93 protein-coding genes, 3 tRNA genes and 1 pseudogene are annotated in these 97,583 nt (G+C 69.5%); 58 read left to right on the forward strand and 39 right to left on the reverse strand.

Annotation, left to right across the window (positions count from 1 at the left end; translation table 11 throughout):
• Window positions 1–139: 139 nt before the first annotated feature.
• The 6 genes from DJ69_RS14830 (at window position 140) to DJ69_RS14855 (ending at window position 6,187) form a co-directional block, all read left to right on the forward strand.
• Entirely contained in the window at window positions 140–1,141 is a 1,002-nt protein-coding gene (locus tag DJ69_RS14830) for an ornithine cyclodeaminase family protein (protein ID WP_099256318.1), read from the forward strand.
• Between the two features lie 343 nt (window positions 1,142–1,484).
• A complete protein-coding gene (locus tag DJ69_RS14835; protein WP_099256319.1) occupies window positions 1,485–2,765 on the forward strand; it encodes an ABC transporter substrate-binding protein in 1,281 nt (426 codons plus the stop codon).
• A 5-nt stretch (window positions 2,766–2,770) separates the two neighbouring features.
• Window positions 2,771–3,685, forward strand: a complete 915-nt coding sequence (locus tag DJ69_RS14840; RefSeq protein WP_099256320.1) for a branched-chain amino acid ABC transporter permease — start codon at window positions 2,771–2,773, stop codon at window positions 3,683–3,685.
• Window positions 3,682–4,725, forward strand: a complete 1,044-nt coding sequence (locus DJ69_RS14845; RefSeq protein WP_099256321.1) for a branched-chain amino acid ABC transporter permease — start codon at window positions 3,682–3,684, stop codon at window positions 4,723–4,725. The genes DJ69_RS14840 and DJ69_RS14845 overlap by 4 nt, the downstream gene beginning before the upstream one ends.
• A complete protein-coding gene (locus DJ69_RS14850; protein WP_099256322.1) occupies window positions 4,722–5,486 on the forward strand; it encodes an ABC transporter ATP-binding protein in 765 nt (254 codons plus the stop codon). Before DJ69_RS14845 ends, DJ69_RS14850 begins: the two co-directional genes overlap by 4 nt.
• On the forward strand, window positions 5,483–6,187 hold the full coding sequence (locus DJ69_RS14855) for an ABC transporter ATP-binding protein (protein WP_099256323.1): 705 nt from the start codon (window positions 5,483–5,485) through the stop codon (window positions 6,185–6,187). Before DJ69_RS14850 ends, DJ69_RS14855 begins: the two co-directional genes overlap by 4 nt.
• Before the next feature lie 132 nt (window positions 6,188–6,319).
• Here DJ69_RS14855 and DJ69_RS14860 read toward each other — a convergent pair whose 3' ends face one another.
• Entirely contained in the window at window positions 6,320–7,168 is an 849-nt protein-coding gene (locus tag DJ69_RS14860; RefSeq protein ID WP_180271839.1) for a VOC family protein, read from the reverse strand.
• A gap of 125 nt (window positions 7,169–7,293) precedes the next feature.
• Between DJ69_RS14860 and DJ69_RS14865 the strand changes: the two genes are divergently transcribed.
• The 4 genes from DJ69_RS14865 to DJ69_RS14880 all read left to right on the forward strand — a co-directional run bounded on the left by DJ69_RS14865 (window position 7,294) and on the right by DJ69_RS14880 (window position 12,893).
• A complete protein-coding gene (locus tag DJ69_RS14865) occupies window positions 7,294–8,574 on the forward strand; it encodes an amidohydrolase (RefSeq protein ID WP_099256325.1) in 1,281 nt (426 codons plus the stop codon).
• Window positions 8,575–8,666: 92 nt separating this feature from the next.
• On the forward strand, window positions 8,667–9,314 hold the full coding sequence (locus tag DJ69_RS14870) for a hypothetical protein (protein ID WP_099256326.1): 648 nt from the start codon (window positions 8,667–8,669) through the stop codon (window positions 9,312–9,314).
• A 453-nt stretch (window positions 9,315–9,767) separates the two neighbouring features.
• Window positions 9,768–11,462: a BCCT family transporter gene (locus DJ69_RS14875; RefSeq protein WP_180271840.1), complete on the forward strand. Its 1,695-nt coding sequence runs from the start codon at window positions 9,768–9,770 to the stop codon at window positions 11,460–11,462.
• Between the two features lie 69 nt (window positions 11,463–11,531).
• Window positions 11,532–12,893: an aminotransferase class III-fold pyridoxal phosphate-dependent enzyme gene (locus tag DJ69_RS14880; protein WP_099256328.1), complete on the forward strand. Its 1,362-nt coding sequence runs from the start codon at window positions 11,532–11,534 to the stop codon at window positions 12,891–12,893.
• 38 nt (window positions 12,894–12,931) lie between these two features.
• Here DJ69_RS14880 and DJ69_RS14885 read toward each other — a convergent pair whose 3' ends face one another.
• Together DJ69_RS14885 and DJ69_RS14890 are read right to left on the reverse strand one after the other, a co-directional pair.
• The gene (locus DJ69_RS14885) at window positions 12,932–14,236 is read right to left on the reverse strand and encodes a threonine ammonia-lyase (RefSeq protein ID WP_099256329.1); all 1,305 of its coding nucleotides are present in this window, start codon (window positions 14,234–14,236) and stop codon (window positions 12,932–12,934) included.
• Window positions 14,233–15,555: an amidohydrolase gene (locus DJ69_RS14890; RefSeq protein WP_099256330.1), complete on the reverse strand. Its 1,323-nt coding sequence runs from the start codon at window positions 15,553–15,555 to the stop codon at window positions 14,233–14,235. Before DJ69_RS14890 ends, DJ69_RS14885 begins: the two co-directional genes overlap by 4 nt.
• Before the next feature lie 125 nt (window positions 15,556–15,680).
• Between DJ69_RS14890 and DJ69_RS14895 the strand changes: the two genes are divergently transcribed.
• Complete coding sequence (locus tag DJ69_RS14895; RefSeq protein WP_099256404.1) at window positions 15,681–16,667, forward strand: D-2-hydroxyacid dehydrogenase; 987 nt, start codon at window positions 15,681–15,683, stop codon at window positions 16,665–16,667.
• A 55-nt stretch (window positions 16,668–16,722) separates the two neighbouring features.
• Here DJ69_RS14895 and gdhB read toward each other — a convergent pair whose 3' ends face one another.
• Both gdhB and DJ69_RS14905 read right to left on the reverse strand, forming a co-directional pair.
• Window positions 16,723–18,006, reverse strand: coding sequence for a glutamate dehydrogenase GdhB (gene gdhB / locus DJ69_RS14900; protein ID WP_099256331.1), 1,284 nt, complete (start codon window positions 18,004–18,006; stop codon window positions 16,723–16,725).
• Window positions 18,007–18,087: 81 nt separating this feature from the next.
• Complete coding sequence (locus tag DJ69_RS14905) at window positions 18,088–19,269, reverse strand: M24 family metallopeptidase (protein ID WP_099256332.1); 1,182 nt, start codon at window positions 19,267–19,269, stop codon at window positions 18,088–18,090.
• Window positions 19,270–19,497: 228 nt separating this feature from the next.
• On the opposite strand from DJ69_RS14905, the gene DJ69_RS14910 reads away from it, so the two are divergent.
• Together DJ69_RS14910 and DJ69_RS19055 are read left to right on the forward strand one after the other, a co-directional pair.
• Complete coding sequence (locus DJ69_RS14910; protein WP_099256333.1) at window positions 19,498–21,165, forward strand: aldehyde ferredoxin oxidoreductase family protein; 1,668 nt, start codon at window positions 19,498–19,500, stop codon at window positions 21,163–21,165.
• Window positions 21,166–21,335: 170 nt separating this feature from the next.
• Window positions 21,336–21,458, forward strand: coding sequence for a hypothetical protein (locus tag DJ69_RS19055; RefSeq protein ID WP_275539531.1), 123 nt, complete (start codon window positions 21,336–21,338; stop codon window positions 21,456–21,458).
• A 66-nt stretch (window positions 21,459–21,524) separates the two neighbouring features.
• On the opposite strand, the gene DJ69_RS14915 is transcribed toward DJ69_RS19055, so the two are convergent.
• From DJ69_RS14915 to DJ69_RS14925, 3 genes are all read right to left on the reverse strand, one after another.
• Window positions 21,525–22,886, reverse strand: coding sequence for an aspartate aminotransferase family protein (locus DJ69_RS14915; protein WP_099256334.1), 1,362 nt, complete (start codon window positions 22,884–22,886; stop codon window positions 21,525–21,527).
• A gap of 313 nt (window positions 22,887–23,199) precedes the next feature.
• Window positions 23,200–23,284 (reverse strand) — tRNA-Leu (locus tag DJ69_RS14920).
• A 60-nt stretch (window positions 23,285–23,344) separates the two neighbouring features.
• Window positions 23,345–24,046 (reverse strand): endonuclease III domain-containing protein, encoded by a 702-nt coding sequence (locus tag DJ69_RS14925; protein ID WP_099256335.1) that lies wholly within the window; start codon window positions 24,044–24,046, stop codon window positions 23,345–23,347.
• A gap of 180 nt (window positions 24,047–24,226) precedes the next feature.
• Between DJ69_RS14925 and DJ69_RS14930 the strand changes: the two genes are divergently transcribed.
• A complete protein-coding gene (locus DJ69_RS14930; protein WP_099256336.1) occupies window positions 24,227–24,535 on the forward strand; it encodes a cyclin in 309 nt (102 codons plus the stop codon).
• A 53-nt stretch (window positions 24,536–24,588) separates the two neighbouring features.
• Here the strand turns inward: DJ69_RS14930 and DJ69_RS14935 are convergent, their stop codons facing one another.
• From DJ69_RS14935 to lonB, 6 genes are all read right to left on the reverse strand, one after another.
• On the reverse strand, window positions 24,589–25,227 hold the full coding sequence (locus tag DJ69_RS14935; RefSeq protein WP_099256337.1) for a fibrillarin-like rRNA/tRNA 2'-O-methyltransferase: 639 nt from the start codon (window positions 25,225–25,227) through the stop codon (window positions 24,589–24,591).
• Window positions 25,224–26,132: an NOP5/NOP56 family protein gene (locus DJ69_RS14940; RefSeq protein ID WP_099256338.1), complete on the reverse strand. Its 909-nt coding sequence runs from the start codon at window positions 26,130–26,132 to the stop codon at window positions 25,224–25,226. Before DJ69_RS14940 ends, DJ69_RS14935 begins: the two co-directional genes overlap by 4 nt.
• A 120-nt stretch (window positions 26,133–26,252) precedes the next feature.
• Window positions 26,253–26,507, reverse strand: a complete 255-nt coding sequence (locus DJ69_RS14945; protein WP_099256339.1) for a hypothetical protein — start codon at window positions 26,505–26,507, stop codon at window positions 26,253–26,255.
• 66 nt (window positions 26,508–26,573) lie between these two features.
• A complete protein-coding gene (locus DJ69_RS14950; RefSeq protein WP_099256340.1) occupies window positions 26,574–27,356 on the reverse strand; it encodes a CBS domain-containing protein in 783 nt (260 codons plus the stop codon).
• A 55-nt stretch (window positions 27,357–27,411) separates the two neighbouring features.
• Window positions 27,412–28,284, reverse strand: coding sequence for a CPBP family intramembrane glutamic endopeptidase (locus DJ69_RS14955; RefSeq protein WP_099256341.1), 873 nt, complete (start codon window positions 28,282–28,284; stop codon window positions 27,412–27,414).
• A 23-nt stretch (window positions 28,285–28,307) separates the two neighbouring features.
• Window positions 28,308–30,593, reverse strand: a complete 2,286-nt coding sequence (gene lonB, locus DJ69_RS14960) for an ATP-dependent protease LonB (protein WP_099256342.1) — start codon at window positions 30,591–30,593, stop codon at window positions 28,308–28,310.
• 170 nt (window positions 30,594–30,763) lie between these two features.
• Between lonB and DJ69_RS14965 the strand changes: the two genes are divergently transcribed.
• Both DJ69_RS14965 and DJ69_RS14970 read left to right on the forward strand, forming a co-directional pair.
• A complete protein-coding gene (locus DJ69_RS14965; RefSeq protein ID WP_099256343.1) occupies window positions 30,764–31,294 on the forward strand; it encodes a nicotinamide-nucleotide adenylyltransferase in 531 nt (176 codons plus the stop codon).
• A 94-nt stretch (window positions 31,295–31,388) separates the two neighbouring features.
• Window positions 31,389–32,234 (forward strand): SAM hydrolase/SAM-dependent halogenase family protein, encoded by an 846-nt coding sequence (locus DJ69_RS14970; protein WP_099256344.1) that lies wholly within the window; start codon window positions 31,389–31,391, stop codon window positions 32,232–32,234.
• Window positions 32,235–32,272: 38 nt separating this feature from the next.
• Here the strand turns inward: DJ69_RS14970 and DJ69_RS14975 are convergent, their stop codons facing one another.
• A complete protein-coding gene (locus tag DJ69_RS14975) occupies window positions 32,273–32,731 on the reverse strand; it encodes a DUF5793 family protein (RefSeq protein WP_099256345.1) in 459 nt (152 codons plus the stop codon).
• Window positions 32,732–32,898: 167 nt separating this feature from the next.
• Between DJ69_RS14975 and DJ69_RS14980 the strand changes: the two genes are divergently transcribed.
• From DJ69_RS14980 to DJ69_RS14995, 4 genes are all read left to right on the forward strand, one after another.
• Window positions 32,899–34,575: a type II/IV secretion system ATPase subunit gene (locus DJ69_RS14980; RefSeq protein ID WP_099256346.1), complete on the forward strand. Its 1,677-nt coding sequence runs from the start codon at window positions 32,899–32,901 to the stop codon at window positions 34,573–34,575.
• Complete coding sequence (locus DJ69_RS14985) at window positions 34,572–36,716, forward strand: type II secretion system F family protein (protein WP_099256347.1); 2,145 nt, start codon at window positions 34,572–34,574, stop codon at window positions 36,714–36,716. The genes DJ69_RS14980 and DJ69_RS14985 overlap by 4 nt, the downstream gene beginning before the upstream one ends.
• Before the next feature lie 83 nt (window positions 36,717–36,799).
• The gene (locus tag DJ69_RS14990) at window positions 36,800–37,432 is read left to right on the forward strand and encodes a class I SAM-dependent methyltransferase (protein ID WP_099256348.1); all 633 of its coding nucleotides are present in this window, start codon (window positions 36,800–36,802) and stop codon (window positions 37,430–37,432) included.
• Window positions 37,433–37,492: 60 nt separating this feature from the next.
• The gene (locus DJ69_RS14995; RefSeq protein WP_099256349.1) at window positions 37,493–39,937 is read left to right on the forward strand and encodes a methyl-accepting chemotaxis protein; all 2,445 of its coding nucleotides are present in this window, start codon (window positions 37,493–37,495) and stop codon (window positions 39,935–39,937) included.
• Between the two features lie 37 nt (window positions 39,938–39,974).
• On the opposite strand, the gene DJ69_RS15000 is transcribed toward DJ69_RS14995, so the two are convergent.
• Together DJ69_RS15000 and DJ69_RS15005 are read right to left on the reverse strand one after the other, a co-directional pair.
• A complete protein-coding gene (locus tag DJ69_RS15000) occupies window positions 39,975–40,259 on the reverse strand; it encodes a hypothetical protein (protein ID WP_099256350.1) in 285 nt (94 codons plus the stop codon).
• A gap of 13 nt (window positions 40,260–40,272) precedes the next feature.
• Window positions 40,273–40,797 carry a DoxX family protein gene (locus tag DJ69_RS15005; protein WP_099256405.1) on the reverse strand — a complete coding sequence of 175 codons (525 nt, stop codon included), beginning with the start codon at window positions 40,795–40,797 and terminating at the stop codon, window positions 40,273–40,275.
• Between the two features lie 237 nt (window positions 40,798–41,034).
• Between DJ69_RS15005 and DJ69_RS15010 the strand changes: the two genes are divergently transcribed.
• A tRNA-Gly gene (locus DJ69_RS15010) sits at window positions 41,035–41,105 on the forward strand.
• 126 nt (window positions 41,106–41,231) lie between these two features.
• On the forward strand, window positions 41,232–41,744 hold the full coding sequence (locus DJ69_RS15015; protein ID WP_099256351.1) for a GrpB family protein: 513 nt from the start codon (window positions 41,232–41,234) through the stop codon (window positions 41,742–41,744).
• 26 nt (window positions 41,745–41,770) lie between these two features.
• On the opposite strand, the gene DJ69_RS15020 is transcribed toward DJ69_RS15015, so the two are convergent.
• Together DJ69_RS15020 and DJ69_RS15025 are read right to left on the reverse strand one after the other, a co-directional pair.
• Window positions 41,771–42,541 carry an SDR family NAD(P)-dependent oxidoreductase gene (locus DJ69_RS15020; protein WP_099256352.1) on the reverse strand — a complete coding sequence of 257 codons (771 nt, stop codon included), beginning with the start codon at window positions 42,539–42,541 and terminating at the stop codon, window positions 41,771–41,773.
• A 104-nt stretch (window positions 42,542–42,645) separates the two neighbouring features.
• Window positions 42,646–43,722: an NAD(P)/FAD-dependent oxidoreductase gene (locus tag DJ69_RS15025; protein WP_099256353.1), complete on the reverse strand. Its 1,077-nt coding sequence runs from the start codon at window positions 43,720–43,722 to the stop codon at window positions 42,646–42,648.
• A gap of 147 nt (window positions 43,723–43,869) precedes the next feature.
• Here DJ69_RS15025 and DJ69_RS15030 point away from each other — a divergent pair, with 147 nt between their 5' ends.
• On the forward strand, window positions 43,870–44,187 hold the full coding sequence (locus DJ69_RS15030) for a hypothetical protein (protein ID WP_099256354.1): 318 nt from the start codon (window positions 43,870–43,872) through the stop codon (window positions 44,185–44,187).
• 48 nt (window positions 44,188–44,235) lie between these two features.
• Here the strand turns inward: DJ69_RS15030 and DJ69_RS15035 are convergent, their stop codons facing one another.
• Together DJ69_RS15035 and DJ69_RS15040 are read right to left on the reverse strand one after the other, a co-directional pair.
• Window positions 44,236–44,907 (reverse strand): metallophosphoesterase family protein, encoded by a 672-nt coding sequence (locus DJ69_RS15035; RefSeq protein ID WP_099256355.1) that lies wholly within the window; start codon window positions 44,905–44,907, stop codon window positions 44,236–44,238.
• Window positions 44,908–45,027: 120 nt separating this feature from the next.
• On the reverse strand, window positions 45,028–45,693 hold the full coding sequence (locus DJ69_RS15040; protein WP_099256356.1) for an O-methyltransferase: 666 nt from the start codon (window positions 45,691–45,693) through the stop codon (window positions 45,028–45,030).
• A gap of 135 nt (window positions 45,694–45,828) precedes the next feature.
• Between DJ69_RS15040 and DJ69_RS15045 the strand changes: the two genes are divergently transcribed.
• Entirely contained in the window at window positions 45,829–47,505 is a 1,677-nt protein-coding gene (locus DJ69_RS15045) for an acyl-CoA mutase large subunit family protein (RefSeq protein ID WP_099256357.1), read from the forward strand.
• A 48-nt stretch (window positions 47,506–47,553) separates the two neighbouring features.
• On the opposite strand, the gene DJ69_RS15050 is transcribed toward DJ69_RS15045, so the two are convergent.
• Complete coding sequence (locus tag DJ69_RS15050) at window positions 47,554–47,868, reverse strand: YbjQ family protein (protein ID WP_099256358.1); 315 nt, start codon at window positions 47,866–47,868, stop codon at window positions 47,554–47,556.
• Window positions 47,869–47,934: 66 nt separating this feature from the next.
• Complete coding sequence (locus DJ69_RS15055) at window positions 47,935–48,738, reverse strand: formate/nitrite transporter family protein (RefSeq protein WP_099256359.1); 804 nt, start codon at window positions 48,736–48,738, stop codon at window positions 47,935–47,937.
• A gap of 101 nt (window positions 48,739–48,839) precedes the next feature.
• Here DJ69_RS15055 and mce point away from each other — a divergent pair, with 101 nt between their 5' ends.
• The 10 genes from mce (at window position 48,840) to DJ69_RS15105 (ending at window position 56,926) form a co-directional block, all read left to right on the forward strand.
• Window positions 48,840–49,226: a methylmalonyl-CoA epimerase gene (gene mce, locus DJ69_RS15060; protein WP_099256360.1), complete on the forward strand. Its 387-nt coding sequence runs from the start codon at window positions 48,840–48,842 to the stop codon at window positions 49,224–49,226.
• A gap of 58 nt (window positions 49,227–49,284) precedes the next feature.
• Window positions 49,285–49,983 carry a cyclase family protein gene (locus tag DJ69_RS15065; protein ID WP_099256361.1) on the forward strand — a complete coding sequence of 233 codons (699 nt, stop codon included), beginning with the start codon at window positions 49,285–49,287 and terminating at the stop codon, window positions 49,981–49,983.
• A gap of 82 nt (window positions 49,984–50,065) precedes the next feature.
• Complete coding sequence (locus DJ69_RS15070; RefSeq protein WP_053771189.1) at window positions 50,066–50,347, forward strand: 50S ribosomal protein L44e; 282 nt, start codon at window positions 50,066–50,068, stop codon at window positions 50,345–50,347.
• A 2-nt stretch (window positions 50,348–50,349) separates the two neighbouring features.
• On the forward strand, window positions 50,350–50,523 hold the full coding sequence (locus tag DJ69_RS15075; RefSeq protein WP_004050354.1) for a 30S ribosomal protein S27e: 174 nt from the start codon (window positions 50,350–50,352) through the stop codon (window positions 50,521–50,523).
• 18 nt (window positions 50,524–50,541) lie between these two features.
• Window positions 50,542–51,342 (forward strand): translation initiation factor IF-2 subunit alpha, encoded by an 801-nt coding sequence (locus DJ69_RS15080; RefSeq protein ID WP_099256362.1) that lies wholly within the window; start codon window positions 50,542–50,544, stop codon window positions 51,340–51,342.
• A gap of 38 nt (window positions 51,343–51,380) precedes the next feature.
• Window positions 51,381–51,563, forward strand: a complete 183-nt coding sequence (locus tag DJ69_RS15085; RefSeq protein ID WP_099256363.1) for an RNA-protein complex protein Nop10 — start codon at window positions 51,381–51,383, stop codon at window positions 51,561–51,563.
• Window positions 51,564–51,662: 99 nt separating this feature from the next.
• Entirely contained in the window at window positions 51,663–52,415 is a 753-nt protein-coding gene (locus DJ69_RS15090; RefSeq protein ID WP_099256364.1) for a proteasome assembly chaperone family protein, read from the forward strand.
• A 75-nt stretch (window positions 52,416–52,490) separates the two neighbouring features.
• The gene (locus tag DJ69_RS15095) at window positions 52,491–53,657 is read left to right on the forward strand and encodes a thiolase C-terminal domain-containing protein (protein WP_099256365.1); all 1,167 of its coding nucleotides are present in this window, start codon (window positions 52,491–52,493) and stop codon (window positions 53,655–53,657) included.
• Window positions 53,654–54,055 (forward strand): Zn-ribbon domain-containing OB-fold protein, encoded by a 402-nt coding sequence (locus DJ69_RS15100; protein WP_099256366.1) that lies wholly within the window; start codon window positions 53,654–53,656, stop codon window positions 54,053–54,055. Before DJ69_RS15095 ends, DJ69_RS15100 begins: the two co-directional genes overlap by 4 nt.
• Before the next feature lie 84 nt (window positions 54,056–54,139).
• Window positions 54,140–56,926 (forward strand): hybrid sensor histidine kinase/response regulator, encoded by a 2,787-nt coding sequence (locus DJ69_RS15105; protein ID WP_099256367.1) that lies wholly within the window; start codon window positions 54,140–54,142, stop codon window positions 56,924–56,926.
• A 40-nt stretch (window positions 56,927–56,966) separates the two neighbouring features.
• On the opposite strand, the gene DJ69_RS15110 is transcribed toward DJ69_RS15105, so the two are convergent.
• On the reverse strand, window positions 56,967–57,731 hold the full coding sequence (locus tag DJ69_RS15110) for a VOC family protein (protein WP_099256368.1): 765 nt from the start codon (window positions 57,729–57,731) through the stop codon (window positions 56,967–56,969).
• A 196-nt stretch (window positions 57,732–57,927) separates the two neighbouring features.
• On the opposite strand from DJ69_RS15110, the gene DJ69_RS15115 reads away from it, so the two are divergent.
• The 4 genes from DJ69_RS15115 (at window position 57,928) to DJ69_RS15130 (ending at window position 63,143) form a co-directional block, all read left to right on the forward strand.
• Window positions 57,928–59,205 (forward strand): UbiA family prenyltransferase, encoded by a 1,278-nt coding sequence (locus tag DJ69_RS15115; RefSeq protein WP_099256369.1) that lies wholly within the window; start codon window positions 57,928–57,930, stop codon window positions 59,203–59,205.
• Window positions 59,206–59,390: 185 nt separating this feature from the next.
• Window positions 59,391–61,082 carry a histidine kinase N-terminal 7TM domain-containing protein gene (locus DJ69_RS15120; protein WP_099256370.1) on the forward strand — a complete coding sequence of 564 codons (1,692 nt, stop codon included), beginning with the start codon at window positions 59,391–59,393 and terminating at the stop codon, window positions 61,080–61,082.
• Window positions 61,083–61,112: 30 nt separating this feature from the next.
• Window positions 61,113–61,541: an EamA family transporter gene (locus tag DJ69_RS15125; protein ID WP_099256371.1), complete on the forward strand. Its 429-nt coding sequence runs from the start codon at window positions 61,113–61,115 to the stop codon at window positions 61,539–61,541.
• A 99-nt stretch (window positions 61,542–61,640) separates the two neighbouring features.
• Window positions 61,641–63,143 carry an MATE family efflux transporter gene (locus DJ69_RS15130; protein WP_099256372.1) on the forward strand — a complete coding sequence of 501 codons (1,503 nt, stop codon included), beginning with the start codon at window positions 61,641–61,643 and terminating at the stop codon, window positions 63,141–63,143.
• 198 nt (window positions 63,144–63,341) lie between these two features.
• On the opposite strand, the gene DJ69_RS15135 is transcribed toward DJ69_RS15130, so the two are convergent.
• Window positions 63,342–64,553, reverse strand: a complete 1,212-nt coding sequence (locus DJ69_RS15135) for an iron-containing alcohol dehydrogenase family protein (RefSeq protein WP_099256373.1) — start codon at window positions 64,551–64,553, stop codon at window positions 63,342–63,344.
• 172 nt (window positions 64,554–64,725) lie between these two features.
• Here DJ69_RS15135 and DJ69_RS15140 point away from each other — a divergent pair, with 172 nt between their 5' ends.
• The 4 genes from DJ69_RS15140 to DJ69_RS15155 all read left to right on the forward strand — a co-directional run bounded on the left by DJ69_RS15140 (window position 64,726) and on the right by DJ69_RS15155 (window position 72,359).
• Window positions 64,726–65,598, forward strand: a complete 873-nt coding sequence (locus tag DJ69_RS15140) for a hypothetical protein (protein WP_099256374.1) — start codon at window positions 64,726–64,728, stop codon at window positions 65,596–65,598.
• A 99-nt stretch (window positions 65,599–65,697) separates the two neighbouring features.
• Window positions 65,698–67,611 (forward strand): DNA topoisomerase (ATP-hydrolyzing) subunit B, encoded by a 1,914-nt coding sequence (gene gyrB, locus DJ69_RS15145; protein ID WP_099256375.1) that lies wholly within the window; start codon window positions 65,698–65,700, stop codon window positions 67,609–67,611.
• On the forward strand, window positions 67,608–70,172 hold the full coding sequence (gene gyrA / locus DJ69_RS15150; protein ID WP_099256376.1) for a DNA gyrase subunit A: 2,565 nt from the start codon (window positions 67,608–67,610) through the stop codon (window positions 70,170–70,172). Before gyrB ends, gyrA begins: the two co-directional genes overlap by 4 nt.
• A gap of 174 nt (window positions 70,173–70,346) precedes the next feature.
• The gene (locus tag DJ69_RS15155) at window positions 70,347–72,359 is read left to right on the forward strand and encodes an AMP-binding protein (RefSeq protein ID WP_099256377.1); all 2,013 of its coding nucleotides are present in this window, start codon (window positions 70,347–70,349) and stop codon (window positions 72,357–72,359) included.
• 39 nt (window positions 72,360–72,398) lie between these two features.
• On the opposite strand, the gene DJ69_RS15160 is transcribed toward DJ69_RS15155, so the two are convergent.
• A complete protein-coding gene (locus tag DJ69_RS15160; RefSeq protein WP_099256378.1) occupies window positions 72,399–72,869 on the reverse strand; it encodes a redoxin domain-containing protein in 471 nt (156 codons plus the stop codon).
• Window positions 72,870–73,058: 189 nt separating this feature from the next.
• Here DJ69_RS15160 and DJ69_RS15165 point away from each other — a divergent pair, with 189 nt between their 5' ends.
• On the forward strand, window positions 73,059–73,343 hold the full coding sequence (locus DJ69_RS15165) for a Sec-independent protein translocase subunit TatA/TatB (protein WP_099256379.1): 285 nt from the start codon (window positions 73,059–73,061) through the stop codon (window positions 73,341–73,343).
• A 53-nt stretch (window positions 73,344–73,396) separates the two neighbouring features.
• Window positions 73,397–73,469 (forward strand) — tRNA-Arg (locus DJ69_RS15170).
• Between the two features lie 190 nt (window positions 73,470–73,659).
• On the opposite strand, the gene DJ69_RS15175 is transcribed toward DJ69_RS15170, so the two are convergent.
• Window positions 73,660–74,361: a DUF1405 domain-containing protein gene (locus DJ69_RS15175; RefSeq protein WP_099256380.1), complete on the reverse strand. Its 702-nt coding sequence runs from the start codon at window positions 74,359–74,361 to the stop codon at window positions 73,660–73,662.
• A gap of 53 nt (window positions 74,362–74,414) precedes the next feature.
• Window positions 74,415–75,023: a trimeric intracellular cation channel family protein gene (locus DJ69_RS15180; RefSeq protein WP_099256381.1), complete on the reverse strand. Its 609-nt coding sequence runs from the start codon at window positions 75,021–75,023 to the stop codon at window positions 74,415–74,417.
• Window positions 75,024–75,165: 142 nt separating this feature from the next.
• Between DJ69_RS15180 and DJ69_RS15185 the strand changes: the two genes are divergently transcribed.
• From DJ69_RS15185 to DJ69_RS15220, 8 genes are all read left to right on the forward strand, one after another.
• Window positions 75,166–75,489, forward strand: a complete 324-nt coding sequence (locus DJ69_RS15185) for a DMT family transporter (protein ID WP_099256406.1) — start codon at window positions 75,166–75,168, stop codon at window positions 75,487–75,489.
• 179 nt (window positions 75,490–75,668) lie between these two features.
• Entirely contained in the window at window positions 75,669–79,328 is a 3,660-nt protein-coding gene (locus DJ69_RS15190) for a type II/IV secretion system ATPase subunit (protein ID WP_099256382.1), read from the forward strand.
• Window positions 79,329–79,355: 27 nt separating this feature from the next.
• On the forward strand, window positions 79,356–81,389 hold the full coding sequence (locus tag DJ69_RS15195; protein WP_099256407.1) for a type II secretion system F family protein: 2,034 nt from the start codon (window positions 79,356–79,358) through the stop codon (window positions 81,387–81,389).
• Entirely contained in the window at window positions 81,379–81,921 is a 543-nt protein-coding gene (locus tag DJ69_RS15200; RefSeq protein WP_099256383.1) for a DUF7287 family protein, read from the forward strand. The genes DJ69_RS15195 and DJ69_RS15200 overlap by 11 nt, the downstream gene beginning before the upstream one ends.
• 2 nt (window positions 81,922–81,923) lie before the next feature.
• Window positions 81,924–82,523, forward strand: coding sequence for a DUF7288 family protein (locus tag DJ69_RS15205; RefSeq protein WP_099256384.1), 600 nt, complete (start codon window positions 81,924–81,926; stop codon window positions 82,521–82,523).
• The gene (locus DJ69_RS15210) at window positions 82,520–83,437 is read left to right on the forward strand and encodes a DUF7261 family protein (protein WP_099256385.1); all 918 of its coding nucleotides are present in this window, start codon (window positions 82,520–82,522) and stop codon (window positions 83,435–83,437) included. Before DJ69_RS15205 ends, DJ69_RS15210 begins: the two co-directional genes overlap by 4 nt.
• Window positions 83,430–83,936: a DUF7266 family protein gene (locus DJ69_RS15215; protein ID WP_099256386.1), complete on the forward strand. Its 507-nt coding sequence runs from the start codon at window positions 83,430–83,432 to the stop codon at window positions 83,934–83,936. The genes DJ69_RS15210 and DJ69_RS15215 overlap by 8 nt, the downstream gene beginning before the upstream one ends.
• On the forward strand, window positions 83,933–84,754 hold the full coding sequence (locus tag DJ69_RS15220; protein ID WP_099256387.1) for a DUF7289 family protein: 822 nt from the start codon (window positions 83,933–83,935) through the stop codon (window positions 84,752–84,754). Before DJ69_RS15215 ends, DJ69_RS15220 begins: the two co-directional genes overlap by 4 nt.
• A 35-nt stretch (window positions 84,755–84,789) precedes the next feature.
• On the opposite strand, the gene DJ69_RS15225 is transcribed toward DJ69_RS15220, so the two are convergent.
• Window positions 84,790–86,493, reverse strand: a complete 1,704-nt coding sequence (locus tag DJ69_RS15225; protein ID WP_099256388.1) for a DUF7289 family protein — start codon at window positions 86,491–86,493, stop codon at window positions 84,790–84,792.
• A gap of 111 nt (window positions 86,494–86,604) precedes the next feature.
• On the opposite strand from DJ69_RS15225, the gene DJ69_RS15230 reads away from it, so the two are divergent.
• From DJ69_RS15230 to DJ69_RS15240, 3 genes are all read left to right on the forward strand, one after another.
• Window positions 86,605–87,441, forward strand: a complete 837-nt coding sequence (locus DJ69_RS15230) for an alanyl-tRNA editing protein (protein WP_099256389.1) — start codon at window positions 86,605–86,607, stop codon at window positions 87,439–87,441.
• Window positions 87,442–87,518: 77 nt separating this feature from the next.
• Window positions 87,519–87,839, forward strand: coding sequence for a transcription factor S (locus DJ69_RS15235; protein WP_099256390.1), 321 nt, complete (start codon window positions 87,519–87,521; stop codon window positions 87,837–87,839).
• A 41-nt stretch (window positions 87,840–87,880) separates the two neighbouring features.
• The gene (locus DJ69_RS15240) at window positions 87,881–88,444 is read left to right on the forward strand and encodes a hypothetical protein (RefSeq protein ID WP_099256391.1); all 564 of its coding nucleotides are present in this window, start codon (window positions 87,881–87,883) and stop codon (window positions 88,442–88,444) included.
• Here DJ69_RS15240 and DJ69_RS15245 read toward each other — a convergent pair.
• The 3 genes from DJ69_RS15245 to DJ69_RS15255 all read right to left on the reverse strand — a co-directional run bounded on the left by DJ69_RS15245 (window position 88,441) and on the right by DJ69_RS15255 (window position 91,566).
• A complete protein-coding gene (locus DJ69_RS15245) occupies window positions 88,441–88,962 on the reverse strand; it encodes a DUF7332 family protein (protein ID WP_099256392.1) in 522 nt (173 codons plus the stop codon). The two genes, DJ69_RS15240 and DJ69_RS15245, sit on opposite strands and share 4 nt — an antisense overlap.
• A gap of 107 nt (window positions 88,963–89,069) precedes the next feature.
• A complete protein-coding gene (locus DJ69_RS15250) occupies window positions 89,070–89,441 on the reverse strand; it encodes a methylglyoxal synthase (RefSeq protein ID WP_099256393.1) in 372 nt (123 codons plus the stop codon).
• A 199-nt stretch (window positions 89,442–89,640) separates the two neighbouring features.
• Window positions 89,641–91,566, reverse strand: coding sequence for a beta-CASP ribonuclease aCPSF1 (locus DJ69_RS15255; RefSeq protein WP_099256394.1), 1,926 nt, complete (start codon window positions 91,564–91,566; stop codon window positions 89,641–89,643).
• Between the two features lie 230 nt (window positions 91,567–91,796).
• Between DJ69_RS15255 and DJ69_RS15260 the strand changes: the two genes are divergently transcribed.
• Window positions 91,797–92,306 (forward strand): hypothetical protein, encoded by a 510-nt coding sequence (locus DJ69_RS15260; RefSeq protein ID WP_099256395.1) that lies wholly within the window; start codon window positions 91,797–91,799, stop codon window positions 92,304–92,306.
• A gap of 3 nt (window positions 92,307–92,309) precedes the next feature.
• On the opposite strand, the gene DJ69_RS15265 is transcribed toward DJ69_RS15260, so the two are convergent.
• The 5 genes from DJ69_RS15265 to DJ69_RS15285 all read right to left on the reverse strand — a co-directional run bounded on the left by DJ69_RS15265 (window position 92,310) and on the right by DJ69_RS15285 (window position 95,954).
• Window positions 92,310–93,218 carry an SDR family oxidoreductase gene (locus DJ69_RS15265; protein WP_099256396.1) on the reverse strand — a complete coding sequence of 303 codons (909 nt, stop codon included), beginning with the start codon at window positions 93,216–93,218 and terminating at the stop codon, window positions 92,310–92,312.
• Window positions 93,219–93,290: 72 nt separating this feature from the next.
• Complete coding sequence (gene psmA, locus DJ69_RS15270; protein ID WP_099256397.1) at window positions 93,291–94,088, reverse strand: archaeal proteasome endopeptidase complex subunit alpha; 798 nt, start codon at window positions 94,086–94,088, stop codon at window positions 93,291–93,293.
• A gap of 4 nt (window positions 94,089–94,092) precedes the next feature.
• Window positions 94,093–94,572, reverse strand: a complete 480-nt coding sequence (locus tag DJ69_RS15275; RefSeq protein ID WP_099256398.1) for an Rpp14/Pop5 family protein — start codon at window positions 94,570–94,572, stop codon at window positions 94,093–94,095.
• A gap of 7 nt (window positions 94,573–94,579) precedes the next feature.
• Window positions 94,580–95,239: a class I SAM-dependent methyltransferase gene (locus DJ69_RS15280; RefSeq protein ID WP_099256399.1), complete on the reverse strand. Its 660-nt coding sequence runs from the start codon at window positions 95,237–95,239 to the stop codon at window positions 94,580–94,582.
• Window positions 95,223–95,954, reverse strand: a complete 732-nt coding sequence (locus tag DJ69_RS15285) for an RNase P subunit p30 family protein (protein ID WP_099256400.1) — start codon at window positions 95,952–95,954, stop codon at window positions 95,223–95,225. The genes DJ69_RS15280 and DJ69_RS15285 overlap by 17 nt, the downstream gene beginning before the upstream one ends.
• A 79-nt stretch (window positions 95,955–96,033) precedes the next feature.
• Between DJ69_RS15285 and DJ69_RS15290 the strand changes: the two genes are divergently transcribed.
• Both DJ69_RS15290 and DJ69_RS15295 read left to right on the forward strand, forming a co-directional pair.
• The gene (locus tag DJ69_RS15290; RefSeq protein WP_099256401.1) at window positions 96,034–96,318 is read left to right on the forward strand and encodes a DUF357 domain-containing protein; all 285 of its coding nucleotides are present in this window, start codon (window positions 96,034–96,036) and stop codon (window positions 96,316–96,318) included.
• Window positions 96,319–96,426: 108 nt separating this feature from the next.
• Window positions 96,427–97,104 (forward strand): type 1 glutamine amidotransferase domain-containing protein, encoded by a 678-nt coding sequence (locus DJ69_RS15295; protein ID WP_099256402.1) that lies wholly within the window; start codon window positions 96,427–96,429, stop codon window positions 97,102–97,104.
• A gap of 24 nt (window positions 97,105–97,128) precedes the next feature.
• Here the strand turns inward: DJ69_RS15295 and DJ69_RS15300 are convergent, their stop codons facing one another.
• Window positions 97,129–97,413: a transcriptional regulator gene (locus DJ69_RS15300; RefSeq protein WP_099256403.1), complete on the reverse strand. Its 285-nt coding sequence runs from the start codon at window positions 97,411–97,413 to the stop codon at window positions 97,129–97,131.
• 58 nt (window positions 97,414–97,471) lie between these two features.
• Window positions 97,472–97,583, reverse strand: a pseudogene (locus tag DJ69_RS19105) (DUF2249 domain-containing protein); the annotation flags it as partial.

Consider the following 97,583-nt stretch of genomic DNA (forward strand, 5'->3'; position numbering starts at 1 on the left):
CCGATCGGCCGCCGCGGCGCTCGCGTCGTTAGTCTGGGGACGCACGCCGTCGGACCGGGGGACGCACACCGCCGGTCCGGGGCCACGCCGAACGGCCGGCTGACGATCAGGCTAAGTCGCCGGCGGGCGAGGGCCAGATATGGTGCTCGTACTCTCCGCGGAGGCGGTCGACCGAGCCCTCGATCTGGCGGGGCTCGTCGACGTGGTGGACGACGCGTTGATCAAACAGGCCGCCGGCGAGGTCGAACGGCCGCATCGACCGCATTTCCCGGTCGGCGCCGGCCTCGACGGCGACGACTCGCTCGGAACCGGGATCGCGATGCCGGCGTACGTCCACGGCGCGGACCACTACGCGACGAAGCTCGTCGGCGTGCACGAGGAAAACGCGACGCGAGACCTCCCGACGATCAACGCCCAGATCGTGCTCACGGAGGCCCGGACCGGGCTCCCGAAGGCGTTCATGGCGGGGACGACGATCACGAACGCCCGAACCGGCTGTATCGGGGCCGTTTCGGTTCGGGCGTTCGTNNCGGTTCGGGCGTTGGCCCCGGAGCCGAACGGCGAGGGACTCACGCTCGGGGTCGTGGGTGCGGGCGAACAGGCGCGCTGGCAGAGCCGGGCGATCGCGACCGTCGCGACGCTCTCGGACGTGCGGATCCACTCGCCGAGCGACTCGCGGGAGGCGTGCGCGGCGGACCTGACCGAAGCGGGGCTCCCAGCGCGCGCGGTCGACACGCCACGGAAGGCCGTCGAGGGGGCCGACGTGGTCGTGACGGCGACGACCGCGAGCGACCCCGTCTTCCCGCCCGACGCGCTCGGCGCGGGGACCCTCGTCGTCGCCGTCGGGGCGTTCACGGCGGACATGCAGGAACTCGACCCTCGCGTCTTCGAACGCGCAGAGCAGACGTTCGCCGACGTGCCCGAGGAGGTCGCCGAGACCGGCGACCTCCTCGCGAGCGACCTCGACGCCGACGATCTGGTCGAGCTCGGTGTCCCGCTCGCCGACGGGTACGTCCGGGAATCGGACGACGGGATACTGGTCGTCGCGAGCGTCGGGTCCGCGACGCTGGACGCCGCGGCGGGCGAAACGGTCTACCGGCGGGCGGTCGAGGCGGGCGACGGCACCGAGGTGTCGCTGTAGCCCGACCGACGCCAGCGCCGCGGCGCCAGGCGGCCGACGCGACGAGGAGATCGCGTCCGACGGCCGTTTGAATTCCGCCGAACCGGCGCGAAACGACGAGCCGGATCGTAGTGCCCAATTGCAGAGTTGTTGTTCTAAAAACATACTTAATCATACAATTTGCGGCCGTTTCGTGGCCATTCAGCCGCTTCCTCGCGGCCATCCGACCATGGTCACCCCACCGTTTATTATGTACTGTACGGGATCCGGAATCGGAATGTCATCCGATATTACTGACCGTGTGAATCGTCGTGCATTTTTGGCTGCCGCCGGTGGCGGCGGCGTTGTCGGACTGTCTGGCTGTGTGGGTTTCGGCGGCGGCGGAGATGGCGGTGACGGCGGAGACGGAAGCGGGGGCGATAGCGGCACCGACGACGGGAGCGACGGCGGCGACGGCGGGAGCCAGGACACGATCGTGTTCGGACAGCCGGGAGCGTTGACCGGCTCGTTCGACTTCCTGCAGCCCGGCGTCTCGCAGGCGGCCGACGCCGCGGTCAGCCACATCAACGACGCGGGCGGCGTGCTCGGCGCGGAGCTGGAACTGGTTCGCCGGGACACCGGCGTCGACCCGCAAGAGGCGCGGACCGTCGCGACGCAGCTGGTCGAAAACGACGACGCCGCGGCGATCGTCGGCCTCTTCTCGAGTGAGATCAACCCGCTATGGGATTTCCTCCAAGACCTCCAGACCCCGGTCGTCACGCCCTGGCCGGGCTCGACGTTTCTCGACACCCGGGGCGGCGACAAGGGAACTGCCGACGACGTGAGCGACGACGAGTGGGTGTGGCGGACCGTCGTCGGCGACACCGTTCACACCGCCGGGAGCGCCGTGTACGCGCTCGAAGAGGGGTACGACACGCTCGGGGTCATCAACGGGAACACCGAGGGTGAGCGGAGCTACGTCGAGGGGTTCCTCTCCGTCTACGAGGAGAACGGGGGGACCGTCGCCGAGCGCGTGGAAGTCGAACTGGGGAGCTCGAGCTACCAGTCGGCGCTCAGCCGGCTCTTCGACGCCGACTTCGACGCCTTCCTCGTCAGCATGCCGCAGGAGTCGGCGATCACGGCTCTCAGCGACTGGTCCGACGGCGGCTACGGCCGTCAGCCGATCCTCTCGGACACCTTGGCACAGCAGGCGGTGATCGACCAGGTCGGGAGCGATCTCCACGGCGCGTGGGTCGCCTCGCCCGGTCGGTCGGGCCCCAGCTACGACGCGTTCGAGAGCGTCTACACGGAGCACGGCGACGCGGAGATCAACGGCTGGACGCCCCCGTCGTGGGACGCCGTTCAGGTGACCGCGCTGGCGATCGAACGCGCCGGCGAGGCGAGCCCCGAGGCGATCCAACGCAACCTCGGTCCCGTGAGCCGCGGCGAAGGGACGGTCGTCAGCACCTTCGCGGAGGGGAAGGAGGCGCTCGCCAACGGCGAAGAGATCACCTACGAGGGCGCCGCGACGCCCGTCAACTTCACCGAGCACGGCAACGTCTTCGGGAGCGTCACGATTAGCACCGCCGAATCCGGCGGCTTCACCGAGACGACCGAAGTCCCGGCCGAAGACGTCAGAGAGTACGTCGCGGAAGGCGACTACTGAACGCGATGGGGTTGCTTCAGGAACTCGTCTTCGGGCTGGTCACGGGGTCGTACATCGCGATCGCCGCGATCGGGTTCACGCTGATCTACGGGATCGTGAACATGATCAACTTCGCGTACGGGGAGTACATCTCGCTGGGTGCCTTCATCGGCTTCCTCGCCGCGAACACTCTCCCCGGTCCGCTTCCGGTCGCGGTCGTCGCCGCGATGATCGGCGGCGGGGTCGTCAGTATCGTCCTCGCGAGGGGGTTCTTCACCCCGATCAATCAGACCGGGCCGGTGCCGATGCTGTTGACGTCGATCGGGCTCGGGATCGCACTCCGGAACGGGATCCGCCTCGTCGGCGGCCGGAGCGCCCGCTACTTCGAGACGGACACGTCGACGTTCCGGTTCGACGCGCTCCCCGACATCCCGATCGGGCCCGTCGACCTCCTCGGCGGCTTCTTCGTCACCTCCGAACACCTGATCGTCATCGGCTCCGCGGCGGCCGTGTTCGCCGCCGTTCACCTCTTGTTGACCCGAACTGACGTGGGGATCGCGATGCGCGCGATGGGTGACGACGAAAGCCTGGCGCGCGTTCGGGGCATCGACACCCAGCTGATCCGCGACAGCGTCTGGATACTCGCCGGCGTCCTCGCCGGACTCGCGGGCGTCCTGATGGCCGTTCAGACGAACGTCAGCGCCGACACGGGGTACAGCCACATCCTGCAGATACTCTCGGCCGCCATCCTCGGCGGGGCGGGAAGCCCCTACGGCGCGATTCTCGGGGCGTACGTCATCGGCCTCGTGTTGGCGGTCTCGACGGCGTTTCTCCCCTCGTCGATGACCGGGCTGTCGTCGGCGATGGCGTTCGTGATCCTGATCGCCGTGCTGCTCGTCAAGCCGAGCGGGATCGCCGGAACGGAGGTGCGCGAGGCGTGAGCGCTCTCGACCGCCTCCCGTCCGGACACGGCGACCGAGCCCTCATCGCGGGGGTCGTCTGCCTGCTCGTCGGCGCGCTGTTCGCGCTGACGCCGCTTCGCGTACAGCTCCCGAGCGCGTTCTACGTCTTCGTCGAGGTCGGGATCCTGTTCGTGATCTACGGGGTGCTCGTGCTCGGGCTCGACCTCCAGTACGGCCACACCGGCTTGGTCAACTTCGGCCACGTCGTCTTCTTCGCGGTCGGCGCGTACGCGACCGCGATGCTGTCGGCACAGGACACCTTCGCCGGGATCGGATTGGGGTACCCGTGGCCGCTGGGGCTCGCGGCCGGCGTGATCGCCGCTGCGATCCTCGGAGCGGCCGTGAGCCTCACCTCCATCCGGCTCCGCGGCGACTTCCTCGCGATCGTGACGCTCGCGACAGCCGAGATATTCCACTCGGTGTTCGTCAACTTCGACAACATCTTCGGCGGTAACGTGGGGATCCTCGGCGTGCCGCGACCGATCGCCGCGCTCGTCACCGACAGCGACACCCGACTGGTGGCCACCCTGCTCGTGTTGGGCGGGGTCACCCTCCTGACGCTGGCGATCGTCACTCGGCTCACCGAGGCGCCGTACGGGCGCGTGCTCCGGGCCATCCGGGCCGACGAGCTCGTGACGCGCTCGGTGGGGAAGTCGACGATCACCTACAAGACGCAGGCGTTCGTCTACGGCGCGGCGCTCGCCGGATTCGCCGGCGGGCTGTTCGCGCTGTACAACGGCGCCGTCGCACCCGGCTTCTTCACCATTCAGGTGACGGTCACCGTCTGGATCGGGATGCTGCTCGGCGGCGCGGCGAACCACCGGGCGGTGCTCGCGGGGCTCGCGATCATCATGGGGCTCCGGCTCGTCTCCCGGTTCGCGCTGGACGTGACGCCGGTCTCCGGCGACGTGTTCGCCTCGATCCGCCTCATCGTCGTCGGGCTGATCCTCGTCGCCGTGATCCGCTATCGTCCCGCCGGGATCTGGGGCGATCCGCAGGAGCTGGGGGTGGACCAATGAGTCTGCTCTCCGCCGACGGACTCGTCAAGGAATTCGGCGGCCTGCGGGCGATAGACGGGCTCTCGGTCTCGATCGATGAGGGAGAGCTCGTCGGCGTGATGGGACCGAACGGCGCGGGGAAGTCGACGTTCTTCAACTGCGTCAGCGGAGTGATCCAGCCCGACGACGGAACCGTCTCGCTCAACGGGACCGACGTGACGGGCGACGCTCCCGAGTCGCTCGCGCACCGCGGACTGGTGCGGACCTTCCAGAACACCCGCGAGCTGGAGACGATGACGGTCCGCGACAACGTCCGACTCGCCGCCCCGGACCAGCCGGGCGAACGAACGCTTCCCGCGCTGCTCCGGAGCGGCTCGATGCAAGAGCGGGAGGAGGCCGTTCGGGAGCGCGCCGACGAGCTGATCGAGATGTTCGAGCTGGACCACCTCGCGGACGAGTACAGCAGCAACCTCTCCGGCGGCCAGCGGAAGCTGCTCGAGCTCGCACGGACGCTGATGCTCGACCCCGACATACTCCTCCTCGACGAGCCGTTCGCCGGCGTCAACCCGACGCTGACCGGCGAGATCGCCGACCACGTCCGGGACCTCAACAACGACGGGATGACCGTCGTGATCATCGAGCACGAGCTCGAGACGCTGACAGAACTCGTCGACCGGCTGGTCGTTCTCCAGCAGGGCCAGCTGCTCGTCGAGGGCGAGCCGGAGGCGGTGCTCGAAGACGAGCGCGTCATCGAGGCGTACCTCGGAGGTGACGCCGAATGAGCCTCCTCGACATCGTCGACCTCGACGCGGGGTACGGCGACCTGCAGGTGCTCTCCGGCGTCGACATCCACGTCGACGACGGCGAGTACGTCACGATCGTCGGCCCCAACGGTGCGGGGAAGTCGACGGTGATGAAGACGATCGTCGGGATCGCGACGTGTCTCGGCGGGTCGATCGAGTACCAGGGGACGGACATCTCCGGGTTGGACCCCGAAGAGGTCGTCCGCGAACGGGTCGGCTACGTCCCTCAGACGAACAACGTCTTCCCGACGCTGACCGTCGAGGAGAACCTGCGGCTCGGCGCGTACGTGCTCGACGAGATGCCGGACGACCGGAATCGCGAGGTGTACGACCGCTTCCCGGCGCTCGCCGACCGAACGGACGAGGACGCCGGCTCCCTCTCGGGGGGCCAACAGCAGATGCTCGCGATGGGGTGCGCGCTGATGCTCGACCCCGACGTGCTCCTCCTCGACGAGCCCAGCGCGGGGCTCGCGCCCGACCTCGTCGACGACATGTTCGACCGGGTCGACGAGATCAACGACGCCGGCACCACGATCCTCATGGTCGAACAGAACGCGAAGGAAGCGTTGCGGCGCTGTGACCGGGGCTACGTGCTCGCGAACGGTCAAAACCGCTACGAGGACGACGGCGACGCCCTCCTCGACGACGAGGAGGTTCGCCGGGAGTTCCTCGGCGGGTAGCGGGTCGGTCGCGGAGCGCGGTCGCCGTTACGATTCTTCACCGCCGCGGTCGCCGTCGCGATCCGTCTCGGCCGCGGTTCGACATCGGCACGACGCTGCGGTCGCCACGCGGGCTCCCGGATGAGCGCCCGCTCAGGGCTCCGCGTCGACGACGCCGACGTACGGCCGACCGATGGGGTGCGTCACGGTCAGCCACTCGACCCGGCGGTCGCCGATCGAGCCGGCGGTGCGGTCGTCGGTCTCGACGGGCCGGTCGTCGCCGGATCCCTCGTCCCCGAGCAGATACGCGATCGGCCGCGGACCGAACGCCGCGAGCCTGTCGGCGAGCAGGCCGTCGCCGCGTGGCTCTGCGAGGACCACCGGGAGAGCGGGAAACGACGCGGTCACGGCGTCGATGTCGTCGCTCTCGCCCATCGTCGGGTCGCCGGAGTCGAAGGCGGTCTCGAACCGAGCGACCGCGGCGTCGAGGTCGGCGACTCCGAGCACGACCGTGTCGATCCCGACGATGGACGACGACGCCAGGTCGCCGGTCGGCTGGACGCGACGCGTCCGGGGCGTCCGGTCGCTAATGAGGAACGGCAGCGTCGAACCCGGATCGCCCTCGCCGAGGTACGTGAGGTCCCACTCGACGAGCGCGCCGTCCTCTCGCGTCCGCTCGTACTGCGACGGCCCGTCGACGCGGACGCCGCGGTCGCGGAGGTCGTCGCTCGCGCCCTCGATGTCGTCGACGTCGACCGCCCACGCACACGGCCCGCCGCCCTCGCGGATGGGAACGTCCCACCACGGCGACTCGGCGTCCGGTTCCAGCGTCGAGATGAGTTCGATGTAACTTCCGTCCCGAAACCCGACGATCGCCATGTGCGTGACGCCGTTCGAGTGTCGGCCGCCGTACTCGACGGGGAGCCCGGCGTCGTCGAACGCGTCGACGAGCCGGTCCAGGTCTCTCCCCGCGACGGTGACGTGGTCGATGCGAAGCTCCATACCGAGACGCCGGAGGCGACGGGCAAATACGTTCCGGCGAGATCGGTGACGCCGCCGCCGGCGCATCGCGACCGATTGACTCATCGGCTACGGTTAAGTAGCCTGACCGCTTTTCCTCCGGAAAGATGTCCCACGACGCGCGAGCCAGACTGAGCGACCTCCGCCGGGCGTTCCACCGCTCCCCGGAGCCCGGATGGCGCGAGTTTCGGACGACTGCCCGCGTCGTCGAGGAGCTCGAGCGTATCGGCGTCGACGAGATCGCGGTCGGTCGCGAGGCGCTCGCGACCGACGCGCGGATGGCCGTTCCCGACGGCGACGAGATCCAGCCGTGGATCGACCGGGCCCGCCGTGCCGGGGTCAGCGACGACCTCCTCGAGCGCACCGCGGGCGGTCACACCGGCGTCGTCGCGACGCTCTCGCAGGGCGACGGGCCGTGTATCGGGCTGCGCGTCGATCTCGACGGGATCTCGATCCGGGAGTCGGATGAGCCGGACCACCGACCGGCGGCGGAAGGGTTTCGGTCGGAACACGACGGCTACATGCACGCCTGCGGTCACGACGCGCACCTCGCGATCGCGCTCGGCACGCTGGAGGCCGTCAAAGAGAGCGCCTTCGAGGGGACGGTCAAGGTGTTCTTCCAGCCGGCCGAGGAGATCTCCGGCGGCGGCAAGGCGATGGCCGAGAGCGGCCACCTCGACGGCGTCGACTACCTGTTCGCGCTCCACGTCGGGCTCGGCCACCCCACCGGCGAGATCGTCGCCGGGGTCGAGAGCCCGCTGGCGATGGCGCACCTGACCGCCACCTTCGAAGGCGCGAGCGCACACGCCGGGAAGGCGCCGAACGAGGGGGCAAACGCCATGCAGGCCGCCGCGGTCGCGATCCAGAACGCGTACGGCATCGCCCGCCACCGCGACGGGGCGACGCGGGTGAACGTCGGTCGGATCGAGGGCGGCTCGGCGAGCAACGTCATCGCGGAAGAGGTGACGATCGAGGCCGAGGTCCGCGGCGAGACGACCGCGCTGATGACGTACGCGCGCACCGAGCTCGAGCGGGTGTTGTACGCCGCCGCCGAGCTCCACGACTGCGATGTCACCCCGCGCGTGATCAGCGAGTCGCCGTGCGTCGACAGCCACCCGGCGCTCAGAGAGCTCGTCGGGAACGTGGCGTGGGACGTCGACGGCGTCGAGCGCGTGATCCCGACCGAGGAGTTCGGCGTGAGCGAAGACGGCACGTATCTGATGCAGCAGGTGCAGGACGCCGGCGGGCTGGCCTCGTACGTCCTCGTCGGCACGGATCACCCGACGAGCCATCACACGCCCACCTTCGACGTCGACGAGGAGAGCCTCGAGATCGGCGTCACGCTGCTCTCCGACGCGTTCGTCGAGCTGTCCCGGCGGCGCCCCTGACGGGGACGCAGCGCGGTGACAGCCGGTTTCGACGCGGTGCGCTCGTTGGACCGATCAGTACTGTTAATCCGGTGGCACCCGGTGTATCGGCCATGAGCCAGAACGACGTGCCGGAGTCGCTGGAGGCGGCCGCCGAGTCCGACCGGCCTCGCGGGATCCTCACGCCCTCCGATCGCGACTTTCTGCTCGGACGCAAAACCGACTACACGGACCACTCCCGGAAGCAGAAGCGGAACCGGATCCGACGCCGCGTCCGGAACGCGATCCTCGATTTCAGCATCCTCTTTGAGTGTTTGGAGGAGCGCGACCGGAAGACGGTGTTCGACCCGAACGACGAGGACCGCGAGGCGTACACGCAGGGGATCACCGACATGCTCGCGTTCCTGCACCTCGGGACGATGGGGTACCACACGCCGTTCAAAGATATGCTCTCCGAGGGCGTCGGGAAGGCGGAACAGCAGCTCGCCGGGTCGAACTACCGGATGGTCAACGTGGAGTTCAACGTCGAACCGGTCGGCCAGATCGACGTCGACGAGGTGGTCGCGAAGCTCGAAAACGACGAGTTCGCGGAGCTCACCGACGAGGAGCTCCGCGCGTTCGTCCGTCTGCTGACCATGTCGGAGTCGTTCTCGCCGGAGGAGGCCGGCGAGGAGATCAAAGACCGCGTCGACGAGTTCGCCGAGAAGCTGACGGAGAGCGCCACCTCTCACGAGCGCACGCTCGAAGAGTTGACGAACTGATCGTCGGACAGGAGTTGACGAACTGATTGCGAACTGATCGGCGGACCAGAGTTGGTGGTCCGGAGCGACGGAGAGAAACAGTAGGCGGTAACAGATATCGCTCACGCGCTGCTGCCCAGTGACCCGGGAGTCGCGGTGCGGCGGTCGATCGGTCTGGGCGGTGCCGTTCGATCTTCGATCGAATTTGAGTCCGATGCCGCGCTTTTTCGGATTGTTCCTCACGGGTTGTCCGCATATCGCGTCGATCGCTGTCGAGATCGCCGCTCGAACTGCTTGATTCGAATTGTGTTGAACGTAGATACGGAATACATAATTCGAATAGATGCCGCCGGTTTGAGAAACACTTATTGTGTACGATTTCAATGCATCCTGCATGCCAGCACGTGGCATGGTACTCAACCGGCGGAGGCAACGTGGACCAAGTAGTCATCGCCGTCGCGGGGGGACCTTCTGATGAGTGGCTCGGAGAAGGGAATGGTCGAGGAGTTCCGCGACGAGATCGACCCGATCGTCTTCGCGTTCGGCGCGCTCATCACGCTGGGCGTCATCGTCGCGTTCTTCATCAGCCCGTCGGCCGTCGAGAGCGGCATCTCGTCGCTGAACGACCAGCTGCTCGGCGCATTCAACTGGGCGATGCTGTTGATCGTGTTCCTGATCGTGCTGTTCCTCCTCTTCCTGATCGTGGGGCCGTGGGGCGGTGTCAAGCTCGGCGACGAGCCACCGGAGTACAGCTTCCTCTCCTTCTTCGCGATGCTGTACTCCGCGGGCTTCGCGGCCGGCGTCGTGTTCTGGGGACCGACCGAGGCGCTGTTCTACTACGACAGCCCCTCACCGCTGTTCAACGGCGTCGAGGGGGGGACGGCCGAGGCGATGACGATCGCCGTCCAGCAGACGCTGTTCCACTGGGCGCTGCCGCAGCTCGCCGTGTTCACCATCATGGGCATCGCGATCGGCTACTTCGCGTACAACTACGACAACGTGCCGCTCCGCGTCTCCTCGGCGCTCACGCCGATCCTCGGCGCCGACAACCTCGACGGCCCGGCCGCGAAGGTCGTCGACATCCTCGCCGTCTTCGCGACGATCGGCGGGGTCGCCACCTCGCTCGGCTTCATCGGGAGCCAGTTCGTCACCGGGCTCGACTACCAGTGGGGGATCAACATGGGCGATCTCGGTATTCTGCTCGTCGTCACCATGATGACGCTGCTGTTCACGACCTCGATGGTGCTCGGGGTCGACAAGGGGATCCGCCGGCTCTCGAACTTCAACATGATCCTCTTCGTCGTGCTGATGTTCGTGACGTTCATCGTGGGTCCGACGCTGTTCCTCGTGCTGCTCGGCACGCAGGCGTTCGGCGGCATGGTCACGGACTTCGTCTCGATGAGCCTCTTTACCGGCGCCGGACCGATGGGTAACGGCAACATGGGCGCGACCGGGTGGATGAACGCGTGGACCGTCTTCTACTGGGCGTGGGCGCTCTCGTGGTCGCCGTTCGCGGGGCTGTTCATCGCGCGGATCTCCAAGGGGCGGACCGTCCGCGAGGTCGCGTTCACGGGGATCGTCGCGACCTCCGGCGCAACCATCCCGTGGTTCACCTTCGTCGGCGGCACCGCGGTGTGGGCGCAGCACAACGGCATCGCCGACTTCAGCGCGGTGATGTCCGGTGAGGCGGGGGCGGAGGTCTCCGGCTTCATCCTCTTCGAGGCGCTGAACTTCACGCTGAATCTCGGTGGGGCGTCGATGACGGTCCCGATCGGCTCCGCGCTGATCTACGCGTTCATGATCCTCGTGACGACGTTCTTCGTCACGTCGGCGGACTCCTCGACGCTGGCCGTCTCGATGATGACGACCGGTGGCAAGGCGAAACCGTCGAACATCAACCGCATCTTCTGGGGCGTCGTCCTCGGGATGACCGCGGCGATCCTGATGATCCTCGGCGGCACCGGCAGCGCGAACACGCTCCAGCAGGCGGCGATCATCACCGGGACGCCGTTCGCCTTCGTCTGCTTCCTCGCGATGCTGTCGCTGATCAGGGACTTCAGCAAGCATTACGACCAAGTGCTCCTGCAGGACGAGACGGTGCTGTGGGGCTCCAGCAGTGAGTCCGACCGGTCAAGTTCGATCGACTCGGCCGGCGCGGACGACGACTGACGCTCGTCGAGGCCGACTCGCACCGTATTTATAACAAGTTTTAATGTATAACGTATACATTAACTGTGTATGAATAGGGATACGGCGGAACCCGCTACGGGCGCGCTCCCCGGCCCGAACGCGCAGCGTTGGGTCGACTTCCACCAGTCGCACTCCGCGCCCAGCGAGTACTCGCACGAGTTCGTCTGGGACGTGACCCGCGAGGCCGACGGACCGTTCGTCACCGACGTCGACGGCAACGTCCTCCTCGATTTCACCTGCCACATCGGCGCGGCCCCGCTCGGCTACAACAGCGAGAAGGTGCTCTCGAAGCTCCGGGAGTTCGACCTCGTCGAACCGATGAAGATCGCCGGCCAGGACATGTACTTCGGGTCGGGGCCGACGCCCGAGGAGGCCGACTTCCCCGGGTCGAGTCATCTCATGGACCGACTGACCGACATCTCCAGTCACTACGGGATGGACACGGTGTTCCTCTCGAACTCCGGGGCCGAGGCGATGGAGAACGCCATGAAGATCACCCACGACCACCGCGCCCCCGCGAAGTACGGCGTGGCGTTCAGCGGGAGCTTCCACGGCCGCACGCTCGGGACCCTCTCGCTGACGAAGTCGAAGGACGTGTACACTCGTCAGTACCCCGAGATCAGCGGCATCGAGACGGTGCCGTTCTGCGCCGACCGCGGCTGTGACCCCGCGAGCTGCGACTGCGGCTTCTTCGCCGGCGGCGGCTCGCGGCTCCGGAACATGCTCGCGCCCGAGGGCGGCCACGTCGACCCCGCGGAGGTCGCCTTCCTGACGCTCGAGCCGATCCAGGGCGTCGGCGGCTACCGCTTCCCCAGCGAGGCGTTCATGGACGAGGTCGCGGCCGTCACCGAGGAGTACGACATCCCGCTCGTCGTCGACGAGATCCAGTCGGGCGTCGGCCGGACGGGCGAGATGTGGGCGGCCGACCACTACGCCATCGAGCCGGACGTGATCGCGAGCGCGAAGGCGCTGCGCGTCGGGGCGACGATCTCCCGGTCGGAGGTGTTCCCGTCGGAGAAGAACCGCCTCGGCTCGACGTTCGGCGGCGGCGACATCCTCGGCTCGATGATGGGGACGTTCACGCTGGAGGCGATTCGGGAACACGACCTCTTGGCCAACGCGACGCGACGCGGGCGTCAGGCGAGAGAGCTCCTCAGCGACGACGCGCCGGAGACGGTCGTGGACGTTCGCGGGAAGGGGTTGATGCTCGCGGTGGAGTTCGACACCGCCGAGCGTCGCTCCGCCGTCGTCGAGGCCTGCCTCGACCGCGGGCTGTTGACGCTGGGCTGCGGCAAAAAGACGATCCGGCTGCTCCCGCCGCTCGACGCGACCGAGCGCGAGATCGCGCTCGGGACCGGGATCTTCCTCGACGCGATCGAGGCCGTCAGCGCGAGCGCGCCCGCGAACTGACGGGCCGAACCGGCGGTCCGATCCCGCCGACCGTCTGCTCACCCCTCGTCGTCGACCGAGCGCGGGACGGTCGGCTGCTCGACGACCGAGCGCTCGACGACCGAGACCCCGTCGATCTCGGAGACCGCGGCCAACACCGCATCGAGGTGGTCGGCCCCGCGCCCCTCGATCCCGATCGTCACGGGGGTGCGGTTCGGATGGTCGGTCGCGGCGCGGCTCGCGCGCTCTAAGGTGTCGAGCTCGGCGCCCTCGGCCGTCACCGTCTCGACCACGTCGCCCACCTGCCTCGGCCACGCCGCGAGCGCGAGCCGCGCCTCGGCGTACCGACCCAGTTCGACGAGGCCGGTGCGCGCGAGCGCGGCGTGGTCGGTGAGGTTCACGTTCCCGCCCGAGACGACGACGGCGGGATTGGCGTCGGCGAGGTCCAACTCCGCCGAGAGCGCGGCGGCGAGCGGGGCGGCGCCGGCGCCCTCCGCGATCAGCTTCGCTCGCTCGGCGAGGAGCGCCACGGCGGCGGCGATCTCGCGGTCGGAGACGGTGACGACCTCGTCGATGACCTCGCGGGCGATCGCGAAGGTGGTCTCCAGCATGCGCGTGTCGGCGATCCCCTCGGCGACGGTGTCGACGTCCGAGAGCGGGCGGATCTCGCCGGCCTCCAGCGACGGCTTCGCGTGTGCCGCGCCCTCCGGCTGGACGCCGACGACGCGAACGTCCCGGTCCGCGGCCGTCACGGCCGTCCCGATCCCGGAGATGAGCCCCCCGCCGCCGACGGAGACGAGCACGGTGTCCATCGCGGGATACTGCGCCAGCAGTTCGAGCCCGACCGTTCCCTGTCCGGCCACGACCGCCTCGTCGTCGAAGGGGTGGACGAACGTCTCACCGGTCTCCGCGGCGCGCTCCACGGCGAACTCGTACGAGCGCTCGTAGATGTCGCCCTCCACGAGCACGGTCGCGCCGTACCCCCTGGTCGCCGCGATCTTCGCCGCCGGCGTCACCTCGGGCACGACGATCGTCGTGTCGATCCCGAGGAGATCGCCGGCGAGCGCCACGCCCTGCGCGTGGTTGCCCGCGCTGGCGGCGATCACGCCGGTCTCGCGCTCGGCCGCGGTCAGCTGTGCCATCGCGTTGTACGCGCCGCGGATCTTGAACGATCCGGTCCGCTGGAGCGTCTCGAGCTTGAGCCCCAGCGACGCGGCCCCGCTCATGTCGGCGAAGGTGCGCGAGGTGTCGAGCGGCGTCCGGTGCGCGACGTCGGCGAGCCGGTCGCGCGCGGCCTCGATGTCGCCGAGCGTGACGGTCGGCGACGCGTCCCCGCCGCTCCCGGCAGCGGAGCCGTCGGTCATTCGCCGTTCTGGCGGACGGTCGCCGGGTCGTCGACCTGCGGGACGGGGTGGCGCCGTTCGAGGTCGCGGACCGCGCCGACGAGCACGTCCACGCCGTGCCGGAGGCTCCGCTCGTCCACGTCGAAGGTGGGCGTGTGGTGGCTCGTCGGGTGGGCCGTCCCGACGATGAGGTACGTCGCCAGCCCGCCCTCCTCCTGGACGCGCTCCATGAGGAACGTCGCGTCCTCGCTCGCGCCGAAGTCCGCCGCCGGGAGCACGGTGTCGATCCCGTCGACGCCCTCGGCCACTCCGGCGACCAGCGCCTGCAGCTCCGGGTCGCTGTCCGCGCGCGGCGACTTGCTGACCACGTCGACGGTCGCCCGGCAGCCGTGCATCGTCGCGGCGGCGCGGACGGTGCGCTCGAACCGGCGCTTCATGAACTCCATCAGCGCGGTCGTCTCGCCGCGCGCCTCGGCCTCCATCTGCGCGCGCTCGGCGATGACGTTGCTCGCGGTGCCCGCCTCGGCCGTCCCGATGTTCACCCGCGTCATCCCGTCGGCGTGGCGGGGGATCCCGTACGCGTTCACGATCGCCGTCCCCATCGCGTGCATCGCGTTGTCCCCCTCGTTGGGGGCCTTCCCGGCGTGGGCCGACGTGCCCTCGATCGTCGCGTCGAGGTGCGCCATCGCCAGCGGCTTCTCGATGCCGGCGACCACCTCGCCGGTCGGGTGGTCGAGGCCGACGTGGACCGCGAGCAGGTAGTCGAGGTCGTCCGCGAACCGGCTCTCGGCCATCGGGCGACCGCCGCCGCCGGTCTCCTCGGCCGGCTGGAAGAACACGACCAAGCGCCCGGCGAAGTCGCTCTCGGCGATCGCTTCGAGGGCCGCGAGCCCCCACGTGATGTGGGCGTCGTGGCCGCAGGCGTGCATCGTCCCGTCGATTTCCGAGCGGAACCCCTCGTCGACGGGGCCGTGGTCGGGGTCGGTCGACTCCTCGATGAACAGCCCGTCGATGTCGACGCGCAGCCCGATCGCGGGTCCGTCGCCGCGGTCGAGCACGGCGACGGCGCCGGTGTTCCCGCCGGCCATGCGTTCGAGTAGCTCGTCGTCGACGCCGCGGTCGCGGGCGCGCTCGACCCACGGGCCCAGGTCCGCCTCCGGAACGGCCATGCGGTCGGCCGGGTCGTACGCGTCCGGCCCGATCGCGAGCTCGTCGACGCCGATCGAGCGGATCTCTTCGACGAGCGTCGCCGTCGTGAGGAACTCGCGCCACGCCGGCTCCGGATGCCGGTGGAACCGTCTGCGGACGCTGGCGAGCCGATCCCGTATTGGTTCGTTCATGCGTGTCACGATCTCGCTCAACCGCCTTAACTGTACACAATTGTCGTGTACACGAAGTACACAAAAGGCTAAGAGCCATCCTCGTAATGATCCGGCAACGCGTCGTCCCGACGCGCACACAGCTCATGAGCGCACAACAGACCGCAGACCCCGATATCGTCGTGTTGCGGGAGGGAACGGAAGGATTACCGATGTCGTCGTACGCGGAGCGCCTCCGCGAGCGTCTCCCAGACCAGACGGTCGCGCTCGCGCGGACGCCGGCCGAGGAGCGCGATCTCGTGCCGAACGCCCGCGTGGTAACTGGGATCACGATCGATCCAGACCCCCTCGAGCGCGCCGAGCGACTGGAGCTGTTCGCGTGTACCTTCGCCGGCACCGACCACGTGCCGACCGAGGCGCTCCGGGAGCACGGCGTCGCCGTGACGAACGCGGGCGGGATCCACGCGCCGGGCATCGCCGAGCAGACGATCGCCAACATGCTCGTCTTCGCGCGCAACCTCCACGAGGGGTGGCGCCGGAAGCGGAACGGAGAGTGGCGCCACTTCGGGTCGCACGAGTTCACCGACAGCACCGTCACCGTCGTGGGGCTCGGATCGATCGGACAGGCGGTCGTCCAGCGGCTCGCCGGGTTCGAGGTGGAGACGATCGGGATCCGCTACACCCCGGAGAAGGGCGGCCCCACCGACGAGGTGCTCGGCTTCGACGACGAGGACGTCCACGAGGCGTTCGCCCGGAGCGACTACGTCGTGCTCGCGTGCCCCCTCAACGACCTGACTCGCGGCCTGATCGGCGAGGCGGAGCTGGCGACGCTCCCCCCGGACGCGGTCGTCGTGAACGCGGCCCGCGGCGGGCTCGTCGACACCGACGCGCTCGTCTCCGCCCTCCAGACCGAGGGGATCCGCGGCGCCGCCCTCGACGTCACCGACCCCGAGCCGCTCCCGTCGGACCACGTGCTCTGGGAGCTGGAGAACTGCCTCATCACGCCGCACACCGGCGGCCACACCCCCAAACACTGGGACCGGCTGGCCGACATCGTCGCCGACAACGTCGCGGCGCTCGACGCGGGCGAAGAGTTGGAGAACGCGGTCGTCACGCCGGACGCGGACGGCTGATCGGACGCGCCGAGACCATGCCGTGCCGGGATAGCTACAGCCCGTATGCGGCCGGCTACGGCCAGAGCCCGCGCGCGCCCTTCGCCTCCGCGATCCGAGACAGCGCGACGACGTAGGCGGCGTCGCGCCACGGCAGGTCCCGCTCGTCGACGACGGCGCGCACGTCGCTCCACGCCGACAGCATCTGTTCTTCCAGCTCCTCGTTGACGCGCTCCAACGACCACGTCCGCCGGTTGATGTCCTGGAGCCACTCGAAGTACGAGACGGTGACGCCGCCGGCGTTCGCGAGGATGTCCGGGATCACCGCCACGCCGTTCCCCTCGAGGATCTCGTCCGCGGCGAACGTCGTCGGGCCGTTCGCGCCCTCGACGACGACGTCCGCGGCGACCGCGTCGGCGTTGCTCGCGGTGATCACGTTGCCGACGGCCGCGGGGATCAGCACGTCCACGTCGAGTTCCAGGACCGCGTCGTTCGACAGCGTCTGCGGCGCCTCGTGGGAGAGCACCGCCTCGGGCTCCTCCTCGTGGGTGGGGACCGCGTGCGTGTCGAGGCCGTCGGGGGCGTAGATCGCCCCGTTCACGTCGCTGACGGCGACGACGGTCGTGCCCCAGTCGTCGAGCAGCCGGGCCGCGTTGGCGCCGACGGACCCGAACCCCTGGACCGCGACGGTCGTCTCCGCGAGGTCGCGGCCGTAGTAGTCGACGGCCTCGCGCGCGGCGATGGCCGTCGACCGCCCCGGCGCCGCCTCGCGGCCGTACGACCCGCCGATGACCGGCGGCTTCCCGGTGACGACGCCGGGGATCGTCTCGCCCTGCTGCATCGAGTAGGCGTCCATGAACCACGCCATCGTCTGGGCGTCCGTCCCCATGTCCGGCGCGGGCACGTCCTTCGTCGGCCCGACGACGTCGCGGATCTCCTCCGCGAAGCGCCGGGTGAGGCGCTCGCGCTCGTCGTCGGTCAGCGACTTGGGGTCGACGGCGATCCCGCCCTTGCCGCCGCCGAAGGGAAGGTCCATCACGGCGCACTTCCAGGTCATCCACATCGAGAGGCCGGTACACTCGGCGGCGGTCACCTCCGGGTGGTACCGGAGTCCGCCCTTGTACGGGCCCCGAACGTCGTCGTGCTGGGCGCGGTAGCCGGTGAACACCTCGACGGTCCCGTCATCGCGTTCGAGGGGCACGGAGACCTGTTGGACCCGCGTCGGGTGTTTCAGGCGCTCGACGATGGCGGGGTCGACGTCGGTGTTGGTCGCCGCGCGTTCGAGCTGTTTGCGCGCGGTCGCGAGCGTCGATTCGGGCTCCGTCTCGGCTGCGTCGTCTGTGGTGGGTGTCGTGCTCATGGGTGTCGGCCGTAGCGTAGGTGGCTTGGTCAGCGTCGCGTGGTTCGTACGGTCGGTGCGGCGGCGATCGATGCCCCCCGATCAGGTCGTGAACAGTTCGCGGGGGAAGTCGGCCAGCGTCTCCGCGCCGGTCGAGGTGACGCGGAACGTCTCGCTGATCTCCATCCCCACGTCGGAGGTCCAGATCCCGGGGATCATGTGGAACGTCATGTTCTCTTCGAGCACGGTCTCGTCGCCGGGGCGGATGCTCGCGGTGTGCTCGCCCCAGTCCGGGGGGTAGCCGAGCCCCATCGAGTAGCCGATGCGGTCCTCCTTCTCGATCCCGTACCGCTCGATGGTGGTGCGCCACGCCTTCTCGACGGTCTCGCAGGTGACGCCGGGCTCCGCGGCGTCCAGCGCCGCCTCGATCCCCTCGACGACGATGTCGGCGGTCTCCTGCAGTTCGGCGGGAGGGTCCCCGACGAAGGTCGTCCGGGCCAGCGGCGAGTGGTAGCGGTGGCGACAGCCGGAGAGCTCGATGATGACGGGGTCGCCGTCCTCGTAGCGTCGGTCGGTCCACGTGAGGTGCGGGGTTCCGGTGTGATCGCCCGACGGCATCAGCGGGACGATCGCCGGGTAGTCGCCGCCGTACGCATCGGTCCCGTCGATCAGCTGCTGATAGACGGCGGAGGCGACCTCGTACTCCGGGACGCCTTCTCCGACCGCGTCGAGGCCCGCCTGCATCGCGTTCTCGGAGATCCGCGCGGCCTGCCGCATGTACTCCAGCTCCTGGTCGGACTTCTTGATCCGGATCCAGCCGACGAGCAGCGTCGCGTCCTCGAACGCGGCGTCCGGGAGGTTCTGTTGGAGCCGCGTGTACGACTTCGCGGTGAAGTAGGCGGCGTCCATCTCCAGCCCGACGCGTCCGTCCGCGACGCCCAGCTCTTCGAGCACGCCGGCGACGTAGTCCATCGGATGGAGGTCGCGGGGCGACTGGACGTGGTCGTCGCTGTACGCGCGGATGCTCTCCTCGGCGAGGTGCGTCGTCGCCCGCGCGCCGTCGCCGTCCATGTCGCGGCCGATCCAGATCGGCTCGTCGCGGTCGGGCGTGACCACGACCGCCTGATGGACGTAGAACGACCAGCCGTCGTAGCCGGTCAGATAGTTCATGTTCGCCGGATCGCTGACCACGATCGCGTCGAGGTCCCGCTCGCGCAACCGTTCTTTCGTCCGCGCCACTCGGCGCTCGTACTCGGCCTCGTCGAAGATGTGTTCCCGTGGCATGGTAACAGTGCGTCTACGGAGAGGATCAGCCAGCAGGTGTATAAATTTATCGTGTACAATAAAAACGGATACTGTGTACACTTCGGGCCACAGATCCGTCAGATTCGCGCGGTAGCGCTCCGTTATCGAGGGAAGAGATACCGCGCATGTGGCTCCGAGAGGGCTCGAAACCCACAATCTGTTCCTCTTGGATCGGGGTTTTTGTACCGCGTCCGCGGATACGCAGACATGCTACACAGTATCGGACCGCTGCTGTCGATCGACGTTGGCGAGCAGACGACCGCAGAGACCGATATCACGGGGGTTCAGGAGCGCTACATCGGCGGGCGCGGCGTGGGGACGCGACTCGCTCACGAGCGGATCCCGTTCGACGCGGATCCGCTCGGCCCGGAGAACCGCGCCGTGTTCACCACCGGGCCGATGCAGGCGTCACAGATGAGCTTCACGGGCCGGACGAACTGCACCGCGCTCTCGCCGCTGACCGACGGGTTGCTGTCGTCGAACGCGGGCGGGTTCGTGTCGCGACACCTCGCGGCGACGGGGTACGGGGCGATCGAACTGGCCGGCGCCAGCGACGAACTGGTCATCGTACACGTGCGCGACGACGGCGTCGAGTTCGAGGCCGTGCCGGAGCTCGCCGGAGCGACGGTCCCGGAGACGACCGGCTACCTGGAGGCGGAGCACGACATCTCCAGCGACCGGACGGCGGTGATCGGACCCGCCGGCGAGAACGAAGTCCGGTTCGCGTCGGTCATGACGACCGAGGAGCGCGCGTTCGGTCGCGGTGGGCTCGGCGCGGTCCTCGGCTCGAAGAACGTGAAGGGGATCACGTTCGGCGGCGACTCGGCGCCCGAGGTCTCGATCGACGCGACCGCGACCGATATCCACCGGGAGGCCGCCACCGAGGACCACATCATGAAAGAGCAGGGGACGGTGGCGGTGATGGACCTCGCCAACGAGATGGACGGGCTGCCGTCGTACTACTTCTCCGAGCGCTCCTTCGAGGGGGTCGAGGGGATCAACGGCGCCGCCGTCGCCGAGAAGAAGTATAAGAAGGGGACGTGCTCGTCGTGTGCGTTCGCCTGCAAGCTCCCGACCCGCGACGAGGCGCGCGGCGTCGAGACCGAGGGCCCCGAGTTCGAGGTGGCGATGGCGTTCGGCTCGAACTCGGGGATCGACGACATCGTCGACGTGATGAAGTCGAACCAGCTCTGCGACGAGTACGGGCTCGACGCCATCTCCGCGGGCAACACGATCGCCGCGTACCTCGCCGCCGAAGACGAGTTCGGCAACCGCGAGCTCGTCTGGGACCTCGTCGAGAAGATCGCCGAGCGCGACGGGGTTGGCGACCGGCTCGCGGAGGGGATCGGCCGGATCCACGAGGAGCTCGGCGTGGGGAACTGGTCGGTGAAGAACATGGACTTCGCGGCCCACGAGGGACGGCTGCTCCACGGGCAGGCGCTCTCGTACGCGGTCGCGAACCGCGGCGCCGACCACATGTACGCGACGTTCTACTCGGTGGAGTACCCCTTAGTCGAGGAGGAGGACGCGATGGAGCCCGCGGGATTCGGGGGGAAGGCCGAGCGGCTCGTGCAGCGCGAGAACCTGATGGCGCTCAACGACAGCGGCATCGTCTGTAAGTTCTCTCGGGACTTCATGACGCCGGAGCGCTACGAGCTGCTCTTCGGCGCCGACTTCGAGGAGCTGCTCGCGGCGGGCGCCCGGACCGTCACGCTGGAGCGCCACTTCAACAACCGGCGCGGTATCGACGGCGACGACGACCGGCTCCCGTACGCGGACGAGCTCCCCGGACTCGACGACGCCATCGACGCGTACTACGATCTCCGCGGCTGGAACGACGACGGGACGGTGCCCGACGCGGCGCTGCCGGCGTAGGCGTCCGGGGTGGCTCTCGGGCTCCCGACACCCTCTCAGAGTGCGGACCGTCCCCGGGCGTTCGATCTGAAACGAACGTAATGGAGTATCCCATACATAATGGTCTTTTTTGGAAATTATGTTAACAGTTCGAGTCTCTTTTCTACATACAGCCACAATTTTCGGTCGTAATGGCTACTAATACGACGAATATCGAACGCGGCCCCGACCGACTGAAAGACACTCCGCGACCCGAGGACCTCGAGGCGACGACCAGCCCGGCCGCCCGCCTGCTGGCGTGGCTGCGTTCCTGATACTCGCGTCCCAATCGCGGTCGGAGGACGACGGAGCGCCGAGCGCGTCGACGGTGTCGCGCGCCGCTACGGTGCGGTCGCCGCGATCGCGTCCGCGATGACCTCGGTGCCGACCTCGGCCTGTCGCTGTGTCAGGACGAGCGGCGGGAGTAACCGCATGACGTTGCCGTACTGGCCCGCGGTCCAGACTAAGACGCCGTGCTCGTAGCAGTACTCTTGGATCGCATCGACGCGATCGCCGTCCGGATCGCCGTTCGCGTCGACGAACTCGGCGCCGACGAACAACCCTTTCCCGCGGACCTGTCCCAGCCCCGGATCGCCCTCGCCCGCGTCGCGGAGACGGTCGCGGATCCACGCGCCGACCTCCGTCGCGTGGTCGAGCAGGTCGTGAGACTGGATGTACTCGATCGCGCGCAGGCCGCCGACCATGGCGGGGACGTGTCCTCGGTAGGTGCCCGCGTGATCGCCCGATCCCCACGTGTCGAGGTCCTCGTGGTACATGGTTCCGGACAGCGGCTGGCCGTTCCCGCCGAGCGCCTTCGCGGTCGTCATCACGTCCGGCGTCACGTCGTAATGCTCGGACGCCCACCACTCGCCGGTGCGACCCATCCCGACCTGGATCTCGTCGAACACCAGCGGGAGGTCGTTCTCGTCGGCGATCTCACGCAGCCCCGAGAGGAACCCTTCGGGCGGGACGACGACGCCCCCCTCGCCCTGGATGGGCTCGACGAAGATGCCCGCCGGGTCCGTGAGGCCGCCGTACGGCTCCTCGACGATCGCTCTGACCTCTTCGAGCGCGCGGTCGACCGACTCCTCGGGGCTCCGCCCCTCGCGGAACGGGTACGGGAACGGCGCGTGCACCACGTCCGGCAGCAGCGGCGCGTACGGCTTCTTGAACTTCTTGTTGGACGTGATGCTCATCGCGCCGGCCGTCGCCCCGTGGTAGGAGTTCCGGAACGCGAGGAGCCCGTTCCCGCCCGTGTTGTACTTCGCGAGCTTGATCGACGCCTCGACGGCGTCGCTGCCGGTGGGGCCGCCGAAGACGAATCGGCTGTTGCCGGCGAGGCTCCCGGGCGCGATCTCGTCGAGCTTGTCGATGAGGTCGAGGCGCGGTTCCGTCGGGAAGTCGACGGTGTGCGTGAGCTTGTCGATCTGCGCGTGGACCCCCTCGTTGACGTAGGGGTTCGCGTGGCCGACGTTGTACACGCCGATGCCGGCGAAGAAGTCGAGGAACACGTTGCCGTCCGCGTCCTTCAGGGTCGCGCCCTTCCCCTCCTCGAACGCGAGCGGGATGTCGTTCGGGTAGGCGACCGCGCTGCTGTCGATCGCCTCCTGCCTGTCGAGGAGGCGCCGAGAGTTCGGACCGGGGACTTGGTCAACGCTCGGTTCCTCGGCGAAGTGCAAGTCGTGGATCGGCGGTCCCGCCATAACCCAACCGATACAGCACGCCTACAAATGGTTGGTGCAACCAGCAATCACTGACAGTGTATACAGAATTCGTTTTCGATCGCGCTCCACCGGGGCGGGCGTCTCTCTCGATGGGGGCGTGACGACGGGGCGTACGCCGCGGCTCACGGATTCTTCGCGCAGACATGCCTCTCACAGTCGTTCGGGACAGTAGGCGCGGGACCAAATTCGAACCGGAGGAAGACGTGCTCGCTCGCATCGCTCGCTGCGCGCGACTTCCGGGATTCAGAACCGCTCCTACTCCCTCGCTCAGTCGCGACGCTTCTTCGCTCAGTGCGCGGGACCGGATTCGAACCGGCGGACCCCTACGGGATAGCGTCCTAAGCGCTACGCCTTTGGCCTGGCTCGGCAACCCGCGCTTGCCGCTTGCGGTCGAGCGTAGGCGGAACCGACTCAAGAACCTAACGAACCGGGGGCGGCTACGGGCAGTGTTCGCAGTCGCAGTACGCCTCACACACCCGGTTGTCGCAGTCGGCGGCGCGGGCCGAGCAGTGCTCTCGACCGTGCCGGATCAGCAGTACGTGGAGCGGATAGATCAGGTCGTCGGGCACCAGCTCGTCGAGCGCGTCGTGCGCCGCCTGGTTCGACGCCGACGCCGGTACCAGCCCGAACCGCTTGGAGACGCGCTCGACGTGGGTGTCGACCGCCATCGTCGGCTTCCCGAAGTGGAAGTTCAACACGACGCTCGCCGTCTTCGGTCCCACCCCCTTGATCTCGGTGAGCCAGTCTTTCGCGTCATCGGTCGCCATCGCGTCGAGGAACGCCAGCGAGTACGCCCCGCCGGTCTCCTCCCGGATCGCGGCCAACGCGCGCTGAATCCGAGCGGCCTTCTGGTCGGCGAGCCCCGCCACGCGGATCGTCTCCGCCAGCTCCCCGTGGTCCGCGGCCTCGATCGCCGCGAAGTCGTCGTACCGGTCGAACAGCGCCGACGCGGCCCGACTCGTGTTCGCGTCGGCGACGTTCTGTGAGAGGATCGTCGTCACGAGCTGTCGAACCCCCTCGCCGGGCTCAGCGGTCGGATCGGCGCCGTGTTCGGCGACGCGGTCCACCGGCTCGTACAGCGACACCAGATCGTCGTGAAGCTCGCGGACCCGCGGCTCGGTCCACGCGTGCGTCGACATACCCACCCTACGGGCGCCGGCGACTTCAGGGCGACGACCGGGGGAAGCGCGCGGCGCTCGCTCGCTCCTCGCCGCCTCCGCGCTCTTCTTCGCCCGACGCGCGCCCGACCAACACCCCCGACGCGCGTCCGGCTCACATCCCGCGCGACCTTTTTAACCCGGTGCGCCCAACTGCGGGGCATGTACCGTGCGAGCGATCGCGTCGACAACGCGGCGTGGATCGACCGGCTCGACGACGCGTGCGCGACGCTCGACCTCGACGACGAGACGCTGTCGACGGCGACGGACCTGTTCCTGTCGCGTGCTCCCGACGACGAGCGAGGAAAACGCGTCGCCGCGGCCGCCAGCCTCTACGCCGCCGCGCTGATCCGCGGTCAGGAGCGGTCGCAGTCCGCGGTCGCCGACGCGATGGACGTCTCCCGGCTCTCCGTCCAGAAGCGCTGGAAGCCGATCTTGGAGGACGCCGGCTTCTCGCCGCCGAGGTGGTGACCCGGGCGCCTCGAGCGTCGCGCTCGCGCCGCCGTCGCTGACACCGGCGCCGATCACCGCGGCGTCGCCACGACGCCGAGGTGGTCCTCGTGGAACCGGTCGAGCCGTCCCGTCTCCAGAATCTCGTACGCCTCCCGGAGCCGGTCGAGCGCCCCCTCGAAGACGGTCTCCGGCGCCGCGGTCACGTCCTCGCTGCGCGCCTTGATCGCGAGCAGCAGCCGCCCGTCGTCCGCGAGGAACCGCGCGTTGCGCACGGCGACCGCGGCCTGTCCGCGCGTCGCCACGTCCTGAACGATCGCGTCCACGTCGCTCTCGACGACGTGCGCGTAGCGTTCGGGCGTGCGCGCGTCCTTCAACAGCGGGAACAGCCGGTCGCGGGGGTCGGCGGCCTCCACGAGATCGCGCGCTGGCCGCGGGGCGAACTCCACCGCGTACGTCGGCCCCGCGAAGTCCGCGACGTGGCTGACCGTCGTCCCGCTGGCCGCCCCGAGGTACAGCACCGTCTCCCCGCCGGAGAGCCCCGTCTCGAACCCGAGTTCGAACATCCCGCCGAGCTTCGAGCGACCGGGGTCCCACGCGCGCCACCCGTCCGCGGTCGGCTCGCCGTACACCGGCGGGCCGCGGGTCGCCAGACGGGTCTCCCCGTCGATCTCGCGGCGCTCGACGCCCGCGGGCAGCTCGGCGTCGGTCACGCGTCGCCCTCCGTGTCGTCGGCGGCGCCCGCGTTCCCACTCTCTGCGCGCGCCCGGATCGTCGCCATCCGCTCGCGGAGCTCCTCGTGGAGCGTCTCGCGGCGCTCGCCCGAGTAGTGGTCGACGCGGGCCGCCAGCGTCAGCTTGCCGGCGAGCGCCCGCGCGGCCGACCCGCGGTCCTCGGGGCGGGTGTTCCGGACGTACTCGTGCGTGTAGATGATCCCGTGTTTCGGCGAGGGGGCGCGCCCGGAGAGGTGCGCGAACAGGGCGTCCTCCGCGCCGAGCACCTGGACGGTTCCCGACGGCTTCTTCGCGAGCGTCTCCAGCCCGCCCGCCAAGGCGATCAGCCGGGCCGCGAGCTCCGGGCCGGCCATCTCGGCGAGGTTCGGCGCCACCGCCGGCGCGGTCCGCTCGATCGTCTCGGCGAGCGCGTCGCGCTCCGCGGCGAGGTCGACGACGCGCGCCGCGAGCGAGACGGCGCGCCGCTCCAGTTCGCCGTCCGGGTCGCGCTCCGCCACGGCGCGGGCGCCCTCGATCCCCGGCTCGGCGCCGTCGAAGAGGCTCCCGGCCCACTCCGCGGCGCGCTCGGCCAGCTCGTTGGCGGTGCGTTCGCAGTCGTCCATCGCCCGCACCGCGTGGACGAGCTGTTTGTCGTCGGCGCGCTCGCGCTCGCGCACGGCCTCGCGGGTCGCCGTCACGGACGCCTCGTGGAGGCGGTCGTAGTAGTCGTCGCGCGACTCGGCGAATCCGGAGTCGACAGCGAGACCGGGCCAATCGCGGGGCTCGTCGGCCTCGCCGGCGGCGATTCGGGCGCGGAGCGCCCCGTCGCCGCCCGCCGCCTCGGTGCCGGCCGGCGAACCGCTCGCGAACCAGCCCTCGGCCGCGTCGTCGTCGGTGTCACTCATTGCCCGTGGCTACTCCGTCCGGTCGTATAGGCGTTCCCGAACGGTCGGCGGGAAGCCGGGCGGTGAAGTTGGTTGCAAAAAGCTGAGACCTGGCTGCAAAAAGCCGAGACCGCCGCGGGACTACTCGTCGGCCAGTTCGATCGTCTCGCCCGCGTCCGCCGACTCGTCGGCCTCGTCCGACGACGACCGGAACTCCGCGAAGACGCCGTCGGGGTTGCTCCGCACGTCGGCGACGGTCGCGCCCGCGAGGCCGCCGAGCGCGCCGCCGGTGCTCGCCGCGTTCCGACTGACCACACCGCCGACCGCGGCGCCGACCGCGGCGCCGACCGCCGCGTACTTCGCTCGGGACAGCGCGCCCTTAATTTTGGATCTCATACACGTCACTTCGCTGCGAGCTCTCAAAAACCTGTCGTCCGTGTGAGGACGAAAGCGGAATCGCCGTCACTGCAGCCGCTTGGTGGTCTCAACGAGGGGATGGCGCGCGTAGTCGACGATTTCGATGTCGGTGATGTCGTCGAGGCCCTCCTTCTCGGCGGTCTTGGCCATCCCGAGATCGACCGGGTGGTCGGGGACGATCACGTAGGCGTCCATCTCGTCGATCCCGGCCTCGTGGGCCGCCATCACGCGGTGGTGACCGTCGGCGAGATGGAGGGTGCCGCCGTTGTCGATGACGACGAGCGGCTCGGCCAGTCCCCGCTCGAGCTCGTACTGCCGCCCTTCCAGCTCGTCGGCGTACACGCGGGCCTGCGTCGGCGTGAGGGCCGTGAGCTCCACCTCCCGACGCTCCTCCGTGAGCGCGACGCCGTGGATCTGTTCGAGGGTGCGCATCAGCTTCCCGACCTTGCTCGGCGTGGCGCGCTCGATCTGCGAGCGGACCACGTCCGTGTTCGAGATGATCCCCACGAGGTTGTCAGCGTCGTCGACGACCGGGAGGCGCTGGATGCCGGACCGGAGAATGACGCGGGCGGCGTCGGTCACTTTCATCTTCGGGTGCGCCACGATCAGGTCGTCGGACATCACGGTGAACACCGGGGCCTCGTCGGCGGCGAGCAGGAGGTCGGCCGCGGAGACGAACCCCTCGACCGTCCGGCCCTGCGTGACGGGGAACCCGTTGTGGCCGTCGCTTTCCGCCATGCGACGGGCGACTTCTCCCACCGTCTCGTCGGGACTGACGGTCTCGACGTCGCGGGTCATGTACTCGCCGACGGTCGGTTTCCCGCTCATCGTCCCACGTTGACGCCGCCGGAACAAAAAGAAGTGGGGGCGGAAGGCGCCGCGGTCACCCGCGTTCGCTCCCGACCGAGACGCCTCCCGGTCGCTCGTGTGCGACGAACTCGACGGCGTTGACGACGTAGTGGGCGACGACGACCGCGGGGAGGCTCCCGGTGGCGACGAACAGCCCCCCGAGCGCGAGGCCGAGCCCGCCGGCGACGGCGATCCCGAGCGGCCCCTGCGCGCCGTGACCGAGCCCGAACGCGATCGATGAGGCGACGACCAGGAGCCACGGGTCGACCGCGAAGCCGACCGACAGCGCCCCGGTCAGTGCGCCGCGGAACAGCGCCTCCTCGAAGCCCGCGACGACCGGAAGCGCAACGCCGAGGAGCAGGACCCACTCGCCGCGATCGGTCGGGGCCATCGCCTCGCGGAGCCGCGTCGAGGGGGCGACGCCGACCCGGGCGCCGAGCCGCGCGCTCGCCTGGTTGCCCGCGGCGAGGACGACCCCCGCGACGACGCCGAGAGCGACGTGTCCGCGGGGCTCGAGAGAGGCGACCGCCGGCGCGCCGAGCGTCGGGTGCGTCCCGCCGACCCCGAGCGCCGACGCCGGCACCCCGGTCCACCACGCGATCGCAGCGAGGAGCGCAAGCGCGAACCCCTGCGAGACGGCTGCGTTGGCCAAGAGCAGTCGCGTCGTGAGGACCGGGCGGTCCCGGTGGTCTGTGTCCCGGGGGCGATCGACTCCCTGGGTCAGGTCGGCGTCTGCGGTGCGGTGACCCTCGCCGGCGGCGCCGCCGGCGCGATCGCCCCCGGGAGCGTCACCCCGCGAATCGACGAATCGCGCGCGCTCGAGGATGCGTTGCGAGCGACGGGTGAAAAACAGGAGCAGCAGCGTCAGGGCGACGGTCGCGACCGCGAACGTCGCCCAGTCGGGCATCGGAGTGGTCGACGGGGGTTACCCTACTGCGGGCTCGGACTGGAGGGACCGGAGACGCTCCCCTCCTTCAGCGCCGAGCCGGTGATCGACTTGAGCCGGGAGACGAGCGAGTCCTTCTCGGCTTCGCCCTCCAGGGCGATGTCGAGGACCTCGCTGATGTGCGAGACCGGGATGACCTCGATCATGTCCTCGTACTCGTCTTCGATCATCACGTCCTGCTCGTTCGCCTGCGGGATGATGACCCGGGTGCAGCCGGCCTTCGCGGCCGCCTCGATCTTGTGGGTGACGCCGCCGACGGGGAGCACGTCGCCCCGCACCGACAGCGAGCCGGTCATCGCCAGGCTCTGGTCGACGCCCACGTCCTCCAACGCGGAGATGACGGCGGTCGCGACCGTGATGGACGCGGAGTCGCCGTCGACGCCCTGCTGGCCCGCCTGCACGAACTGGATGTGGATGTCCATCTCCGAGATGTTCTCGTCGGAGAACTTCTTGATGATCGCGGAGACGTTCGACACCGACTCCTGAGCCATCTCCTTCAGCTGGCCCGTGGCGATCACTTCGCCGGGGCCCTGCGAGGGAGCGACCTCGGCCATCACCGGGAGCATGATCCCGGAGTCCTCGCCCATCACGGCGAGCCCGTTGACGCGGCCGACGACGTACCCCTCGGAGACCTGAAGTTCGTAGTCCTTCCGGCGCTCGATGAAGTCGTCCGCGAGCTGCTGTTCGATGGAGCGCGAGCGCCCCTTCGCCTGCAGCACGTGGTCGCGGGTGGTCATCTCGGCGTCCTCGCCGCGGGCGATGTCGCCGGCGACGCGGACCATCCCGCCGAGGTTCCGCATCTTCAGCGTGAGGTGGCCCTTGCGGCCGGAGCGGCGCTTGGCCTCGAGGATGATCTCCTCGACCGCCTCCGCCGAGAACTCGGGCAGGCGACCGTCCTTCGCGACCTCCTGCGCGATGAACCGGACGTACTTCCGGCGCATCTCCGGAGTGTCCTCGATGGTGTCCTCCATGTACACCTCGTAGCCGTACCCCTTGATACGGCTCCGCAGCGCCGGGTGCATGTTCTCCATCGCGTCGAGGTTCCCGGCCGCGATCATGACGAAGTCGGTCGGGACGGGCTCGGTCTGGACCATCGCGCCCGAGGAGCGCTCGGACTGGCCCGTGATCGAGAACTCGCCCTCCTGGATCGCCGTCATGAGGTGCTGCTGGCTGCGGATGTCGAGCGTGTTGATCTCGTCGATGAACAGCACGCCCTTGTTCGCCTTGTGGATGGCCCCGGCCTCGACGCGGTCGTGGCTGGGCGTCTCCATCCCGCCGGACTGGAACGGGTCGTGCCGCACGTCGCCGAGCAGCGCGCCGGCGTGCGCGCCGGTGGCGTCGCGGAACGGCGCGGTCTTCGTGTCGCCGTTGTTCACCAGCAGGTTCGGGATCATCGCGTCCGACCCGCGGTTCAGGTAGCGGAAGACGAGGTAGACGACCCCGGCGGCGATGATGCCGACGAGGATCTGGCCGACGATGATGAGCGCGTAGCCCAACACGACGGCGATGATGATCCACATCAACAGCGACCGCATCTGGTTGCGCTTGCGCGCCTCCTCGCGGTGCGCGTCGACGATCTGGTCGCCCTTGCCGGCGGGGACCGTCCGGACCTTCGGCTTGTTGCCGTCGTCCGGGTTGTGGTAGACCAGCACGTCCTGAAGCTCCTCTTTCGGGAGGAGCTCGGACATCGCCTTCGCCAGCATCGACTTCCCGGTCCCGGGCGAGCCGATCATCATCACGTGGCGGCGCTGCTTGGCCGCCTTGATGATCACGTCGCGGGCGTGCTCCTGCCCGATGACCTGATCGACGAGCCGGTCGGGGATCTCGAGCTCGGCGGTCGTGTCGATCTTGAGGCCGCCGAGGAGGTCGTCCTCGTCGGGGTCCTCGTCGATCTCGGCACCCTCGACCTCGACCGTGCTGCCGAGCTCGTCGATGCTGCCGTCGTCGTTCGCTTCGGTGACACCCTCGGGGGTGGCGCCGTTCGCTTCCTCGCGGCCCGTCTCGGCGCCGTCCGGTCCGGGTCCGTCGACGACGACCCCGTCGTCCCAGACCTCGTCGGGCTCGGCCGGATCGTCGGCGACGGTCTCCTCCTCGGAGGCCGAATCGCCGGCGCCGTCGGGCTCGTCGACGCCGTCGTCCGCCGGCGCGCGGGCGCCGTCGTCTCGGGCGTCCTCGCCGTTCCCCGTCGAGTCCGGGGTCCCGACACCGGATTCCTCCGGCTCGTCGGGGTCCTCGGTCGGCGGGTCGTTCGCGTCCTTTTCGTTGCTCATAGAATCGGGTTTCGCTACGAAAAACGAAGGGTCGGCTACTGATATACTTTCTCCCCGCGAACGCTCCGTGAAGAATTCCAAAAACACGCACGATACGGCTCACACCCCACGATATCGGCCGTCGACGGGTCCCACGAGGTTTATAAATGAGGCTCCCGCTACGTGTATCTATGCGCGGGTTCTACATCGGGCGGTATCAGCCGTTTCACGACGGCCACCGACACATGGTCGAGGAGATCGCGGCCGACGTCGACGAGCTCGTGTTGGGGATCGGCTCGGCCGGCGACTCCCACACCACCCGCAACCCGTTCACGGCCGGCGAGCGCGTCATGATGGTGACGAAGGCCGTCGAGGACCTCGACGTGACCACCTACGTCGTCCCCATCGAGGACCTCGACCGCAACTCCGTCTGGGTGGGCCACGTGCAGAGCATGACCCCGCGGTTCGACGTGGCGTACTCGAACAACCCGCTCGTCGTCCGGCTGTTCGAGGAGGCCGGCGTCGAGGTCCGTGGGTCCCCCATGTTCCGCCGCGACGTGTTGGAGGGGACGGAGCTCCGCGAGCGCATGATCCACGGCCGCGACTGGGAGGCGCTGGTCCCCGAGACCGTCGTGGACGTGATCGAGGAGATCGACGGCGTCGAGCGGATCCGGCGGATCGCGGAGACCGACGCGAACAGCGAGACGCCGTTCGACGCCTGACACGCTCGCGCCGCCGGCTCGACGCGCCCCACCCGCCTCCGAAGCGCGAGCCGCCCACCTGCCTTTTAACAACGAGCCGGACCGCGGATCGCGTATGATCACGCTCGCCTCCGACTTCGGCTCGCCGTACCCCGCCGCGATGAAGGGAGTGATCCGCCGTCACACCGACGCCGAACTGGTCGATATCGCCCACGACCTGCCGCGTGGCGACCCCCGGGCGGCCGCCTTCTGGCTCCGGTTCGTCCTCCCGGAGTTCCCGCCGGCCGTCCACTGCGCGGTGATCGACCCCGGCGTCGGCACCGACCGAGACGCCCTCGTCGTCCGCGCCGGCTCGCACGTCATCGTCGCCCCCGACAACGGGCTCGCGATGCCGCCGGCTCGGGCGCTCGCTGGCGGAGCAGGCGGTGAGGGAACGGGAGAGGAACGCATCGAAGCGTTCGTCGTCGACGTCGACGACCCCGCGAGCGAGACGTTCCACGGCCGCGACGTGTTCGCGCCGACCGCGGCCCGGATCCGGACCGCCCTCGACGCCGATCCGGCGGCGACGCCCGAGGAGGTCTCGGACGCGCTCGCCGCCATGGACGACCTCTCGCCGGCGACCGACCCGGTCGACATCGTGCTTCCGGAGCCGCGCGTCGAGCGCGACGACGCGGGCGACCCGGCCGCCGTCGAGGGCGAGGTGCTCGCGATCGACCGATTCGGCAACGTCGTCACCAACGTCCCGGGCGACCTGATCCGCGGCCGCGACTGGGTCCGGATCAACGAGGAGCTCACCCCGGTCGCCGAGACGTTCGGCGCGGTCGACCCGGGTGACCGGCTCGTCACGGTGGGGAGCCACGGCTACGTCGAATGCGACGTGAACGACGGGCGCGGCGACGGCGCGTTCGACCTCCGGCCCGGGGACTCGGTGCGGATCGTCGCCGACAACGTCAGCGTCTAAAGAAGGCGCGGACCGGTCTCACAGAGAGCGACCCGGGGTCACAGCTCGACGCCCGACGGGATCAGGCTCTCGTTGCGCAGGAGGTTCCCCTCGTGGTCGTACACGAGGAACGTGTGTTTGTCGTAGCTAACGAGCCGCTCGCCGTCGACGTCGATCTCGACTCGGTAGTGGGCGTCCTCGTCGCCCGCCGAGTCGCGCGCGGCGTGGATGAACGGGAGCACGTCCGTTGCGGTCTCGTTGAGTTCGAGGACGAAGTCCCCGGTGTAGCGGTTCGTCACGCCGACGACGCCTTCCGGGTCGTCCGGGGTCGAGAGAGGCTCCCGGAGCCGGAACGCCACGTCGACATCGTCGGCGGCGAGGAGGTCGCCGTCCGTCCCGGAGAGCCGGTCGCGGAGGAGCCCGTCCGGTCCGTGGAAGTCGATGCGAACCAGCGGCGTCGCCTGCCGGTCGTCATCGTCGACGCCCTCGACGGTCAGCTCGAAGTAGTCACGCCGCATTGCCTAATAGGCTCTTTGCGGTCGTCCCGTATGAACGTAACGGGCGAGAACCCCCGTCGAGCCGCCGGCGTCGCGGCGCCGGTGCCCGCAGCGCCCGCCCGGTGTCGTCGGTGATAATCGCCGGGGGGATTTTAAACCGCCACGGCGCATACGGCTCCGTAACGACGATGGCGAGTGACGCGCGCGAGGGAGCGGTCGGCGATCGCATCGAGGCCCTCCGGCGGCGGCTCTCGCGAACGTGGGAGGTGCTTCGAGGAGCGAACCTCGACATCCGGCCGTTCAGGCCGGAGACGGACGGTCCGATCGCCCCCTTCGCGGTTCCCGACGGCGAGCGCGAGGTCGACCGCTACTGGGTGAACGCCCCGTACGCGTACGTCGTGATCACGTACGACGACGCGGAGAGCGAACACCGGTACTACGCGGTCGAGCCGGAGCTCGACCGGTTCGAGGCCGACCTCCTCGACCGCGTGGTCGACGACATCCGCGACCCGCTCCTCTACCGGGAGGGCACCGGTCGGACCGACGAGGAGACCCTCCGAACCGAGCTGGAAGAGCTGTTAGAGGGGTACGGCGTCGACATCGGCATGGACACGTTCCACGCGATCGCGTACTACCTCTACCGCGACTTCCGCGGCTACGGGAAGGTCGATCCCCTCCTCAACGACCGCCACATCGAGGACATCTCCTGTGACGGCTACGACCTCCCGATCTTCGTGTACCACGACGACTACACCGACATCGAGACCAACGTCTCCTTCGCTGAGTCGGAGCTCGACAACTACGTAATTCGCCTCGCCCAACAGTCCGGGCGCCACGTCTCCGTCGGCGACCCCATGGTGGAGACGACGCTGCCGGACGGGTCGCGCGCGGAGCTCGCGCTGGGCGAAGAGGTGACCCCGCGCGGCTCCGCGTTCACGATCCGCCAGTACGCCGAGGACCCGTTCACCCCGATCGATCTGGTGGAGTACGGCACGTTCTCGGTCGCCCAGATGGCGTACTTCTGGCTCTGTATCGAGCACAACAAGAGCCTCATCTTCGCGGGCGGCACCGCCTCGGGGAAGACCACCTCGATGAACGCGGTGTCGATGTTCGTCCCGCCGCGCGCGAAGATCCTTTCTATCGAGGACACCCGCGAGCTCTCGCTGTACCACGACAACTGGCTCTCCTCGATCACCCGCGAACGCCGGTACGAGGGCGCCGACATCGACATGTACGACCTGCTCCGGTCCGCGCTGCGCCACCGGCCCGAGTACATCGTGGTGGGGGAGGTCCGCGGGGAGGAGGCGATCACCCTGTTCCAGGCGATGAACACCGGCCACACGACCTTCTCGACGATGCACGCCGACTCGATCGAGACGGTGATAAACCGGCTGGAGAACGAGCCGATCAACGTCCCGCGGGCGATGGTCCAGTCGCTCGACATGCTCTCGATCCAGACGCTGACGCGCTCCGGCGACCAGCGGGTCAGGCGCGCGAAGACGATCGGCGAGATCGGCGGGATCGACCAGCGCACCGGGGAGCTCGACTACTCCTCGGCGTTCGAGTGGAACGCCGAGACGGACGAGTTCCGTCGGAACGACTCGTCGCTCATGGAGGAGATCGCCGACGAGCGCGGGTGGTCCCGGTCGGAGCTCCTCCGGGAGATCCGCCGGCGCGAGCGGTTCCTCGAACTGCTCCGCGAGCTCGGGGTCACCGACTACCGGGCGTTCACCGCCCTCGTCAACGAGTACTACGCCGACTCGGAGCGCGTAATGGAGCGGCTCGAAGCGCGGAGCGACGGCGAGGCTGACGACGAGACCGAAGCGCGGAGCGACGAGAAGCGCGCCGGCCAGAGCGACGGATGATCGCGTACCTCCCCCTGCTCGCGGCGCTCGGATGCTGTCTGGCGCTGGTGTTGCCCGCGGTCGACGACGGGACCGACCTGGCCGTCACCCGGATCGCGCTGCTGCTCTTCGGCGACTACGTGGGGGAGGACAGGCCGCGGCGCCAGCGACAGCGCGACCTGATGCGCGCCGCCCACGTGGCGGGCACCCACCGGGCGTACGCCGCCAAGACGCTCCTGTACGCCGGCGTGCTCGGCGTCGCCGGCAGCGTCATCGGCGTGTACGCCGCGGCCGGGCTCCTCTCGGCGCTCGACGTGAGCGAGGCAACCCTGCGCGAGACGCTCCCCGCGTCCCTCGGCTTCGTTTCGGTGGTCACCCGGCTCACGGAGCTCGGGCTCCCACAGCTGTTCCTCCTGTTGACGCTGGCGTCGGCGACGCTCGGCGCCGCGCTCGCCGTGGGAATGTACTACGGTCGATGGGAGCTGCTCGATCAGCGGGCCCACACCCGAGGGGCCGAGATCGACGCCACCCTCCCGCGCACCGTCGCGTTCATGTACGCGCTCTCGCGGTCGGGAATGCCGTTCCCCCGCGTGATGGACACGCTCGCCAAGAACGAGGCGGTGTACGGCGAGGCGGCGACGGAGCTGTCGGTCGCGGTCCGCGACATGAACGCCTTCGGGACCGACGCGCTCACCGCGCTCCAGCGCACGTCGCGGCGCACGCCCAGCGAGGACCTCGCCGACTTCGCGGAGAACCTCGCGTCCGTGCTCGGCACCGGCCAGCCCATCTCGGCGTTCCTCAGCGACCAGTACGAGCTGTACCAGGAGGAGGCGGAGTCGAAACAGCAGCAGTACCTCGAGCTGCTCTCCACGTTCGCGGAGGCGTACGTCACCGCGCTGGTCGCGGGACCGCTGTTCTTCATCACGATTCTCGTCGTGATCGGGCTCGTGTTGGAGGACACGCTCCCCCTGTTGCGCGTCGTGGTCTATCTGGGCGTCCCGCTGGCGACGTTCGGGTTCGTCGTCTACGTCGACAGCGTGACGCAGGGGATCGGCGGCACCGAGACCGTCGACCTCTCGGAGGCGATCGAAGACGGGTCAAACGCGGGGCGCAGCGGCGTCGGGGCCTCCGGGGGCGACGCGATGCAGGCCGACGGCGGCGTGGCCCGGGGTGCGCCCGCCGAGGACAGGTGGGCGACGAGCCGCGAGCGCCTCCGCGCGTACGACGAGATACGAACGCTGCGTGGGTGGGTCGCGTCGCCGATCGAGAGCGCGCTCGAGGCGCCGCACACGGTGTTCCTGATCTCCGTCCCGCTCGCGATCGTGGGGCTCCTCGCGACCGTCTTCCCGATCACCCTCGGCCCGCCGACCGAGATGGTCGCACAGATCGAGACGCCGGTCGTCGTCGCGACCGCGCTCGTGCTCGCGAGCTACGCCGTCGTCTACGAGGCGCGCAAGCGGCAGGTCAGACAGATCGAGGCGTCGGTCCCCGACTTCCTCGACCGACTCGCCAGCGTCAACGAGGCCGGCACCTCGGTGGTCGGGAGCGTTCGGCGCGTCGCGGACTCGAACCTGGAGGCGCTGAGCGACGACCTGCGGCGCACCCGGCGCGACATCGACTGGGGCGCCGACGTGAGCACCGCCCTCCGGCGGCTGGAGCGGCGGGTCCGGTCGCCGATGACCTCACGGGGGGTCGCGCTCATCACGAACGCGATGCGCGCCAGCGGCGACATCGCTCCCGTGCTCCGGATCGCGGCCGACGAGGCGCGCGCGACGTGGTCGCTCCGCCGAGAGCGTAGACAAGTAATGTTAACGTACCTCATTGTGATCTACATCTCCTTCCTCGTGTTCCTCGGGATCATCGCCTCGCTGTCGGTGTCGTTCATCCCCGCGATCGAGGAGGCGGCGATCCCCGCCGGGGGCGGCGGGGCGGGCGGCCTCCCGGGCGCGCCGAGCGGCCCCGGAGGTATCACCGAGGGGCTCGGAGACATCGAGGCGGGCGCCTACGAGCAGCTGTTCTTCCACGCCGCCGCCATCCAAGCGGTCTGCTCCGGGCTCGTCGCCGGTCAGCTCGGCGAGGGGGCGATCAACGACGGCGTGAAACACGTCGTCGTCCTGCTGCTGTTGACGCTGGCCACGTTCCTCGTCATCGGGACGCTGTGAGTCGGCGTCGGACGAGCGGCGGCGTCGCCGTCGGCGACGATCGCGGCCACCGGAGCTAAATCGGTCCGGGCCGACCGCCCGGTATGGACCCCCAGTCGACGTACGACCGCATCGCCGCGCACTTCTCGAAGACGAGGGAGTACGCGTGGCCGGAGGTCGAGTCGTTTCTCGACGGGCGCGCCGCGACGCGCGCACTCGATCTCGGCTGTGGCAACGGGCGGCACACGGAACTGCTCGCCGAGCGCGCGGACGCGGTCGTCGGCGTCGATCTCAGCCGCGAACTGCTGCGCGAAGCCGGCGAGCGGGCACGCGAACGCGGATTCGACGACGCCGCGTCGTTCGTCCACGGCGACGCGGCGGCCCCGCCGATCGCGACCGATACGATCGGACTCGCCGTGTACGTCGCCACCCTGCATCACCTCCCGTCGCGCGAGGCTCGGGTCCGGAGCCTCGACGAACTCGCTCGGTCCCTCGCCCCGGGTGGGACCGCACTGGTGAGCGTCTGGAGCACGGCTCACGACCGGTTCGACCGGGAGGAGGGGTTCGACACGACGGTCGACTGGACCCTCCCGGGCGGCGAAACGGTGCCGCGGTACTATCACATCTACTCGCCCGAGGAGTTCGAGAGCGACATCGCCGATAGCGCCCTCGAACCCGTCGAGACGACCGTTTCGAGCGGGAACTGCTACGCGGTCGTTGCGGGCCCAGATCCGTAATTATCAGCGCCGATACCGTCGTGAGAGGATTAAAGAGACAGTGACGACCGCGTCGATGTAATGAGTTCTACCCGTTTGGATCGCTTCCTCCGCCGGATCAGTCCTGACGTGATCGCTCGCAGCTATCTCGCGAAGTTCGCGGTCGTCGTGTTGGTGGTCGTCGCCGCCATCGGCGGGGTGGGCGCGGTCACCTACGCGGAGACCACCGAGCAGCTCGAAGCCAACGCACAGGCGGATTACACCGCCGTCGCCGAGCTGAGCGGCATCGAGCTCGACGGCTGGTCGAGCGCCCGCCGATCGACGGCGCGGGACGTCGCGGACAACGCGGCGTTCTCCAACGATCCGGAGGTGACGAGCCGCTACCTCAGCTCGCACGAATCGCGGACGACCGAGGAGGTGCTCGCGCTGCACCACGTCGACCGCAAGGAGGGAACCGTGCTCGCGTCGAGCCGAGACGACCCCGACGCCGGCGCCGCGGTCACCGGCCAGGAGTGGTTCGACGACAACCTGCTGTACGGCGATCAGGTGTACACCACGCCCACCTACGAGGTCGACGGGAGACAGCGGGTCGCGTACGTCGCACTGACGCCGATGCGCGACTACCTCGTCGTGGAAGTCGACCTCGCGCCGGTCGTCGCGGACCTCCGGCAGCCGACCGACGGCGCGTTCACGACGCTCGTGCAGGCCGACGGGACGATCGCCGCCAGTGACCGCGAGGGCGTCGCCGGGGAGCGGTACAACGGCGGCGTCCGGAGCGCCCTCTTCGCCGGGGAGCGTCCGGTGGGCCACATCGCATCCGCGACGTTCGGCTTCGCCGACGGGGCCGAGTGCTTCGTCGCGTACGCCCCCGTGCCGACGGAGGACTGGGTGGTCGCGGTCCACGTCCCCCTCTCGGAGGCGTACGCGCTCTCCGGGATGATCGGCCGGAATCTCCTCCTGATCGTCGGGGTCGCTGTCGTCGGGCTCGGGCTGCTCGGCGCGACGCTCGGCCGGGGGACCGTCGTCGAGCTGAAGCGCCTCGGCAACCGGGCGCGCGAGCTGGAGGCCGGCAACCTCGACGTGGACCTCCGGTCGAGCCGGCAGGACGAGTTCGGCGACCTCTACGGCTCGTTCTCGACGATGCGCGACTCGCTGCGCGAGGAGATCGAGTCGGCGGAGACCCAACGGGAGCGCGCGGAGGCCGCGAAGGCGGAGAGCGAGGCGTTCGCGCGGACGCTCGAGGAACGCGCCGCCGCCTTCGGGGCGACGATGGAAGAGTGCGCGGACGGCGACCTCACGGCCCGGATCGCCACCGAGCCCGACGACCCGGAGGCGCTCCACGAGATCGCCGACGGGTTCAACGGCGCGATGGACGCGCTGGAGGCGACGATCGCCGAGGTGGACGCGTTCGCGGACGCGGTGGCCGAGAAGAGCGAGGCGGTGACGGACGGCACCGACGAGGTCGCCGCGGCCGGTCGCGAGACGAGCGACGCGGTCGACGAGATCTCGGCGGGGGCGGAGCGGCAGAGCCGTCAGCTCGCCGACGTCGCCGGCGAGATGGAGGACATGTCCGCGACCGTGGAGGAGGTGGCCGCCTCGGCCGAGCAGGTGGCGACCACCTCACGGCAGGCGAGCGACCTCACCGAGCGGGGCCGCGAGGCGACCGGCGACGCGGTCGACGAGCTCCACGCGATCGAAGAGCGGTCGGAGTCGGCCGCGGAGACCGTCGAGCGGCTGGAGGCCGAGATGGAGGAGGTCGACGAGATCGTCGAGACGATCTCGGAGATCGCCGACCAGACGAACCTGCTCGCGCTCAACGCCTCCATCGAGGCCGCCCGCGCGGGCGAGGCCGGCTCCGGCTTCGCGGTCGTCGCCGAGGAGGTGAAGTCGCTCGCGGAGGAGACGCAGGAATCGGCCGCCGAGGTCGAGACGCTGATCGCGGGGCTCCGCGAGCGCACCGACGAGAGCGTCGCCGAGATGGCCGCGATCCGCGAGGGAGTCGGCGACGGGGTCGACACCGTCGAGGAGGCCGAGGACGCACTCGAGGCGGTCGCCGAGCGCGTGAGCGAGGCGGACGACGGGGTTCAGGAGATCTCCGGCGCGATGGACGCGCAGGCCTCGTCGGTCAGCGAGGTCACCGGCGCCGTGGACGACCTGGCCGGCGTGAGCCAGCAGACGACTGCCGAGGCGGCGACCGTCGCGTCGACCGCGGAGGAGCAGGCCACGACGCTCGGAGAGGTCTCCGAGCAGGCGCACGACCTGACGGAGCGGGCGCACGACCTCCGCCGCATGACCGACGCCTTCGAGGTCGGCGGCGAGGGGGCGGAGCCCGGAGGCGCCACAGACGACGGCGGCTCCGGAGCGGAGCCCGAACCGGACCCGGAGTCCGGATCTGAGGACACCGCGTTCACGTTCGGCACGGAGGAGACGGGCGACGCCGGCTCGTCGGTGAGCGCCGACGGTGGCGTCGATAGCACGGCGGACGCGACGCTCGACGGAGCGTCCGACGGGAACGCAGAAAGGTAGCCGCACCGCCTCCCGCGGCGGTCGAATCGCGATCGCCTCAGTCGGCGACTGTCTCGTGGCCGGTCCGGGTGCTGTCAGCGAGCGGCGTCACGATCTTGTACACCGCGTACACCCCGAGCACCGCGATGCCGGCCAGCACGACCCCGGTCCGGAGCTGCGGCGAGAACAGCGGGGTCGCGATCACGTCGCCCGCCTCGTTCGTGAGCGGGACCGGGCTGTACGGGGCGCCGACGAGGATCTCCAGGAGCCCCATGCCGACGATCCCGAGCAGCATCAGTCCCGCGCTCAGCGCCATCGCCGCTTTGTCGATGATGTCTGTCATTGGATGTCACCTCTTAACCGAGCAGGTAGCGGAGTTTCGGGTGCTGTTCGACCACGTCGAGCTTCTCGATGAGCGCGTCGAGGCCGTAGTGCCGGCCGGCCGCGAACACGATCACCGTCATGAACAACAGCAGTCCCATGAGGTCGCTGTTGACGAGCCCGTGTCCGAACTCGGCGTTGCCGACCCAGAACAGGGTCATGAAGATGACCCCGCCAAAGGCGGCGAGCCGAGTGAACGCGCCCGCGATCAGCGCCAGCCCGATCAGCGTCTCGAACAGCGGGACGCCCGGCTCGATGAGCCATCCGAGGTTGTGGCCCATCCAGACCGGGATCCCGCCGAGGGCCGTCTCCGACATGCCCTGCATGTACGTCGTCCCGTAGGTGTACGAGAACCCGCTCTCGATCACCTTCGTGATCCCGGAGTGGAAGAACCACCATCCGGTGACGACGCGTAGGAACGCGATCCAGTACGTCGCCCATGGGCCGTCCAGTGCGAACTCGACCTCACCGACCAGTGGGTTGCTTGATTGGTATGACATCGTCGTCACCTCACAGATGTACGTTGGACGAGTGCACACATATGTACCCAGAACGCTTCTAAATGCCTGAAAATGGTTCTAATTTCGCGGGAACGGCCCGTTATACTGTGGCTTTTTAAGTAGTGGTGGTACCGTTCGTTGGCGTCGCCGCGCTCCCGCCGTCGTCGAGAACACGGAACGTTTATCAGAACTGTTCGGCCTACGTGTAGACGCGTTCAGCGACGGACGCACCCACGCGCGCCGGTGGTCTAGTGGTAGGACCTGAGCCTTCCAAGCTCATGGCCCGGGTTCAAATCCCGGCCGGCGCACTCCCTTCGGTCGTGCGCCGCCCGTACCCTCGCTCGCAAGCTCGCGAGGGTCCCGGCCGGCGCATTTCTCGAACGAAGTGAGAGGAATATTTAAACAAGTTTGTACCTCGAGCCAGAGTTCCGAACATGCTCGGGCTGCCCCGCGGCACCGTCGCGTTGGAGCCTCACCAAGAGTCGTGGAGCGACGCGTACGACGCGGAAGTCGCCCGGCTGACGGATGCCGTCGGCGGCCGAGTCGAGCGCTTCGAACACGTCGGTAGCACCGCAGTCGAGGGGATGCCTGCCAAGCCGATCCTCGACGTGCTCGCCTTGGTCGACGAGTCGACCCCCGCGAGCGACCTCGTCCCACCGCTCGAGACGCGTGGCTACGAGCGCCGCCCCGACGAGGTGGAGGGACGGGTGTTCCTCGCGAAGGGGCCGCCGGAGAACCGCACGTGCTACCTGTCGGTCGCCGAAGTCGGGAGCGCGTTCCACGACGAGACGACCGCGTTCAGGGACGCGCTTCGAACCGACCCGGAGCTCGCCGAGCGGTACGCCTCGTTGAAGCGGCGGCTCGCGGCGCGGTATCCCGAGAGCCGGGACCGGTACACTGCCGAGAAGGGTGCGTTCGTTCGGGACGTTCTCGACCGACGGGAGTGACGCGTCGGTCGGCCCGCGGTCGAGACCTACAGGCTCGCGCCGCCGTCGACCCACACCGTCTCGCCGGTCACGTAGTTCGCCCCCTCGGAGGCGAGGTAGAGGTACGCGTCGCGCAGGTCAGCAGGAGTCCCGGCCCGGGACGGGAGGCCGTCGGAGCCGTCGATCGCGTCCGCCTCCTCGGCCCACCCCTCTCGGATCTCGGTGGCGATCGGTCCCGGAGCGACCGCGTTCACCCTGATCCCGTGCCCGTCGAGTTCGAGGGCGGCGCTTCGGGTGAGCATCTGTACGCCGCCCTTCGTCGCCGCGTAGTGGGAGTGGTCCCACTCGGCGCGCTCGGCCGTCGTCGACGACGTGTTCACGATCGATCCCTCGACGCCGCGGTCGATCATGTCCTTGGCGGCCAGTTGGGTGCCGAAGAACGCGCCCCTGAGGTTGACGCCGTGAACCGAGTCGAACTCCTCGGGAGTAACGTCGAGGAACTCGGCGCTGCGGTGGACGCCCGCGTTGTTCACCATCACGTCGATCCCGCCGAACTCGCGGGCCGCCTCGATCACCGATTCGATCTGGTCCGGGTCGGAGACGTCGGTCTCGACGAACGCTGCGGTGCCGCCGCGGCTTTCGATCGCCTCGTGCGTGGGCGTCTCGGCGTCGACGTCTTTCGGCGCCGCCCTCACGTCGGCGTTGATCACGGTCGCTCCCGCGTCGCCGAACCCGTTCGCAACCGCGCGGCCGATACCGCTCGATCCGCCCGTGACCACGACCGTCTCACCGGCGAAGTCCGCGTCGAGAGTTCCCATACGACTCGTCGGAGACAGCGGATCAAAAAGGGTCGGTATCGCGGCTGCACAGTCGAGCTACCGCCCCGTTTCGGAGGCTACCGGAGATGCGCAGTCGGGTCGGCTCAGTCGTCGTCGGCCGCCCGCGTTTCCGCGTCCGGCTCGGCGCCCGCCGCGCGCGGTCCGCCCGCGTGTCCCTCGTGAGCGAGCGCAGTCGCCATGAGCGACGGCGAGATCGCGGGCACCTCGTCGGCGTCGACCGGCCCGTCCGACTCGATCGCCTCCTGCGAGCGCGGGAACTCGCGGATCTCCTTGTGGATGGCGAGCCCGGCCTTCGCGCCCTGCCCCATCGCGACGGGCACCTGATTGTGGCCGGGGGTGACGTCGCCGACCGCGAACACGCCGTCCTCGCTGGTGCGGCCGTGGTCATCGACGTCCACCTCGCCGCTGTCGGTCAGGTCGCAGCCGAGCCCCTCAGCGAGCGCGGTGTTGTAGTTGGAGCCGTACATCGGGAAGCCGCCCCGGTACTCGCGGCGGGTGCCGTCGGCGAACTCCAGCGCTTCGAGCCAGCCCGAGTCGGGGTCGTTCTCGACGCCCGTCACGTCCTCGTGGACGACCTCGACGGGGTGGGCCTCCAGCCGCGCGGCGGTCTCGTCGCTCCACGTCGGCTCCGCGCCGCGGGTCAACAGGTCCACGTCGTCGGTCATGTTGAGCATAATCATCGCGACGTGGGCGGCGGCCTCGCCGTGACCCATCACGTACACCGGCTCGTCGACGAACATGTAGGCGTCGCAGTGGAGACAGTAGTGGAGCCCCTTGCCCGTCCGCGGGAGCGGGGGGTCCGGGCGCTCGTCGGAGAAGCCGGTCGCGAGGACGACGCGGTCGGCGAGAAGCTCGGCGTCGTTCGTCGTCAGTCGGAACCGGTCGTCGTCGGTGCGCTCGACGTCGCTGACGAAGCCACGTACGAAGGCGCCGCCGTACGACTGCACCTGCTCGCGGCCGGTGGCGAGGAACTCGTTGCCGGAGACATCCTCGGTGATGCCGATCACGTTGTGCGTGTCCGCCATCATCGCCGCGCGTCCGCCACCGCGGTCGATCAGCACCGTTTCGTGTCCCAGTCGGGCGCCGTACAACGCGGTCGTCAGGCCGGCCGGACCGCCGCCTACGACCGCGACTTCGTACTCGTCGTCGGACGAACTCATTGCCGGATCGTACGCGACGCGGCGGTTTAAATCAAGTCGTGCTGTGCGCGCGGCGCGGCCAGCCCGGTAGCCGGTCTCCGTCCGATCGGCGTCGCCGAAGTTCACACCTCCGGAGGTTTATGTCGATCCGTCGCGTTCGATGGGGCAGTGCCATCGCGACTCGCCGCCGCCGTCGCACTCCTCCTCGTCGGCGCCGGCGCCGATATCGCCTCGACCTACGTCGCCGTCTCGGGCGGACAGTACGTCGAGGGGTCGCCGGTCGGCGCGGCGCTCATCGCGACGTTCGGGCTCGTCCCCGGCATGCTGTTCACCAAGGCCGCCGGGATGGTCCTCATCGGGATCCCCGTCGCCGTCGCGGGGGGGACCCGCCGGCTCGTCGCGACGCTGATGTGCGCCGGCGTCGGCGCCCTCTCGCTCGCGACCGCGATGCGGAACCTCCTCCTCGTGACGGGCGTCTGGGGGTGACAGGCGTCTGGCCGTGACGCACTCGCTCCCCGGCGACCCCGCGGTTCCTCACTCTCCCGAATACAGCCGATCGGCGGTTCGTTCGGGGAGGCCGGCGTCGGCGACCGCCTCGCTGACGCGATCGAGGTCGTAGGCGACGCGCCGCAGGTCGACCTCGTCGGCCTGCGTGTCGAGCACCGCGTACCCCGCCTCCGGGTCGCCGTCGCGGGGCTGCCCGACGCTGCCGGGGTTGACGACGACGCCGCCCGCGACCGAGCGCTTCCCCTGGACGTGGGTGTGGCCGAGCACGATCCCGTCGCGATCGCCCATGTGGCGGTCGAGGTCGGGGAACTCGTTCGGGTAGACGTAGGCGTCCTCGCGCTCTGCCGCGGGGTGCGAGTGGACGAGGAGATACCGGTCGCCGGCGAACGTCTCAGCGCGCGGGAGGCCGTCGAGCCACGCGCGCTGGTCGTCCGAGAGCGACGCCTTCGCGTGTTCGAGGCCGGCCTCGGCCATCCGGTTGGCCCGGTAGCGCTCGGGCGTCCCGACGGTGCGGTCGTGGTTGCCACGGACCGTTTTCGCGGCGACCTCGCGCACGCGCTCGACGCACTCGGCCGGCCACGGGTTGTACCCGATCACGTCCCCGGCGCAGAGGATCCGGTCGACCGTCGGCATGTCGTCGAGGACGGCTTCGAGCGCGGGGAGGTTCGCGTGTACGTCCGAGATGAGGCCCACTTTCATCAGGTGGCGGTTCGGGAGCGACGCCCGAATAGGTTCGGTCCGGGCGTGGCGCCGGGAGTGAACGCCGCCGACGGTCCATCTCTGACCCGCCTCCGCCGACCCGCCCCCGACGACGGGCGCCTACGCTACCTTCGTCGACACCGCGATGCCGGAGCCGACGGGGAGGATCGCGGTCTCGACGGCGTCGTCGGAGCGCACCGTCCCGACGTACTCGCCGATCCCCCGCGTCTCGCCGTCGACCTCGGGGTCGGGGAGCGGCGCGCCGTCCTCGAAGTGCGCGACGAGGTCCCCGAAGTCGATCGGGCCTCTGGTGATGTTGTCGGCGACGATCACGCCGCCCGTCCGGACCTTCGGGAGGACCGTGCGGTAGGCCTCGGCGTACCGGCCCTTCTGGTGGTCGATGAGGACGATATCGAAGGGGCCGTCGTAGCGCTCGATCGTCTCCATCGCGTCGCCCACCTCGAAGGTGACGCTGTCGGCGTACCCCCCGTCGGCGGCGAACTTGACCCCCCGTTTCGCCTCCTCCTCGTCGAACTCGGTGCAGATCACGGCGTCGGCGCCGCCGCGCAGGAACCACGTCGCGGAGTAGCCGAAGCCGGAGCCGAACTCGAAGACGCGCTCGGCGCCGGTCAGGCGAGCGATCAGCCGGAGGACCGACCCCGCTTCCGGCCCGATGATGGGGAACCCCCAGTCGTCGGCGAGGGCGGCCATCTCCGCCTGCGTCGCGGTGTGCTCGGGCGCCGTCGCGGCGAGGAAGCGCTCGGCCGAGTCGGAGAGGATGTCCATGGCTCGCGTTCGACCGCACGTCACTTGAAACCGCCCGTCGGCGGGCGCCCGAGGCGTTCGGGAAGGCGGGGAGACCGTCGTCGCGGACGCCGCCGCCGAAAAGTGTTAAGTCCCGCTCGCGCGACCCAGTTACTAATGTACGATCCTGAGGAACTGGACGCGATCCGGGAGGCCAAGGAGTCGTGGGAGTCGGGGACCTACGGCGAGACGGTCGACCGATTCGGGGAGCGGAAGGAGTCGTTCACCACCGACACAGGCGGACAAGAGGTCGACCCGCTGTACACGCCCGCCGATATCGCCGACCACGACTACCGCGGGGATCTGGGGAACCCGGGCGAGGAGCCGTACACCCGCGGCGTCTACTCGACGATGCACCGCGGGCGGCTCTGGACGATGCGCCAGTACGCGGGGATGGGCACCGCCGCGGAGACCAACGAGCGGTTCAACTACCTCATCGATCAGGGCTCGTCCGGGCTCTCGATGGCGTTCGACCTCCCGACCCAGATGGGGTACGACTCCGACGCCGCGATGGCCGAGGGGGAGGTGGGGCGCTCGGGCGTCGCCATCGACACCCTCGACGACTTCGAGACCGTCTTCGACGGGATCCCCCTCGACGAGGTGTCCACGTCGATGACGATCAACGCCCCCGCCGCCGTCCTCCTCGCGATGTACGTCGCGATGGGCGACAAGCAGGGCGTCCCCAGAGCGCAGCTCCGCGGGACGATCCAGAACGACATCATGAAGGAATACATCGCGCGGAACCTCTACATCTACCCGCCAGAGCCCTCGATGCGGCTCATCACGGACATCTTCGAGTTCTGCGCCGCCGAGACCCCCAGCTTCAACACCATCTCCATCTCGGGATACCACATCCGGGAGGCCGGCTCGACCGCCGCCCAAGAGGTCGCGTTCACCCTCGGAAACGGGATCCAGTACGTCCAGGCCGCGATCGACGCCGGACTCGACGTCGACGAGTTCGCGCCGCAGCTCTCCTTCTTCTTCAACGCCCACAACAACATCTTCGAGGAGGCCGCGAAGTTCCGCGCCGCCCGCCGGATGTGGGCCACGATCATGGAGGAGCGGTTCGACGCGCAGAACCCGAAATCGAAACAGCTCAAGTTCCACACCCAGACCGGCGGCTCCACGCTCACCGCCCAGCAGATCGAGAACAACGTCGTCCGGGTGGCGTACCAGGCGCTCGCGGCGGTGCTCGGCGGCACCCAGAGCCTCCACACGAACGGCAAAGACGAGGCGCTGGCGCTCCCGACCGAGAAGTCCGTCCGCACCGCGCTCCGCACCCAGCAGATCCTCGCGCACGAGTCGGGCGCCGCCGACACGATCGACCCGCTCGCGGGGTCGTACTACGTCGAGAACCTCACGGACGGGATCGAGGAGGACGCCTTCGAGATTCTGGAGGAGGTCGACCGACGCGGGGGGATGCTGGAGGCCGTCAAGAGCCAGTGGGTCCAGCGACAGATCCAAGACGTCGCCTTCGAGCGCCAGCAGGAGATCGAGGACGGCGAGCGCGTCATCGTCGGCGTCAACGAGTTCGAGGTGGACGAGGAGCCGGAGATGGACCTCGAAGAGGTCGACCCGGAGCAGGAGCAGAACCAGCGGGAGCGCCTGGAGGAGGTCAAAGCCGAGCGCGACAGCGACGCCGTCGACGACGCGCTCACGTCGCTCCGCGAGGCCGCGCAGGGCTCCGAGAACGTGATGCCGCACATCGTCGACGCGGTGAAGGCGTACGCGACGGTTCAGGAGGTCTCGGACGTGCTCCGCGACGAGTTCGGGGAGTACAAGCCGGGGCGGTAGGGCGGCCGATCTATCGCGGCCGCACCGATCTACCGCAGCCGAACCGATCTACCGCAGCCGCACCGCGGTCCCGTACGCGAGGATCTTCGCGCCGCTGTCAGCGATCGAAGAGGTGGTGAACCGGACGTTGATCACGCCGTCGGCACCGAGCGACTCCGCCTCCTCGATCATGCGGTCCTGCGCCTGATCGCGGGCGTCGGTCATCAGTTCGGTGTATCCCTTCAGCTCGCCGCCCGCGAGGTTGCGGAGGCCCTGGGTGATGTCGCGGCCGACGTTGCGGGCGCGGACCGTGTTCCCGCGGACGAGCCCGAGCGTCTCGGTCACTTCCTTCCCGGCGATCGACTCGGTGTTGGAGAGCTCCATATCGGCACCGTTCGGCGGGTGAGCAGTTAAATGTCGACCGGGATCAACCCGCCGCGGCGCAGACCTTCAGTCCGCGCCGCGGACGACGTGACCGTACTTCAGCAGCGCGACGAACACCGCGCCGCCGAAGGCGTTGCCGATCGTCGCCAGCACGAGGAACCCGGCGTAGTCGGACAGCGAGATGGCGTCCGAGACGATGAGCCCGAACAGCACCTCGACGTTGCCCGCGATCGAGTGCGGGAGGTGGAGGAGCCCGATCGTGCCGGTGACGATCAACACGAGGAGGATCCGAGAGGTCGTGTCCCGCGCCGCCGCCACGAGCCACGCCAGGAGCCCCATCAGCCACCCGGCGAAGACGCCGCCGACGAACAGCCACGGGAGGTCGTGGTCGACGAGCTTCAGGGCGATGGTCTCGAACGACTGGGGGTCGACGACGCCGAGCTCCGGCATCAACAGGGTCACGAGCAGGGTGAACAGCAGCCCGCCGACGATGTTACCGGCGTACACGAGCCCCCAGAGCCGCCCCAGTTGGCCGAGCGACGCCTGCCGGTCGAGCACCGGGATCACGGCCAGCGTCGTGTGCTCGGTGAACAGCTCGGAGCGACCCAATATTACGAACATGAACCCGATGGAGTAGACGCTCGCTAACAGGAGTTCGGTCGTGAGGTCACCGAAGGTCCCCGGAGAGAGCGTCAACACCACCGCCATCATCAGCGGGCCGAACCCGATGTCGAGCCCCGCCGACAGGCCCGAAAGCAGGAGCCCGTACCGCTCCCGGTTCATCTCGTGGAGCGCGCTCTCGAGCAGCGATCCGAGGATGTTCCGCGATGTCATCTGCTCTGTCGCGCCGTCGGTCTGTGAGTCGCTCACTGGTGCAGTTGCGGTCGGATCGCACCCAAATCTTTGGATACCGGCGGGGAGCAGGCGTCCCCCTCGGGCCATATAAGTCGGCGGGGCTCGATCCGAGGGATATGCACTTCGACCACGTCGGCGTCGCGACGCGCGATGCCGCCGACCTCGCCGAGCTGTTCGACGGCCTGCTCCAGGCGCCGATCGCCCACGAAGAGACGTTCGACGGGATGGATGTCGCCTTCCTCGAGCTCGACGACGGCGGCTACTTCGAGCTGCTCGAGCCGACCGCGGGCGGCGCGATCGCCGACTACCTCGACCGGGAGGGGCCGGGGATCCACCACGTCGCGCTCGCCACCGACGACATCGTGGAGGCGCTGGACCGCGCCCGCGACCTCGGCGTCGACATCATCGACGAGACGCCGCGCCCCGGCGCGTGGGGCCACGAGGTGGCGTTTCTCCACCCCCGATCGACGGGCGGGGTGCTCGTGGAGTTCGTCGAGCACTGAGGGGGCGGCGTCAGGCGCCGGCGACTGATTTAACCGCGCGGCGGGCGGACCGCCGGGCGTGTTCCGCGACCTCTCGCGACCGATCGAGACGGGGATGCCGACGTACCCGGGCGATCCGGACGTGACGCTCGCGCCCGACGCGACCCACGAGGCCGACGGCTACGCGACGGGCGAGCTCCGCGCCGGGACGCACGCAGGGACCCACGTGGACGCGCCGCGCCACACGCTCCCGGACGGCGAGACGCTCGACGAGGTCGGCGTCGGATCCTTCGCCTTCGACGCCTGGCTCGTTGACTGCCGCCCGCTGCAGCCGCGGGAGCCGATCGCACCCGGGGCGCTGCCCGAGCCGAGCCGCCTCGACGCCGAGGTGGACCTCCTCGTCCTCCGGACCGGCTGGGCGACCCGCTGGGGCACCGACCGGTACCGCGACCACCCGTACCTGACGGCGGCGGCCGCGGAGCGGTGTCGCGAACTGGGCGTCGGCGTCGGCCTGGACGCGTTCGGCCCGGACCCGACCCCGACCGGATCGACGGGGCAGGGCGAATCGATGGGGACGGGGGAAGCCGAACCGGCGGGGACGGACGAGCCCGACGGCACGCCCGCCCACGACGCCCTCCTGGGCGACTCGCTGCCGATCGTCGAGAACCTGCGCGGGCTCGACGGCTTACCGCCGCGGTTCCGGCTGTACGCCTTTCCCCTCCGGCTCCGCGGCGGGGACGGGTCGCCGGTGCGAGCGGTCGCGGAGTGGGAGGGGTGAGAGCCGGTCGCACCGCCGGTGGCGAACCAGACCAAACCCGTTTTAAGCGTCGGCGACGAACCGCGATTCAAGGTCGATATCCATGGAGATGCCACGTCGTTTCAACACGTACTGTCCACACTGTGACTCCCACCAGGAGCACGAAGTGGAGAAGGTTCGATCGGGTCGGGCAACCGGAATGAAGCGCGACGCGCGCCAGCGACGCCGCGCGCTCGCGACAATCGGCAACGCCGGCGGGTACTCGAAGGTGCCCGGTGGCGACAAGCCGACCAAGAAGACCCACCTGAAGTACCGCTGCGGCGACTGCGGCAAGGCTCACATGCGTGAGGGCTGGCGCGCCGGCCGGCTCACGTTCCAGGAGTAAGCATGGCAGGAAGCTTCCACCGCGTCGCCTGCGGCGACTGCGAGAACGAACAGGTCGTCTTCGGCAAAGCCTCCTCGACGGTGTCGTGTGCGGTCTGCGGCACGACCCTCGCGACCCCGACCGGCGGGGAGGCCGAGCTCCACGGCGAGATCGTCGAAACCGTTGAGGCGCGGTAACCGCCTCACCACCCCCGTATGAAGTACAGCGGCTGGCCCGAACCCGGCGAGCTGGTGGTCGGCGACGTCGACGAGATCGCCGACTTCGGCGTGTTCGTCGACCTCGACGAGTACGAGGACAAGCGCGGCCTCTGTCACATCAGCGAGGTCGCCTCCGGCTGGATCAAGAACGTCCGCGACCACGTCCGCGAGGGACAGACGGTCGTCGCGAAGGTGCTCGATGTCGACGAGTCGTCGAACCAGATCGACCTCTCGATCAAAGACGTCAACGAACACCAGCGCAAGGACAAGATACAGGCCTGGAAGAACTCGCAGAAGGCCGACAACTGGATGCTGATCGCGCTCGGCGAGGACGTCGACGACGACCGCTACACCGCGGTCGCCAACGCGCTCCTCGCCGAGTACGACTCGCTGTACGACGCCTTCGAGGCGGCCGCGATCAGCGGCGACGAGGCGCTCGAGGACGTCGACATCGACGACGACGCCCTCGACGCCATCGTCGCGGCGGCCCGCGACAACGTCTCAGTCCCGTACGTCGACGTGACCGGCTACGTCGATCTGGAGTCCGCGGCCCCCGACGGCGTCGACGACGTGAAGGCGGCCCTCGAAGCGGCCGAGGGGAACGGCGAGATCCCGGACGGCGTCGACCTCGAAGTCGGCTACGTCGGCTCGCCCGAGTACCGGATCAAGGTCCGCGCGCCCGACTACAAGACGGCCGAGGACCAGCTTGAGGCCGCCGCGGCCCGCGCCCGCGAGGCCATCGAGGCCGCCGGCGGCGACGGCGAGTTCCACCGCGAGCGCCGCGAGGACGACGAGTAGTCGCCCGCGGTTTCGCCTCTCACCTCTCCTCTCAACCCGTGAAATCCGACATCCGCGTCTGCGCGAACTGGGAGACCGCCCACGACCGACCGGTGTACGCGCTCGGCGAGCGCTGCCCGGCGTGTGACGGTCCGACCGAGAACAGCGCCCCGGCGCCGTTCAGCCCCGAAGACCCCTACGGCGAGTACCGACGCCGGGCGCGGCGGCGGGCGTCTGAGTAGCGCGGCATCCGCCAGCGCCGACGCCGCTGTCGCGACGCCGAGCCGCGCGCAGCACCGGAATAGCCACCCTCTTGTGAGCCCCGCCCGGAGTACCCCGGTATGGACGACATCGAGATCGACGAGGTCGCGACGCCGGAGCTCGACGACCCGGTGCTCATCGAGGGACTGCCGGGCGTCGGCCACGTGGGGAAGCTCGCGGCCGAACACCTGTTAGAGGAGTTCGACGGGGAGCTCGTGCGCCGCGTGTACACCACCGAGTTCCCCCCGCAGGTGAACGTCGACGGCGACGGCGTCGCGGAGCTGACCTGCGCGGAGTTCCACGCGATCGAGACCGACGGCGCCGACCTGCTCGTGTTGACCGGCGACCACCAGGCCGGCTCGAACAAGGGCCACTACACGCTCACCACGACGTTCCTCGACATCGCCGAGGAGTTCGGCGCGACTCGGGCGTTCGCGCTCGGCGGCGTGCCGACCGGCGAGCTCGTCGAGGAGTACACCGTGCTCGGCGCGGTCTCCGAGGGCGGCCTCGTCGACGAGCTGGAGGCGGTCGGCGTCGAGTTCCGACCGGACGAGCCAGCCGGCGGCATCGTCGGCGTCTCCGGGCTCGTGCTCGGGCTCGGCGGCCGACGCGGGTTCGGCGCCGCCTGCCTGATGGGCGAGACGAGCGGCTACCTCGTCGACCCGAAGAGCGCCCGCGCGGTGCTCGAGGTGCTCGCGGACCACCTCGACTTCCCCATCGACTACGAGAGCCTGGAGGATCGCGCCGAGGAGATGGAGGAAGTCGTGGGTAAGATCCAAGAGATGCAGGACGGCCCGGCGGTGCCGGACGACGACCTGCGGTACATCGGCTGAGTACGACGCGCCCGAGAGTGGCGACTCGCCACCGCTTCCGGCAGGGATAAACCGGACCCCGATTATCGTTCGTGTATGACCGACGTACGCGTCGCCGGGGTCGGGCTCACGCACTTCGGAAGCCACCCGGAGCGAACGGGTCGAGACCTCTTCGCGACGGCCGCGCTGCGGGCGTTCGAGGACGCCGGCGTCCCCCGCGGGGACGTCGAGGAACTGAACTACGGCAACTTCATGGGCGCGCTCGCCGAGCACCAGGGCCATCAGGCGCCGCTCATGGCGGAGGCGGCCGGCGTGAACTGCCCGGCGACCCGCTACGAGGAGGCGTGCGCCTCGGCCGGCGTCGCCGTCCGCGAGGCGGTTCGGACCGTCCGCGCGGGCGAGGCCGACGTGGTGGTGGCCGGCGGGATGGAGCGCATGACCAACCTCCCGACGGACGAGGTGACGGAGGGGCTCGCCATCGCCGCCGACGACCTCTTCGAGGTGCGAGCCGGGGTGACGTTCCCCGGGGCGTACGCGCTGATGGCGAAGGCGTACTTCGACGCGTACGGCGGGGAGCGCCGCGATCTAGCCCACGTCGCCGCGAAGAACCACGCGAACGCGGTCCCGAACGAGTACGCGCAGTACCGCCAGGAGGTGTCCGTCGAGGAGGCGCTCGACGCCCCGCCCGTCGCGGAGCCGCTCCATCTCTACGACGCCTGCCCGATCACCGACGGCGCGAGCGCGCTCGTGATCGTCTCCGAGGAGTACGCGGCCGAGCACGACGTCGACGCGCCGGTCGCGGTGACCGGTACCGGTCAGGGGACGGACCGGATGGCGCTCGCGGACCGCGAGCACCTCGCTCGCACCCCCGCCGCCGACGACGCGGCCGACACGGCCTACGCCGACGCCGGGGTCGGTCCCGACGACGTCGACGTGGCGGAGGTCCACGACTGCTTCACCATCGCGGAGGTGTTCGCGCTGGAGTCGCTCGAAATCGCCGATCCCGGCGAGGGGATCAGCGCCGCACGCGATGGGGTCACGACCGCCGACGGCGACACCCCCGTGAACCTCTCCGGCGGGCTGAAGGCGAAGGGGCACCCGGTCGGCGCGACCGGCGGCTCGCAGATCGCGGAGCTCACCCGCTTGCTGCGCGGCGACCACCCGAACAGCGACCACGTCGCCGACGCCGAGGTCGGCGTCGCGCACAACGCGGGCGGGACGGTGGCCAGCGCGGTCGTCCACGTGCTGGAGGTGGCGGAATGAGCGCGCCGACGAGCAACGCGGGCCACGACGAGTGGCTCGACGCCCTCGCGGACGGCGATGGGTACGCTCTCGTCTGCCCGGACGGACACGGCTCGCTTCCGCCGCGGCGGGTGTGTCCCGAGTGCGGGGCCACAGCGCTCGCCGAGGAACCGCTCGCCGAGACCGGGCGCGTCGAGACGTACAACGTCGTCCACGTCGCCGGGCCGCAGTTCGCCGACGACGTCCCGTACGTGAACGCGGTCGCCGACTTCGGACCGGTCAGGCTCGCGGGCGTCCTGCGCGGGGTCGAGCCCGCGCTCGACGCGGTCTCGGTCGGCGACCGGGTCGCTGCCGGCGTCGAGGAGCGCGCCACCGACGGCGAACGGCTCGTCGCCTTCCGACCGGCGGGCGGCGAGTAGGGAACCGGCGCTCTCGCTGCGTCCTCCCCGCGTTTCGTCACCCGGTCCAAACGATTATGCCGGCGTCACGAGTAGTTCGACTCCATGGGTGACCGCATCCGCGTGCTCCACGTCGACGACGACCCGGATCTCGCGGAGATCACGGCGTCGTTCCTCGAACGCGAGGATCCACGGATTGCGGTCGAGACCGCCTCGAACGCCGACGAGGGGCTCGAACGACTCGACGACGCCGAGGCCGAGTTCGACTGTATCGTCTCCGACCACGACATGCCCGGGCCGGACGGGATCGAGTTCCTGGAGGCGGTTCGCGAACGCGACCCGGACCTCCCCTTCATCCTGTACACCGGGAAGGGGTCGGAGTCGGTCGCCAGCGAGGCGATCTCGGCTGGCGTGACCGATTACCTCCAGAAGGGCGGCGGTACGGAACAGTACGAGATCCTGGCGAACCGCGTCGTCGGCGCGGCCGAGAAGCGCCGGATCGAGCGCGAGGCCGACCGAACGCGGTCCCACCTGCAGGCGATCACCGACCACTCGATGGACGCCATCATCACCATCGACGCCGACAACCGGATCCGGTTCGCGAACCCGGCGGTCGAGCGGCTGTTCGGCTACGGGCCCGGGGAACTGGAAGGCGAATCGTTGGTGATGCTGATTCCGGAGCGGAAACGTGAGGCGCACCGCGAGGCCCTCGAGCGATACTGTGAGACCGGCGAGCGCTCGATGGATTGGTCGGCGGTCGAGTTCCCGGGGCAACACCGGGACGGCCACGAGATCCCCCTGTCGATCTCGTTCGGCGAGTTCGAGGAGAGCGGCGATCGGCGGTTCGTCGGGATCATCCGAGACGTGACGGAGCGCGAGCGACACCGGGCGTTCGTCGAGCAGTCCGGCGACATCGTCACCGCGCTCGACGCGGACGGCACGTTCCAGTACGCGAGCCCCTCGGTCGAGGGGATCCTCGGCCACGACCCGGCGGACCTGGTCGGCGAGTACGCGTTCTCGTACGTCCACCCGGAGGACCGCGAGCGGGTCGTCGAGACGTTCATGCGGTCGATCACTGGCGACGAATCCAACCCGACGGTCGAATACCGGCTCGAACGGGCCGACGGGGAGTACGCGTGGGTGGAGTCGGTCGGGAACAACCGGCTCGACGACTACGGGATCAACGGGTTCGTGATCAACACCCGCGACATTTCGGACCGCAAGCGGCGCGAGGAGAAACTGTCGCGACTCCGCGAGTGGACCCGCGATCTCAACTGCACGCGGACGGTCGACGAGACGACGCAGCTGGCGGTCGACGCCGCCGACGAGATCGTGGGGGCGGGGCTGAGCGGGGTCCACCTCGTGAGCGAGGCGGGCGACGCGCTCGAACCCGCCGCGCTCGCCGAGTCGGTGCCGTCGTTCTTCGACGAGCAACCCTCCTACGATCGGGGGGAGCCCCCCGGAACGCGCGCGGCCCTCGCGTGGGAGGCGTATCGCGGCGACGAGCCGCTCGCCGTCGGCGACCTGTCGGCGTTCGACCCCCTCGACGAGGAGACTCCCGCGGAGAGCATCGTCCTCCATCCGATCGGCAGCCACGGGCTGTTCGTCATCTCCTCGGCGGAGCCGGACGCGTTCACCGAGACCGACGTGCTCATCGCGGAGATCCTTACGAACCACCTCGAAGCCGCGTTAGACCGCGTGGCGCGCGAGTCCAGCCTGGAGCGGCTCCACGACGCGACCCGAAGCCTGATCCGAGCCGACTCCCGGGAGGAGATCGCCGAGCGCGTCGTCGAGGCCGCCGACGAGGTGCTCGGATTCTCCGTGGTCACCGTCCGGCTGTACGACGAGGACGCCGGGGGGTTGGTCCCCGTCGCGGTCTCGAAGGCGGTCGAGGAGCAGCTCCCGCCTCGCGAGGTGTTCACCCCCGGGGGCGGGAGCCTCAACTGGGAGGCGTACGAGACGGGCAAGGGGCGGATGTACGACGACATCGAGACGGTGAACGCCATCGACACCGGAACGGGGCTCCGAAGCCTGATGATCCTCCCCCTCGGCGAACACGGGACCATCTCGATCGGCGAGACCGAGCCCGGCGTCTTCGACGGGACCGACGAGCATCTCGCGCGGATCCTCTCGACGGCGGCGGAAACGGCACTCAACGCCGCGGCGCGAACCAGTCGCCTCCACGACCGGAGCGTGGAGTTGGAGCGGCAGAACGACCGGCTGGCGGAGTTCGCCAGCGTCGTCTCCCACGATCTCCGCAATCCGCTGAACGTGGCGCAGGGACGGGTGGACCTGGCCCGCGACGAGTGTGACAGCGACCACCTCGACGCGGTCGCCGGCGCCCACGAACGGATGGACACGCTGATCGCCGACCTGCTCACGCTCGCTCGCCAGGGAGAGCGAGTGAGCGAGACGGAGCCGGTCCGGCTCGCGGCCGTCGTCGAATCCTGCTGGCAGACCGTCGAGACCGCGGACGCGACGCTGTCCGTCGAGGGCGACCTGTGGCTCCGCGCCGACGAGAGCCGGCTCAGACAGCTCGTCGAGAACCTCGTGCGGAACGCGGTCGAGCACGGCGGCGACGACGTGGCGATCACCGTCGGCGCGCTGGGCGGGGAGGCGGAAGCCGATGGCGCGGGCGACGGCGACGGGGCGGGAGCGGAGGCGAGCGACGAGGTCGGGTTCTTCGTCGAAGACGACGGGCCGGGGATCCCGGCGGCGGACCGCGGCGAGGTGTTCGACGCCGGGTTCTCGACAACGCAGGAGGGGACCGGCTTCGGCCTGCGGATCGTCGAGCAGGTGGCGGCGGCTCACGGCTGGTCGGTTCGGATCACGGAGGGGCGAGAGGGCGGCGCCCGGTTCGAAGTGACGGGCGTGGAGCTGGCGAGCGAGTGACGGCTCGAATGAACGCCGAACGCCGAATCGGCGCGACCGACTAGGGGACGAGCAGTTCGATCTCGTGGCCGTCCTGGTCCTTCGTGAACGCGTAGCTGTGGTCGCAGGACTCGGGGTCGCGGTAGTCCGGCGCCTCGCGGGTCATCAGCTGGTCCCACGCCTCGTCGAGGTCGTCGACGCGGACGCAGAGGTGGCCCCAGCCGTCGCCCATCGTGTACTCGCGGCCGTCGTAGTTGTAGGTGAGCTCCAGCTTCATCGCCTCCTCCGCGGCGTCTTCGGGGGCCATGAAGTAGTTCGAGAAGCTGTCGGCCTCCCAGCGTCCGGGTTTCTCGGTGTACTCGAACTTGCGGGTCCAGTAGCCGAGCGCCTCGTCCGCGTCCTCGACGCGGATCATCGTGTGATCGATGCTCCACTTCGCGCCGTAGTCGCGCTTGACGATCTCGATCTCGTGGCCGTCCGGATCCTTGACGAACGCGTATCGGTTCCCGCAGGACTCGGGGTCGCGGTAGTCCTCGACGCCCTCCTCCATCAGTTGGTCGTACGACTCCTGAAGGGCGTCCTCCGGGACGCGCACGGCGATGTGGCCCCACGCGTCACCGTTCTCGTAGGTGTGGTCGCCGTGGTTGTAGGTGAGTTCGAGGGTCGCGCCGTCCTCGTGCATCTCCTCGGGGCCGAGGTAGACGTTGGTGAACGTGTCCGCCTCCCAGCGACCCTTCTCCTCGTAGTTCAGGTGCGTCTGATACCAGTCGAGGCTCTCCTCTAACTCCTCGACGCGGATCATCACGTGATCGAAGGTTCCGTCCATACCCGTTCCAACGGTTGCTCGCCCCAAAAGCGTACTGAAGGGGGGGGCGCGGTTGGCCGGGACCCGACGCTTCGGGGTGGCCGTCGCGACAAACGGTCTTCACGTTTTCTGCAGTTATTTTGAGATTAATTTATAGTTATTGATATTTGATACGTACGCGGCGGGGGGCGTCACGAACGGCGCCGCCCGTCGATCGATGCGAAACACACGAGATCCGCCGTCGACCACGATCGACGGCACAGACGAGTCGTATCGCGCTGAACCACCTCTCGACGCGGAATCGACGGGCGGGACAGCGATCGACGGGGGAGCGGCGGCAGGCTCCGCCCCGACCGACGGGGCGGCGGTAGGATCTGTACCGGACGACGCGCCGAGCGAGACAGATCCGGCACGGCCAGCCGGCTCGATCGCCACCGCGGATCCGACGCCGGCCCCTGACGCGGTCGCAACCCGAACCGCCGAATCGACCGCGATCGGAGCGACCGAATCCCCCGCCCCGACCGAGACTGAGTCGGTCGAGGCCGGGGCGACCGGCGCCGGATTCGACCTCCTTCAGTCGCTCGTCGCGCTCGCGTCCGGCTCTCCGTTCGTTGCGGCCATCGCCGCGGTCGAGACGGTCATCGCGACCGTCCTGCTCGGCGTGCCGCACTCGCCCGCGCCGATCGTCGTCGGACTCGTCACGTTCGCGGTGTACACCGTCGACCACGTCACCGACGCGGCGGCGGACGCCCGGTCGACGCCCGAGCGCGCGCGGATCGCACGGCGGTACGGCGATCAACTGATGATCGTCGCCGCGGTCACCTACGGACTCGCGGTGGCGCTCGCGACACTCGGCGGGCCGCTCGCGCTCGGCGTCGCGTTGCTTCCGGGGGCGTTCTGGATCGCGTACGCCTCCGACTGGCTCCCGAACGTCGGGCGGACGGTCCGCTCGATCGCGTCGGAGGGAGGCATCACGACCGGGGTGCGGCTCCCGCGGCTGAAGGAGGTGCCCGTGGTCGGCTCCGCCGTCGTCGCCGCGGGGTGGGCGATCGCGGTCACGCTGTTGCCGCTGGCGTTCGCCGGGTCCGCGGTTCCCGGCTCCGGCCCGCTCGGCGCCGCGCCGCTGGAACCGGTCGTCGCGGTCGCGTTCGCGTACTTCTTCCTGCGGTCGTTCGTCGACGCCGAGCTTCCGAACGTCCGGGACGTGGAGGCCGACGCCGCGGCGGGGGTCTCGACGCTCCCCATCGCCCTCGGTGTCCCCTGGACTCGCCGCGTGTTGTACGGGATCGACCTCCTCACGGCGGCGACGCTGGCGACGGCGACGGCCGCCGGCGTGCTCGCGGCGGGAGTCGCCGCGGCGCTCGGCGTCGGAGTCGCGGTGTCGCTCGGCGTCACCGCGCTCGCCGGACGCGTCGACGACGCCGCGGTGCTGGGCGTCGCCCCCGACTGCAGCTACCTCGTCGTCGGGGGCGCGCTCGTGGTCGCCGCGGCGTAACGGCCGAGGCCGCCGGAGTGACACATCGGGGGTGACCCGGAGGAACACGGGTCCGGGGCCCCCGTTCGGCGCCGCGTTTTCGTCCCTCATCGCCCGTCTTCCGAACCGATCATCTCCGCACACGGATGGGGAAATGACTGGGTTCCGGAGCAAATGATTTATATTATGGCTGAGTGCAAATAACCGTGATAGGGCTCAGTCCGCTGTCGGTCGCCCTCCTCACCGCCGTGGTCACCGGGACGTCCGCGGCGATCCTCGCGTGGCGTGAGCGGCCGGAGGCGGGCGCGACGTGGCTGGCGGTGTTGCTCGTCGGGCAGGTTTGGTGGACGACGTTCCTCGTCTTCGAACTGGAGGCGTCGACGCTCGCGGCGAAGTCGCTCTGGTACGACGTGCAGTGGCTCGGGGTCGTGATCATCCCGGTGGGGTGGCTGCTGTTCGCGCTGGAGTATACGGGGCGAGAGCGGTACGTGCGGCCGGGGGTCGTGGCGGCGCTTCTCGTCGCGCCCGCCGCGACGGTCGCCGTCGTGGCCGCCGGCGACCCGTGGGGGCTCGTCGTCGTCGACCGAGCGGTCGCGTCGACGCCGGTCGGCTCGTTCCTCCGCGTCGACACGGGCCCGTGGTACTACGTCATCGCCGCGTACACGTACCTGCTCGGGCTGTTCGGATCGCTCCCGATCCTCCAGCTCGTCCGCGACGACGCTCGCCCCTTCCGGGGGCAAAGCGCCGCGCTGCTCGTGGGGACGGCGGCGCCGTGGGCCAGCAGCGTCTTCCACCTCACCGGGGCGTTCCCGGTCGCCGGACTCGACCCGACCCCGCTCGCCTTCGCGGTGTCGGGCGTGGCGTACCTCTTCGCGCTCACCCGGTTTCGGCTGCTCACGCTCGCGCCGGCGCCGCGTCGGCGCGCGCGACAGCTGGTGTTCGAGCACCTCCACGACCCGGCGTTCGTGATCGGAACCGAAGGGTACGTGATCGACTTGAACCAGAGCGCCGCGGACACGTTCGGGGTCGACCGTCGGGACGCGATCGGAGAGCCCGCCGACGCGGTCGTCCCGCGACACGGGGACATCGCGGGCGAAGCGGCGGACCAGTCGCCCCTCTCGATCACGGGGCCGCACGGTCAACACCCGTACGAGGTCACCGTTCGACGCATCGCCGACGGCCACGATCGGCCGACCGGCGAGGTGGTGGTGTTCCACGACGTGGGCGAGTACCTCGGCCAGCAGCAGCGACTGGACGTGCTCAACCGGGTGTTCAGACACGACGTGCGGACGGAGACGAACCTGATCCACGGGTACGCCGACCAGCTGCGCGCGGACCCGACCGACGAACGGGCCCTCGCGGTGGTCAAGGAGAGCGCCTCGCGCATCCTCGATCTCAGCGAGCGCACCCGCACCGCGAGCGAGCTGTTCAACCCGACGACGGAGGCGCCGCCGCCGGTCGCGCTCGAGGCGCTCGTCGACGAGGCGGCCGCGACGCTCCGGGCCGAGTTTCCCGACGTGACCGTCATCGTCGAGGACGATATCCCGGCGGTCCGCGTGCCGGCGGTGTTGCGGGTGGTCACGGAGAGCCTGTGTTCGAACGCGGCCCGCCACAACGACGGTGCGTCTCCCTCCGTGTGGCTCGGCGCCACCGTCGACGGCGGGTGGATCGATCTCTCCGTGGCGGACGACGGTCCCGGGATCGCCGACGCCGAGCGCGACGTGTTGCGGCGCGGCACGGAGACGCCGCTGGAACACGGCAGCGGACTGGGGCTGTGGATCGTGAAGTGGGGGGTCGATCAGGTCGGCGGAAGCGTGTCGTTCGCGGAGCGGGAGCCGCGCGGCACCGTGGTCACCGTGTCGGTGCCGATCAGGGACGACGGAGAGGCGGGTCGGTAGGCACTTGTGCCGCGCCGGCCACCCCGAACCATGGACACGTATCTCCCGTACGCCCTGCTCGCGATGGGCGCGTACGCGTTGGTCTCGCCGCTGATGCGCATCGCGACGACCGGTCCCGACGCGATCCCGAGCGACGTGGCCGTCGTCGTCTCGAACGCCCTCCTCATCCTCATGGCCGTCGGGGTGCTCGCGTACACCGGACAGGGGTTCACCGAACACCTCGCCTCGCCGAAACTGATCCACGTGCTCGCGGCCGGCGTCTTCCTCGGGATCGGCATCCTGGCGCTGTACCGCTCGCTCGCGCTCGGCCCGGTGAGCGTCGTGACACCCATCTTCGCGATGTTCCTCGTCTTCTCCTCCGTGATCGGCTTCCTCGTTTTGGGCGAGTCGTTCACCGCGCGGAAGGCGCTGGGCATCGCCTTCGCCGCGGCGTCGGTGTACCTCGTCTCGGGGGCGTGAGATCGGGGCCCTCGACACGCGTTTCGGTCCCCCGATCCGGAAACGCCCGCCGCGTGACGAAATCCCTTTACTACCCACGGGGAAAGTGGCCTACTCGCAGTGGCCCGCTTCCCGAACCCCTTCCGTGCGCTGATCCTCTACATCGGCTTCGCCCTCGCCAAGGCGGGGGTGATCGACCGGCACCGCGTCGTCCGGACCACGGACCTCGCGTGGCCGCGGATCGTCACGGGGATCGCTCGCATGTCGAAGAACGCGGTCGACGTGGCGATGGTCGGCGTCGCCGTCGGCACCAGCGCGGTCGCCGGCGTCGGCTTCGCCGGCCCCTACTGGGGGCTCGCGTTCGCGCTCGGCGGCGGGGTCGCCGGGGGGACGATCGCCCTCGTCTCCCAGCGCTTCGGCGCGGAGGCGTACGGCGAACTGGGCGACGCCATACGGGCGAGCGTCCTCCTCTCGATCGCGATCACGATCCCCGTGTCGGCCGTCTTCTGGACGTTCCCGACGCGTTTCATCGACGTGCTCAGCAGCAACGAGGCCGCGATCGCGTTCGGCGCCGACTACCTCCGCATCGTCGGACTCGGCGTCCCCTTCGCCGCGCTCAACCTCGTCGGCAGCCGGGTGCTTGTCGGCTGCGACGACGCGTACACCGCGATGCAGGTCCGGGCGGGCGGGGCGCTCGCGAACATCGTCTTGAGCGCCGCGTTCATCTTCGGGCTCGGGTGGGGCGTCGAGGGGGCCGCGTTCGGCACGGTCCTCTCGAACGTGTTCGCCGTCGCCGCGTTCACGGTCGGGCTCGTGCGAGGTCGGGTCCCCGGAATCGGCGAGTTCCCGATCTCGATCAGCCCGTTCGGCTCGTACGTGAACCCGGACATGCTCCGCGACCTCGTCGAGATCGGGCTCCCGGTCGGGGCGCGCAACCTCGTGTGGACCGTCGCGGAGTTCCCGATGCTGGCCATCCTCGACGTGTTCGGCGAGAACACCGTCGCCGCGTTCGTCATCGCCCGCCGGATCTGGGGGATCATGAACGCCCCCGGCTGGGGGTTCGGGCTCGCCTCCTCCAGTCTGGTCGGCCAGGAGCTCGGCGGCGAGGACTCCGCGGAGGCGGAGGCGTACGCCACCGACATCATCCGCTTCTCCGTGGCGACGTACCTCGTCTTTGCGGCGCTGACGGCCGTCTTCGCGACCGACATCGTAACGCTGTTCGCTGAGTCGCCGGAGAGCCCCGAGATCCCGATCGCCGTGAACCTCGTGTACGCGGCCTGCGTCGCCGTCGTCTTCCAAGGGATCTCCGGCGGCGCGGCGGGGCCGCTCGACGCGGCCGGCGACACGAAGATCCCCTTCGCGAGCCAGTTCCTCGGGATGTTCTGCGTGTCGATCCCGCTGGCGTACGTCGGGGCCCGCGAGGCGACGCCCGCGATCGACGTGCCGGGGCTCGCCGTGACGGTCCCGGAGGTCGCGCTCCCCGCGATCGGGTTATGGGGCGTGTACCTCGCGTTCGTCGCCGAGACGACGATCCCCGCCGCGATCAACTACTGGCGGTTCCGGTCCGGGAAGTGGAAGGCGATAAGCGAGGCGTATCGCCCGGACGCGCCCGCCGACGACTGAGGGTCCGCGAAGTCGGGACCCTGCGAAGTCGAGACACCGACGATCGGACGCGTCAGTCCGCGACGAACCGGACCGTGTACTCATAGTAATACGTCTGGCGCCGAATACTGTCGTATTCATGAAATTTGAGCGCCTCACAGCGGTCGGCGTCGTCGTCGGGGTCGCGGCGCTACTCGGGGCGGCCTGAGGGGAGGTTTCTCACCACGCCTCGCGCAACACGCCCGCGATCGCCTCGGGCGTCGCGTCGAGCGCCTCGGGGGCGCGGTCCATCGACCAGTCGTCGGCGATGTACTCGGCGATCGCGGGGAAGTCGTCCTCCTCGACCGGGTCCAGATCCCGGAGCCGCGAGGGGACCCGGAGCGAGTCGCGGACGGCGGCGACCTCGCTGACCACGTCCTCGGCGATCGCGGCGTCGTCGCGGCCCGCGGTCGCGACGCCGAGCCCGTTCGCGAGCGCCCGGCGGCTCGCGTCGATCTCGTCGAAGAGGTAGGCGAGAACGTGCGGCGCGACCACGGCGTGGACGGCGCCCTGCTGTACGTCGTACCGCCGCGCGAACCCGTGTCCGAACGCGTGGATCACCGAAATCTTCCGTCCGAGCTGGACGAGCAGCGCGCCGATCACGGCGCGGTCCGTCGCCGCCGGGTCGGCGGGTCGATCGCCGGCGACGTGCGGGAGCGCGTCTCGGAGCAGCCGCGTCCCGTGGAGCGCGGTCGCGTCGCTCACGGGCGAGGCGTCGGCCGCGTACGGCGTCTCGATCCCCTTGTTGAACCCGTTCATCGCCGACCCCGCCAGCGCCGACCGCGGGGTCGTCTCGAACAGCGCCGGGTCCGCGAGGTCGATGGCGGGCATCGCACCCCCGCCGCTGACGGTCAGCGGCTGGCCGGTCGGCGAGGCGTCCGCGGCGAGCACCTCCAGCGATCCGCCCGTGGAGAGATCCGCGCCCGCGAACGTCGTCGGGATCGCGACGAAGGGGATCTCGGGGTCGACTCCGGGCGCGAGGTCGCCGAGCGCGTCACCTCCGGCCTCCGCGTCCGCGCGGAGGTCGGCGAGGTCTCGGCCGTCGACATCGAGCAGGGTCGCCTGCCGGGCCACGTCGAGGCTGCTCCCGCCGCCGACCGCGACGAGGCAGTCCGCGCCGGCCTCGGCGCGCGCCGCGAGCAGATCGAACGCCTCCTCGACGCGCTTGTCCGGGGTCGTCCCGTCGAAGACCCCCGCGAACCGGTCGCCGAGCCCCTCGCGTATCGGGTCCATCAGGTCGTCGTTGGCGCCGACGTTCGAACCGCAGACGACGAGCGCGTCGCCGATGTCTCGCTCGGCGAGGGCGTCGCCGAGGTCGGCGACGCGCCCGCGGCCGTACCGGATCTCACAGCCCTGGTAGTCGTGCTCGAAGGAGTCCGCGATCGGGAGCATCGACTGCCGGTACGCCGGGCGGCGGCTTGTAACTGTGGGAACGGGAGGCACACTCGGAGCCGCCTCCCGCCCGCGGTCCCCGGGGGGCGTCTCCCGGCCGCGGCTTCGCGGACGACCCCCAAGAGCCAACCCCCTCCGGAACGCACGCTTCGACGACGCATCGTCGCCACCCATGCGCTCGTTTCCACCCCTCCCCGACGTTCGCGACTCGCGGGCCCCCGATGCCCTCCTCAGCGGCCACCTCTGGCTCCTCGAACTGATCGACGGGACGGGACTCCGGTTCCGGATGGAGGCGTCGGGACTCCTCCGCTTCGGCGACCCGGAGACGACGTACGGGGACCCGGGGGCGGCCCCGGTCGCGCTTCGCCCCGCTGTCAGGGACGTCCGCGAGCGGTTCGACCGCGACGCCCTCCGAGACGCGGTCGACACCCCCGAGGGCGTGACGTTCTTCGGCGTCGCCACCCACCACCGCGGGACCGACTACGACTGGGATCGGCTCCCGCCGTTTCTCGGAACGGACGTGTGGATCGGGACGCATGAGGGGTCCGAGTCGGAGGCGCGGGCGGGGGCGTTCCGGCCGCCCGACGCCGCCGCGGCCATCTTCGAGGGAGTCGGGCTCGATCCGGTGAACGCGATCGAGCGCGAGGTGAACGGTCGGGACTTCGATCCGGAGGCGTACGCGGTTCCCCAGTCAGCGTGGCGTGACGGGCCGGCCGCCGGCGTCGTCGTGCGAAACAAGCGCGGAGGGCGAGGGGTGATCCGCGCGGCGGACGGACCGACGGACACGGGCGCGGAAGCCCCGGCGGTCGACGATCCGGAAGCGATCGCCGCGACGTACGTCACCGACGACCGGTTCGAGCGCGTCGTCGAAGCCCTCGATCGGCGGGGGGAAGAGCCGACCGTCGACGCGGTCGCCGACCGGATCGTCGAGGCGATCGCGAGGGAGACGCCCGTTCGGTTCGCGGGCGGCGGCGGGAGCGCCGACCCGGCCCGGGTCCGCACCGCGGTCATCGAGCGGACCCGGAGGAGGCTCGACGACCGGTAGGTTGCCGGGACCGTCACGTACTGGTACATTGTTGCGCTCTCACGCCCGCGCGCGTGCGCCGGCTTTATAACCCGGCACCGACTAGCCCCGTCAAGTTCTATGCCAGAGCAGAGCGACTACGGAGCCGGCCAGATCCAGGTCCTCGAGGGCCTGCAGGCCGTCCGTAAACGTCCGGCAATGTATATCGGGTCCACGGACGGCCGAGGGCTCCACCATCTCGTCTACGAGGTCGTCGACAACTCCATCGACGAGGCGCTCGCGGGGTACTGCGACGAGATCACCGTCACGATCCACGACGACGGCTCCGTCAGCGTCAGCGACGACGGCCGCGGGATCCCGGTCGACACCCACGAGAAGTACGACCGCCCGGCGCTCGAAGTGATCATGACCGTCCTCCACGCCGGCGGGAAGTTCGACTCCAAGTCCTATCAGGTCTCCGGCGGGCTCCACGGCGTCGGGGTCAGCGTCGTCAACGCCCTCTCCGAGCGGCTGGAGGTCGAAGTGAAACGCGACGGCGGCGTCTACCGCCACGAGTTCGCCCGCGGCGAGCCCGTCGAAGGCGGGTTCGAGCGCGTCCGCGACATGGACGAGGGCGAGGACACCGGGACGTACATCCGGTTCTGGCCCGACACGGAGATCTTCGAGACGGACGAGTTCGAGTTCTCGACGCTCGCCAACCGCCTGCGCGAGCTGGCGTTCCTCAACTCCGGCGTCGCCGTCTCGCTCGTCGACGACGCGGGCGAGGAAGAGACGTTCCGCTACGAGGGCGGCATTCGGGAGTTCGTCGGCTACCTCAACGAGACGCGGACGCCGATCCACGACGAGGTCATCTACTTCCAGGACGAGCAGGACGACATCCACGTCGAGGTCGCGATGCAGGCGACCGAGGAGCTGCAGGGCTCCGTCCACGCGTTCGCGAACAACATCAACACCCGCGAGGGCGGGACCCACCTCACCGGCTTCAAGACCGCCCTGACCCGCACCGTCAACGACTACGCCAACGAACACGGGCTCGTCGACGACCTCGACGCGAACCTCAAAGGCGAGGACGTGCGCGAGGGGCTCACGGCGGTCATCTCGGTGAAACACCCCGACCCGCAGTTCGAGGGGCAGACGAAGACGAAGCTCGGCAACAGCGAGGTGCGCGGCATCGTCGAGTCCGCGACCCACGAGAAGCTCGGGACCTTCTTCGAGGAGAACCCCGACACCGCCCGGAAAGTCGTTCACAAGGCCGCGGAGGCCGCCAGGGCGCGCAAGGCCGCGAAGAAGGCAGAGGAGCTCACCCGACGGAAGTCCGCGCTGGAGTCGACGGCGCTGCCCGGCAAGCTCGCCGACTGTCAGACCCGCGACCCCACCGAGGCCGAGCTGTTCGTCGTCGAGGGCGACTCCGCGGGCGGCTCGGCCAAGCAGGGCCGCAACCGCGAGAATCAGGCGATCCTCCCGCTCAAGGGGAAGATCCTCAACGTCGAGAAACACCGGCTCGACCGCATCCTCGAAAACGACGAGATCCGCGCGCTGATCACCGCGATCGGCGCGGGGATCGGCGAGGAGTTCGACATCGACGACGTTCGGTACAACAAGATCATCATCATGACGGACGCCGACGTCGACGGCGCCCACATCCGGACGCTCCTGCTCACGCTGTTGTACCGCCACATGAAGCCGCTTCTCGAAGCGGGCTACGTGTACGCGGCCCAGCCGCCCCTGTACCGCGTCCGGTACCGCGGCGAGACGTACGACGCGATGACGGAGGCGGAGCGCGACCGGATCGTCGAGGAGAAGTGCGACGGCAGCCCGGACCAGGTCCAGCGGTTCAAGGGGCTCGGCGAGATGAACCCCGACCAGCTGTGGGACACGACGATGGACCCCGAGAACAGACGGCTCAAGCGGATCAACATCGACGACGCCGCCGCCGCCGACCGGATGTTCAACGTGCTGATGGGTGACGCTGTCGAGCCGCGCAAGCAGTTCATCAAAGAGCACGCGACCGAGGCGGAGTGGGTGGACATATGAGCTCGGACGTCCCCGACGTCGACGCCAGCGACGTTCGCGCCGCGCAGGTGACGAACGCCCGCATCGAAGACGAGATGGAGCAGTCGTACATCGACTACGCGATGTCGGTGATCGCGGGTCGCGCGCTCCCCGACGTCCGCGACGGGCTCAAACCCGTCCACCGGCGCATCCTCTACGCGATGCACGAGGCGGGCGTCACCAGCAACTCCTCGCACCGCAAGTCCTCGTCCGTCGTCGGCGAGACGATGGGCGACTACCACCCGCACGGCGACAGCGCCATCTACGACACGCTCGCCCGGATGGCCCAGGACTTCTCGATGCGGTACCCGCTCGTCGACGGGCAGGGGAACTTCGGCTCCGTCGACGGCGACCCGCCGGCGGCGATGCGGTACACGGAGGCCCGCATGGCCCCCATCGCCGAGGAGCTGCTGTCCGACATCGAGCGCGACACGGTCGATTTTACGTCGAACTACGACGACCGGCTCGAGGAGCCCGAAGTGTTGCCCGCGGCGCTCCCGCACCTGCTCGTCAACGGCTCCTCCGGGATCGCGGTCGGGATGTCGACGAACATCCCGCCGCACAACCTCGGCGAGGTGATCGACGCCACCGTCGAGCTGATCGAGGACCCCGACTGTACCGTCGAGGACCTGATGGAGCACGTCAAGGGGCCCGACTTCCCGACCGGCGCGAACATCGTCGGTCGGAACGCGGTCCACAAGGCGTACAAGACGGGGCGCGGACGGCTCCGCGTCCGCGCCGAGTTCGAGGTCGACGAGGAGGAGGGACGGATCGTCATCTCGGAGCTCCCCTTCCAGCAGAACAAGTCACGCCTCGTCGAGCGCATCGCCGAGGACGTCAACGAGGGGGCGATCGAGGGGATCCGCGACCTCCGCGACGAGTCCGACCGCGACGGGATCCGCGTCGTCGTCGAGCTCAAGCGCGACGCGATGGCGGAGGTCGTCAAAAACCAGCTGTTGGAGAGCCACCTCGAACGCACCTTCGGCGTCATCAACCTCGCGTTGGTGGACGGCTCGCCGCAGGTGCTGAACCTGAAGGAGACGCTCGAACACTACGTCGAGCACCGCCGCGACGTGGTCCGGCGGCGCTCCGAGCACGAACTCGAGGAGCGCGAGGACCGCGCGCACATCCTCGAAGGGCGGCTGAAGGCGCTCGAACAGGTCGACGACGTGGTCGAGACCATCCAGGACTCCGACGACCGCGACGCCGCGAAGGCGGCGCTGGAGGCCGACTACGAGTTCAGCGAGGCGCAGGCGGCCCACATCGTCCGGATGCAGCTCGGCTCGCTCACCTCGATGGAGACCCAAGAGATCGAGTCCGAGTACGAGGACGTGACCGCGCGGATCGAGCGGCTGAAGACGATCCTCGCCGACCCCGACGAGCTCGATCAGGTGATCATCAGCGAGCTCCGGGAGATCAAAGACGAGTACGACGACGAGCGGCGCACGAGTTTCATCGAGGACGTGGGCGACGTGACCCACGAGGACCTCATCCCCGAGGAGGAGTGCGTCGTCATGATGAGCGAGGACGACTACATCAAGCGGATGTCGCTCGACACGTTCCGCGCGCAGAACCGCGGCGGGAAGGGGATCATCGGCACCGACCTCAAGGAGGGCGACCGCGTCTCCTCCGTGTTCGCCGCCAACTCCCACGACTACCTGCTCGTGTTCACCAACCGCGGCCAGATCTACGAGCTGAAGACGTACGAGATCCCGGAGATGTCCCGGACCGCTCGCGGGAAGTCCGCGGTCAACCTCCTCGACCTCGACGACGGCGAGGAGATCGAAGCGGTCGTCAACACCGACGACCTCGACGACGACGAGTTCCTCACGATGGTCACCCGCGACGGGTACATCAAGCGGACCGCCGTCGACGAGTTCGGCAACATCCGGTCGACCGGGATCCGGGCGATCCGGCTGGAGGACGGCGACGAGCTCGTCGACGTGGAGGTGACCGACGGCGACACCGACATCGTCATCGGAAGCCGGAACGGGATGGCGATCCGGTTCGACGAGGCGGAGGCGCGGGCGATGGGCCGCACGGCCCGCGGCGTGATCGGCATCGACCTGCGCGAGGGCGACGCGGTCGCCGGGGTCGCCGCCATCGACGACGACTACCACAACTGGGTGCTCACCGTCACCGAGAACGGCTACGGGAAGCGCTCCGATCTGGACGAGTACCGCCTGCAGTCACGCAACGGGAAGGGCCTGATCGACATCAAGACCGGCGACCGCAACGGCGAGTCGGTCGCCATCGAAGCGGTCACCTACGGCGACCACCTGATCGCGATGAGCGACGACGGCCAGATCATGCGGACCCGCGTCGAGGAGATCTCGACCGTGAGCCGCAACACGAAGGGCGTCATCGTCATGAACCTGGATCCGGACGACACGGTCGCCTCCGTCGACATCGTTCCCGAGTCGGCGTACGCCGAGACGGACGACGACGAGACGGATGACAGCGAGGCTGACGACGACGCGGCAGACGACGGCGAGGCCGGCGACGCCAACGACGGCGAACCGGCCGACGAGACCGACGAGTAGCCTCGTCGGAGCGGCGCGCAGCAGCCTTCTCAGTTCTCAGCGCGCTGTTGTGCTCACGGGGAGAGAGACGCCGTCGACGGCGGGAGCGTCTCGGTCGCCGGTGCGTGCGCCGATCCGCGGTAGCCGAACGTGCAGGAAAATTACTTACGGTCACCGCGAAAACGGCCGAACGAGATGGACGAGTACGAGGGGATAGACGAGGTCGTACACGAGCCGACCGAGGCGTTCGCCGAGTCGACGAACGTCGCCGCGTTCATGCGCGAGTACGGGATCGACGACTACGAGGCGCTGATCGAGCGCACCACCTCGGAGGTCCCGGGCGAGCCCGAGTCCGGCGTCGACTGGTTCTGGGACGAGGTCGTCGACTACCTCGACATCGACTTCTACGCCGACTACGACAGGGTGCGCGACGACGCCGACGGCCCGCAGTTCACCGACTGGTTCCCCGGCGGCGAGATCAACGTCGCGCACAACGTCGTCGACCGCCACGCCGCCGTCGACTCGCCGAACCGCAACCGGGTCGCGCTGATCTGGGAGGGGGAGCCCGGCGACGTGCGGGAGGTCACGTTCCACGAGCTCAAACGCGAGAGCGACCGCGTCGCCAACTACCTGGAGTCGGCCGGGATCGAGACGGGAGACACGGTCGGGCTGTACATGCCGATGGTGCCCGAGGTCGTCTCCATCCTCTACGGCTGCCTGAAGGTCGGCGCGATCGCGGTGCCGATCTTCTCCGGGTTCGGCACGGAGGCGACAGCGACCCGGATCGCGGACGCCGAGCCGTCGGTCCTGTTCACCGGAGACGGGTTCTACCGGCGCGGGAGCGAGGTGCGGCTGAAGGCGACCGCGGACGCGGCGATCGAGGAGGCCGGCCGCGTCGAGGAGGTCGTCGTCTACGACCGGCTCGGGGCGACGCCGCCCGGCGGTGCTGACGACCCGATCCCGTGGGACGCCGAGCGAGACGTGACGTGGGAGGAGGCGGTCGGGTCCCAGCCGGTCGGCTACGAGACGAAGCGACTCCCCAGCGATCGGGAGTCCATGCTGTTGTACTCCTCCGGGACCACCGGCGAGCCGAAGGGGATCGTTCACACCCACGCGGGCGTTCTCACGCAGTGCGCGAAGGAGATCCACTTCGGGTTCGATCAGAAGCCCGCGGACCGGTTCTTCTGGGTCTCCGACATCGGGTGGATGATGGGGCCGTGGACGCTGATCGGCAACCACGCCTTCGGCGGGACGGTGGTGATGTACGAGGGCGCGCCGGACCACCCGGAGCCGGACCGGTTCTGGGAGATAATCGACCGACACGGAATCACCCAGTTCGGCATCTCGCCGACCGCGATCCGCGCGCTCCGCAAACACGGCGATGAGTGGGTGGAGGACCACGACCTCTCCTCGCTCCGCGTCCTCGGCTCCACCGGCGAGCCGTGGGACCCCGAGTCGTGGCGGTGGTTCTACGACGCGGTCGGCGGGGGCGACTGCCCGATAATCAACATCTCCGGCGGCACGGAGATCTGCGGCTGCTTCCTGATGCCGATGCCGAACCAACCCCTCAAACCGTGCACGCTCGGCGGTCCGGGACTCGGGATGGACATCGACATCGTCGACGAGGCCGGGGAGTCCGTCAGGGAGTCTGGCGAGCGGGGGTTCCTCGTCGCTCGCGACTCCTGTCCCTCGATGACCAAGTCGCTGTGGTCGGGCGACGAGCGATACATCGCGGAGTACTGGTCGACGTGGGAGGGCCTCTGGGACCACGGCGACTTCGCGCAGAAGGACGACGACGGGTTCTGGTTCCTCCACGGGCGCGCCGACGACGCCCTGAACGTCGCCGGCCGGAAGGTCGGACCCGCCGAGATCGAGGGGGTGCTCATCGACCACGACGCCGTCAACCAGGCCGCCGCGGTCGGCGTCCCCGACGACACCACCGGGACCGCGGTGGTCGCGTACGTCGTGCTCGAACCCGACGCCGAGCCGAGCGACGACCTCCGCGAGGAACTCCGGGCGCTGGTCGGCGAGGAGCACGGGAAGCCGTTCCGACCGCGCGAGCTCCTCTTCGTCGACGCCTTCCCGAAGACGCAGTCCGGAAAGATCATCCGGCGCGCGATCGAGTCGGTGTACAGGGGTGAGGATCCGGGCGACCTCTCGTCGATGGAGAACCCGGAGGCGCTGGAGGAACTGCGCGATCCCGCCTGAGCGACCGGCCGCGCGGTCGGCGGCGAGGACGGGCGTCCGCTACGCGTTCGCGTCGTCGACCGCGGCTTCGACCGCGTCGTAGTCGGGCTCCTGTCCGGGGGAGTCCGCGAGCCACCGGTAGGTCACGACGCCGTCGCCGTCGATCACGAAGACCGCGCGACGCGCGACCGTATCGACGCCGTAGTGGTCGAACGACTCGACGACGTCGTACGCCTCGATCGCGCGGTGCGCCGGGTCGGCGACGAGCGCGAACGGGAGGTCGTACTGCGAGCGGTACGCGGTGAGCGCGTGCGGGAGATCGGTGCTCACGCCGAGCAGCGTGCAGTCGTCGCGGTCGAAGCCGTCGCGGAGCGCCTCCATCTCGTCGGTGCAGGTGTTCGAGAAGGCGGCCGGGAAGAAGGCGAGCACGACCGGCTCGTCGCCGAGGCGGTCAGACAGATCGAACGGTTCGATCTCGTCGGTCACGATCGAGGCGGTGAACGTCGGGGCGTCGTCGCCGACATCTGGCATACCGATCGGTTGCGCCCCCGGGGCATCATCGTTTCGCCGTCGGCAGCCGATTCGGGGGGATTACGAGACGGATATCAGCGAACCCGAAACCGCCACGATCTGCAGTCTCGGTGGCGTTTCGGTGGGATTCGCGGGGCGGGTATCGAGGCAAAAAGACTATAGTCGCAAGAGGGCTACGGTCGTGTAGAGATGGTAAGTGCGATTCCACTGATCGGCGGCATCCCGGCGGGCCCGGAGCTTCTCATCATCCTGCTCGTGTTGGTCCTGCTGTTCGGGGCGAACAAGATCCCGAAGCTCGCTCGCTCGACCGGCCAAGCGATGGGCGAGTTCAAGAAGGGGCGAGAACAGGTCGAGGAAGAACTACAGGAGATGCAGGGCGACGAGGAGGACGAGACGCCGATCGAGACCGACTCCACGGTCGAGGACGAGGACGACGAGTTCGAGACCGAAACCGAGAAAGAGACCAGCGCGTAATCGGCTCCACGGCGCCGACCGATCCCCGCAGCGACATTTTCTCCACCCGTCTCGGGCGCGTGGCCTAGCGGACAGGGCGAGAGGTTCCTAACCTCTCGATCGCGGGTTCGAATCCCGTCGCGCCCGCTATCTGCGAACGAAGTGAGCAGTAGCGGCACAAGCGGGATTCGAAACAGGGAGCGGAGCGAGCGAAGTGACTGAGGTTCGAATCCCGTCGCGCCCGCTCCTTCGCTGACGCTCAGTCACGATCGCGACTGACTCCACGCTCACTACGTTCGCTCGCGTGGATCCCGCCGTGTCCGTCGGTAAACTGTTCTCACGGGTCGTCGTCGAGCCGCCGGAACGATCGGCTCGCGAGCCACACCGACCCGACGCCGATCGCGAGCGTCGCCCCCGCGAGCAGGGGACCCGGATCGTAGAGGAGCGGGGGGTGGTAGCCGGCGCCGTAGTCGAGTCCGACGTTGGCGACGACGAGCGCGAGCGCGAGAGCCAGCGCGCCGCGGGTGGTCCGGCCGAACGCCGGGAACAGCAGGGCGAGCCCCACGAAACAGAGGTGGGTACCGAGCACGCCCCAGTAGTAGATCCACGCGTCGGGAGCCGCGACGTACTCGCCGAACGCGAGATTCAGGGAGACGAGCGGCCAGAGCCCGAACTGGACCAACCACACGAACCCGAGGGTCTGGAGGTGCGCGAGCCCGCGCGAGGTCGGAGCGTCGGTCACGCCCTCCCCGCGGCGAACCGTCGGAGCGAGAGTTAGAAGCGCGGCCCCGCCGAGCGCGACCGCGACCGCCGAGTCCGCGTACAGCGGCCACAGCGGGACCGGGACGCTACCGGCGGTCGGCGCGTAGTACGCGATCCCGACCGCGAGCATGAAGGCGGTGAACGCGAGCACGACCGCGAGGCTCCGCGTCGTGCCGAGCAGCTCCTCGGCGATCGCCTCGCGGACGCGCCGCCGAACGGACGCGTGTCGGAGGCGGCCGAGCGACCGGAGTCCGCCGGAGGCGTCGGAGCGTGTCACACCACTCGGTTCGCCCGCGACGACCTAAAGGCCGCCCTCTCGGTCCGATCGCGTCACTCCCGCCGCAGGTCCAAGCTCTGTGCCGTCGGGAGGGTCCAGCCGTACGTGACCGCGGCCAGTCGGGTCCCGACCGTCACGGCCGCACACGCCGCGGCGGCGGTCCCGGCGGTCGCGCCCGCCGCTCCCGCGACCCAGTACGCGCTCCCGCCGAGGACCGCACAGCTCGCGTAGAAGTCCTCGAAGAGGATGAACGGGGCTCGATCGAGGAGGATGTCGGCGAACGCCCCGCCGCCGACCGCGTTGATCGTCGCGATCGCCACGACGCCGAACGCCGACACGCCGACCCCGGTCGCGACGATCGCGCCGGCCGTCGCGAACGCGGCCAGTCCGATGGCGTCCGAGACGACGGTAACCGGATGCGTCTCCGGTGCGGAGAGCACGGCGTTCAGCCCGACCGCCAGGGCGACGCCGAGTAGCCCCAACCCGATCTCGATGGGGGACTGAAGCGCGAGCGGAACGCGGGCCACGAGGAGGTCGCGGGTCGCGCCGCCGACGAACGCCATCGCCAGCCCGACGATGACGATCCCGAGCAGGTCGAACTCCTCGCGGATCGCCTTCGACGACCCGACGAGCGCGAACGCGACCAACCCGATCGTGTTCATCACGGCGAACGGGTCGCCGAACAACACCGAAGCGAAACCCAGACTCACTGTCGCCGGCTACGACCGCGAGACCCATGAGTGTGCCGTCGTGTCCGCAGCCCGCATCGAAAGCCTTCTCGACGCAGTGGACGAACTCGGCGTGATGTCGTGGCTCATCCTGTTCGTCGCCGGCCTGTTCGAGATCGCGTGGGCCATCGGACTGGAGTACTCCGACGGCTTCACCGAGCCGCTGCCGACGGCGGGCACGATCGCCGCGCTCGTCGTCAGCATGGTGTTGCTCGGGAGGGCGGTACAGGACCTCCCGATCGGGACCGCCTACGCCGTGTGGACGGGGATCGGTGCCGTCGGTACCGCGTCGCTCGGCGTCGTCCTGTTCGACGAGCCGGCGACCGGCGCACGCCTCCTCTGTATCTCCGTGATCGTCGTCGGCATCGTCGGGCTCCACCTCGTCTCCGGGGGCCACTGAGGGGTCCATCATCGGTCCGCGGCCCCCGCTTCGATCTCGCCCCGGACTATATAAATGGTTGACAAGTCGTCGATCGCCGGACCCCCCTCTAGATGCGCGCCACAGACCGCGATTCATGGATTATCAGTCGCGGTGTTTTGCGAGACACCTTTTTCAACGGGCGAATCGTGCACGCACGTATGACTGCCGAGGACGCCGAGCATTCGCCCTTCTCGCCCGACGAGACGGCGGAATCTCCGGCGTCTGACCGGCTGACGGCGGATACTCCGGTGTCGGTGGGGCGATTCTCGTGGCGCTCGTTCCTCCGCGACCGCGGGCGCGAGGACGCCGCGACCGAGCTGTACGCCGACATCGGCGAGGCACCGGTCGTGCCCGCGACCTCCGTCGCCGCCCACGTCGAGGAGGGCGTCGACCGGGTGGTCCGCGCCGCCGGCGTCGACGAGCCGTACACGGCCGACGGCGACACCGCCGTTCCGGGACACGGTACGCCCGAGGCGGGGACGCTCGTGATCGGTCCGGACCACGTCGTTCTCAGCGGCGCGGCCGTCGTCCCCGCCGGGACCTCGACCGCGGCGGCGACTTCCGAACCCGAAGCGGAGCCGGTTGACGAGGCGGAAGACACCGAAGGGGAGGTACAAGCGGGCGGCGAGGGGGAAGAACAAGCAGGCGACGAGAAGGAGGCACAAGAGGGCGACGACGTGGACGAGGGCGACAGCGGCGGCGTCGGTGAAGGAGGCGACGGAGAAGAAGGCGGCGGAGAGGCAGGCGAAATCGAGGGCGGCGGAGAGGCAGGCGAAATCGAGGGCGGCGGAGAGGCAGGCGAAATCGAGGGCGGCGGGACCGCGGACGAGACCACGGAACGGCCCGGCATCGCGGTCGACGGCGCGGGGGTCTCGGGGGTCGTCGTCGCCGCGGCCACTGAGGTGGAGTCGGTTCCGCGACGCGCACCGACGAGCGAGGAGTGGGATCGGGTCGGCGTGGACCCGAGCGACTTCCTCGGGTTCGACCCGTCGGAGACGGCGTTCCGGTTCGGGGGCGCCGCGGCCGTGGGAGACGTGCTCTGGGACCTCTGTTCGGCCCGGTACAACCTCTACGAGGTGCCGGTGCTCAAGGGGTACTACACGTGGGACGACTACCGCGACGAGTACTTCCTCGGCGAGGACGGGAACCCGCCGGCCGAGGAGAACGAGGAGGGCGAAGCGGAGCCGCTGGCGTTCACGCACGACGACAAAGTCGAGGCGCTGGGGTTCGATCCCGACCGGACGGAGGAACTACTGGGAGCGGGTGGCGCCGCCGCCGCCGACCTCGCGGAGCTGGTCGACGAGCGCACCGTCAACGTGAACCCAGAGGTCGACGAGGACGCGTTCTTCTCGACGGACGAGGGCCACACCACGCTCGCGAACCGGTACGACTTGGAGAAGGCGGTGCCGATGCCGAAGAAGCGTCACTTCCGCGAGATCGAGCGGTACTGGGTGAACAAGCCGTACGCCTTCGTGATCGTGTTCCGGTCGACGAAGGAGAACGAGGTGAAGTACTACGCAGTCCAGCCGTACCGGACCGAGATCGAGACCGACCTGATCGAGTTCCTCACCGGGAAGCTCCGGACGTCGATCAAGTACGCCGACGAGTCGATCGCGGGCGGCGACGAGGCGTTCCGCGAGGGCGTGATCGTCGACGAGACGCTGACGCTGCTCGACCGGTACGACCTCTACGAGCGCGCGGACGACACCAGAGGCCCCGTCGACGACCTCGTGGACGACCTCGTGGACCGCTTCGGCTTCGACCTCACGGAGGGGATCGCCGGGCGGATCTCCGAGTCACTCGGGTACGAACCGCCGACGGAGTCGAGCCCGACCCCCGAGAAGGTGCTCGCTCGACCCGAGCCGGCGGTGCTCGCGGAGGACCCGAAGACGCTCTCGGAACATCAGGTCGAGAAGCTGCTGTACTACCTCAAGCGGGACTTCATCGGGTACGAGCGCATCGACCCGATCAAGTACGACATCAACGTCGAGGATATCTCCTGTGACGGGTACAACTCCCCGGTGTTCGTCTACCACTCCGACTACGAACAGATCATCACCAACGTCTACCACGGGACCGACGAGCTCGACGACTTCGTCGTGAAGCTCGCGCAGCGCTCCGGGAAGGGGATCTCGAAGCGCCGCCCGCAGGTGGACGCCACGCTCCCGGACGGCTCCCGCGCCCAGCTCACGCTCGGACGCGAGGTGTCGGACCACGGCACCAACTACACGATCCGGCAGTTCAACGACGTGCCGTTCACCCCGATCGACCTGATCAACTGGAAGACGTTCTCGCTCGACGAGATGGCCTTCCTCTGGCTCTCGATCGAGAACCACAAGAGCCTGATCTTCGCGGGCGGCACCGCCTCCGGGAAGACGACGAGCCTGAACGCCGTCTCCCTCTTTATCCCCTCGAACTCGAAGATCGTCTCCATCGAGGACACCCGCGAGGTGGAGCTTCCCCAGCGAAACTGGATCGCCTCCGTCACGCGCCCCTCCTTCTCCGACGACGACAAGGGCGACATCGACGAGTTCGACCTGCTGGAGGCCGCGCTCCGCCAGCGCCCCGACTACATCGTGATGGGCGAGATCCGGGGCGAAGAGGGGCGCACGGCCTTCCAGGTGATGTCGACCGGCCACACCACCTACACGACGTTCCACGCCGACACGGTCGGCGAGGTGCTCAAGCGGTTCACCACCGACCCGATCAACGTCTCGAAGACGATGTTCACCGCGCTCGATCTGGTCTCGGTCCAGACCTCCACGCGGGTGCAGGGGAAGAAGGTGCGCCGGAACAAGTCGCTGACCGAGATCAACCACTACGACGCCGAGAACGACGAGATCAACGTCCAAGACGTGTTCCAGTGGCAGGCGGAAACCGACGAGTTCCTCCAGATGGGCGACTCGAACACCCTCGAAGACATCATGTTCGACCGCGGCTGGAGCCGCGAGACGCTGGACGAGGAGCTCCGGAAGCGCCGCGTCGTGTTAGCGTACCTCATCGACCGCGGGCTCAACAGCTACGCGCAGGTCGCGGCGACGTTCCAGGCGTTCATCAACGACCCGGAGACGGTGCTCGCGCTGATGGCGAACGAGGAGCTGGAGCGGTCGCTCGAGGACCTCCGCGAGATGGAGTCGGTGCTGATCAACGTCGACCGCGACAAAGAGGAGATGGTGCCGCGACCGGAGCCGGACGAGGCGGGCCGGGAGGAGGTCGAGGGGATCCTGGAGTCGGCCGAGGACCTGTTCGCGGAGTACCGCGGTCGGATGCCCGACTCCGTGGCCGACGCCCTCCTCGATGTCGCGCCGGCACCCGACGTCGAGGCGGAGCCCGGCTCCGAGCGCGAGGCGCTCGCGCAGGCGGCGGACGAGGCCGCGGCGGCGGACGCCGACGCGGACGAAAGGGACAGTCCGGACGACGCGGACGACAGCGCGGACGACGCGGACGACGCGGACGAAAGGGACAGTCCGGACGACGCGGACGACACGACCGACACGGACGGAGCGATCGACTTCGACGAGCCGTTCGACGGCGGGATCGACGTGCTCGATTCGGCTCCGGAGCGGGAGTCGGAGCCGGCTCCGGAGCCTGTTTTAAACGGCATCGACGCCGGCGACAAGACGGCTGTCGACGGCATCGATTCCGAGGAAGGTGGAAGCGCAGCACGCGGCGGTGAGGATGACGACGCCGAGAGCGCTGGTGAGAGTGAGGACGCCGAAGGTGACGGCGAGGAGAGGCAGGACGAGGAGGGGGAGGGCCGCGACGAAAGCATCGACGACTGGGGCTTCGGGTCCGTCGAATCCCCGGAGGAGCGGTAGTCCCGTGGTCCGAGCGAGGTGGGTCGCGTGAGTCTCGACACGGGGGTCGGCGACGGCTCCGTCGACGGCAACCTCCTCGCGGGACTGTTCTATCCCGTCTTCGAGCTGATATTCGACGAGGACGGCGACTTCGTCGGCGACGTGGAGCGGAAGCTCGCGGAGGCGCGGATGCCGGATCAGGTGGAGATGTACGTCTCGCGCGCGCTCGGCGTCGGTCTGATCGTCGGCGGAGCCCTCTGGGCGCTCGGGACGCTGACCGGCTACGGGGTGTTCTCGCTCGGGCTGATCGACCCCGAGGCGCTCTCGCTCGGCGTGCCCGCGCCCACGCCGGCGGTCCAGTCGTTCCTGCGTTCGCTCGTCGTCCCCGCCGCGGTCCTCGTCAGCGGACTCGTGTTCGGGGCGATCGGGTTCGCGATCGGGTTCGGCGGCGTGATCGCGATCCCCTACTCGCGGGCGTCGGCGCGGGAGCGCGAGATCAACCTCCTGCTCGCGGACTCGGTGTCGTTCATGTACGCGCTGTCGGTCGGGGGGCTCAATCAGCTGGAGATCCTCCGCGCGATGGCGACGGCGGAGGACACCTACGGCGAGGTGTCACGCGAGTTCCAGAGCATCGTCAACGAGACGGAGTACTTCGGCACCGACTACCGGAACGCGATCCGCCAGCAGTCGATGGAGACCCCCTCCGACGAGCTCTCGCAGTTCCTCGCCGACATGCTCTCCATCGTCAACTCCGGCGGCGACATGGAGAGCTTCCTGAAGGACAAAAAGGAGAAACACCTCCGCACGTCGAAACAGGAGCGCGAGATGACGCTGGAGACGCTGGAGCTGTTCGGCGAGATGTATATGACGCTGTCGCTGTTCCCCCTCCTCCTCATCATCATCCTCGTCATCATGGGGATGATGGGCGAGTCGGACGAACGCCTGCTGTACGCGACGGTGTACCTCCTCATCCCGCTGACGGGCGCGGGGTTCCTGGTGCTCGTCTCCACGGTGAAGCAGGACGAGCCGGGCGACGGCTATCTCCGCCCCGACGGCGGCAGCGAGCGACTCCAACAGACCAGTCAAGAGGGGCTGCTCCACTTCGGACTGATCGAGGGGTTCGTCGGTCGGTTCGGCGTCTTCGATCGAATCCGCGACCGCGAGGGGACGTACAAGACCAAACAGATCATGTCCGCGCCGCACGTGTTCCTCCGGGACAACCCCCTCTACACGCTCGCGCTGACCGTGCCGGCCGCGCTCGTCGTCGTCGGCGTCGCGGTCGCCTCGGGGAACGCGCCGACGACCGTCGACGGCTGGGTCGCCCGTCCGGTGTGGTCGACGTTCATCTGGGTGTACCTCCCCGCGTACCTCGTGATGGGACCGCTCGCGGTGTTCCACGAGTGGAGCCAGCGGTCCAAGCGGGCGATCACGGGGAAGCTCTCTGAGAGCCTCCGAAAGCTCTCCTCCGCGAACGACACCGGGCAGACGCTGCTCGAATCGGTCCAGACCGTGTCGGAAACGTCGACCGGAAAGCTCGCCGAGGAGTTCGAGGTGGTCCACGCGAAGGTGAACTACGGGATGAGCCTTCGGGACGCCCTAGTGGAGTTCAACAACTCCTACGCGGTCCCCCGGCTCGCCCGGACGGTGAAACTCATCTCGGAGGCGCAGGAGGCGTCCTCACAGATCACGGACGTGTTGACCACGGCGGCGCAGGCCTCGGAGAACCAGGACGACATCGAGCGCGAACGGATCTCCCGGACCCGGATGCAGGTGGCGATCATCGTGATGACGTACGTCACGCTGCTGGGCGTGATGGCCATCCTCCAGACCCAGTTCATCGACGTGATGGGCGGGCTCTCCTCGCAGGCGGACGGCGGGAGTACGGGCGGCGCGGGCTTCGGAGGTGGCGGCGGCGTCGACCCGGAGGTGCTCTCGCTGCTGTTCTTCCACGCCGTGACGCTGCAGGCGATCCTCTCCGGATTCATCAGCGGATACATCCGGAACGCAGACATCGTCTCCGGCGTCAAATTTGCCGTGGTCCTGATGACGCTCGCGCTGGGGGTGTGGATCTATGTGGGATGAGGGGCGCCGCGCGCAGACGCCGATCGATTTCGCGGTCGGTGCGAGCGTGTTCCTGTTGACGCTCGCGTTCGTGGTCGCCTTCGTCCCGACCGTCTTCGACCCCTTCTCGGGCGCGGCGACCGCGTCGCCGGTGGTGAGCGACCGCGTCGCGGCCGGTCTCGCGGGCGACCTGCTGGCCGCGTCGCCGACGGAGCCGGGCGTGCTGTCCCCCGCGTGCACCGCCGCCTTCTTCGAGGGCAACGCCACTCTCGGCAACGTCTCCGGCTGCCCGGACGGGGTCGACGACGACGCCGCGACGCAGTTCGGGCTCGACGAGGAGGTGTTGGTCGTGATCCACGCGCTGAACGAGTCGGCGCCGACCGGCAACGCCTCCTCGACGGTCGCAGTCGAGACCCGACACGCGAGCCGGGACGTGACGCTGAACCGAACCACCGACGACCCGAGCGGCCTCGCCCGGCGGGACGTCAGTGTCTCGCAGCGGGTCGTCTCGATCGACGGTGACCAGTACCGGCTCACCGTGCGGGTGTGGTGACGATGCCCCCGAGAGACGACCGCGGGCAGGCGCACACGCTGGAGGCGTTCGCCGCCGCGATACTGATCGTCGCCGGGCTGACGTTCGCGCTGCAGGCGACCGCCGTCACGCCCCTCTCGGCAAGTACGTCGAACCAGCACTTGGAGAACCAGCAGCGCGCGGTCGCGACCGATCTGTTGGAGACGAGCGCCGCCAACGGCGACCTCGAGGCCGCGCTGCTCAGGTGGGACCCCGAAAGCGAGTCGTTCAGGGCGGACGGGAGTTCCGGACCCTTCACCGCGGGCGGACCGCCGAACGCGTTCGGCGAGGCGTTGAACCGGACGTTCGGCGAGAGACGGATCGCGTTCAACGTCGAGCTCCGGCACGGCCGGTGGTACAAGGAGTCGACCCGGCTGGTGTATATGGGCTCGCCGAGCGACAACGCCGTGACGGCGACGCGGACGGTCGTCCTCACCGACGACGCGAACCTCACCATGCCCGCCTACGAGGAGACGACGCTCCGCCAGGTCGCTGCGAACGCGAGCCAGAAGTTCTACTTAGAGGACCCCGACTCCCGGCCGATCTACCGCGTGGAGGTGCGGATGGCCGTCTGGCAACTATGATTCCGACATCCGAGAGCGACGGGGCCCGCGAACGCCTCCGCGACGCCGACCGCGGACAGCTGTTGTTGGTCTCCGGACTCGTCGTGGCCGTCTCGCTCGTCGCGCTCGTGGTCCTGCTGAACGCGAGCATCTACTCGGAGAACGTCGCGACCCGCGGCATCGAGGCCGCCGACGGGGAGGCGCTGGAAGTCCGTGCCGCCGTCGTCGAGGAGACGGGCGCGCGCATCGACACCGCAAACCGGAACGGGGCCACGACCGGTTCGGAGATCGAGACCGGGATCGAGGAACTCAACCAGAATCTGTCGGGGCGGTACGCGAGACGGGGCGGTATCGCCGTCGTCGAGCCCGTCGCCACCACGCCGGGATGGTACCTCTCCGGTCCCGTCGACGACTCGACGACCATCCCCGACGTCAACGGGGCCCGGTCGTTCTCGATCACCAACGAGAGCGCGCTGCCGCCGACGGACACGGGGAACGCGAGCAGCGAGGCGGTCGCCGTCGTCTTCAACGACTCCGCGACCGGGACCACTCACGAGCGGTACCTGTACGCAGAGGGGGACGATGTCGTGGTCGCCGGGGGGAAAAACGGTTCGACGCCGACCGAACGGTGTCGATCGCCGGCGACCGGCGACGCCGTCACGCTCGCTGTCACCGGCGACCGCTTCGACGGTGACCCGTGCCCCGGCGTCTGGCCGGCGGGGCTGAGCGACGGGTACGACGTCGAGTTCGAGAACGCCGGCGGCGCCGGCGTGGAGGCGACCGCGACCGTGGATACGGGAACGGAGCCCACCAGCGCCACCGCGCTGACGGTGCGAGACGCCGTGTACGACGCGACGATCGATTTCCGGTACCGAACCGCCGATCTCCGGTTCAAGACCAGGATTCGGGTCGCTCCGGGTGAGCCCGATGCGTGACCGATGGCACGGCGGGCGACCCCGCTTCGACCGCGACGAGCGCGCGGTGAGCGTCGTGGTCGGCTACGTGCTGACGCTGGCGATCGGCGCGGTGCTGCTCTCGGGCGTCGTCATCGGGATCGGCGGGGTCGTCGACTCGCAGACCGACCGGGTCGTGCGGGGGGACCTCGAAGTGACCGGCCAGACGACGGTCGCGAACCTCGAGAGCGCGGACCGCCTCGCGCGCGCGGCGGTCGTCGACCGCCCGCCCGGTGCCGCCGACTCCACGAACGTCTCGGTGGGCGTCGACCTCCCGACGCGGCTGGCGGGGCGCTCGTACCGGATCGCGGTCGACGACGACGCCGTGACGCTGCGGACCGACGATCCGGAGATAACGGTCGAGATCCCCCACGCGGCGACGCTACCCGTCGCGGAGACGAGCGTGCGGGGCGGCCCCGTCCGGATCCGGTACGTCAGCGACGACGCCGGCGGTCCCGAACTGGAGGTGAGTGAGCGATGAGCGGGCGCCGGGATCGAACCGTCTCGGTCGGCGGCTCGTCCGCCGGGCGCTCCCTCGCGGGAGACGAGCGCGGCGTGAGCGACGTGGTCGGATACATCCTCGTGTTCTCGCTCATCACGATCACGATCGGCACGGTGTTCGCGGTCGGGATCACCGGCGTCGAGGACCGACGCGAGGCCGAGCGTATCGACAACGTCGAACGCGCGTTCGAGGTGTTCGACGACAACCTCCGGGACATCCAGCGGTACGGCGACCCCAACCGAGCGACGGAGCTCCGGTTGGCCGGCGGCACGCTCTCGGTCTCGGGGGAGACGCGCTTCGTGCTCGCGGACACCAACGACTCCGACGACGTCGCCAACGGGACCATCGCCGAGTGGACGTCGAGGCCCCTCACGTACCGGGACAGCGGGACGACGATCGCCTACGACGCCGGCGCGCTGGTTCGCGGCGACGGCGACGGCTCCGTGATGCTGTCCGACCCCCGCTTCGTCGCCGCCGACAACCGGACGACGATTCCCATCGTCGGCCTCGTCCGCGGCCCCGGCAGGGAGCGCGTCGCCGGCGAGGACACCGTGCAGATCACGGTGGTCGAGGACGCGACCGCCGACTCGGAGACGGAACGTTTCGGCGGCGGCGATCCCCTCTACCTCTGGGTCGAGACCGAGCAGCCGGACGCGTGGAGCCGGTACTTCGACGAGGCGGACGGCTTCGATAACGCGACGCCCGGTGGCACGGACGGGGTCGCCGTGGCGAAGCTGCGACACTCCGAGACCGTGTACGTCCGAGAGACCGTTCGGGTCGTCTCGCTGCGTCGGTGACAGGCCGTGTCGGAGTCGACGGGTCAGCGTCCGACCTACTCGCTCTCGACCTTTACTTGGTGTTTAGAGACGTGGAGGTGACTCACCACGGGCACCGCTTCGCCCTCGAACGGCTGGAGGTTCCGGAGCGACTCGTCGTAGTGGAGGTCGAGGTCGGCGTCGTTGAACCCGAAACTCCCCGAGGTGAACGAGCCGTTGAACGTCATGGCATCAGTGAGCGTCACGCTACTCTCCGGAGCGTACAGGACGCCGGTGAACGCGACCCCGTGGTCCCCCTCGCCGTCGATCGCGATGTCGTCCGCGCTCGAGTACACCCAGAGGTTGCGCGCGACGCCGCCGTCCGCCGCGAGACGCGCTTGGCCGGTGACGTTGATCGTGTCGGTGTTGTACAGTTCAAACCGTGTGTCCGTCGTGATCGGCGCGTCGTCCACGGAGATCGTGCCGTCAACGAGCAGTTCGTTCGGGTTCCCCGCTGCCGCTCCGTCGGTCGACCGGATCGCCCCCGAACCCTGAACGGTGAGGTCGCCCTCGACGAGGACCGTCGCGCCGTCCTCGATCTGGAGCGTGCCGTCCGAGACCGTGACGTCACCGGTGAACGTGGTGCTCGTGTCGATCACAACCGTGGAACCGTTGTCGAGATCGAACCCGCTCTCGCCCGAGCCGGTCGCGTCTCGCGCCTCGTTCATACGCGCCGTTATCGCCCCGGAGACGGGAGTGACACCGCCGAGGTCGCTACCGACCCGCCGTTCGCCCGTCACGGTCAGCTTGTCCGACTGCCCGTTCGGTATCTTGTACGACTCGGCGACGAGGTCCCCGCGGATCTCGATGGATTCGGTGTTCCCGCCCCCACCTGCGGTGAGGTGGAAATCGCTGGCCGCCTGGATCACCGCGTTATCGCTCGCGCTCCCCTTCCCGGGGTACGGCCCGTCGGCTGAGTCGTAACTGTCGGCGTACAGAGTGTTTATCCCGCCGAATTCGAGCCGCGGCGCACCGATCGCGGAGGCGCTCGCGCTGACCGCGGGGTGAACGGTCCGCGTCCGGAGCGCGACCTGGACCTCGGTCGGCGACAGCTGGGTGACGTTCGCCCGGGTCCGGGTCTCGAAGAACCGTCCCCACCCCTCCGCGTACTCGCTCTCGACGGTGATCGTGACGTTCCCGCCGAGCAGCGGGTTCGAGACGTTCTCCGACGGGAACAACCCCACCGGATGTCCCCCGGTCACGACCGCGGAGTCGTCAAGGAGCCCGTCCCCGTCGACCGTCACGAGCGGGAGCGTGAGCGTGTCGCCCCGGTAGTGGAACTCCGGCGGGGAGATCATCCACGACCCCTCGCCGTTCGAGCGCCAGACGCCGCCGCCCTGATACGCCACGCGATCGTCGCCGCGCTCGTAGACGACGACCCCGAGCGTGACGTTCTTCGTCACCGTTTCCGTTCCCCCGGTCTCGGTTTCCGCCTCTACCTCGATCCGCATCACGCCCGCGTCGCCGTCGGCGCGCACGTCGGCGCTCCGGCCGGGATCGAGCCGGACGCGCTGGCTCGTCGACCCGCCGTGAGCGACGAGGCTGGCCTTCGAGTCCACCTGCGTCATCGACCCCTCGATCCGTTCGATGTCGGCGGACGCCTGCGCGTCCGCGAGCGCGTTCGCCCCGATCCCGGCCGTAATACCGACCGCCGTGATCGTGAGCCCCAGCAGCAGGACGGCCCCGATCACCTCGCTCTGCGCGCGCTCGGGGCTGTTCATGGGGTGAGATACGTCTGGACACGTAATAAACGTCGACGTCCGAGTATCGAAGTTGAGACCGGTTCGTCCCCGAACGCACCACTGAAGCCCGCGGCACCGCACGGTTCGGGTATGACCGAGGAGCTGTATCTCGCGGACGACACGGTCACGACGTTTCGAGCCACCGTCGAGCGCGTTCTCTCGGACCCGACCCGGGTCGTCCTCGACCGGACGCAGTTCTACCCGACCGGCGGCGGCCAGCCGCACGACACGGGGACGCTCCGGGTTGCGGACGGTGACGCGGGCGGGGACGGTGACGCGGACGGCGACCCCGCCGACCGCCGCTGGCGCGTCGTCGACGTACAGAAGCGAGACACGATCTACCACACCCTCGAACCGGCGGCGGGCGCGGGCGACGCCGTCGACCTCCCCGATCCCGGAACGCCGGTCGTGGGAGAGATCGACGCGGCGCGGCGGCGGGTTCACTCTCGGTATCACACCGCACAACACCTGCTCTCGGCGCTGCTGCTGAACGAGTTCGTCGCGCAGACGACGGGGAATCAGCTCTACGACGACCACGCGCACCTCGACGCGGCTTACGAGCGCTTCGACGACGGCGACCTCGCCCGGATCGAAGCCCGGCTCAACGAGTTGGTGGCCGACGAACGCCCCGTGACCAGCTACACGATGGACCGCGAGGCGGCCGAGGCGACGCTCGACACCGACCGCACGCGGATCGACCTGCTCCCGGACTCGATCGCGGAGCTCCGGATCGTCGAGGTCGGGGCGCCGGCGGAAGCGGCCGACGGCGACGGCGCGGCGCCGTACGACCGCACCGCCTGCGCGGGAACCCACGTCGGCAACACGCGAGAGATCGGCGAGATCGTCGTCACCGGGCGGGAGACGAAGGGGAGCGACGAGGAGCGCGTCCGGTTTGCGTTGGCCGAGCACGTCGACAGCGCGGAGTGAGGCCGACCGACGCGGGCCGACCCTCGCCGTTCGCTCGCGATCCCGGCGTTTATATACGATCCGCGGTTGGTTCCGCCATGAAGTTCTGCGACGAGTGCGGATCGATGATGAAGTCGGGCGAGGGCGAGGACCACTGGGTGTGCGACTCCTGCGGCTACGAGATCGGACGCGAGGAGGATGACGATCAGTGGACCACCGAGTCGCAGGTCGAGTCCGAGATCGTCGACGTGAGCGACGCCGAGGATAAGGGGCTCCCGCAGACGACGGCTCACTGCCCGGAGTGCGGAAACGACCGCGCGTACTGGTACATGCAGCAGATCCGCTCGGCCGACGAGTCCGAGACGCGGTTCTTCGTCTGTACCGAGTGCGAGCACAAGTGGCGCGAAGACGACCACTGAGCGGCATTTCCTTTTAACTACCTCGGCGGAGAACGCCGCCCATGGACCCGCCCGTCGTTCCCCGCGAGCGCCTCGACGGCTGGCGGCGCGTCGACGAGGCGACGGAGCGGGCATTCGCCGCCGGTCCCGTCTCCGTCGACGCGAGCACGGTGCGGTACGAGCGCGACGCGAGCGAGCCGCTGCGCCCCTTCTGCTTCGCGAGTCGGCTGGAGATCCGGCCGCCGAGCGCGCCGAACTCGGCTCTCACCGCGCTCGTCGAGCGGCAGGCGCGCTCTGGATTCCGCGAGCGCCTCGCCGAGCGCGACATCGAGCGAGTCGAACACCGCGGCGACCGAGCGATCGCTATCGACGATCCGACCGCGTCGCGGGCGACCCTCTCCACGTTTCGCGGCGTCGCGCGCGTCGCCGACGGAGACGGCCAGCGCGTCCCGATCGAGGCGCTGCTCGCGGTCTGGACGGCCGGCGAGTATCTGCTCGGCGGGGGCGCGTATCCGCTCGGTGAGGCGTCGTACCCCGCCGGGGAGGGCCCGGCGGACGCGCGCCGGGAGCTGCTGGGGATCGTGCGCGGGGTCGAGCCGCCCGACGGCCGATGCGAGACGGACTAACAGGGCACCGCGCCCGCGCTCGATTCGATCGGCGACCCGTCGTCGCGGTACGCCGGCTCACCGACCGACCCGTCGAACATCGGGAGCCGCAGCTCGTAGGCGTACAACACGTCGAACGCCGCGAACGGATCCACGCCGTTCGCGATCGCCTCGCGCGCGGTCAGCCTGACGCCGGCGCCGAGCGTCACGATCGGGTCGCCGCCGATGGCCCCCGACGCCTCCATCCCGAACTCGTTGCCGGCGGCCGGATCGGTCACCACGGAGAGGTGGACGAGCGCCTCGATCGTCGCCCCCTCGTCGCCGATGGAGATCGGGTACCCCTCGCCGGCGAAACACTGCGTCGGCGGTGCGATGCGGTCGGCGTCCCCACCAGCCGAGCCGCTCGGCGGCGCGTCGCCACCGGTCGTTGCGGCCGCAGCGCCGACGGCCCCCGCGCTCGCGACGGTCGCCACGACGAGGAGCAGCGCGACCGAGATCGCGGCGCGGGCGGTGAGTCCGGACGGAGCGCGGCGCGTCATCGACGGGGGCTACGACCGACCGGATAAAAACGGCGCGCTCCCGGTTATCCGGTCTGATACTCGACGGAGAGGGCGCACCCGCGATCCGGGTCGCGTCGGTCTCGCGCTCACGCCGCTTCGAGGAGCCCGTCGACGAGCAGTTCCGCGGAGGCGACGTTCGTCGCGAGCGGCACGTCCTTCACGTCGCAGACCCGCAGGAGCGCGGAGATGTCGGGTTCGTGGGCCTGCGCCGTGAGCGGGTCGCGGAGGAAGACGACGCCGTCGATCAGGTCGTCGGCGATCATCCCCCCGATCTGGAGGTCGCCGCCGTACGGTCCCGAAGCCTGTCGGTTCACCGTCAGTCCCGTTTCGTCGGCGATGCGTTTGCCCGTCGTACCGGTGGTGACGAGCTCGCACTCGCCGAGCGCGTCGGTGTGTGCGGTGACGAACTCGACCATCTCGTCTTTCAGCTCGTCGTGGGCGATGAGCGCGATTCGCATACGTGACGTACTCGACCGGGGTTCTTAAAATATCACGCAGAGTCGGAAGCGAGACCGACCGCCGCCGCAGACCCGGCCCGCCGGACATCAGTCGTCCGGCGTGCGCGGTCGTCGAGGGCGTGACGGTGCCGCCAGACGTGACGGAGTCAGTCGCTGGGCATCTCGGAAAGGCCGACCGATGCGAACCGCCCGGTACGGCCTACTTGAACCGGAACGTCTCCAGGTTCTTCGGGGCGAACGTCCGCATGTTGTAGTCGTGGTACAGCGCGGACGAGAGGTCCTGGACGGACCGCTCGTCGCCGTGGACGCACAGCACCTTCTCGGGGCGGGGGTTCATCGTCTTCACGAAGTTCTCCAACCCCTGCCGGTCGGCGTGTCCGGAGAAGCCGTCGACGACCTCGGTCCCCATCTCCAGGGTGAGCGTGTCGCCGCGACCGCCGCCGCCCCAGCCGTCGACCGGGATCTCGTCCCAGCCGTTCTGGATCCGGCGACCGAGCGTCCCCTGCGCCTGGTACCCGACGAAGACGAGGTTCGAGTTCGGGTCGGAGCCGATGTGGCGCAGCCACGACATGATCGGCCCGCCCTCGATCATCCCCGACGTGGAGATGACGATACACTCGTCGCCGTCGGCGACCTCCTGTCGTTCGTCCTCGCCGCCGTCGATGTGGTTGAACTGGTCGGCGAGGAACGGGTTCTCGTCGTCGTGGAAGATCCGGTCGCGGAGGTCGTCGCGGAGGTACTCGGGGTACGTGGTGTGGATCGCGGTCGCCTCCCAGATCATCCCGTCGAGGTGGACGGGCATCTCCGGGATATCGCCGTTGCGCATCGCCTCCTCTAAGACGAGCATGATCTCCTGAGATCGCCCCACCGCGAACGCGGGGATGACGACCTTCCCGCCCTCCTCGTACGTCTCGTTGATGACCTCCTTGAGCGCCTCCTCGGAGTCGGCCTGATCGGTCTGGTAGTCGTCGCGGCCGCCGTAGGTGGACTCCAAGACGAGCGTCTCGACGCGCGGGAAGTCGTTGACGGCGCCGTTGAACAGGCGGGTGTCCTCGTAGTGGATGTCCCCGGAGAAGGCGACGTTGTAGAGGCCGTCGCCGATGTGGAAGTGGGTGACGGCGCTGCCGAGGATGTGGCCGGCGTTGTGGAACGTGAGCTTCACGTCCGGCGCGATGTCGGTCACGTCGCCGTACTCCAGCGGGATCGTGTGTTTGATCGCCTCGCGGACCTGCGACGACTCGTACGGGGGCGTTCGCCCGTCCTTGGCGGCGACGTCGAGGTAGTCGAGGGTGAGCAGCCCCATCAGGTCGCGGGTCGGCTCCGTCGCGTAGATCGGGCCGTCGTAGCCGTACTTATACAGGAGCGGGATGAGCGCCGAGTGGTCGAGGTGGGCGTGCGTGAGGATGACCGCGTCGAGGGTCGCGGCGCCCGCCCCGAGCGCCTCGGGGACCTGGAGGTACGGCACCTCGCCCTCGGCGCCGGGCTTGTCGCCGCAGTCGATGAGGATGCGCGTCTCGGGCGTCGAGAGGATGAAGGCCGCGCGACCGACCTCGCGACAGCAGCCGAGCGTCGTAATCCGGACCCACTCGTCGTCGGACATCTCCTCGCGGTGGATCTGCCGACCCACGCGTTCGAGGATGTCGCGTCGCTCCTCGCGTTCGTTCTTCAGGAAGCCGCGCACGTTCGAGACGGTGGAGGACTCGATCGGGGGCGTGCGAACGACCTCGGGGGTCCAGCCGACCTCCTGCGTGATCTCTCGGAGCGTCGAGCCGCGGCGACCGATCACCATCCCGGGCTTTTCGGCCTCGATGACGACCTCGCCGGTGTCCTCGTGGAAGTCGAGGTCGGTCACGCCGGCCTCCTCCGGGATCACCGAGCGGACCTCTTCCTCGGCGCGTGCCGGGGGAGAGAGCGCGCTCGGGTCCGGACGGACGGTGATCCGCTTCCGGAGCTTGGAGGCGAGCCGGCGGATCAGATCGCCGTCGCCGGCGAACCGCTTCGGGTCGCGCGTGTACACGACCAGTTCCGGTCCCTCGTATTTCACGTCGGTGACCGTGATGTCGTTCGGAATCTCCTGTTCGATCTCTGATTTCAGGGTATCGAGTTGCTTATCGACTTGACTCATATCTCACCGCGGGTCGTCGCGATCGCCGTCGCCGTCGGGTCGTGTCGCGTTTCGGGACGCGGCTCGGCGCCGGACGGGCGACCGTGACGGGGTAGGCATAGTGGTAGTAGTACTGTCCGTAGGTGGTACCGTGCGGGAACAGCCAGCGAAAACCCGCTTGCCTGATGATAAGCCCGGTCGTTATAAAACCCTTCGCAAATGGCAAACCCCCCGCCTCCGAAGCCCCACACATGCACATCACGCCCGAGAGGGTCCGCGACGAACACGCGTGGGTCCGCGAGCGATCCCCGGTCGTCGTCCCGGTCATCAACGACACGCGCGAGCGGCTCGGCCGCCTCTTCGAGACCGACGTGGACTCCGTCACCCCCGAGGCGTACCGCCGCGAGGTCGACGCGGTGTTCGCGGACGGCGAAGTGGCGGTGAACGTCGCCGGCTGCGTCGCCGTGCTTCGCGACCTCGACGTGGCGGGGGATTACCCGGGGTTCGTCGTCGACGAGGTGCTCGGCCGCGAGCTGGCCGCGACCGTCGCCGGCGGGCGCCCGCTCTCGCTGCTCGCGCAGGCGACGTTCCACCTCGTCGACGTGCGGGTCACGGAGGACGCGACCGCCGACGCGGCGGGCGCAGCGGGCGCCGACGACCTCGACGCCGCGCTCGCGGCGGGGTTTCAGACGCGGCTCCCCGGCTGGGAGTGGCGGGAGGAAGAGAGCCCGTTCGCGGTCGCGGCGGACGGGGACGCGTAGGAGTCAGCTCGTGAACGTCCGGACGAACTCGTACCCCCGATCGAGGAGCGCGTCGGGGAGGAACCGCGCGAGCACGCCGACCCGAGCCGCGGTGCCGGGCTGGACGCGGGCGGGCGGCTGCGTCGCGCTCGCGGCGTTGACGATCGCGGCGGCGACGACCCCGGGCTCGACGGCACCGGGGCCGTCACCCCCGAGCAGCTGGGTGTCCTCGAAGATCGCGTAGAACTCCTCGTAGGCGCCGGAGCGGTCGATCCCCGACTCGTCGGATGCGATGCCGTCGGCGTCAGCCTCGCTCCCGCCGTCGGTCGCCCCGCCCGCCTCTCGCTCCGCGCGCTTCGAGAAGTTCGTTCGCACGGGGCCGGGTTCGACGACGACCACGTCGATCCCGTACTCCGACACCTCGTTGCGGAGGGCGTCCGACAGCGCCTCGATCGCGAACTTCGAGCCGCTGTACACGCCGCCGCCGGGGAACGACACCCGCCCGGCGACCGAGGAGACGTTGACGATCGTGCCGTCGCGCTCCCGGCGCATCCCGGGGAGGACGGCCTTGATGAGCCGGTGCGGGCCGTACACGTTCACGTCGAACTGCTCGTGGACCTTCGCGGTCGGCACGTCCTCGACCGGGCCGAACTGGCCGTAGCCGGCGTTGTTGATCAGCGCGTCGATCGCGCCCTCCTCGTCCAAGATACGGTCGACGACGCGGTCGACGTCGCTCTGGTCCGTGACGTCGAGCGTCGCCAGCTCGCAGCCCGCCTCGCCGAGCGTCTCGATGTCCGCGGGGTTCCGCGCGGTCGCGTACACGGTCCACCCCTCGTCGAGGAACGCGCGCGCCGCGGCGCGACCGATGCCCGAGGAACAGCCGGTGATGAGTACCGTCTTCTGCACGCGTCGTGGGTCGGTCCCCGACGGCATAACTCTCCCGACCGCCGGCGGAAACCGGCTCCGAAAAACGAAACGCGCGACCGCGGACCGCCCGCCGTCGCGTTACTCCTCGTCGTCTGCGTCGTCGCCCCCGGCGCCACCGGACTCGTCGTCTTCCGCCTCCTCGTCCGTCGCGAGCAGGTCGCGCTCGGCGAGGATCGCCTCGATCTCGTCGGGCGACCGCTCCGTGTACTGCTCGTCGTCGACCGCGATCGTGGCGACGCCGACGCCGTCGGGCGACAGTTCGCCGTCGTTCGACTGCGCGAGCGTGTCGAGCGCGAGCGCGATGGCCTCGTCGATCGAGAGCCCCTCCTCGTACTCCGCTTCGAGGTAGTCGCGGAGGTCGCTCCGGTCGGAGCCGATCGAGAGCGCCTGCCACTCGTAGGGGGTGCCGGAGGGATCGGTCTCGAACAGGCGCGGCTCGCCGTTCTCGATCCCGCCGACGATCAGCGCGACGCCGAAGGGGCGCGCGCCACCGACCTGCGTGTACTGCTGGATGTGGTCGGTGATGTTCTTCGTCAGGGTCTCGATGCCGATCGCCTCGCCGTAGCGCAGGCGGTTCACCTGCGCCTGCCGGCGCGCGAAGTCGATGAGCTGACGGGCGTCGGCCACGTGGCCCGCGCTCGCGACGCCGACGTGGTCGTCGGCCTTGTGCAGTTTCTCGATGCTTTCCGGCTCCATCAGCGGGGACCGCGCGCGCTTGTCCGCCGCGAGGACGACGCCGTCCTCGGCGCGGATGCCGACGCTCGCGGTCCCGCGTTTCACCGCCTCCCGGGCGTACTCGACCTGGTAGAGTCTGCCGTCGGGAGAGAAGATGGTAATTCCTCGGTCGTACGCCTGCTGTTGGGATTGGCCCTGCATGATATCACTCGGTGTCGAACGCCGCCGCGCCGACGTACCCCGACTCGGTCCGCACGTCGTACGCGTCGCCACGCACGATCGCGGACCGCTCGGCGCCTTCGAACGCGACGTCTCGCTGTGTCGAATTAGCGCTCGCGCGACCCATATATCTTTCCTCACAGGCACGCACCGTCCCCGAAATCCCGCGAACGCGGATCCCGACGGGGTCGCCGTCGACCTCGGCCACGCAGCCGATCGCCGCGCGCGCGTCGTCGACGTGGCCGTGGCGGGCCCGGACGATCGCCTCTCCCTCGCCGCCGTCGTGCGAGAATGACAGCAGCGTGAGGTCGGCGTCGGCGCTGCCGGCGTCGCCGAGGAGGTTGCCGGCGGCGTACCACAGCGCTCGCTGGAACCCGCGGCGGCCGATCTCGGCGTCGGGCCACGTCTCGATCCCGACCGCGAGGTACCGCCAGCGCGGCCGGAGGTGTTTGGGGAGGTGTTTCACGGCGGAGTCACGCCCCGCGTCCCTCGACCGAGCCCGTCTCCGCCGCGTCGGCCAGCGCCGCGCCGCGCTCCGCGACGATCACGGCCACCTGATCGTGGACGCGCTCGACCGCGGTCACCGCGAACCCCTCGACCGTGAACGCCTCGACGAGGGTGCCGACGGTCGCCGGGTCGTCGACCTCCGGCCCGTAGAAGGGCGCCTCAGGGTCCGGCTCCTCGAAGAAGGCCACGTCGCCGAGGACGATACGGCGGGCGCCCGTGGCGGCCATCTCGCGGATCGCCGCGCGCTTCTCGTCGTCCGCGAGGTGGTGGAGCGCGAAGTTCGAGGTGACGACGTCGACCCGCTGGTCGGGGTCGATCTCGGGATCGCGGAACTCGCCGTACGCGAACGCGACGTTCGCGAGGCCGCGCTCGTCGGCCTTGCGGCGGCCCTCCTCCATCATTCCCTCGCTGATGTCGCGGGCGAGCACGCGCTCGGCGTCGGGGGCGAGCGCGAGGGCGATGGCGCCCGTGCCGGCGCCCAGATCGAGGACGACGTCGTCGGCGTTCGGCGCGGCGTAGTCGACGACGAGGCTCGCGCAGGCGTGGTACTCGTCGCTCTTCGAGTCGTCGTACTCGGCCGCCTTCTCGGAGAAGCGCGCGGCGTGCTCCTCAACCGTCTTCTTCATACCTGCCCAGTCGGACCCCCGGCTCTATGAAGGCCCCGGAGCGACGGTCCCGGTTGCGCTCCGCGATCTCGCCCCACGCTCGGAGCCCCGCCTCGATCCACTCCGGGTCGAATCCGACCGCCTCGGCGGCGGCGACGACCTCGCGCGGCGCCCGGAGCTCGAGGTGCGACCGCGGGTTCGCGCTGACGACGTGAGGCGCGTCGTAGTAGGTCACGATCTCGCGGAGCTTCCGGAGGTCCGCCAGCGCGCGGACCCGCTTCCCGCCCGTCGCGCGGAACAGGGGCCCGAGGTCGAACTCCACGTGGACGTCGTTGTCGCGGGCGGCCTTCGCGAGGACGTGGTTGAAGTCGCCCGAGCCGTCCATCGGGCGGACTAACACGTCGACGCGGGGCTCCTCGACCGCGAAGCGGTTGAGGCCGTCGTCGCCGCCGACGAGACAGACGACCGTGCGGCTCGACCGGTAGTTTCCCACCGCGCCCGAGGCGCTCGTGGCGTCGTCGGCATCGATCTCGACCGCGTCGACGACGTCGACCCCGTTCGCCTCGCGGAGCGCGGCTGCCTCGCGTGACCGGTCTTCGGCGGCGTTGCCGCCGACCGGATCGAGCCCTTCCCGCGTGCGGACGACGACCCCGTCGTAGCCGTACCGCGCCGCGGTGGCGGCGTGGCGGGCGGCGGTCGCGTCGCCGTCGGGGCGGGCGTGGACGGCCTCGTACATGTCCGCCCGTTTCGGCTCCGGGGGTATCGAGGTTGCGCTTCGCCGACGGCTTTTTGAACCGCTCTCCGGAACGGCTCGCATGGCCGCGGAGTTAGAGGAAAAGACGGACCGCTACGAGGGGATGCTCGCCGACGCCCTGGAGGTCGCGGAGCCGCGCCCGCCCGCCGACACCCCGCTCGGCGAGGCCGCCGCCGACGTGCTGGAGATGGCCGAGTCGTACCTGGACGACGGGAGGCATTTCCGCGACGCCGGCGACCCGGTCAACGCGCTCGCGTCGTACTCGTACGGCTACGGCTGGCTCGACGCCGGCGTCCGGATGGGGCTGTTCGCCGTTCCCGACGACACCGAACTGTTCACCACGTGAGCCGCTCACCTCCCGGCCCCCCTTTGCGACGTATAAACCCCGCGACGCCCCTCGTCGCTTCCGGGCGCGGGCGCTTTTTACGTCGAGCGCGTCAACGGAGAGTCACACATGACTGACGCGCTGTTCGTCGTGAGCGAAGAGGGGTACTGGGCCGAGGAGTGTATCGAGCCGCTGACCACGCTCGAAGCCGAGGGCGTCGACGTGACGGTCGCGACCCCGTCCGGGTCGCCGCCGGCCGTCGACGAGCGGTCGCTCGACCCGGAGGCCGCGGGCGGCGAGGAGCGGGTCGCGGAGCTCCGTGAGGTCGACGAGGAGCACCCGAAACTGAACGATCCCGAGCCGATCGCGACCGTCGCGGCCGAGGAGTACGACGCGGTCGTGTTCCCCGGCGGTCACGGCACCGTCTGGGACGTGAACCAGGACCGGCACGCCCGGCAGCTCCTGCTCGACGCGGTCGCGGGCGAGGAGAGCGTCGCGCTCGTCGTCTGCCACGCGGTCGGCATCCTCGCGTTCACGCGCGAGGCAGACGGGACGCCCCTCGTCGAGGGACGCTCCGTCACCGGCTTTCCGAACGCGTGGGAGGAGGACATCGTCGACGACGACGACGTGATGCCGGACGGCCGAAAGCTCCCGTACTGGGTGGAAGACGAGGTCGTCCTCGCGGGCGCCGACTGGGACGCCGAGCTCGGCGCCGACACGAGCGTCACGGTCGACGGCGACCTGATCACCGCGCGCGGCCCGGGCTCGTCGGCCGACGCGGCGCAGACGCTGCTCGACGCGCTGTAGGGAGGGACGAACGCGGCGTACGCGTCAGCGAATCACGAACGCCGGCTCCTCGATCCGCTCGCTCTTACACTCCGGGCACCGCGAGGGCTCGTTGATCGGGTCGTCGAAGCCGTCGAAGCCGCAGTCGCGGCACGCGGGCGGCGCGACGAGGAGTTCCTCGTCGGCGCCGTCGTCCGCGACCGACCGCGAGACGTGTTCGACGTGGTCGTACACGACGGGCGTCGGCAGCGACAGCGCCTCCCCGAGGTCGCTCGCGGTCGCCGGTTCCTCGCGGAGCATGTCGGCGATGCGCTGGCGGGTCGTCTCCATGGGTCGATTTTGGGGGGAGTAGATAAAACGTCGACGGCGATTTCGCCGGCGTCCCGCCTCACTCGTCCGTGGTCGGCGCCAGCACCACGAGCGCCGCGGCGTCCTCGGTCGCGGTCGGCTCGACCGCCGTCTCACCGTCGAATCGGACGATCTCGCCGGCCTCGACGGCG

Source organism: Halorubrum persicum (assembly GCF_002727125.1).
GTDB lineage: Archaea > Halobacteriota > Halobacteria > Halobacteriales > Haloferacaceae > Halorubrum > Halorubrum persicum.

What these genes read in the sequence shown, in the direction of transcription:
- DJ69_RS14840 (WP_099256320.1), top strand. Translation starts at nt 2,771, where the DNA reads ATGGGGTTGCTTCAGGAACTCGTCTTCGGGCTGGTCACGGGGTCGTAC.
- DJ69_RS14850 (WP_099256322.1), top strand. Translation starts at nt 4,722, where the DNA reads ATGAGTCTGCTCTCCGCCGACGGACTCGTCAAGGAATTCGGCGGCCTG.
- DJ69_RS14855 (WP_099256323.1), top strand. Translation starts at nt 5,483, where the DNA reads ATGAGCCTCCTCGACATCGTCGACCTCGACGCGGGGTACGGCGACCTG.
- DJ69_RS14860 (WP_180271839.1), bottom strand. Translation starts at nt 7,168, where the DNA reads ATGGAGCTTCGCATCGACCACGTCACCGTCGCGGGGAGAGACCTGGAC.
- DJ69_RS14865 (WP_099256325.1), top strand. Translation starts at nt 7,294, where the DNA reads ATGTCCCACGACGCGCGAGCCAGACTGAGCGACCTCCGCCGGGCGTTC.
- DJ69_RS14870 (WP_099256326.1), top strand. Translation starts at nt 8,667, where the DNA reads ATGAGCCAGAACGACGTGCCGGAGTCGCTGGAGGCGGCCGCCGAGTCC.
- DJ69_RS14875 (WP_180271840.1), top strand. Translation starts at nt 9,768, where the DNA reads ATGAGTGGCTCGGAGAAGGGAATGGTCGAGGAGTTCCGCGACGAGATC.
- DJ69_RS14880 (WP_099256328.1), top strand. Translation starts at nt 11,532, where the DNA reads ATGAATAGGGATACGGCGGAACCCGCTACGGGCGCGCTCCCCGGCCCG.
- DJ69_RS14885 (WP_099256329.1), bottom strand. Translation starts at nt 14,236, where the DNA reads ATGACCGACGGCTCCGCTGCCGGGAGCGGCGGGGACGCGTCGCCGACC.
- DJ69_RS14890 (WP_099256330.1), bottom strand. Translation starts at nt 15,555, where the DNA reads ATGAACGAACCAATACGGGATCGGCTCGCCAGCGTCCGCAGACGGTTC.
- DJ69_RS14895 (WP_099256404.1), top strand. Translation starts at nt 15,681, where the DNA reads ATGAGCGCACAACAGACCGCAGACCCCGATATCGTCGTGTTGCGGGAG.
- gdhB (WP_099256331.1), bottom strand. Translation starts at nt 18,006, where the DNA reads ATGAGCACGACACCCACCACAGACGACGCAGCCGAGACGGAGCCCGAA.
- DJ69_RS14905 (WP_099256332.1), bottom strand. Translation starts at nt 19,269, where the DNA reads ATGCCACGGGAACACATCTTCGACGAGGCCGAGTACGAGCGCCGAGTG.
- DJ69_RS14910 (WP_099256333.1), top strand. Translation starts at nt 19,498, where the DNA reads ATGCTACACAGTATCGGACCGCTGCTGTCGATCGACGTTGGCGAGCAG.
- DJ69_RS19055 (WP_275539531.1), top strand. Translation starts at nt 21,336, where the DNA reads ATGGCTACTAATACGACGAATATCGAACGCGGCCCCGACCGACTGAAA.
- DJ69_RS14915 (WP_099256334.1), bottom strand. Translation starts at nt 22,886, where the DNA reads ATGGCGGGACCGCCGATCCACGACTTGCACTTCGCCGAGGAACCGAGC.
- DJ69_RS14925 (WP_099256335.1), bottom strand. Translation starts at nt 24,046, where the DNA reads ATGTCGACGCACGCGTGGACCGAGCCGCGGGTCCGCGAGCTTCACGAC.
- DJ69_RS14930 (WP_099256336.1), top strand. Translation starts at nt 24,227, where the DNA reads ATGTACCGTGCGAGCGATCGCGTCGACAACGCGGCGTGGATCGACCGG.
- DJ69_RS14940 (WP_099256338.1), bottom strand. Translation starts at nt 26,132, where the DNA reads ATGAGTGACACCGACGACGACGCGGCCGAGGGCTGGTTCGCGAGCGGT.
- DJ69_RS14945 (WP_099256339.1), bottom strand. Translation starts at nt 26,507, where the DNA reads ATGAGATCCAAAATTAAGGGCGCGCTGTCCCGAGCGAAGTACGCGGCG.
- DJ69_RS14950 (WP_099256340.1), bottom strand. Translation starts at nt 27,356, where the DNA reads ATGAGCGGGAAACCGACCGTCGGCGAGTACATGACCCGCGACGTCGAG.
- DJ69_RS14955 (WP_099256341.1), bottom strand. Translation starts at nt 28,284, where the DNA reads ATGCCCGACTGGGCGACGTTCGCGGTCGCGACCGTCGCCCTGACGCTG.
- lonB (WP_099256342.1), bottom strand. Translation starts at nt 30,593, where the DNA reads ATGAGCAACGAAAAGGACGCGAACGACCCGCCGACCGAGGACCCCGAC.
- DJ69_RS14965 (WP_099256343.1), top strand. Translation starts at nt 30,764, where the DNA reads ATGCGCGGGTTCTACATCGGGCGGTATCAGCCGTTTCACGACGGCCAC.
- DJ69_RS14970 (WP_099256344.1), top strand. Translation starts at nt 31,389, where the DNA reads ATGATCACGCTCGCCTCCGACTTCGGCTCGCCGTACCCCGCCGCGATG.
- DJ69_RS14975 (WP_099256345.1), bottom strand. Translation starts at nt 32,731, where the DNA reads ATGCGGCGTGACTACTTCGAGCTGACCGTCGAGGGCGTCGACGATGAC.
- DJ69_RS14980 (WP_099256346.1), top strand. Translation starts at nt 32,899, where the DNA reads ATGGCGAGTGACGCGCGCGAGGGAGCGGTCGGCGATCGCATCGAGGCC.
- DJ69_RS14985 (WP_099256347.1), top strand. Translation starts at nt 34,572, where the DNA reads ATGATCGCGTACCTCCCCCTGCTCGCGGCGCTCGGATGCTGTCTGGCG.
- DJ69_RS14990 (WP_099256348.1), top strand. Translation starts at nt 36,800, where the DNA reads ATGGACCCCCAGTCGACGTACGACCGCATCGCCGCGCACTTCTCGAAG.
- DJ69_RS14995 (WP_099256349.1), top strand. Translation starts at nt 37,493, where the DNA reads ATGAGTTCTACCCGTTTGGATCGCTTCCTCCGCCGGATCAGTCCTGAC.
- DJ69_RS15000 (WP_099256350.1), bottom strand. Translation starts at nt 40,259, where the DNA reads ATGACAGACATCATCGACAAAGCGGCGATGGCGCTGAGCGCGGGACTG.
- DJ69_RS15005 (WP_099256405.1), bottom strand. Translation starts at nt 40,797, where the DNA reads ATGTCATACCAATCAAGCAACCCACTGGTCGGTGAGGTCGAGTTCGCA.
- DJ69_RS15015 (WP_099256351.1), top strand. Translation starts at nt 41,232, where the DNA reads ATGCTCGGGCTGCCCCGCGGCACCGTCGCGTTGGAGCCTCACCAAGAG.
- DJ69_RS15020 (WP_099256352.1), bottom strand. Translation starts at nt 42,541, where the DNA reads ATGGGAACTCTCGACGCGGACTTCGCCGGTGAGACGGTCGTGGTCACG.
- DJ69_RS15025 (WP_099256353.1), bottom strand. Translation starts at nt 43,722, where the DNA reads ATGAGTTCGTCCGACGACGAGTACGAAGTCGCGGTCGTAGGCGGCGGT.
- DJ69_RS15035 (WP_099256355.1), bottom strand. Translation starts at nt 44,907, where the DNA reads ATGAAAGTGGGCCTCATCTCGGACGTACACGCGAACCTCCCCGCGCTC.
- DJ69_RS15040 (WP_099256356.1), bottom strand. Translation starts at nt 45,693, where the DNA reads ATGGACATCCTCTCCGACTCGGCCGAGCGCTTCCTCGCCGCGACGGCG.
- DJ69_RS15045 (WP_099256357.1), top strand. Translation starts at nt 45,829, where the DNA reads ATGTACGATCCTGAGGAACTGGACGCGATCCGGGAGGCCAAGGAGTCG.
- DJ69_RS15050 (WP_099256358.1), bottom strand. Translation starts at nt 47,868, where the DNA reads ATGGAGCTCTCCAACACCGAGTCGATCGCCGGGAAGGAAGTGACCGAG.
- mce (WP_099256360.1), top strand. Translation starts at nt 48,840, where the DNA reads ATGCACTTCGACCACGTCGGCGTCGCGACGCGCGATGCCGCCGACCTC.
- DJ69_RS15070 (WP_053771189.1), top strand. Translation starts at nt 50,066, where the DNA reads ATGGAGATGCCACGTCGTTTCAACACGTACTGTCCACACTGTGACTCC.
- DJ69_RS15075 (WP_004050354.1), top strand. Translation starts at nt 50,350, where the DNA reads ATGGCAGGAAGCTTCCACCGCGTCGCCTGCGGCGACTGCGAGAACGAA.
- DJ69_RS15080 (WP_099256362.1), top strand. Translation starts at nt 50,542, where the DNA reads ATGAAGTACAGCGGCTGGCCCGAACCCGGCGAGCTGGTGGTCGGCGAC.
- DJ69_RS15090 (WP_099256364.1), top strand. Translation starts at nt 51,663, where the DNA reads ATGGACGACATCGAGATCGACGAGGTCGCGACGCCGGAGCTCGACGAC.
- DJ69_RS15095 (WP_099256365.1), top strand. Translation starts at nt 52,491, where the DNA reads ATGACCGACGTACGCGTCGCCGGGGTCGGGCTCACGCACTTCGGAAGC.
- DJ69_RS15100 (WP_099256366.1), top strand. Translation starts at nt 53,654, where the DNA reads ATGAGCGCGCCGACGAGCAACGCGGGCCACGACGAGTGGCTCGACGCC.
- DJ69_RS15105 (WP_099256367.1), top strand. Translation starts at nt 54,140, where the DNA reads ATGGGTGACCGCATCCGCGTGCTCCACGTCGACGACGACCCGGATCTC.
- DJ69_RS15110 (WP_099256368.1), bottom strand. Translation starts at nt 57,731, where the DNA reads ATGGACGGAACCTTCGATCACGTGATGATCCGCGTCGAGGAGTTAGAG.
- DJ69_RS15115 (WP_099256369.1), top strand. Translation starts at nt 57,928, where the DNA reads ATGCGAAACACACGAGATCCGCCGTCGACCACGATCGACGGCACAGAC.
- DJ69_RS15125 (WP_099256371.1), top strand. Translation starts at nt 61,113, where the DNA reads ATGGACACGTATCTCCCGTACGCCCTGCTCGCGATGGGCGCGTACGCG.
- DJ69_RS15135 (WP_099256373.1), bottom strand. Translation starts at nt 64,553, where the DNA reads ATGCTCCCGATCGCGGACTCCTTCGAGCACGACTACCAGGGCTGTGAG.
- DJ69_RS15140 (WP_099256374.1), top strand. Translation starts at nt 64,726, where the DNA reads ATGCGCTCGTTTCCACCCCTCCCCGACGTTCGCGACTCGCGGGCCCCC.
- gyrB (WP_099256375.1), top strand. Translation starts at nt 65,698, where the DNA reads ATGCCAGAGCAGAGCGACTACGGAGCCGGCCAGATCCAGGTCCTCGAG.
- gyrA (WP_099256376.1), top strand. Translation starts at nt 67,608, where the DNA reads ATGAGCTCGGACGTCCCCGACGTCGACGCCAGCGACGTTCGCGCCGCG.
- DJ69_RS15155 (WP_099256377.1), top strand. Translation starts at nt 70,347, where the DNA reads ATGGACGAGTACGAGGGGATAGACGAGGTCGTACACGAGCCGACCGAG.
- DJ69_RS15160 (WP_099256378.1), bottom strand. Translation starts at nt 72,869, where the DNA reads ATGCCAGATGTCGGCGACGACGCCCCGACGTTCACCGCCTCGATCGTG.
- DJ69_RS15165 (WP_099256379.1), top strand. Translation starts at nt 73,059, where the DNA reads ATGGTAAGTGCGATTCCACTGATCGGCGGCATCCCGGCGGGCCCGGAG.
- DJ69_RS15180 (WP_099256381.1), bottom strand. Translation starts at nt 75,023, where the DNA reads ATGAACACGATCGGGTTGGTCGCGTTCGCGCTCGTCGGGTCGTCGAAG.
- DJ69_RS15185 (WP_099256406.1), top strand. Translation starts at nt 75,166, where the DNA reads ATGTCGTGGCTCATCCTGTTCGTCGCCGGCCTGTTCGAGATCGCGTGG.
- DJ69_RS15190 (WP_099256382.1), top strand. Translation starts at nt 75,669, where the DNA reads ATGACTGCCGAGGACGCCGAGCATTCGCCCTTCTCGCCCGACGAGACG.
- DJ69_RS15200 (WP_099256383.1), top strand. Translation starts at nt 81,379, where the DNA reads ATGTGGGATGAGGGGCGCCGCGCGCAGACGCCGATCGATTTCGCGGTC.
- DJ69_RS15205 (WP_099256384.1), top strand. Translation starts at nt 81,924, where the DNA reads ATGCCCCCGAGAGACGACCGCGGGCAGGCGCACACGCTGGAGGCGTTC.
- DJ69_RS15210 (WP_099256385.1), top strand. Translation starts at nt 82,520, where the DNA reads ATGATTCCGACATCCGAGAGCGACGGGGCCCGCGAACGCCTCCGCGAC.
- DJ69_RS15215 (WP_099256386.1), top strand. Translation starts at nt 83,430, where the DNA reads ATGCGTGACCGATGGCACGGCGGGCGACCCCGCTTCGACCGCGACGAG.
- DJ69_RS15220 (WP_099256387.1), top strand. Translation starts at nt 83,933, where the DNA reads ATGAGCGGGCGCCGGGATCGAACCGTCTCGGTCGGCGGCTCGTCCGCC.
- DJ69_RS15225 (WP_099256388.1), bottom strand. Translation starts at nt 86,493, where the DNA reads ATGAACAGCCCCGAGCGCGCGCAGAGCGAGGTGATCGGGGCCGTCCTG.
- DJ69_RS15230 (WP_099256389.1), top strand. Translation starts at nt 86,605, where the DNA reads ATGACCGAGGAGCTGTATCTCGCGGACGACACGGTCACGACGTTTCGA.
- DJ69_RS15235 (WP_099256390.1), top strand. Translation starts at nt 87,519, where the DNA reads ATGAAGTTCTGCGACGAGTGCGGATCGATGATGAAGTCGGGCGAGGGC.
- DJ69_RS15240 (WP_099256391.1), top strand. Translation starts at nt 87,881, where the DNA reads ATGGACCCGCCCGTCGTTCCCCGCGAGCGCCTCGACGGCTGGCGGCGC.
- DJ69_RS15245 (WP_099256392.1), bottom strand. Translation starts at nt 88,962, where the DNA reads ATGACGCGCCGCGCTCCGTCCGGACTCACCGCCCGCGCCGCGATCTCG.
- DJ69_RS15250 (WP_099256393.1), bottom strand. Translation starts at nt 89,441, where the DNA reads ATGCGAATCGCGCTCATCGCCCACGACGAGCTGAAAGACGAGATGGTC.
- DJ69_RS15255 (WP_099256394.1), bottom strand. Translation starts at nt 91,566, where the DNA reads ATGAGTCAAGTCGATAAGCAACTCGATACCCTGAAATCAGAGATCGAA.
- DJ69_RS15260 (WP_099256395.1), top strand. Translation starts at nt 91,797, where the DNA reads ATGCACATCACGCCCGAGAGGGTCCGCGACGAACACGCGTGGGTCCGC.
- DJ69_RS15265 (WP_099256396.1), bottom strand. Translation starts at nt 93,218, where the DNA reads ATGCCGTCGGGGACCGACCCACGACGCGTGCAGAAGACGGTACTCATC.
- psmA (WP_099256397.1), bottom strand. Translation starts at nt 94,088, where the DNA reads ATGCAGGGCCAATCCCAACAGCAGGCGTACGACCGAGGAATTACCATC.
- DJ69_RS15280 (WP_099256399.1), bottom strand. Translation starts at nt 95,239, where the DNA reads ATGAAGAAGACGGTTGAGGAGCACGCCGCGCGCTTCTCCGAGAAGGCG.
- DJ69_RS15285 (WP_099256400.1), bottom strand. Translation starts at nt 95,954, where the DNA reads ATGTACGAGGCCGTCCACGCCCGCCCCGACGGCGACGCGACCGCCGCC.
- DJ69_RS15290 (WP_099256401.1), top strand. Translation starts at nt 96,034, where the DNA reads ATGGCCGCGGAGTTAGAGGAAAAGACGGACCGCTACGAGGGGATGCTC.
- DJ69_RS15295 (WP_099256402.1), top strand. Translation starts at nt 96,427, where the DNA reads ATGACTGACGCGCTGTTCGTCGTGAGCGAAGAGGGGTACTGGGCCGAG.
- DJ69_RS15300 (WP_099256403.1), bottom strand. Translation starts at nt 97,413, where the DNA reads ATGGAGACGACCCGCCAGCGCATCGCCGACATGCTCCGCGAGGAACCG.